The 114,067-nt window shown below is 69.6% G+C and carries 109 protein-coding genes and 1 pseudogene (1 of these 110 running past the window's edge); 37 read left to right on the forward strand and 73 right to left on the reverse strand.

Annotated elements, in window-relative coordinates; genetic code table 11:
* Positions 1-42: 42 nt before the first annotated feature.
* Together LCL61_RS31310 and LCL61_RS31315 are read right to left on the reverse strand one after the other, a co-directional pair.
* Entirely contained in the window at positions 43-909 is an 867-nt protein-coding gene (locus LCL61_RS31310) for a hypothetical protein (RefSeq protein WP_340683097.1), read from the reverse strand.
* Positions 906-1,214, reverse strand: coding sequence for a hypothetical protein (locus LCL61_RS31315; protein ID WP_340683098.1), 309 nt, complete (start codon positions 1,212-1,214; stop codon positions 906-908). Before LCL61_RS31315 ends, LCL61_RS31310 begins: the two co-directional genes overlap by 4 nt.
* 95 nt (positions 1,215-1,309) lie before the next feature.
* On the opposite strand from LCL61_RS31315, the gene LCL61_RS31320 reads away from it, so the two are divergent.
* Complete coding sequence (locus LCL61_RS31320) at positions 1,310-2,281, forward strand: quinone oxidoreductase (protein WP_340683099.1); 972 nt, start codon at positions 1,310-1,312, stop codon at positions 2,279-2,281.
* On the forward strand, positions 2,278-2,805 hold the full coding sequence (locus LCL61_RS31325; RefSeq protein ID WP_340683100.1) for a GNAT family protein: 528 nt from the start codon (positions 2,278-2,280) through the stop codon (positions 2,803-2,805). Before LCL61_RS31320 ends, LCL61_RS31325 begins: the two co-directional genes overlap by 4 nt.
* A 62-nt stretch (positions 2,806-2,867) precedes the next feature.
* Here LCL61_RS31325 and LCL61_RS31330 read toward each other — a convergent pair whose 3' ends face one another.
* From LCL61_RS31330 to LCL61_RS31360, 7 genes are all read right to left on the reverse strand, one after another.
* A complete protein-coding gene (locus tag LCL61_RS31330) occupies positions 2,868-3,113 on the reverse strand; it encodes a cold shock domain-containing protein (protein WP_340683101.1) in 246 nt (81 codons plus the stop codon).
* Positions 3,113-3,682 (reverse strand): FKBP-type peptidyl-prolyl cis-trans isomerase, encoded by a 570-nt coding sequence (locus tag LCL61_RS31335; protein ID WP_219153041.1) that lies wholly within the window; start codon positions 3,680-3,682, stop codon positions 3,113-3,115. Before LCL61_RS31335 ends, LCL61_RS31330 begins: the two co-directional genes overlap by 1 nt.
* A 10-nt stretch (positions 3,683-3,692) precedes the next feature.
* The gene (locus LCL61_RS31340) at positions 3,693-5,954 is read right to left on the reverse strand and encodes a HelD family protein (protein ID WP_425341945.1); all 2,262 of its coding nucleotides are present in this window, start codon (positions 5,952-5,954) and stop codon (positions 3,693-3,695) included.
* Positions 5,955-6,018: 64 nt separating this feature from the next.
* Positions 6,019-6,408 carry a hypothetical protein gene (locus LCL61_RS31345; protein WP_340683102.1) on the reverse strand — a complete coding sequence of 130 codons (390 nt, stop codon included), beginning with the start codon at positions 6,406-6,408 and terminating at the stop codon, positions 6,019-6,021.
* 2 nt (positions 6,409-6,410) lie between these two features.
* Positions 6,411-6,566, reverse strand: a complete 156-nt coding sequence (locus LCL61_RS31350) for a hypothetical protein (protein ID WP_340683103.1) — start codon at positions 6,564-6,566, stop codon at positions 6,411-6,413.
* Positions 6,567-6,581: 15 nt separating this feature from the next.
* A complete protein-coding gene (locus tag LCL61_RS31355) occupies positions 6,582-6,791 on the reverse strand; it encodes a hypothetical protein (protein WP_340683104.1) in 210 nt (69 codons plus the stop codon).
* Positions 6,792-7,143: 352 nt separating this feature from the next.
* Positions 7,144-8,124, reverse strand: a complete 981-nt coding sequence (locus LCL61_RS31360) for a heme o synthase (protein ID WP_037344026.1) — start codon at positions 8,122-8,124, stop codon at positions 7,144-7,146.
* A gap of 300 nt (positions 8,125-8,424) precedes the next feature.
* Between LCL61_RS31360 and tkt the strand changes: the two genes are divergently transcribed.
* The 7 genes from tkt to LCL61_RS31395 all read left to right on the forward strand — a co-directional run bounded on the left by tkt (position 8,425) and on the right by LCL61_RS31395 (position 18,262).
* A complete protein-coding gene (gene tkt, locus LCL61_RS31365) occupies positions 8,425-10,527 on the forward strand; it encodes a transketolase (RefSeq protein ID WP_340683105.1) in 2,103 nt (700 codons plus the stop codon).
* 71 nt (positions 10,528-10,598) lie between these two features.
* Positions 10,599-11,711 carry a transaldolase gene (gene tal, locus LCL61_RS31370; RefSeq protein ID WP_340683106.1) on the forward strand — a complete coding sequence of 371 codons (1,113 nt, stop codon included), beginning with the start codon at positions 10,599-10,601 and terminating at the stop codon, positions 11,709-11,711.
* Positions 11,712-11,719: 8 nt separating this feature from the next.
* On the forward strand, positions 11,720-13,339 hold the full coding sequence (locus LCL61_RS31375; RefSeq protein WP_340683107.1) for a glucose-6-phosphate isomerase: 1,620 nt from the start codon (positions 11,720-11,722) through the stop codon (positions 13,337-13,339).
* Complete coding sequence (gene zwf, locus LCL61_RS31380) at positions 13,336-14,865, forward strand: glucose-6-phosphate dehydrogenase (protein WP_063270998.1); 1,530 nt, start codon at positions 13,336-13,338, stop codon at positions 14,863-14,865. Before LCL61_RS31375 ends, zwf begins: the two co-directional genes overlap by 4 nt.
* Complete coding sequence (gene opcA / locus LCL61_RS31385) at positions 14,862-15,860, forward strand: glucose-6-phosphate dehydrogenase assembly protein OpcA (protein WP_340683108.1); 999 nt, start codon at positions 14,862-14,864, stop codon at positions 15,858-15,860. Before zwf ends, opcA begins: the two co-directional genes overlap by 4 nt.
* Positions 15,857-16,612, forward strand: coding sequence for a 6-phosphogluconolactonase (gene pgl / locus LCL61_RS31390; protein ID WP_340683109.1), 756 nt, complete (start codon positions 15,857-15,859; stop codon positions 16,610-16,612). Before opcA ends, pgl begins: the two co-directional genes overlap by 4 nt.
* A gap of 447 nt (positions 16,613-17,059) precedes the next feature.
* Positions 17,060-18,262, forward strand: a complete 1,203-nt coding sequence (locus LCL61_RS31395) for a sensor histidine kinase (RefSeq protein ID WP_340683110.1) — start codon at positions 17,060-17,062, stop codon at positions 18,260-18,262.
* 13 nt (positions 18,263-18,275) lie between these two features.
* On the opposite strand, the gene LCL61_RS31400 is transcribed toward LCL61_RS31395, so the two are convergent.
* The 8 genes from LCL61_RS31400 to LCL61_RS31435 all read right to left on the reverse strand — a co-directional run bounded on the left by LCL61_RS31400 (position 18,276) and on the right by LCL61_RS31435 (position 27,841).
* Positions 18,276-18,617 carry an RNA polymerase-binding protein RbpA gene (locus LCL61_RS31400; protein WP_034311760.1) on the reverse strand — a complete coding sequence of 114 codons (342 nt, stop codon included), beginning with the start codon at positions 18,615-18,617 and terminating at the stop codon, positions 18,276-18,278.
* A 65-nt stretch (positions 18,618-18,682) separates the two neighbouring features.
* Positions 18,683-18,913 (reverse strand): preprotein translocase subunit SecG, encoded by a 231-nt coding sequence (gene secG / locus LCL61_RS31405; RefSeq protein WP_016333144.1) that lies wholly within the window; start codon positions 18,911-18,913, stop codon positions 18,683-18,685.
* Positions 18,914-19,053: 140 nt separating this feature from the next.
* On the reverse strand, positions 19,054-19,839 hold the full coding sequence (gene tpiA / locus LCL61_RS31410; protein ID WP_340683111.1) for a triose-phosphate isomerase: 786 nt from the start codon (positions 19,837-19,839) through the stop codon (positions 19,054-19,056).
* Positions 19,839-21,047 (reverse strand): phosphoglycerate kinase, encoded by a 1,209-nt coding sequence (locus tag LCL61_RS31415; protein ID WP_340688725.1) that lies wholly within the window; start codon positions 21,045-21,047, stop codon positions 19,839-19,841. Before LCL61_RS31415 ends, tpiA begins: the two co-directional genes overlap by 1 nt.
* 9 nt (positions 21,048-21,056) lie before the next feature.
* Positions 21,057-22,061, reverse strand: a complete 1,005-nt coding sequence (gene gap, locus LCL61_RS31420) for a type I glyceraldehyde-3-phosphate dehydrogenase (RefSeq protein WP_240597410.1) — start codon at positions 22,059-22,061, stop codon at positions 21,057-21,059.
* 178 nt (positions 22,062-22,239) lie between these two features.
* A complete protein-coding gene (locus LCL61_RS31425) occupies positions 22,240-23,427 on the reverse strand; it encodes a winged helix DNA-binding domain-containing protein (protein WP_340683112.1) in 1,188 nt (395 codons plus the stop codon).
* A 78-nt stretch (positions 23,428-23,505) separates the two neighbouring features.
* Positions 23,506-24,750: an acyltransferase gene (locus LCL61_RS31430; RefSeq protein WP_340683113.1), complete on the reverse strand. Its 1,245-nt coding sequence runs from the start codon at positions 24,748-24,750 to the stop codon at positions 23,506-23,508.
* Positions 24,743-27,841 (reverse strand): glycosyltransferase, encoded by a 3,099-nt coding sequence (locus tag LCL61_RS31435; RefSeq protein ID WP_340683114.1) that lies wholly within the window; start codon positions 27,839-27,841, stop codon positions 24,743-24,745. Before LCL61_RS31435 ends, LCL61_RS31430 begins: the two co-directional genes overlap by 8 nt.
* Positions 27,842-28,223: 382 nt before the next feature.
* Between LCL61_RS31435 and LCL61_RS31440 the strand changes: the two genes are divergently transcribed.
* Positions 28,224-28,829, forward strand: a complete 606-nt coding sequence (locus LCL61_RS31440; RefSeq protein WP_340683115.1) for a YiiX/YebB-like N1pC/P60 family cysteine hydrolase — start codon at positions 28,224-28,226, stop codon at positions 28,827-28,829.
* 72 nt (positions 28,830-28,901) lie between these two features.
* Positions 28,902-30,131, forward strand: a complete 1,230-nt coding sequence (locus LCL61_RS31445) for a hypothetical protein (RefSeq protein WP_340683116.1) — start codon at positions 28,902-28,904, stop codon at positions 30,129-30,131.
* A gap of 43 nt (positions 30,132-30,174) precedes the next feature.
* Here the strand turns inward: LCL61_RS31445 and LCL61_RS31450 are convergent, their stop codons facing one another.
* Positions 30,175-30,597, reverse strand: a complete 423-nt coding sequence (locus LCL61_RS31450) for a nitroreductase family deazaflavin-dependent oxidoreductase (RefSeq protein WP_340683117.1) — start codon at positions 30,595-30,597, stop codon at positions 30,175-30,177.
* A gap of 87 nt (positions 30,598-30,684) precedes the next feature.
* On the opposite strand from LCL61_RS31450, the gene LCL61_RS31455 reads away from it, so the two are divergent.
* Complete coding sequence (locus LCL61_RS31455) at positions 30,685-31,632, forward strand: AraC family transcriptional regulator (RefSeq protein ID WP_340683118.1); 948 nt, start codon at positions 30,685-30,687, stop codon at positions 31,630-31,632.
* 51 nt (positions 31,633-31,683) lie between these two features.
* On the opposite strand, the gene LCL61_RS31460 is transcribed toward LCL61_RS31455, so the two are convergent.
* The 3 genes from LCL61_RS31460 to LCL61_RS31470 all read right to left on the reverse strand — a co-directional run bounded on the left by LCL61_RS31460 (position 31,684) and on the right by LCL61_RS31470 (position 38,568).
* Positions 31,684-36,150, reverse strand: coding sequence for a hypothetical protein (locus LCL61_RS31460; protein WP_340683119.1), 4,467 nt, complete (start codon positions 36,148-36,150; stop codon positions 31,684-31,686).
* Between the two features lie 178 nt (positions 36,151-36,328).
* Positions 36,329-37,069: a hypothetical protein gene (locus tag LCL61_RS31465; protein ID WP_046199931.1), complete on the reverse strand. Its 741-nt coding sequence runs from the start codon at positions 37,067-37,069 to the stop codon at positions 36,329-36,331.
* Between the two features lie 47 nt (positions 37,070-37,116).
* Positions 37,117-38,568, reverse strand: a complete 1,452-nt coding sequence (locus LCL61_RS31470; RefSeq protein ID WP_340688726.1) for a hypothetical protein — start codon at positions 38,566-38,568, stop codon at positions 37,117-37,119.
* 109 nt (positions 38,569-38,677) lie between these two features.
* Here LCL61_RS31470 and LCL61_RS31475 point away from each other — a divergent pair, with 109 nt between their 5' ends.
* Positions 38,678-39,115: a PPOX class F420-dependent oxidoreductase gene (locus tag LCL61_RS31475; protein ID WP_340683120.1), complete on the forward strand. Its 438-nt coding sequence runs from the start codon at positions 38,678-38,680 to the stop codon at positions 39,113-39,115.
* A 440-nt stretch (positions 39,116-39,555) separates the two neighbouring features.
* On the forward strand, positions 39,556-42,060 hold the full coding sequence (locus LCL61_RS31480) for a PQQ-dependent sugar dehydrogenase (protein ID WP_340688727.1): 2,505 nt from the start codon (positions 39,556-39,558) through the stop codon (positions 42,058-42,060).
* A gap of 109 nt (positions 42,061-42,169) precedes the next feature.
* Here the strand turns inward: LCL61_RS31480 and LCL61_RS31485 are convergent, their stop codons facing one another.
* A complete protein-coding gene (locus LCL61_RS31485; RefSeq protein ID WP_340683121.1) occupies positions 42,170-42,781 on the reverse strand; it encodes a TetR/AcrR family transcriptional regulator in 612 nt (203 codons plus the stop codon).
* A gap of 84 nt (positions 42,782-42,865) precedes the next feature.
* On the opposite strand from LCL61_RS31485, the gene LCL61_RS31490 reads away from it, so the two are divergent.
* Both LCL61_RS31490 and LCL61_RS31495 read left to right on the forward strand, forming a co-directional pair.
* Positions 42,866-43,735 (forward strand): sterol desaturase family protein, encoded by an 870-nt coding sequence (locus tag LCL61_RS31490; protein ID WP_340683122.1) that lies wholly within the window; start codon positions 42,866-42,868, stop codon positions 43,733-43,735.
* 18 nt (positions 43,736-43,753) lie between these two features.
* A complete protein-coding gene (locus tag LCL61_RS31495) occupies positions 43,754-43,885 on the forward strand; it encodes a hypothetical protein (RefSeq protein ID WP_340683123.1) in 132 nt (43 codons plus the stop codon).
* Here the strand turns inward: LCL61_RS31495 and LCL61_RS31500 are convergent.
* Positions 43,882-44,886: a glucosyl-3-phosphoglycerate synthase gene (locus LCL61_RS31500; protein ID WP_340683124.1), complete on the reverse strand. Its 1,005-nt coding sequence runs from the start codon at positions 44,884-44,886 to the stop codon at positions 43,882-43,884. The two genes, LCL61_RS31495 and LCL61_RS31500, sit on opposite strands and share 4 nt — an antisense overlap.
* Before the next feature lie 179 nt (positions 44,887-45,065).
* On the opposite strand from LCL61_RS31500, the gene LCL61_RS31505 reads away from it, so the two are divergent.
* The gene (locus LCL61_RS31505) at positions 45,066-45,617 is read left to right on the forward strand and encodes a hypothetical protein (RefSeq protein WP_340683125.1); all 552 of its coding nucleotides are present in this window, start codon (positions 45,066-45,068) and stop codon (positions 45,615-45,617) included.
* Positions 45,618-45,638: 21 nt separating this feature from the next.
* Here LCL61_RS31505 and whiA read toward each other — a convergent pair whose 3' ends face one another.
* Genes whiA through uvrC form a run of 4 tightly spaced genes read right to left on the reverse strand, consistent with a single transcriptional unit; the run spans position 45,639 to position 50,473 of the window.
* Positions 45,639-46,628 (reverse strand): DNA-binding protein WhiA, encoded by a 990-nt coding sequence (gene whiA / locus LCL61_RS31510; protein WP_005152315.1) that lies wholly within the window; start codon positions 46,626-46,628, stop codon positions 45,639-45,641.
* Positions 46,619-47,620, reverse strand: a complete 1,002-nt coding sequence (locus LCL61_RS31515) for a uridine diphosphate-N-acetylglucosamine-binding protein YvcK (protein ID WP_340683126.1) — start codon at positions 47,618-47,620, stop codon at positions 46,619-46,621. The genes whiA and LCL61_RS31515 overlap by 10 nt, the downstream gene beginning before the upstream one ends.
* Positions 47,607-48,464 carry an RNase adapter RapZ gene (gene rapZ / locus LCL61_RS31520; RefSeq protein ID WP_034311885.1) on the reverse strand — a complete coding sequence of 286 codons (858 nt, stop codon included), beginning with the start codon at positions 48,462-48,464 and terminating at the stop codon, positions 47,607-47,609. Before rapZ ends, LCL61_RS31515 begins: the two co-directional genes overlap by 14 nt.
* 50 nt (positions 48,465-48,514) lie before the next feature.
* Positions 48,515-50,473 carry an excinuclease ABC subunit UvrC gene (gene uvrC / locus LCL61_RS31525; protein WP_340683127.1) on the reverse strand — a complete coding sequence of 653 codons (1,959 nt, stop codon included), beginning with the start codon at positions 50,471-50,473 and terminating at the stop codon, positions 48,515-48,517.
* A gap of 249 nt (positions 50,474-50,722) precedes the next feature.
* On the opposite strand from uvrC, the gene LCL61_RS31530 reads away from it, so the two are divergent.
* On the forward strand, positions 50,723-51,460 hold the full coding sequence (locus LCL61_RS31530; RefSeq protein ID WP_340683128.1) for a S1 family peptidase: 738 nt from the start codon (positions 50,723-50,725) through the stop codon (positions 51,458-51,460).
* 94 nt (positions 51,461-51,554) lie between these two features.
* Complete coding sequence (locus LCL61_RS31535; protein WP_340683129.1) at positions 51,555-52,334, forward strand: exodeoxyribonuclease III; 780 nt, start codon at positions 51,555-51,557, stop codon at positions 52,332-52,334.
* Between the two features lie 45 nt (positions 52,335-52,379).
* Here LCL61_RS31535 and LCL61_RS31540 read toward each other — a convergent pair whose 3' ends face one another.
* The 5 genes from LCL61_RS31540 to rpe form a co-directional block, all read right to left on the reverse strand.
* On the reverse strand, positions 52,380-52,823 hold the full coding sequence (locus LCL61_RS31540; RefSeq protein ID WP_125674999.1) for a PH domain-containing protein: 444 nt from the start codon (positions 52,821-52,823) through the stop codon (positions 52,380-52,382).
* Between the two features lie 17 nt (positions 52,824-52,840).
* Positions 52,841-53,347 (reverse strand): 6,7-dimethyl-8-ribityllumazine synthase, encoded by a 507-nt coding sequence (gene ribH / locus LCL61_RS31545; protein ID WP_340683130.1) that lies wholly within the window; start codon positions 53,345-53,347, stop codon positions 52,841-52,843.
* The gene (locus LCL61_RS31550; protein WP_340688728.1) at positions 53,344-54,618 is read right to left on the reverse strand and encodes a bifunctional 3,4-dihydroxy-2-butanone-4-phosphate synthase/GTP cyclohydrolase II; all 1,275 of its coding nucleotides are present in this window, start codon (positions 54,616-54,618) and stop codon (positions 53,344-53,346) included. Before LCL61_RS31550 ends, ribH begins: the two co-directional genes overlap by 4 nt.
* Positions 54,619-54,671: 53 nt before the next feature.
* The gene (locus LCL61_RS31555) at positions 54,672-55,295 is read right to left on the reverse strand and encodes a riboflavin synthase (protein ID WP_007029651.1); all 624 of its coding nucleotides are present in this window, start codon (positions 55,293-55,295) and stop codon (positions 54,672-54,674) included.
* Between the two features lie 113 nt (positions 55,296-55,408).
* Positions 55,409-56,077: a ribulose-phosphate 3-epimerase gene (rpe, locus tag LCL61_RS31560; RefSeq protein WP_340688729.1), complete on the reverse strand. Its 669-nt coding sequence runs from the start codon at positions 56,075-56,077 to the stop codon at positions 55,409-55,411.
* A gap of 235 nt (positions 56,078-56,312) precedes the next feature.
* On the opposite strand from rpe, the gene LCL61_RS31565 reads away from it, so the two are divergent.
* The 3 genes from LCL61_RS31565 to LCL61_RS31575 all read left to right on the forward strand — a co-directional run bounded on the left by LCL61_RS31565 (position 56,313) and on the right by LCL61_RS31575 (position 59,411).
* Positions 56,313-57,548 carry a sensor histidine kinase gene (locus LCL61_RS31565; protein ID WP_340683131.1) on the forward strand — a complete coding sequence of 412 codons (1,236 nt, stop codon included), beginning with the start codon at positions 56,313-56,315 and terminating at the stop codon, positions 57,546-57,548.
* Positions 57,545-58,204 carry a response regulator transcription factor gene (locus LCL61_RS31570; protein ID WP_340683132.1) on the forward strand — a complete coding sequence of 220 codons (660 nt, stop codon included), beginning with the start codon at positions 57,545-57,547 and terminating at the stop codon, positions 58,202-58,204. Before LCL61_RS31565 ends, LCL61_RS31570 begins: the two co-directional genes overlap by 4 nt.
* Before the next feature lie 82 nt (positions 58,205-58,286).
* Positions 58,287-59,411, forward strand: a complete 1,125-nt coding sequence (locus LCL61_RS31575) for a serine hydrolase domain-containing protein (RefSeq protein WP_340683133.1) — start codon at positions 58,287-58,289, stop codon at positions 59,409-59,411.
* Here the strand turns inward: LCL61_RS31575 and LCL61_RS31580 are convergent.
* From LCL61_RS31580 to pyrR, 15 genes and pseudogenes are all read right to left on the reverse strand, one after another.
* Positions 59,408-59,914, reverse strand: a complete 507-nt coding sequence (locus LCL61_RS31580; protein ID WP_340683134.1) for a flavoprotein — start codon at positions 59,912-59,914, stop codon at positions 59,408-59,410. The genes LCL61_RS31575 and LCL61_RS31580 overlap by 4 nt on opposite strands.
* Complete coding sequence (locus tag LCL61_RS31585) at positions 59,911-61,347, reverse strand: rRNA small subunit methyltransferase B (RefSeq protein WP_340683135.1); 1,437 nt, start codon at positions 61,345-61,347, stop codon at positions 59,911-59,913. The genes LCL61_RS31580 and LCL61_RS31585 overlap by 4 nt, the downstream gene beginning before the upstream one ends.
* Complete coding sequence (fmt, locus tag LCL61_RS31590) at positions 61,344-62,270, reverse strand: methionyl-tRNA formyltransferase (protein ID WP_340683136.1); 927 nt, start codon at positions 62,268-62,270, stop codon at positions 61,344-61,346. The genes LCL61_RS31585 and fmt overlap by 4 nt, the downstream gene beginning before the upstream one ends.
* 196 nt (positions 62,271-62,466) lie before the next feature.
* Positions 62,467-63,663: pseudogene (gene metK / locus LCL61_RS31595) on the reverse strand (methionine adenosyltransferase); the annotation flags it as partial.
* Between the two features lie 96 nt (positions 63,664-63,759).
* Positions 63,760-64,980 (reverse strand): bifunctional phosphopantothenoylcysteine decarboxylase/phosphopantothenate--cysteine ligase CoaBC, encoded by a 1,221-nt coding sequence (coaBC, locus tag LCL61_RS31600; protein WP_340683137.1) that lies wholly within the window; start codon positions 64,978-64,980, stop codon positions 63,760-63,762.
* The gene (gene rpoZ, locus LCL61_RS31605; protein WP_005152353.1) at positions 64,973-65,242 is read right to left on the reverse strand and encodes a DNA-directed RNA polymerase subunit omega; all 270 of its coding nucleotides are present in this window, start codon (positions 65,240-65,242) and stop codon (positions 64,973-64,975) included. The genes coaBC and rpoZ overlap by 8 nt, the downstream gene beginning before the upstream one ends.
* Positions 65,243-65,265: 23 nt before the next feature.
* Positions 65,266-65,895, reverse strand: coding sequence for a guanylate kinase (gene gmk, locus LCL61_RS31610; RefSeq protein ID WP_340683138.1), 630 nt, complete (start codon positions 65,893-65,895; stop codon positions 65,266-65,268).
* Positions 65,892-66,209 (reverse strand): integration host factor, actinobacterial type, encoded by a 318-nt coding sequence (gene mihF, locus LCL61_RS31615; RefSeq protein ID WP_003096398.1) that lies wholly within the window; start codon positions 66,207-66,209, stop codon positions 65,892-65,894. The genes gmk and mihF overlap by 4 nt, the downstream gene beginning before the upstream one ends.
* Before the next feature lie 107 nt (positions 66,210-66,316).
* Complete coding sequence (pyrF, locus tag LCL61_RS31620; RefSeq protein WP_340683139.1) at positions 66,317-67,156, reverse strand: orotidine-5'-phosphate decarboxylase; 840 nt, start codon at positions 67,154-67,156, stop codon at positions 66,317-66,319.
* Positions 67,153-70,467: a carbamoyl-phosphate synthase large subunit gene (carB, locus tag LCL61_RS31625; protein ID WP_340683140.1), complete on the reverse strand. Its 3,315-nt coding sequence runs from the start codon at positions 70,465-70,467 to the stop codon at positions 67,153-67,155. Before carB ends, pyrF begins: the two co-directional genes overlap by 4 nt.
* Positions 70,467-71,600, reverse strand: coding sequence for a glutamine-hydrolyzing carbamoyl-phosphate synthase small subunit (gene carA, locus LCL61_RS31630; RefSeq protein ID WP_340683141.1), 1,134 nt, complete (start codon positions 71,598-71,600; stop codon positions 70,467-70,469). The genes carB and carA overlap by 1 nt, the downstream gene beginning before the upstream one ends.
* Positions 71,600-72,109, reverse strand: a complete 510-nt coding sequence (locus LCL61_RS31635; protein ID WP_340683142.1) for a transporter — start codon at positions 72,107-72,109, stop codon at positions 71,600-71,602. Before LCL61_RS31635 ends, carA begins: the two co-directional genes overlap by 1 nt.
* A complete protein-coding gene (locus LCL61_RS31640; RefSeq protein WP_340683143.1) occupies positions 72,106-73,398 on the reverse strand; it encodes a dihydroorotase in 1,293 nt (430 codons plus the stop codon). Before LCL61_RS31640 ends, LCL61_RS31635 begins: the two co-directional genes overlap by 4 nt.
* A gap of 82 nt (positions 73,399-73,480) precedes the next feature.
* The gene (locus LCL61_RS31645; RefSeq protein ID WP_034311667.1) at positions 73,481-74,413 is read right to left on the reverse strand and encodes an aspartate carbamoyltransferase catalytic subunit; all 933 of its coding nucleotides are present in this window, start codon (positions 74,411-74,413) and stop codon (positions 73,481-73,483) included.
* On the reverse strand, positions 74,410-75,006 hold the full coding sequence (pyrR, locus tag LCL61_RS31650; protein ID WP_034311664.1) for a bifunctional pyr operon transcriptional regulator/uracil phosphoribosyltransferase PyrR: 597 nt from the start codon (positions 75,004-75,006) through the stop codon (positions 74,410-74,412). Before pyrR ends, LCL61_RS31645 begins: the two co-directional genes overlap by 4 nt.
* A gap of 260 nt (positions 75,007-75,266) precedes the next feature.
* On the opposite strand from pyrR, the gene LCL61_RS31655 reads away from it, so the two are divergent.
* The gene (locus tag LCL61_RS31655; RefSeq protein ID WP_003096372.1) at positions 75,267-75,755 is read left to right on the forward strand and encodes a transcriptional regulator; all 489 of its coding nucleotides are present in this window, start codon (positions 75,267-75,269) and stop codon (positions 75,753-75,755) included.
* Positions 75,756-75,864: 109 nt separating this feature from the next.
* On the opposite strand, the gene nusB is transcribed toward LCL61_RS31655, so the two are convergent.
* From nusB to LCL61_RS31670, 3 genes are read right to left on the reverse strand one after another with little or no spacing between them, the layout of a single operon-like run.
* The gene (gene nusB, locus LCL61_RS31660) at positions 75,865-76,329 is read right to left on the reverse strand and encodes a transcription antitermination factor NusB (RefSeq protein ID WP_005152382.1); all 465 of its coding nucleotides are present in this window, start codon (positions 76,327-76,329) and stop codon (positions 75,865-75,867) included.
* Positions 76,329-76,892: an elongation factor P gene (gene efp, locus LCL61_RS31665; RefSeq protein ID WP_007029629.1), complete on the reverse strand. Its 564-nt coding sequence runs from the start codon at positions 76,890-76,892 to the stop codon at positions 76,329-76,331. Before efp ends, nusB begins: the two co-directional genes overlap by 1 nt.
* A gap of 38 nt (positions 76,893-76,930) precedes the next feature.
* Positions 76,931-78,022 (reverse strand): Xaa-Pro peptidase family protein, encoded by a 1,092-nt coding sequence (locus tag LCL61_RS31670; RefSeq protein ID WP_340683144.1) that lies wholly within the window; start codon positions 78,020-78,022, stop codon positions 76,931-76,933.
* A gap of 249 nt (positions 78,023-78,271) precedes the next feature.
* Between LCL61_RS31670 and LCL61_RS31675 the strand changes: the two genes are divergently transcribed.
* On the forward strand, positions 78,272-78,709 hold the full coding sequence (locus LCL61_RS31675; protein ID WP_340683145.1) for a B-4DMT family transporter: 438 nt from the start codon (positions 78,272-78,274) through the stop codon (positions 78,707-78,709).
* On the opposite strand, the gene LCL61_RS31680 is transcribed toward LCL61_RS31675, so the two are convergent.
* The 11 genes from LCL61_RS31680 to LCL61_RS31730 form a co-directional block, all read right to left on the reverse strand.
* The gene (locus tag LCL61_RS31680; protein ID WP_340688730.1) at positions 78,664-80,148 is read right to left on the reverse strand and encodes a beta-xylosidase; all 1,485 of its coding nucleotides are present in this window, start codon (positions 80,146-80,148) and stop codon (positions 78,664-78,666) included. The genes LCL61_RS31675 and LCL61_RS31680 overlap by 46 nt on opposite strands.
* 60 nt (positions 80,149-80,208) lie before the next feature.
* Positions 80,209-81,135: a GNAT family N-acetyltransferase gene (locus LCL61_RS31685; RefSeq protein ID WP_340683146.1), complete on the reverse strand. Its 927-nt coding sequence runs from the start codon at positions 81,133-81,135 to the stop codon at positions 80,209-80,211.
* Complete coding sequence (gene aroQ, locus LCL61_RS31690) at positions 81,132-81,563, reverse strand: type II 3-dehydroquinate dehydratase (protein WP_340683147.1); 432 nt, start codon at positions 81,561-81,563, stop codon at positions 81,132-81,134. The genes LCL61_RS31685 and aroQ overlap by 4 nt, the downstream gene beginning before the upstream one ends.
* Positions 81,560-82,669 (reverse strand): 3-dehydroquinate synthase, encoded by a 1,110-nt coding sequence (gene aroB, locus LCL61_RS31695; RefSeq protein ID WP_034311646.1) that lies wholly within the window; start codon positions 82,667-82,669, stop codon positions 81,560-81,562. The genes aroQ and aroB overlap by 4 nt, the downstream gene beginning before the upstream one ends.
* An 8-nt stretch (positions 82,670-82,677) precedes the next feature.
* Positions 82,678-83,085 carry a hypothetical protein gene (locus LCL61_RS31700; protein WP_340683148.1) on the reverse strand — a complete coding sequence of 136 codons (408 nt, stop codon included), beginning with the start codon at positions 83,083-83,085 and terminating at the stop codon, positions 82,678-82,680.
* Positions 83,082-83,606, reverse strand: coding sequence for a shikimate kinase (locus tag LCL61_RS31705; RefSeq protein ID WP_340683149.1), 525 nt, complete (start codon positions 83,604-83,606; stop codon positions 83,082-83,084). Before LCL61_RS31705 ends, LCL61_RS31700 begins: the two co-directional genes overlap by 4 nt.
* Positions 83,603-84,790 carry a chorismate synthase gene (gene aroC / locus LCL61_RS31710; RefSeq protein ID WP_125675055.1) on the reverse strand — a complete coding sequence of 396 codons (1,188 nt, stop codon included), beginning with the start codon at positions 84,788-84,790 and terminating at the stop codon, positions 83,603-83,605. Before aroC ends, LCL61_RS31705 begins: the two co-directional genes overlap by 4 nt.
* Positions 84,791-84,837: 47 nt before the next feature.
* Positions 84,838-85,449, reverse strand: a complete 612-nt coding sequence (locus tag LCL61_RS31715; RefSeq protein WP_340683150.1) for an A24 family peptidase — start codon at positions 85,447-85,449, stop codon at positions 84,838-84,840.
* A 462-nt stretch (positions 85,450-85,911) separates the two neighbouring features.
* Positions 85,912-86,538: a zf-HC2 domain-containing protein gene (locus LCL61_RS31720; protein ID WP_340683151.1), complete on the reverse strand. Its 627-nt coding sequence runs from the start codon at positions 86,536-86,538 to the stop codon at positions 85,912-85,914.
* Positions 86,535-87,047, reverse strand: coding sequence for a sigma-70 family RNA polymerase sigma factor (locus LCL61_RS31725; RefSeq protein ID WP_340683152.1), 513 nt, complete (start codon positions 87,045-87,047; stop codon positions 86,535-86,537). Before LCL61_RS31725 ends, LCL61_RS31720 begins: the two co-directional genes overlap by 4 nt.
* Positions 87,044-87,412 (reverse strand): hypothetical protein, encoded by a 369-nt coding sequence (locus LCL61_RS31730; RefSeq protein WP_125675063.1) that lies wholly within the window; start codon positions 87,410-87,412, stop codon positions 87,044-87,046. The genes LCL61_RS31725 and LCL61_RS31730 overlap by 4 nt, the downstream gene beginning before the upstream one ends.
* Before the next feature lie 131 nt (positions 87,413-87,543).
* Here LCL61_RS31730 and LCL61_RS31735 point away from each other — a divergent pair, with 131 nt between their 5' ends.
* Complete coding sequence (locus LCL61_RS31735) at positions 87,544-87,987, forward strand: Rieske (2Fe-2S) protein (protein WP_340683153.1); 444 nt, start codon at positions 87,544-87,546, stop codon at positions 87,985-87,987.
* Between the two features lie 65 nt (positions 87,988-88,052).
* On the opposite strand, the gene LCL61_RS31740 is transcribed toward LCL61_RS31735, so the two are convergent.
* On the reverse strand, positions 88,053-88,508 hold the full coding sequence (locus tag LCL61_RS31740) for a PTS glucose transporter subunit IIA (RefSeq protein ID WP_340683154.1): 456 nt from the start codon (positions 88,506-88,508) through the stop codon (positions 88,053-88,055).
* Positions 88,505-88,741 carry a glucose PTS transporter subunit EIIB gene (locus tag LCL61_RS31745; protein WP_034318305.1) on the reverse strand — a complete coding sequence of 79 codons (237 nt, stop codon included), beginning with the start codon at positions 88,739-88,741 and terminating at the stop codon, positions 88,505-88,507. The genes LCL61_RS31740 and LCL61_RS31745 overlap by 4 nt, the downstream gene beginning before the upstream one ends.
* Before the next feature lie 233 nt (positions 88,742-88,974).
* Between LCL61_RS31745 and LCL61_RS31750 the strand changes: the two genes are divergently transcribed.
* The 8 genes from LCL61_RS31750 to LCL61_RS31785 all read left to right on the forward strand — a co-directional run bounded on the left by LCL61_RS31750 (position 88,975) and on the right by LCL61_RS31785 (position 98,457).
* Positions 88,975-89,763 (forward strand): GntR family transcriptional regulator, encoded by a 789-nt coding sequence (locus tag LCL61_RS31750; protein ID WP_192745282.1) that lies wholly within the window; start codon positions 88,975-88,977, stop codon positions 89,761-89,763.
* Positions 89,760-91,016, forward strand: coding sequence for a PTS transporter subunit EIIC (locus tag LCL61_RS31755; RefSeq protein ID WP_340683155.1), 1,257 nt, complete (start codon positions 89,760-89,762; stop codon positions 91,014-91,016). Before LCL61_RS31750 ends, LCL61_RS31755 begins: the two co-directional genes overlap by 4 nt.
* Positions 91,017-91,056: 40 nt before the next feature.
* Entirely contained in the window at positions 91,057-91,323 is a 267-nt protein-coding gene (locus tag LCL61_RS31760) for an HPr family phosphocarrier protein (protein ID WP_007031200.1), read from the forward strand.
* A 163-nt stretch (positions 91,324-91,486) separates the two neighbouring features.
* Positions 91,487-92,311, forward strand: coding sequence for a serine hydrolase domain-containing protein (locus LCL61_RS31765; protein ID WP_340683156.1), 825 nt, complete (start codon positions 91,487-91,489; stop codon positions 92,309-92,311).
* Positions 92,312-92,535: 224 nt separating this feature from the next.
* Positions 92,536-93,555, forward strand: coding sequence for an iron ABC transporter substrate-binding protein (locus tag LCL61_RS31770; RefSeq protein WP_340683157.1), 1,020 nt, complete (start codon positions 92,536-92,538; stop codon positions 93,553-93,555).
* Between the two features lie 62 nt (positions 93,556-93,617).
* Complete coding sequence (locus LCL61_RS31775) at positions 93,618-95,057, forward strand: iron ABC transporter permease (RefSeq protein WP_340683158.1); 1,440 nt, start codon at positions 93,618-93,620, stop codon at positions 95,055-95,057.
* Positions 95,054-96,070, forward strand: a complete 1,017-nt coding sequence (locus tag LCL61_RS31780) for an ABC transporter ATP-binding protein (protein WP_340683159.1) — start codon at positions 95,054-95,056, stop codon at positions 96,068-96,070. Before LCL61_RS31775 ends, LCL61_RS31780 begins: the two co-directional genes overlap by 4 nt.
* Complete coding sequence (locus LCL61_RS31785; protein WP_340683160.1) at positions 96,067-98,457, forward strand: AMP-binding protein; 2,391 nt, start codon at positions 96,067-96,069, stop codon at positions 98,455-98,457. Before LCL61_RS31780 ends, LCL61_RS31785 begins: the two co-directional genes overlap by 4 nt.
* On the opposite strand, the gene LCL61_RS31790 is transcribed toward LCL61_RS31785, so the two are convergent.
* On the reverse strand, positions 98,447-99,388 hold the full coding sequence (locus LCL61_RS31790) for a D-2-hydroxyacid dehydrogenase family protein (RefSeq protein WP_340683161.1): 942 nt from the start codon (positions 99,386-99,388) through the stop codon (positions 98,447-98,449). The two genes, LCL61_RS31785 and LCL61_RS31790, sit on opposite strands and share 11 nt — an antisense overlap.
* A 235-nt stretch (positions 99,389-99,623) precedes the next feature.
* Here LCL61_RS31790 and LCL61_RS31795 point away from each other — a divergent pair, with 235 nt between their 5' ends.
* On the forward strand, positions 99,624-100,253 hold the full coding sequence (locus tag LCL61_RS31795; RefSeq protein WP_340683162.1) for a maleylpyruvate isomerase family mycothiol-dependent enzyme: 630 nt from the start codon (positions 99,624-99,626) through the stop codon (positions 100,251-100,253).
* Between the two features lie 3 nt (positions 100,254-100,256).
* Here LCL61_RS31795 and LCL61_RS31800 read toward each other — a convergent pair whose 3' ends face one another.
* Complete coding sequence (locus tag LCL61_RS31800; protein ID WP_340683163.1) at positions 100,257-101,456, reverse strand: endonuclease/exonuclease/phosphatase family protein; 1,200 nt, start codon at positions 101,454-101,456, stop codon at positions 100,257-100,259.
* Between the two features lie 139 nt (positions 101,457-101,595).
* On the opposite strand from LCL61_RS31800, the gene LCL61_RS31805 reads away from it, so the two are divergent.
* Positions 101,596-102,018 carry a hypothetical protein gene (locus LCL61_RS31805; RefSeq protein ID WP_340683164.1) on the forward strand — a complete coding sequence of 141 codons (423 nt, stop codon included), beginning with the start codon at positions 101,596-101,598 and terminating at the stop codon, positions 102,016-102,018.
* Between the two features lie 17 nt (positions 102,019-102,035).
* The gene (locus LCL61_RS31810) at positions 102,036-102,716 is read left to right on the forward strand and encodes a TetR/AcrR family transcriptional regulator (protein ID WP_340683165.1); all 681 of its coding nucleotides are present in this window, start codon (positions 102,036-102,038) and stop codon (positions 102,714-102,716) included.
* 378 nt (positions 102,717-103,094) lie between these two features.
* On the opposite strand, the gene LCL61_RS31815 is transcribed toward LCL61_RS31810, so the two are convergent.
* The 8 genes from LCL61_RS31815 to LCL61_RS31850 form a co-directional block, all read right to left on the reverse strand.
* Positions 103,095-104,348 (reverse strand): GrpB family protein, encoded by a 1,254-nt coding sequence (locus LCL61_RS31815; protein ID WP_340683166.1) that lies wholly within the window; start codon positions 104,346-104,348, stop codon positions 103,095-103,097.
* Between the two features lie 342 nt (positions 104,349-104,690).
* Positions 104,691-105,521 carry a shikimate dehydrogenase gene (locus LCL61_RS31820; protein WP_340688731.1) on the reverse strand — a complete coding sequence of 277 codons (831 nt, stop codon included), beginning with the start codon at positions 105,519-105,521 and terminating at the stop codon, positions 104,691-104,693.
* Positions 105,522-105,534: 13 nt separating this feature from the next.
* Complete coding sequence (gene mltG / locus LCL61_RS31825) at positions 105,535-106,980, reverse strand: endolytic transglycosylase MltG (protein ID WP_340683167.1); 1,446 nt, start codon at positions 106,978-106,980, stop codon at positions 105,535-105,537.
* Between the two features lie 341 nt (positions 106,981-107,321).
* Positions 107,322-107,825 (reverse strand): Holliday junction resolvase RuvX, encoded by a 504-nt coding sequence (gene ruvX / locus LCL61_RS31830; RefSeq protein ID WP_034318271.1) that lies wholly within the window; start codon positions 107,823-107,825, stop codon positions 107,322-107,324.
* Positions 107,818-110,481, reverse strand: a complete 2,664-nt coding sequence (alaS, locus tag LCL61_RS31835; protein WP_340683168.1) for an alanine--tRNA ligase — start codon at positions 110,479-110,481, stop codon at positions 107,818-107,820. The genes ruvX and alaS overlap by 8 nt, the downstream gene beginning before the upstream one ends.
* A gap of 101 nt (positions 110,482-110,582) precedes the next feature.
* Positions 110,583-110,891 carry a hypothetical protein gene (locus LCL61_RS31840; protein ID WP_016333063.1) on the reverse strand — a complete coding sequence of 103 codons (309 nt, stop codon included), beginning with the start codon at positions 110,889-110,891 and terminating at the stop codon, positions 110,583-110,585.
* Complete coding sequence (locus LCL61_RS31845; RefSeq protein WP_007031187.1) at positions 110,888-111,286, reverse strand: DUF948 domain-containing protein; 399 nt, start codon at positions 111,284-111,286, stop codon at positions 110,888-110,890. Before LCL61_RS31845 ends, LCL61_RS31840 begins: the two co-directional genes overlap by 4 nt.
* 88 nt (positions 111,287-111,374) lie before the next feature.
* On the reverse strand, positions 111,375-111,908 hold the full coding sequence (locus LCL61_RS31850) for a hypothetical protein (protein WP_340683169.1): 534 nt from the start codon (positions 111,906-111,908) through the stop codon (positions 111,375-111,377).
* Between the two features lie 113 nt (positions 111,909-112,021).
* On the opposite strand from LCL61_RS31850, the gene LCL61_RS31855 reads away from it, so the two are divergent.
* Positions 112,022-114,067: the 5' portion of a phosphocholine-specific phospholipase C gene (locus tag LCL61_RS31855; protein ID WP_340683170.1), read on the forward strand. Its footprint extends 33 nt past the window's final position; the window shows 2,046 of its 2,079 coding nt (coding positions 1-2,046); it begins with the start codon at positions 112,022-112,024; the stop codon falls past the right edge of the window.

Genomic DNA, 114,067 nt, shown 5'->3' on the forward strand with positions numbered 1-114,067 from the left:
CCTTGCAAATTTTGCAAGGAACGGCCCGTTCATAGCATCGGGTCAGGCGAGTTGCTGCCGTACGGCGGAAGCGAAACGCCAGGCCGCGGCGGCGTCGGTCTGCCGGAACCCGAGCGAGGGTTCGACGAGCTCCAGTTCCAGCAGCAGCGGCCTGCCGTCCGGCCCGGCGACGAGGTCCACGCGGGCGTAGAGCAGTTCCGCGCGCAGGATGCCCAGCAGCGCCGCCGTCGCGTCCAAAGCGTCTTCGGCCAGCGCGCGGAATCCCGCCGCGGGCTGCACGGGCGCGAGCTTCTCCGTCACGTACAGCCCGGATTCGTCGAGTTCCCGGCCCAGCATCGCGGCCTTCGAGAACGCGTGCGAGTACACGCCGCCGAAGTACACCAGCGCGATCTCCCCCGCACTGTCCACACTGGACTGATACGGCTGGAGCAGCACGGTGTTCCCGTCGGCCTGCAACCCGGAGAGATGCGCGGCGGCCGCGTCACCCGCCGTGAACCGGCCCGCTCCCCGCGAGCCGGCGCCGATGGCGGGCTTCAGCACGAACTCGCCCTTGGGCCAGCGCGGGGCCTTCTCGTCCGGCGCGATCAGGGTCGTCGGCACGATCGCGACCCCGGCGTCGCCGAGTTCGGCCAGATAGGACTTGTCGGTGTTCCACCGCGCGACCTCGGCCGAATTGGACAGCGTCGGCACGGTCTCGGTCCAGGACAGGAACTCGTCGCGGCGCTCGGCATAGTCCCAGGTGGCGCGCAGCACGACGATGTCCGCGGCGGCGAAGTCGACGGTCGTGTCGTCCCAGGCGGCCCATCGGGTCTTGAAGCCCAGGTCGGCCAGCGCCTCGGGTACGGCGTGCTCGTCGCCATCACCTTCCGGCAGCGCGGAGCAGGCGGCGAAGATCGCGGAGCCGCTCACTTCCCCGCCATCCGGCGGCGGTGCTCGGCGCCGATCTTGGTGGCCTTCACGGTCTCGCTGTCCCATTCGGCGGGTTCGAGGTCTTCGACGGCCTCCACCAGCGCCTCGCCAGCCGCCACGGAGGCGACGACGACGTCGCCGAGCGCGCCGTCGGCACCCACGAGCACGACCCGCGCGCCGATCCGGCCGATGTTCTCCATCACCGCGCGCGACGGCTTCCCGTGCCGCTTCACGAAGTCGCGAGCGGCCGCGACCTGGCGCGACGTGGGGGCGGCGGTCTCGGTCTTCTCTTCGGTCTCAGCCACGGGCCGAGCTTAACCGCGAAAGGCCCGGGACGCGGAATAACCGTGGCGTCGGCCATAGTTGTCCCGGTCGGAACGACCTTGAACGAGGAGGATGTATGCCCGCGGCAGTGCAGATCCGGCGAACCGGTGGTCCCGAAGTCCTTGAACTGTCCGAAGTCGAGGTAGGCGAACCCGGATCCGGCGAACTGCTCGTGGACGTCGCGGCGGCGGGCGTCAACTACATCGACACCTACCACCGCGAGGGCATCTATCCGGTCGACACCCCGTTCATCCTGGGCATGGAGGGCGCCGGCACGGTGGCCGCGGTCGGCGCGGACGTGACCGGTTTCGCCGTCGGCGACCGGGTCGCCTGGCAGGGTTCGCTGGGCAGCTACGCCCAGCGCCGTCTGGTTCCCGCCACGATCGCGGTGAAGATCCCGGACGGCGTGTCCGAGGAGACCGCCGCCGCCACGATGCTCCAGGGAATCACCGCGCACGCGCTGATCGCCTCGACCTACGAGGTCAAGGCCGGTGACGACGTGCTGATCCACGCCGCGGCGGGTGGTATGGGCCTGCTGCTGGTCCAGCTGGCCAAGGCCCGCGGCGCCCGGGTCATCGGCACCGTCTCCACCGACGAGAAGGCCGAACTCGCCAAGCAGGCGGGCGCGGACGACGTCATCCGCTACGACCAGGTCGACTTCGCCAAGGCCACCCGCGACCTCACCGGCGGCAAGGGTGTCGAGGTCGTCTACGACGGCGTCGGCAAGTCCACTGTGGACGGCAGCCTGGCGAGCCTGAGGATCCGCGGCCTGCTCGCCCTCTACGGCGCGGCCAGCGGCCCGGTCCCGCCGATCGACCCGCAGCTGCTCAACCGCAGCGGCTCGGTGTACCTCACCCGCCCGACCTCCGCGCATTACGTGCTCACCCGCGAGGAACTGGAGTGGCGTGTGAACGAACTGTTCGCCGCCGTCCAGGACGGTTCGCTGAACATCCGGATCGGCGGCCGCTATCCGCTGGCCGACGCGCGCCAGGCGCACGAAGACCTCCAGGGGCGCCGCACCACCGGCAAGCTCCTGCTGATCCCGTGACGGCGCTCTGGCCGGAGGCAGTCCGGCTCACCGGCGAGGGGCTCGTCCTGCGGGAGTGGGTCGAAGACGACATCGTGTTCCTGCCGGGGCTGTTCGACAACCCCGCCGTCGCGCGGTTCACGCCGCTGCCTTCCCCATTCGACGAGGTGGCGGCGAAGGCGCACTACGCGAAGGCCGTCGACCGTCGCGCCGAGGGCAACGGGCTGCGGCTGGCCATCACGGCCGACGGCGGCGAGCCGCTCGGCGAAGTGGTGCTGTTCCTGAAGGAGGATGCGGCCGAACTCGGATACGCCGTCGGTCCCGCGCACCGCGGGCGGGACCTGGCGGCGCGGTCGCTGCGGGTGCTCACCGCCCACGCGCTGGACCTCGGTCTCGGCCCGCTCCAGCTGAAGATCGACGCCGAGAACGCGGCCAGCGAAGCCGTCGCTCGCCGCGTCGGCTACGCCCTGACCGACGCGGCGCCCGAGCCCAAAGTCGAGAAGGGACTGGAGATCACTCTGCTCACCTGGGAGTACGCCGGCTGATCAGGACGCCGTGAAGGCCTCCTTACCTACTCTCAAGGTAGGGAAGGAGGCCTTCACGGACTTCAGCCCATCGCGCGGACCCAGAGCGCTCGGAGCCGGAACTCGTCCTGTTCCGCGTGCTCGACGGTCAACTCGACCTCGTCGCCCACGTGGAGTTGCCGGAACTCGCCAGGGCCGAAACCCTCCAGCATCGAATAGTGGACCCAGATCGGGTCGGCGAAGTCGGCCGACTCGACCACTCCCCAGCCATCGTCCACCAGCCAGGAACGAACCCGGCCTCGGTGGACACGGCCGTCTGAAGTCCCCATCAGCCCTTGTCGGTCGGGACGCTCACCGCGTCGGTCACGAACACCAGGGTCTCGTTCGGCGCGATGCCGTTCCCGCCCTGACCGTAACCGAGGTCCGGCGGGATGATCAGCAGCCGCCGCGCGCCCTGCTTGATCCCTTCGAGACCCTTGTCCCAGCCCTGGATGACCATGCCCGCGCCGAGCGTCAGCTCGAACGGTTCGCCGCGGTCGAACGAGCTGTCCAGCTTCTGCTTGTTGGACCAGGTGACCAGCGAATAGTTCATCTTCAGGTTCGCGCCCGCCTTGGCTCCCTCGCCGGTACCGGGCTCGAGGTCCTTGGTGATGAGCTTCTTCGGCGGGTCGCAGTCGTCCGGGATGGTGATGGTCGGCGCTTCGCCGAACTTCCCGGTGGTCTTCACGTCCTCGGCCGTGCATTCCTTGCCCTTCGGGGCGGCCGGAGCCGACGAAGACGCCGACGCGGGGGCCGCGCCGGAGGTCTGGGCCGAACCTGCGGTGTTCTGTTTCTCGCCACAGGCCGCCAGGGCGAGGACGCCCGCGCCGATGACCACGATCTTGCCGAATGTGCGCATGCGGCCGACCTTAGCCAAGACCCTCCAGCGCGGGAACAAGGTCACCGGTCTGCACTACGCCCATCCGCCGGGTCGCCCTGGTCAGAGCCACATAAAGATCGTTGAGCCCGCGCGGCGACTCGGCGACGACCTCGCCCGGGGACACCAGCAGCACCGAATCGAACTCCAGGCCCTTCGCCCGCTCGACCGGCATCACCGACACCCGATCCCCCGCCTCGCCGAGTGTCTCCGAGAGCGAAGCGACCAGGGGCGACGGACACAGCACGGCGACCGTCCCACCGTCCACAGCGGACAGTTCGGCGTCGACGAGGCCGGGCAGTTCCGCGGTGAGATCCGCCGGGTCCACGGAACGCAGCCACGGCTCGAAACCCGTCTCCCGCACCGAAACCGGCGCTTCGAGTTCCGGGTTGACCTCAGCGAGCACCCGGGACGCGACGGCCATGATCTCCGCCGGAGTCCGGTAGTTGACGGTCAGTTCTTCGAGCCGCCAGCGATCGGCGACGTACGGCGAAAGCGCCTCGCCCCACGTCCGCGCCCCACCGGCCGCCCCGGTCTGGGCGACGTCGCCGACCAGCGTCATCGACCGGTTCGGCGACCGGCGCATCAGCAGCCGCCAGTCCATCGCGGTCAGTTCCTGCGCCTCGTCGACGATCACGTGCCCGAAGGTCCACGTCCGGTCCTGGGCGGCCCGCTGCGCCGCGGTCATCTCGCTGCGGCGCTGCTGACGCTCGGCGAACAGCTCCGCGTCGAGGACGTCGCCCACCCGCAGCAGTTCCTCGTCGACGATCTCCTCGTCCTGTTCGAGGATGTCGAGCACGCCCTCCGCGTAGGCGCGGTCTTCCCGCTCGCGGCGAGCGGCCTCGGCACGGGCTTCGGTGTCGTCCTCGCCGAGCAATTCGGCGAGTTCGTCGAGCAGCGGGACGTCCGACGGGCTCCACTTCGCGTCGGTCGGGCTGTAGAGGTGCTCACGATCTGTGTCCGACAAGGCCTTCCCGGCCGCGCTGCGCAACCGTTCGCGGTCGGCGAACAGCTCGTCGAGCACGATCTCGGGGGTGAGTTTCGGCCACAGCCCGTCGATCGCGGCGGCCACGTTCCTGTCCGCGGCGACCTCGGCCCGGATGTCCTGGACGTCCCGCGCGTCGAGCAGGTCCTCCCCCAGTTTGCGGGCGGCCTGCCGGGTCAGCGCGTCGAGGAGGTCCGAGACGAAGATCCGCCGGGCGAGGTTGTGTGGACGGCGCGACCGGCGGGCCCGCGTCCGCGCCTCGGTGCAGGTCTTGCGGTCGAGCATGAGGATCTCGCGCTCGAACTCGATCTCCAGGACCGGTTCCGGCACCCGCTGCCGGTCTCGGACCGCGTTGGCGAGCACGTCGGCCATCACCGGACGGCCCTTGATCTCGGCGGCCTCGCGGGTGACCGGCCCGTCGGCGTCCAGCCCCGGGTACAGCTGCCCGATCGTGGCCAGCAGCACCCCGGTCTCCCCCAGCGACGGCAGGACCTGCCCGATGTAGCGGAGGAACGTGCTGTTCGGCCCGACCACCAGCACGCCACGGGTGGTGAGCTGCTGGCGATGCGTGTAGAGCAGGTACGCCGCGCGGTGCAGCGCGACGGCGGTCTTGCCGGTTCCCGGGCCGCCCTGGACCACGAGCACCCCGTTCGGCGACGCGCGGATGATGCGGTCCTGTTCGGCCTGGATGGTGGCGACGATGTCGCTCATCTCGCCGGTGCGACGACGTTCGAGCGCGGCCAGCAGCGCCGCCTCGCCCGCGAGGCCGAGGTCTTGGCCCTGGTCGGCGGCGGAGAGGTCGAGGATCTCGTCGTCGACGCCGACGACCTTCCGGCTCAGCGACCGGATGTGGCGGCGGCGCCGCACACCTTCGGGTGAAGCGGCGGTGGCGAGGTAGAAGGGCCGCGCGACCGGCGCGCGCCAGTCGACGAGCAGCGGACGGTAGTCGTCGTCCTCGTCGAACAGCCCGAGCCGCCCGATGTAGGTGGTCTCCTCTGCGTGGTCCGGCAAGAAGTCGAGGCGGCCGAAGCACAGGCCCTGCTCCACTGAACTCAGCTGGGACAGCCTGTCGGTGTAGAGCGTCGTGGCGACGTCGCGTTCGGTGCGCGCCTGCGGGGTGCCGCCGGTCTGGCGCAGCGTCTCGTCGAGCCTGCGCTGCGCGTCGACGCGTTCGGTGTCGAGCTTGCGGTAGAGGGTGGTGACGTACTGCTGCTCGAGCGCGACGTCCTGCTCGAGCGCGTCGGGTTCCCGGTCCGGGGACACGGACAAAAGCAGCCTGCTTTCGAGAGGTGGGACAGGGGCCGAATGAAGTACAACGGCGCCCGCCATCATCTCATTCCCGCGCTCTCACCCGGACCAGGAGGAAGGCGGCGAGGGACAGGACGGTGGCCACACTCGCCCACACGACGTTCTCGTGGAGCAGCGCGGCGAAGGTGGCGGCGACACCCGCGATGGACTGCGCGACGAACCCGCACAGCGCGACGGCGTACGCGCCGTACCCGGACACTTCGCTCACCGCGACGGCCATGCTGCTCGGGAAAAGCGCGGCCTGGCCGAACGTGGTCCCGCAGCAGAGCGCGACGAACGTCACGAACGCGGCCGTGAACGGGATCGCGGGCAAGAGCCACAAGACGATCGTCAGCAGGCCGGCGCCGGTCATGACCAGCGCGCCGGCGAAGTAGGCCAGTCCGAAGAGGAGGCCGAGGCCGCCGTACTGGTCCACGCTCAGCCCGAGCCCGCCGCGATCTTCGGCCGCAGGAACGCCGGAACCGTGAGGATCCGGAGGTAGATCCGGATCATGCCCGTCTTCTCGCCGCGGCTCTTGTGGAGCGGAATCGTCAGCGTGCCCAGGACGCAGAACACGCCCGCCGCCGTCAGCACCGCGAGACCGCCCTGTCACCCGCCGATCAGCCCGCCGGCGAAGTGCCCGCCGCCGAGCGCCGTGACGAACGCGATGGACAGCACCGAAAGCCGTTGGGCGAGCGCGTCGCCGTCGCCGAGTTCCCGCACGACGACACGGGCGATGATGGCCGCGCCTCCGGCACCGATCCCTTGCAGGGAACGGATCCAGCATCGCGGCCCGGCGCCCAAGACGGTCGGCCCCACAGCACCACCGGCGCCGCCGCGCCGATGACGAACAGCGACACCGCGAAGTCGCGCTCGATCATCGGGAGTGAAGGGAGATAGATCGTCGTCAGTCGTCACCCCGCCGGCCGGTACTGACGGGTAACCGGGCTGGGCAACGTGCGCCACCAGGTGGGAAGCCGGGCTGCGGCGGGCCTCCTGGTCGCGTGGGTCGTGAGTGGCGATTCGTGTTCTGACCCGAATCGCCACTCACGACCACCTGGACCGAACNGGTGTCTCCGGCGATCAGCAGCTGACCGCCACCATCGTCGATGACGCGGACGGTCTTCGCCTCGGCTGAGCCGAGGGAAGGGGGCCTTCACGCGCTACAAGATCAGAAAGGCAGCCCGATGGCCGGCAGCCCGATCGCCGAGTCGACGGCCAGCGCGACGAACACGATCATCAGGTACGTGTTCGACCGGTGGAACAGCGACATCGGCTTGGTCTCCTCGCCGCGCCGCACCGCCGCGTTCAGGCTGTGCGCGTAGAAGAGGAACCAGCCGCCCGCCAGGATCGCGAACGTCGTGTAGATCCAGCTCGTCACCGGGACCAGCAGCAGCGTCCACGCGACCATCACCCACGAGTAGATGACGATCTGCCGCGCCACGTGCTGCGGGGTGGCGACCACGGGCAGCATCGGCACGCCGGCGCGCTCGTAGTCGTCGCGGTACTTCATGCCCAGCGCCCAGGTGTGCGGCGGGGTCCAGAAGAAGATGACGCCGAACATCACGAACGCGGGCCACTCGACGGTGCCGGTGACGGCGGCCCAGCCGATGACGACCGGCATGCAGCCCGCCGCGCCGCCCCAGACCACGTTCTGTGACGTACGCCGCTTCAGCACCAGCGTGTAGACGAAGATGTAGAAGAGGATCGTCACGATCGCGAGGATCGCCGAGAGCAGGTTCACCGTGAAATAGAGCACGACGAACGACAGGACGCCGAGCACGAGACCGAAGATCAGGGCGCCGCGCCGGGGCACCGATTCCTTCACCAGCGGGCGACGCTTGGTGCGATTCATCACCTTGTCGATGTCCGCGTCGATGACGCAGTTCAAGGCGTTGGCGCTGCCGGCGGCCATGGTGCCGCCCACGAGCGTCGCGAGCACCAGCCACGGCGACGGGATCTCCCGGCCTGCCAGGAACATCGCGGGGATCGTGGTGACCAGGAGGAGCTCGATCACCCTGGGCTTCGCGAGGGCGGCGTACGCGCCGACGACCTGGCGGATTGTTCGCCGGCCACCGTGCGGTCGTTCACCGGTCGGATGTACGGCGCTGGTGCTGTCACTGCGTCCGTGCGCAGCGTTCACCAACGACATTTCACTCCCTGCGTCAGTTTTCGGGGCGGGGTCCACCAGGCTTCCGGGTGATGTGGCGGCCCCGGATCCCCGTGTTCTGAACCCTTCCCCGATGTTAGACGTGCTGTTTCCAGAGGGTGATCGCGGGTCCTCGACCGGCCGAACCATTAGGCTGGCCGCGGTAGCTCGCGGCGTGCCCCTGCGAACGGCCCGGACCAGGAATATCGTCCCTTCCGGATCGATTGAGATTAGTAGCGGTACAACGTGGGTTACCCACGAGGGAAGAGAAGCCACAACCTGATGACGGGGAGTTCGAGTTCAGTGTCCGAAACCGCCTCTACCAGCGAGAAGAACCCACTCCTCCGGCGCAACGTGCCCGCCGACTGGACCGACCTCGACACGCGGGCCGTCGACACCGTGCGGGTGCTCGCCGCGGACGCGGTCGAGAACTGCGGCAGCGGGCACCCCGGCACCGCGATGAGCCTGGCGCCGCTCGCGTACACGCTCTTCCAGCGGACGCTGCGTCATGACCCGGCGGACCCCGAGTGGCCGGCTCGTGACCGCTTCGTCCTCTCCGCCGGTCACTCGAGTCTCACCCTCTACATCCAGCTGTACCTCGCCGGGTTCGGCCTGGAGCTGGAAGACCTGAAGCAGCTGCGCAAGTGGGACTCGAAGACGCCGGGTCACCCGGAGTACCGGCACACCAAGGGCGTCGAGACCACCACCGGTCCGCTCGGACAGGGCCTGGCCAACGCGGTCGGCATGGCGATGGCGGCCCGCCGCGAGCGCGGCCTGCTGGACCCGGACGCCCCGCAGGGCGAGAGCATCTTCGACCACTACGTCTACGTCGTCGCCTCCGACGGTGACATCGAAGAGGGCGTCACCGCCGAGGCCTCCTCGATCGCCGGCCGCCAGGAGCTGGGCAACCTGATCGTCTTCTGGGACGACAACGAGATCTCGATCGAGGACGACACCAAGATCGCGCTGTCCGAGGACGTCGTGAAGCGCTACGAGGCCTACGGGTGGCACACCCAGGTCGTCGAAGGTGGCGAAGACGTCGTCGCGATCGAAGAGGCCATCAAGGCCGCGAAGGCCGAGACCGAGCGTCCGTCGTTCATCGCGCTGAAGACCGTCATCGGGTACCCGGCGCCGAAGAAGATGGGCACCGGCAAGGCCCACGGCGCCGCGCTCGGCGCCGAAGAGGTCGCCGCAGTCAAGGAGATCCTCGGTTTCGACCCGGAGCAGAGCTTCCAGGTCGACGACGAGGTCATCGCGCACACCCGCCAGGCCGTCGACCGCGGCAAGACCGCCCGCGCCGAATGGCAGGAGAAGTTCGAGGCGTGGGGCGCCGCCAACCCGGAGCGCAAGAAGATCGCGGACCGGATGGCCACCCGCTCGCTGCCCGAGGGCTTCGCGGACAACCTGCCGAAGTGGGAGCCGGACGCCAAGGGCATCGCGACCCGCAAGGCCTCCGGTGAGGTGCTCAACGCCCTCGCCGAGCCGCTTCCCGAGCTGTGGGGCGGTTCCGCGGACCTCGCGGAGAGCAACAACACCACCATGAAGGGGGCCGACTCGTTCGGCCCGGAGAAGGCTTCCACCGACATGTGGAAGACCAGCCCGTACGGCCGAACGCTGCACTTCGGCATCCGCGAGCACGCGATGGGCTCGATCCTCAACGGCATCGCGCTGCACGGCGGCACCCGTCCCTACGGCGCGACGTTCCTGATCTTCTCCGACTACATGCGCCCGCCCGTGCGGCTGGCCGCGCTGATGAAGGCGCCGGTCACCTACGTGTGGACGCACGACTCGATCGGCCTTGGCGAGGACGGCCCCACCCACCAGCCGATCGAGCAGCTCTCCTCGCTGCGCGCGATCCCCGGCCTCAACGTCGTCCGCCCGGCGGACGCCAACGAGACCGCGTACGCGTGGAAGGCCGTCCTGGAGGACGTCCACCACCCGTCGGGCCTGGCGCTGACCCGGCAGAACGTGCCGGTGCTGGAGGGCACCAGCGCCGAAGGCGTCAAGCGGGGCGGTTACGTCCTCGCCGAGGCGTCCAACGGCAGCCCCGAGGTCGTGCTGATCGCGACCGGCTCCGAGGTCCAGCTGGCCGTCGAGGCCCGCAAGACCCTCGAGGCCGACGGCATCCCGGCGAGCGTCGTCTCGATGCCGTGTGTCGAGTGGTTCGACGCGCAGGACCAGTCCTACAAGGACGCCGTGATCCCGCCGTCGGTCAAGGCACGCGTCTCCGTCGAAGCCGGTATCGCCCAATCGTGGCACCGCTTCACCGGTGACGCCGGGGTGAACGTTTCGATCGAGCACTTCGGTGCGTCGGCCGACGCCGCCACGCTGTTCCGTGAGTTCGGTTTCACCGCGGAGGCAGTCGTCGAGGCCGCACGTCGCTCGATCGCCAACACCAAGAACTGAAGGGGATGCTGCCACCTCATCCCCACCACCCACCCTTAACTGAGGCGCTTCGCGCCACTGAGAGGACTCAGATGAGCAACGACAAGCTCGCGCAGCTGTCCGAGGCCGGTGTCTCGATCTGGCTCGACGACCTGTCCCGTGAGCGGCTGAACACCGGCAACCTCGCCGACCTGATCCGCGACAAGCACGTCGTCGGCGTCACCACCAACCCGACGATCTTCGCCAACGCGATGTCGAAGGGCGAGGCCTACGACGAGCAGACTCGCGAGCTGGCGGCCCGCGGCGCCGACGTCGAGGCCACCATCCGCGAGCTGACCACCACCGACGTGCGCAACGCCGCGGACCTGTTCCGCGACGTCTACACCGCGACGAACGGGGTCGACGGCCGGGTGTCCATCGAGGTGGACCCGCGGCTGGCCAAGGACTCCGACAAGACGGTGGCCGAGGCGCAGGACCTGTGGAAGACCGTGGACCGGCCGAACGTGCTGATCAAGATCCCGGCCACCGAAGAGGGCCTCCCGGCGATCACCAAGACCCTGGCCGAGGGCATCAGCGTCAACGTCACGCTGATCTTCTCGGTCGAGCGGTACCGGGCGGTCATCGAGGCCTACTTCGCCGGGCTGGAGCAGGCCAAGGCCAACGGCCACGACCTCAAGGGCATCCACTCGGTCGCGTCGTTCTTCGTGTCCCGTGTGGACACCGAGATCGACAAGCGTCTCGACGCCATCGGCACCGACGCGGCCACCGCCCTGCGGGGTGAGGCCGCCATCGCCAACGCGCGGCTCGCGTACGCGGCGTTCGAGGAGCTGTTCGCTTCGGACCGCTGGAAGGCACTCGCCGAGGCGGGCGCGAACCCGCAGCGTCCGCTGTGGGCCTCCACCGGCGTGAAGGACCCGCAGTACTCCGACACCCGCTACGTGGACCAGCTCGTCGTCAAGGACACGGTCAACACGATGCCGGAGAAGACCCTCGAAGCCGCGGGCGACCACGCCGACATCACCGGTGACACGGTGACCGGCAAGGGCCCGGACGCGCAGGTCGTCTTCGACAAGCTGCGTGTGGTCGGCATCGACATCGACGACGTGTTCAAGGTCCTCGAGGACGAGGGCGTGGAGAAGTTCGAGAAGTCGTGGACCGAGCTTCTCGAGACCGTCACCGGGCAGCTGGAAAAGGCAAAGGACTGATCTGGACCATGGCAGGGGAAACGACCGGCGTCGAAATCGTCGACGCCGCCCTGGCCGGCGAAGCCGCTCCGTTCGCGGAGCGGCTCGTCGCCGACCAGGTCGCATCGAAACTGGCGTCCCAGGACGCCACACTGTGGGGTCCCGAAGCCGAGTCCGAAGCGTCGATCCGTCTCTCGTGGACGACGCTGCACAAGTCCTCGCGGCCGTTGATCGGCGAGATCGAGGCACTGCGGACCGATCTGCGTTCCGAGGGCGTCGACCGCGTCGTCCTCGCGGGCATGGGCGGTTCGTCGCTGGCCCCCGAGGTCATCACGGCGACCGACGGCGTCCCGCTGACGGTCCTCGACACCACCGACCCCGGCCAGGTCGCCGACGCGCTCGCCGGTGACCTGGAGCGCACGGTCATCGTCGTGTCGTCGAAGTCCGGCGGCACCGTCGAGACCGACAGCCACCGGCGGATCTTCGCGAAGGCCTTCGCCGACGCGGGTATCGACGCGGCCCGGCGGATCGTGGTCGTCACCGACCCCGGCTCGCCGTTCGCGGAACTGTCCGAAAAGGAGGGTTACCGCAAGGTCTTCCTCGCCGACCCGAACGTCGGCGGCCGCTACTCGGCGCTGACCGCGTTCGGGCTCGTCCCGGCCGGGCTCGCCGGCGCGGACGTCGCCCGCCTGCTCGACCAGGCCGCTTCGGTGGCCGACGAACTGGCCACCGACTCCGTGGACAACCCCGCGGTCAAACTCGCCGCGGCGTGGGTCGCGGCGCACGAAAAGGGCGCCGAGAAGGTCGTCATCGGCGACACGGGTTCCGGTATCAAGGGCTTCGCCGACTGGGCGGAGCAGCTGATCGCCGAGTCCACCGGCAAGCAGGGCACCGGTCTCCTGCCGGTCGCCGTCGAGGGCCCGAGCGCTCCCGGCTTCGCCGACGCCAAGGCCGACGCCACCCCGGTGGCGGTCGGACCGGCGGAAGGCGCGGCGAAGATCTCCGTGACCGGCTCGCTCGGCGCGCAGTTCCTGCTGTGGGAGTTCGCCACCGCGCTCGCCGGACGGCTGCTCGGGATCAACCCGTTCGACCAGCCCGACGTCGAGGCCGCCAAGAAGGCCGCGCGTTCGCTGCTCGACAACCCGGACAAGCTCAAGGGCGGCGAGAAGCCGTCCACTGTGGACGGCGCGGTCGAGGTGTTCGGCTCGGCAGGCGTGGCCACCGACGGAAAGCTCGCGGACATCCTGCGGGCTTTCTTCGATTCCGCCCCGGAAACCGGCTACATCGCGGTGCAGGCGTACCTCGACCGTCTCGACGACGCGTCGACCGCGGTCCTGCGCGGCGAGATCGCCAAGCGGACCGGCCGCCAGACCACCTTCGGGTGGGGGCCGCGGTTCCTGCACTCGACCGGGCAGTACCACAAGGGCGGGCACCAGAACGGTGTCTTCCTGCAGATCACCGGCGCCGTCGAAGACGATCTCGACGTTCCGGACCGGCCGTACACGCTCGGCGTGCTCCAGCACGCGCAGGCACTCGGCGACGGCCAGGTGCTCGCGGAGCACGGCCGCCCGGTGCTGCGCCTGCACCTCACCGACCGGGCCGCCGGCCTGGCCGGACTGGTCCGCGCGGTACAGGAGGCCGGCGAGTGACACGAGCCTGGAACAACCCGCTGCGCGATCCGCGCGACAAGCGGCTGCCGCGGATCGCCGGGCCGTCCAGCCTGGTGATCTTCGGCGTCACCGGTGACCTCGCCCGCAAGAAGCTGATGCCGGCGATCTACGACCTCGCCCACCGTGGCCTGCTGCCCGCCGGGTTCTCGCTCGTCGGGTTCGCCCGGCGGGACTGGGAGCACCAGGATTTCGGCGAGCTCGTGCACGATTCGGTCAAGGAGCACGCGCGGACGCCGTTCAAGGAGTCGGTGTGGAACCGGCTCGCCGAAGGGATCCGCTTCGTCCAGGGCACCTTCGACGACGATGACGCCTTCGACCGGCTCGCGCAGACGGTCAAGGACCTCGACGCCGAGCGTGGCACCGGTGGTAACACCGCGTTCTACCTGTCGATCCCGCCGAGCGCGTTCCCGGTGGTGACCAAGCAGCTCGCCCGCTCCGGCCTCGCCGAGGCGAGCGAGGACACCTGGCGCCGTGTCGTCATCGAGAAGCCCTTCGGCCGCGATCTCAAGAGCGCCAAGGAGCTCAACGAGATCGTGAACGACGTCTTCCCCGAGGAGTCGGTGTTCCGCATCGACCACTACCTCGGCAAGGAGACGGTGCAGAACCTGCTGGCGCTGCGTTTCGCGAACCAGCTGTTCGAGCCGATCTGGAACGCCAACTACGTCGACCACGTGCAGATCACCATGGCCGAGGACATCGGTCTCGGCGGCCGCGCGGGGTACTACGACGGCATCGGCGCCGCACGCGACGTCATCCAGAACCACCTGCTGCAGCTCCTCGCGCTGACTGCGATGGAGGAGCCGGTCTCGTTCGCTCCGCGCGCGCTCCGTGCGGAGAAGGTCAAGGTGCTTTCGGCGACCAAGCCGCTGGCGCCGTTCGACGAGACCACCGCGCGCGGGCAGTACGCGGGCGGCTGGCAGGGCGGCATGAAGGTGCCGGGCCTGTTGCAGGAAGGCGGTTTCGCGAAGGACTCGACCACCGAGACCTACGCCGCGGTGACGCTGGAGGTGCAGAACCGCCGCTGGGCGGGCGTGCCGTTCTACCTGCGCACCGGCAAGCGGCTGGGCCGCCGGGTCACCGAGATCGCCGTGGTGTTCAAGCGGGCGCCGCATCTGCCGTTCGACTCGACCTCGACCGAGGAACTGGGCCAGAACGCGCTGGTGATCCGGGTGCAGCCCGACGAGGGCATCACGCTGCGGTTCGGGTCGAAGGTGCCGGGGACCACGATGGAGGTCCGCGACGTCACGATGGACTTCGGCTACGGGCACGCCTTCACCGAGTCGTCCCCGGAGGCCTACGAGCGGCTCATCCTGGACGTGCTGCTCGGCGAACCATCGCTGTTCCCGGTGAACGAAGAGGTCGAGCTGTCCTGGGAGATCCTGGACCCGATCCTCGACCACTGGGCCAAGAAGGGCGCGCCCGAGGCGTACCCGCCCGGATCGTGGGGACCGCCGTCCGCGGACGAAATGCTGGAGCGTACCGGCCGGAACTGGAGGCGTCCGTGATCATCGACCTGCCGTCGACCACGACGTCGCAGCTGAACAAGAAACTCGTCGAGATCCGCGAACAGGGCGGGCAGGTGGCGCTCGGCCGGGTGCTGACGCTGGTCATAGTGGCCGACGACGACGACAAACTCGAAGAGGCGATCGAGGCCGCCAACGAGGCCAGCCGGGAACACCCCTCGCGGGTGATCGTGGTGGCCAAGGGCGCGCGGACCGCGGCGCCGCGGATCGACGGCCAGATCCGGGTCGGCGGCGACGCCGGCGCGAGCGAGGTCATCGTCCTGCGGCTCTACGGCCCGCTGGCCTCGCAGGGGCAGAGCGCGGTCGTGCCGCTGCTGCTGCCGGACGCGCCGATCGTCACCTGGTGGCCGGGCACCGGTCCGAAGGCTCCGGCCAAGGACCCGCTCGGTGAGCTGGCACAGCGCCGGATCACCGACTCGGCGGCGGAAAAGGCGCCCATAAGGGCACTCACCACGCGGGCGAAGTCCTATGTGGAGGGTGACACCGACTTGGCGTGGACCCGGCTGACCCGGTGGCGCGCGCAGCTGGTGTCCGCTCTGGACCTTCCGCCGTACGAGAAGGTCACCGGTGCGACCGTGACCGGCGAGGCCGACTCGCCGTCGACCGAACTGCTCGCCGGCTGGCTGGCCGAGTACCTCAAGGTGCCGGTGAAGCGGGTCAAGAGCACCGGTGCCGCGGGGATCATCTCGGTGACGCTGGACCGGCGGTCGGGACCGGTGGAACTGCACCGGCCGGATGGACGGGTCGGCATGCTGACCCAGCCCGGCCAGCCGACGCGCCGGATCTCCCTGCAGCGGCGCGACAACAAGGACTGCCTGATCGAAGAGCTGCGACGGCTCGACCCGGACGAGGTCTACGAGGCTTCGCTGAACGGGCTGAGCAAGATCTCGTCGGGCACCGCGGCCAAGGCCGCTCCGGCGAAGAAGGCGGTTCCGGCCAAGAAGCCACCCGCCAAGACCGCGAAGAGCGCCTCATGAGCAAGACCGAGGTCGTCGTCTACGAGAACCCGGACCTCCTGGCCGCCGCCGCGGCGGCCAGGCTGGTCACCCGGATCGTCGACGTCCAGGCCGCCAAGGGCTCCGCTTCGGTGGTGCTCACCGGCGGTGGCACCGGGATCGCGATCCTGCGCGAACTGCGCGACTCCAGTGCCCGTGACGCCATCGACTGGTCGCGTCTGGACCTCTACTGGGGCGATGAGCGCTTCGTCCCGGCGGACTCGGACGATCGCAACGAGAAGCAGGCCCGCGAGGCGCTGCTCGACCACGTCCCGCTCGACCCGAAGCGGGTGCACGCCATGGCACCCTCGGACGGCGAGTTCGGCGATGACGTGGACAACGCTGCCGCGGCATACGCTGACGTGCTCGCCGCCAACGACGCGGCGTTCGACATCATGCTGCTGGGCCTCGGCGGGGAGGGGCACACCGCCTCGATCTTTCCCGACAGCCCGGCCGTGCACGAGAAGGAGCGCTCGGTCGTCGCGGTACGGGATTGCCCGAAGCCGCCGCCGACCCGGATCTCGCTGACCCTGCCCGCGATCCGTCGCGCGCAGGACATCTGGCTGGTCACCGGCGGCGACGCCAAGGCGGACGCCGTCGCGCAGGCGCTGGCCGGTGCGGGCGAGGTCGAGATCCCGGTGGCGGGGGCACGCGGCAGCCGTCGCACGCTCTGGCTGCTGGACCGGGGTTCCGCCTCGAAGCTGACGAAGGTCTACCAGCCACCTACGGGCTGACGCTTTCGCGCGTGAAGGCCCCCTTCCCCTCGGCTGAGCCGAGATCGGAANCCCATGGCGGAAGTCCGTGAAGGCCTCCTTCCCTACCCTGAAGGTAGTGAAGGAGGCCTTCACGGCATCACGCCTTCTGTAACCGTCTGGGGGCGGAAAGTGACAAAGATCAACTCTTGCCGGCTTTCACATCAGGGGCGGTCCGTTCGCGCGTCGGAACGATCGACGGACCACCGAGCCCGGGTGGTCCGGTCCGCGCCTTGACCGACCGAACGTTCATGCACTTGTCCGCAGAGCGGACAGTGACCGGACAGTCGCTAGCCCGACCGGGGGAAACTTACCGCCCTTGTACATCCACCCGTTAGCATCCGCACATTTGTTCGTTCCTGCGCGTCCCGATCGGGCGAAGAACACGTCTCACCATTCAAGTCCACAAGACGAGTGAGGTCGCCAGCGATGAGCACAGAGGGTCTCTCGATGCCAGGTATCTCGGTGGGCGGCTCCGGAGCGGACGCCGCCGACCGGATGCGCCGTGCCGCCGGGGTCATGTCGTTCGCCAAGATCAAACGCCCGGCGCTGGTCGCGCTGGGCATCGACACACTCGCGATCTTCCTGGCCGCGCTCGACGTGTGGCTGGTGATCCCCGAGAAGGCTCAGCCGTACTCGATCTACCTGTCCGGCGCCGCGTGCCTCGGCCTCGCCTTCCGGCGCAAGCTGCCGTTCCTCGCGGTGATCGTCACCGTCCCCGGGTTCCTGGCGGGCTGGTCGCAGCTGGCCGCGATGATCGCACTCGGGTTCCTCGCCACCCGCAAACAGATGCATTGGCAGACCTGGACCGGGTTCGCGCTCGTCTTCACCTGCCGGTTCGTCCAGTGGCCGCTGGCCGACTTCGTCGAGCTCAGCTGGCGTGAGCACGTCCTGGACGGCATCTACGGCGTCATCGTCGCCGGGATGCCGGTGGCGATCGGCCTGCTCATCGGAGCGCGGACCGAGATTTCGCAGAAGCTCACCGAACTCGCCGCCAGCCGCGACCGCGAGCGCCGCTTCCACGCCGACGCCGTCCGCGCGGAAGAGCGTGCCCGCCTCGCGCGGGAGATGCACGACGTCGTCTCGCACCAGATCACGCTGATCGCGATGCAGGCCGGCGCGCTGCAGGCGCAGACCACCGACGCCCGCTCGCTCGAAACCGCGCAGGTCATCCGGAAGCTGAGCACCAAGACGCTCGAGGAGCTGCGCTCACTCGTGAGCGTGCTTCGCTCGGGCTCCGAAGACGACGGGCCCCGGCCGGGGATCAACGAACTCGACCGGCTGATCCGCGGCTCGGACGTCCCGGTGCATCTGACCGTCGAGCGGATCCCCGACCTCCTGCCCAGCCAGGTTTCGGCGGCGGCCTATCGGACCGTGCAGGAATGCCTGACCAACGTGCACAAGCACGCGCCCGGCGCCACCGCGACCATCCGGATCCAGGGCGAGCACGGTTCGCTCAAGGTCGAAATACGCAACGAGCGCGCTCGGACCCCCGGTGCGGCCCTGCCCTCGGGAGGGCACGGGCTGACCGGGCTGGCCGAACGCGCTCGACTGCTGGGTGGGAGCTTCGAAACCGCCGACACCGAGGACGGCGGGTTCCGGGTGCGTGCCCGGTACCCGCTCGACCGGTAGGCCTCGGGGAGTCTCAGATCTCCCGGCGCTGGCGCAACCGCTCCAGCGCCTCGGCGAGGATGGCCTCGCCGTCGGCGTCGGAACGCCGTTCCTTCACGTACGCGAGGTGAGTCTTGTAAGGCTCGGTCCGCGGCGCGGCAGGAGGGTTCTTCTCGTCCTGCCCACCGGGGAGCCCGCAGCGCGGGCAGTCCCACTCGTCGGGAATCTCGGCGTCCATCGAGAACGAAGGCTGTGCCTCGTGCCCGTTGGCGCACCAGTAGGAAATGCGGCGCCGCGGCGCCGACTCACCCCGTTCCGATTCGCCCGAAGGACCGGCACCCACACGGGTGCCCCGAATCGCGTTACCGCCAACCATGAATCCTCACACCTATAGGGATCGGCGGCGCGCCCCCCATAGGCACGCCGAAACACCTGGATCGATCAGACCTTGAGCAGGAGCCCGAGGCCGATGATGCTGATCAGCCACACCGCGCCCAGCAGCAGCGTGATCCGGTCGAGGTTCTTCTCGGCCACGCTCGAGCCGGAGAGGCTCGACTGCATACCGCCACCGAACAGCGAAGACAGACCGCCACCACGGCCGCGGTGCAGCAACACGGCGACCACCAGCAGCACGCTGGAGGCGATCAACAGGATTTGCAGGAACAGCTTCATGTCATCCTCTGCGCTCTTGGAGAATGCAGGAAAACGGTGTGCCACCGGCGGCTGTCGACCGCCAGAACACACCGTACTCCTGGACTCGTCCACTGCTGTGTGACGGACCGGATACCCAGGTTACCCGGTAGGTGCCCCGATCAGGGCAGGGGCCCGCCCGCGGCGAGTGCGCAGAGTTTGGTGAACTCGTCACCATCCAGGCTGGCACCACCGACGAGCGCACCATCGATGTTCTCGCAGGCGACGAGGTCACTGATGTTGTTGGCCTTGGCCGAGCCGCCGTAGAGCACGCGGACCGAGGACGCGACCTCGGCACCGTACTTCTCGGCGAGGGTGGCACGGATGGCTCCGCACACCTCCTCGGCGTCCGACGGGGTCGCGACCTTGCCGGTCCCGATGGCCCAGACGGGCTCGTAGGCGACGACGACGTCCTTGACCTGCTCGGCCTTGAGCCCCTTGAGGCCCTCGACCAGCTGGGTCGTGGTGTGGGCGATGTGCTCGCCGGCCTCGCGGACCTCGAGCTTCTCCCCCACGCACAGGATCGGCTTGATGCCGTGCTTGAGCGCGGCCTTGACCTTCTTGTTCACCAGTTCGTCGGTCTCGCCTTGGTACTCACGCCGCTCCGAGTGCCCGACGGTGACGAAGCTGCAGCCCAGCTTCGCCAGCATCGGGCCCGACACGTCGCCGGTGTAAGCACCGGAGTCGTGCGGCGACAGGTCCTGGGCGCCGTAGGTGAGCGACAGCTTGTCGCCGTCGGTCAGCGTCTGGACGCTGCGGATGTCGGTGAACGGCGGCAGGACCGCGACGTCGACCTTCGCGTAGTACTTCTCCGGCAGGGCGAAGGCGATCTTCTGAACCAGCGCGATGGCTTCGAGGTGGTTCAGGTTCATCTTCCAGTTGCCGGCGATGAGCGGTTTGCGCGCCACTAGTCGTTCTCTCCCAGCACAGCGACTCCGGGCAGTTCCTTGCCCTCCAGGTACTCCAGCGACGCGCCGCCGCCGGTCGAGATGTGCGAGAAGCCTTCCTCCGGCAGGCCGAGCTGCCGCACGGCCGCGGCGGAGTCTCCCCCGCCGACCACGGTGAAGGCGTCGCTCTTGACCAGCGCTTCGGCCACGGCACGGGTGCCGCCGGCGAAGGACTCGAACTCGAACACGCCCATCGGGCCGTTCCAGAACACGGTCGCCGCGTCGGCCAGCTTGCCCGCGAACAGTTCCCGCGACTTCGGGCCGATGTCGAGACCCATGCGCTCGGCCGGGATGGCCTTAGCGTCGACGACGTCGAACTCGGCGTCGGCGGCGAAGCCCGTCGCGGCGAGGACGTCCACCGGCAGGATCAGCTCGACGCCGCGCTTCTCCGCCTCGGCGAGGAAACCGCGGACCTGCTCCAGCTGGTCCTCCTGCAGCAGCGAGTTGCCGACCTCGTGGCCCTGGGCCTTGAGGAAGGTGTACGCCATGCCGCCGCCGATGAGCAGCCTGTCGACCTTGGTCAGCAGGTTCGCGATGACACCCAGCTTGTCCGACACCTTCGCGCCGCCGAGGACGACGACGTACGGCCGTGCGAGGTCCTCGGTGAGCTTCTTGAGGACGTCGACCTCCGCCAGCACGAGTCCGCCCGCGTACGCCGGAAGCGCACGGGCGATCTCGTAGACCGAGGCCTGCTTGCGGTGCACGACACCGAAACCGTCGGAGACGAACGCGCCGCCCGGGACGAGCGCGGCCAGCTCGGCGGCCAGCTCCTGCCGCTCGGCCTCGACCTTGCTGGTCTCGCGCGCGTCGAAACGCACGTTCTCCAGCAGGGCCACCTGGCCGTCGGCCAGACCGGCGACGGTGGCCTTGGCGGACTCGCCGACCAGGTCACCGGCCAGCGGGACGTCGACGCCGAGCAGCTCGGTGAGCTTCGCGGCGACGGGCGCGAGCGAGAACTTCGGGTCCGGCTCGCCCTTGGGACGGCCGAGGTGCGCCGTGACGACCACCTTCGCGCCCGCCTCGGCGAGGCGCTTGAGGGTCGGCAGGGCCGCGCGGACACGGCCGTCGTCGGTGATCTTGTCCCCGTCAAGCGGGACGTTCAGGTCGGAACGTACGAGCACGAACCTTCCTGAGACGTCCTCGCCCAGCAGGTCTTCGAGGTTCTTCAGCGCCATGGCTCAGGAGAGCTTGGTGCCGACGAGCTTGACGAGGTCGGCGAGGCGGTTGGAGTAACCCCACTCGTTGTCGTACCAGCCGACGACCTTGACCTGGTTGCCGATGACCTTGGTCAGCGGCGCGTCGTAGATGCAGGACGCCGGGTCCGTGACGATGTCGGCCGAAACGATCGGGTCGTCGCTGTAGCGCAGGATGCCGGCCAGGGGGCCCTCGGCGGCGGCCTTGTACGCGGCGTTGATCTCGTCGAGGGTCGCGCTCTTGGTCAGCGTGACGGTGAGGTCGGTGGCCGAACCGGTCGGGACCGGGACGCGGACCGCGTAGCCGTCGAGCTTGCCGTTGAGTTCCGGCAGGACCAGGCCGATGGCCTTGGCGGCACCGGTCGAGGTCGGGACCATGCTCAGCGCGGCGGCGCGGGCGCGGCGCAGATCCTTGTGCGGCGCGTCCTGCAGGTTCTGGTCCTGCGTGTACGCGTGGATCGTGGTCATCAGGCCCTGCTCGATGCCGAACGCGTCGTTGAGGACCTTGGCCAGCGGGCCGAGGCAGTTGGTGGTGCAGGACGCGTTCGAGATGATCGTCTGCGAACCGTCGTACTTGTCGTCGTTGACGCCCAGCACCACGGTCAGGTCCTCGCCCTTGGCGGGCGCGGAGATGATGACCTTCTTGGCGCCACCGGCGATGTGCGCCTTGGCGGCGTCACCGTTGGTGAAGAAACCGGTCGACTCGACGACGACGTCCACGCCGAGGTCGCCCCAGGGCAGGTTGGCCGGGTCGCGCTCGGCGAGGGCCTTGATCGTCTTGCCGTCGACGACGATGCCCTCGTCGCTGACGCTGACCTCGCCAGGGAAACGGCCGAGGATGGAGTCGTACTTGAGCAGGTGGGCCATGGTGGCGACGTCGCCGAGGTCGTTGAACGCGACCACCTCGATGTCGTGACCGGCGGCCTGCACGGCCCGGAAGAAGTTGCGGCCGATGCGGCCGAAGCCGTTGACACCTACGCGAACCGTCACTGCTGCCACTCCCTTGAGACTCGTCCGGGATCGCCCCGGTAAGACGTCCTTTACTCGGGCGCAACCCTAGCGTGCGTGCTCGGGCGACCCTCTTTGCCCTGACGAGACTTCCACCACTCGGTGGGTCAGGTCAAGAATCGATTAAGACCATCGCTACCAGGCCGTCTTGTCAAAACTCTCAGCTTCCCTGTGCTAGCCGTCGCTCCAACGGTGTCCGCATCCGTGGCGTGACTCGCACCTCTCCGAACCACTCGGCCAGGTGGTTCGCCTCCGTCTCGACGGCCCGTTCGACCTCCACGCCGACGTCCTCCAGGAAGTGGTGGACGACCTCGCCGTCCGGGCGCTGCGCCCAGCCACCGACGATGCGGCCGCCGGCCCAGACGGTGGGCCCGATGTTCCCGGTGCCGTCGAACAGCGGCGCCTTGTGCGGGCCGAGATACCAGTCGCGCTCGATCCAGCCCATCGACGTCGGATCGAGCGACGGGAGCAGCGCGACCCACGGTCCGGGCTCCTCGACGGGCTCAAGATCGTCGGCGAGGACCACGCCGGGAACGCCGTCGAGATCGACCTCGACCGGCTGGATCGCCGCGAGCGCCTTCTTGGTCTGACCGGCCGTCCAGCCCGTCCACCAGCGGAGGTCCGCGATCGGGGCCGGACCGTAGGCGTAGAGCCACCTCCGGCCGAGCTCGGCCCTGGCGGCGTCGGCGTCCCATTCGACCAGGCCCTGGGGCAGCCAGTCCGTCATCGGCGCCCAGTAATACTGGCTGCTGATCCAGCTGCCGCGCGGGCGGCCGCGCACGATGCGGCCGTCGACCGCGAGCTGGAACAGGACACGGCTGGTGACGTTGGCGGTCGCCTCGTACGGCTTGCCCTTGGCCATCAGCAGCTGCTGTTTGAGGCGTGGCTCGTCCTCGGACAGCTGCTGTGCCGTGGCGGAACCGCGGGCCTTCAGCGCACGCTCGGTCGCGTCCTCGACCTCGGCGAGCCAGCCCCCCGGCTCCGGCACGTTCTCCGGGTGTCCCTGCGTGCCGAGGTGCTGTTCGAGCAGGCGGCGCTGCTTCCTGGCGATGTCGGCGGAGCACGCGGCCTGCACGAGCGCCGCGTTCTCGTGGCCGAGGACGAAGACCGTGCGGCGCATGCCGAGCATCCGGATCAGCGTGCGCTCCTCGTAGAGCGCGCTCTCGAGCTCGGCGACGCCGTCGCCCTTCACACGCGCCCACGCCGACAGGTGCACCGACGCCGGGTCTGTGGCGTGCAGCGCGACGACCGCGTCCGCGGCGGCGTGCACCGACTCGGCGGGCGTGACGAGGCGATGGCGCGTCGCGAGGCGGGCGCGGCGCTGCCGGATATCGATCTTGGGGGTCACCGATCGTTCTTACCACCGGCCCCCGACAAAACTCCGGATCGGACCGGGGCACCGTACGGCTTCGGTCCGTGCTCACCGCTACCAGTTCCGATGCTCCCGGCCGTGGGCCAGTGGCGGCACCGGTGGCCCGGGCCGTGACTCGACGCGAGCGACCTGAGGACGCCGTGCCCGCGGGTGAGGCGGCGGCGCGGGAGGGACTGCCGGAATCACCTGGGTGATCTCGGTGTCCGGGTCCGCCATGGGTTTGTCCGGCACCCGGAGGTAGATCCTCAGCTTCTGGGTCGGCCGTTCGATCAGCCGCCAGGACACCACCCCGCAGGCGTACGCGGTGGGCACCGCGAGCACGATCAGCAGGTACGAATTGCGGACCCCGGCGAGGGTGTACAGCTGCTGCACCGGCATTCCCCACACGTACATCCCGTAGCTGGGATAGACCCACTGGTCGTAGCCGTCCAGCCGGCGCGGCCAGTGGTACGCCCAGGTGATCGCGCCGTAGCCCGCGGCGAGGGGCAGGATGAAACGCGTCGCGGGTTCGATGGGCGGGGTGAAGTTCGCGACGAGGTAGAGCGCCACCAGCGCGTACGCGACTGCCGGGCGCAACGGGATGAGGTCCCGGTAGCTGTGCAGCAGCATGCCGATGACGAACGCCACCAGGAACGCCACCATCGATCCCAGCGGCACGCTGAACAACGTGCCCGCGTCGCCCTGGAAGCCCACCGAGGCCCCGATGATCCCGTCCGCCACCATGAACGCCAGCAGCAGCGGGAACAGGACGATCCGTCCGCGCGCGAGGCCGCCCACCAGGCCGATGACGAGCACGATCAGATATCCGGTGGTCTCCATCGGGAGCGTCCAGATCGAACCGTTCGCGGAGTACGGGTACGGGTTCTCGGTGAACACCCCCGGCAGCAGGTGCTGCAACGGGTACAGCATCGCGTTGTGCACCACGTAACCCCAGGTGTCGGGATTCCCCCAGTACTCGCGCGGGCTGAGCACCGTCACCAGTGGCCCGATCACGAACGCCGTCACCATGACCACGAACAGCAGGGGCGGCCAGATCCGCAGCACCCGCTTGAGCAGGTAACGCCACCACGAGGAGTCACGCTGCCAGCTGTCCGCGATCTGGTAGCCGCTCATGGCGAAGAAGGCCATGAGCGCGAAGTACCCCAGCGAGATGTTCCAGCTCGACGGCAGGCTGGTGATCCGGCTCGGTTCGATGATCGGGAAACAGTGCTCGAAGACGACCAGGATCGCCCCGAACATCCGTAGCCACGCGAACCCGGCGTCCGGTTTCGCGTACGTCTTCGCACCCGGGCTACTCATGGACCACCGGGGCGAGCAGTCCGCTCAGGGTCGCGCGGGCCACCCCTGGCCCGAACTGGTCCGCGACGGCGACCCGGCCCGACTCCGAAAGCCGTTGCCACAAAGCGTCGTCGGTGAGCAGGGTGACGATCTTCTCGGCGATCTCTTCGGCCGTGTCACCGGTCAGTACCTCCTCGCCGTCGCGCAGCCGCATTCCTTCGAAGGCCAGCGAGGTACCGACCACCGGCACCCCGAACGCGAGGCTCTCGCCCACTTTTCCTTTGACGCCCGAGCCGAACCGCAACGGCGCCAAGGCCATCCGCGTGGCGGCGTAACCCGGCTCGAGTTCGGCGACCCAGCCGCGGACGACGACGCCGTCGCCGGCCAGCGCGTGGATGTCGCCGGTGGGGTCGGCGCCGACGAGCTCGAGCTCGGCCGACGGGCATTTCCGCCGCACGGCGGGCCAGATCTCACCGGCCAGCCAGAACGCGGCGTCCCGGTTCGGGCCGTGTTCGAAGCTGCCGACGAACATCGCGCCCGCCCGTCCCTCGGGGCTGGTGGGTTCGCTGCTGAAGGGATGCACATTGGACAGCACGTCGACCTTGGCCGACGGCACCAGTTCGGCGAGCAGGTCCCGTTCGGCCTCGGACACCACCAGCGTGCGGTCGGCGGACCGGACCAGCGCCAGCTCCAGTTCGCGGTACAGCTCGGCACGCCGCCGCAGCATCACCGCGATCGCCGGATCGCCGATCCGCTCGACGAGATCGGCTTCCCTGCCGAGCCGGACGAAGTGCAGATCGACGGTGTCGTAGGCCAGAACCGCCTGGGGCGCGCAGATCTGGATCCGCTCGGCCATATGCCAGGCGACCGTCGGCCGGGACAGCAGCACCAGGCTCAAGGCGCTGCCCGCCTCTTCGAGGAACTTCTCGCGGTCGGCCGGTTCGAGCAGAACGGTGACCCCGGCGCGTCTGAGGTCGTCGGCGTATTCCGGCGGCTGGACGTCGTCCATCGGGCAGAACACCACCCGCTGCCCGAGCGCGAGCAACTCGTCCACGAGCCTGCGCATCCGGACCGAGCCGGAATCCTTGTCCGGTGCGGGCACCTGCAGATCGGCGATCAGCACGATGCCGGTGTGACGGGGTGCTTTCCCGGGCATCCGCTGCCGCCCGAGCCACAGTCCCGCCGGGCTCGGACCGGCGATCTGCCCGGTCAGGGTCTCCGCCCACTTCTCGGCGAACACCAGCCGGTTGGTCTCCTGGAAGCGTTTGTGCCCCGAGCTCGGATCCGTGCCGTTCGAGACGCCCTCGTGGTGCACCACGACCGCGGCCGGTTCGACCACGGTCCGGGAACCGGCGGCACGCACCGCGAACGCCAGGTCGGTGTCCTCGTAATACGCGGGCGCGTAGCGCTCGTCGAACCGGCCGAGCCGCTCGAAGAGTTCGCGGCGGATCATGATCGCCGCGCCGGAGCAGTAGTCGACGTCGCGGACCGACGCGTAGCGGGCGTCGTCCGGGTCGTCACCGTGGCCGTAGTTCGCCGCGCCGGCGTCCGCCCAGACGATCCCGCCGCATTCCTGCAGGGTGCCGTCCGGGTAGACGAGTTTCGCGCCGGCCAGGCCGATCCGGTCGTCGCGATAGACCGCCTCGGCGAGCGAGTCGAGCCAGCCCGGCTTCGGCTCGGTGTCGTTGTTCAGCAGGACCAGCAGTTCGCCCCGGGCTTCGGCGGCGCCGAGGTTGGCGGCCTTCAGGAAACCGAGGTTGGTCCCGGTGCGGACCAGCCGCACGCCGGGACATTCGGCGAGTACCCGCGCGGACGCGTCGGGCGAATCGTCGTCGACGACGATCACCTCGAACGGCACCCGCGGCCGTCCTTCCTCGATCGACGCCAGGCACTGCCGCGTGTAGTCCCATTTGCCGTGGACCGGGATGACGACGCTGACCAGCGGTTCGGTACTGGTGGTCACGGCCACCGGTTCGAGGCCGTGCTCCTCCTGCGGGACCTCGTCGGTGCGCCCGAGCGCGCGCTCGTAGGCGCTCCGGACCGCGCTACCCCTCGGCGCGTACTTTTCGATGGCGCCCCGGTACTTCTTGACCAGCCGGTTCACCGTGGCCGAGTGGCCGTCGCTCAGTACCGCGTTCTCCTCGGCGAGCCGGGCCGCCTCGGCGCTGTACCGCTCGGCGGTCTCCGTCCGCCACGCCAGCCGCGCCGCGTCCAGTTCCGCCTCCCGGCGGAGTTCGGCGACCTCGGCCGTGAGCCGGTCGCGTTCCTCCCTCAGCCGGGCCAGCTCCTCCTCCGCCTCGGCGTGCCTGGATGCTCCTTGTTCCCTCATCGCTCCCAGCAGCGAAAGCTGAGGGTCGAGCAGGGTGCCGACGGCCGGGACGGCGTCCAGCGGACCGTCGGAGGCGATCCCGATGAGGTAGGTATGCGGGCTCCCGTCGGTGACCGTCCAGCCGTCCTCGCCGATCCGGGTCAGGCTCTGGTTCAGCGCCGGTCCCTTCGCGTGCGGCTCGCCGGGGTCGGCGGTCAGCAGCGAACCCACCGCGATGTTCTGCCGCAGCACGGCCACGTTCCCGAAATGGCCGCCGAGGAGCGCGCGGAACTCCTCCTCGGTCAACTCCTTGACGTGAAAGGGATTGTCGTTGCCGTGTTCGTGGCTGTAGACCCGGATGTCCGGGGTACTGCCGAGAAAGATCCCGCCGGGGGCGAGCCGGACGCGAACCAGGCTCATCAGATCGTCGTGTTCGACGACGTGCTCGATGGCTTCGAAACAGGTGATCACGTCGAACCGGCCGGCGTCGGAAAGCAGTCCCTGGTCGATGATCGACCCCTGGGCGAAGCTGAGATTCTTCCGCCCGGCGTAGGTGGTTCGCGCGTGTTCGACGGCCGACTCGTCGATGTCGACCCCGACGACCTCGGCGGCGGTCGTGGCCAGCAGCGCCGCGCCATAACCTTCACCACTGGCGAGATCGAGCACGCGCTTGCCTGCGACGAATCGGGCGGCGAGCGCGTACCGGTGATAGTGCTCGTAGATCATCTGGATGTCCCCGGCCCACGGCACACACCGCTCGCCGGTCCATCCGATCAACCTATGAGAGTCTTCCGAACCCGCCATGCGCGGGAGGTTACCGGGGCCTTGGGGGGGTCGTGCGGGATACCGATACTTCTGGTGGAAAAGTACCGTTGCCAGCCACCGCTGAACACTGAGAGCGCAGAGGGAGCAACCCACGGTGACCGAGTCCGATCGTTCACGCCGGGAACGAAACCTGGGCCTCGTGGTGATCGTGGTACTGGTGATCGTCCTGGAAGCCGCGGTGATCGGTTACCTCGTCACCTCGAACTGAGCGACGGCCGTCCGGGCTGTCAGGCGTTCACCGGACTCCCGCGGCTCTTCGAACCCGTTACTTTCAATTCCGTCAACGGACCGGGACCCCCGAGTTCTTGTGCGCGATCGCGCCGGGTGCCGCTGTCCACTGGTTGAAAGAGTGGGGAAAACCATGTCCAAAATCGGGAGAATCATCACCTCGTCCGCCGCGACCGCGGTAATGGCGGGAACGGCGATGTTCGGCCTGCTCGCCGCGCCGGCCCAGGCCGCGGAAACGGCCGCGTCGAGCGAAATCGGTATCGCTTCCTCCGACGACGGCGCCTGCAAGACTAAGAAGACGGTCGGAAACGCGCGGAACAAGGGAGATGTCTTCCACTCCTACGCCAAGACCTCCGTGTTCAAGCACAACCACGTCGGCATCTACTACACGACGAAGACAATCGTCGAGGCGCCCGGCAAGGGCAGCAAGAGCAGGTCCGTCACGGCGTCCACGCTGAAAAAGTGCGGCCCCATCTACAAGATGTCCGTCAACGCCAAGCAGTCCAGCCGCGACAAGGCGGCCAACCACGCCTACAACAAGTTCCGCGGTCTGGACTACGACATGGACTTCGCGAACAACAAATACAACAACAACGGGAAGCTGAACTGCTCCGAGCTGGTGTGGAAGGCCTACAAGGATTCCGTCGACATCGACTTGGACAAGAACGGCGGACTGGGCGTCTACCCCGACAACATCAAGGATGACGGCAGCACCGTGGTCTACGCGACCATCAAGTAACGACATTCGATGGACGGGTGCGGCCTGCCGGGTGCGGGCCGCACCACCCACCGCCTGAGAGGATTCGGCCCGGTGCGCCTCCCCCGACTCGTCGCGCTCGCCGCCTGCGCGCTTCTGGCCGTGACGGCCTGCACTTCGCCGGACGGCGGAGCGGAGATGAACATCGCCGATCCCGATGTGGTGAAGCTCGGCGAAACCGTCGCCGCGTTCTACCTCAGCCCGGACACCTCCGCCGACAAGCCGGCGGAAAAGCGGCAGCCCGCCTATCTGGTCCTGGTGCGGGCGGACGGCGGCACACAGCTGATCGAGACCAGCGGCATGACCGAGTCGCATATCGCGTGGTCGGAGACCGGGCTGTTCTTCAGCGACGACATCCGCGACTACATCCTCGGCAAGGGCGGTCTGGCCAGCTTCGAGAACAAGAAGGCAGGGCATCAGCAATCGGCTTTCGCGCTGCCCGGCGACAAGGGTTTCGTCGCGGTTTACAACGAAGGCTTCTCCGAATCCGGTTACACCAATCAGGTGGCCGTCACCACTTCGACCGGTTCCCAGCTCTACCGGGTCGAAGGAAACTACTTCATGAACGCGCTGTGCGGCGGCGTCCTCAACGGAATCGCCACCGACGCGGGAGCTCATTTCGCGAATTCGGCCAAGATTCCCGGCATGCGCTCGAAGGCCGATCCCAGTGCGCAGCCGGAGCTGCTTTCACAGCTGTACCCGGCAACCGAAGGAAAGGAAAAGGTCCTCGCCTGGCGAGGAGTCTTCGACGCGGGAGACCACAACCGTCACGTGCCGTGTCAGGACGGTGTCATCACGTTCCTTTCCGATTACACCGACGCCGACGGCAAGCCCCATCTGGCCATCGTTTTGTGGAACACCGGCGACGGTAAGTACACCGAACGGCCACTCGTCGACGCCGAAGGACGCCCCATCACCGAGAAACTGGTCGACCCCGAGACGTTCTCCCAGAAGACGTACGACGCCAAGGCCGTGCGGGAAGGCCGCCTCGAATGGCTCGCCGCGGACGGCCGGATCATGAGTACCGAAATCGCCTCCGGGATCACCACGCCACGGTTCGACACCGGGTTCACCTCGGACAGCGATTCGTCCAGCCAGGCCGTCTTCACGGACCGGTCGATAAACCTGATCCAGGAGACGTTCGACGGCAAGACCCCCGTCAGGATCAAGCGGTTCGATCGCGTCACCGGGAACCTGATCACCGAAATCACCGTGCCCGGACTGGCGGAACGGTTCGGCATCCAGTTCAACTTGCGCGGTATGGCCGTTCCCCCGTCGTCGTGAGTGGTAAGGACGGTTAGAACCGTCCTCACCACTCACGAGGGGGCTAGACCCGCTCCAGCTCGAAGACCGGGATGACGCGGCTGGTCTTGCTCTGGTACTCGGCGAACTGCGGCATGACGGCGGACTGCCTGGCGTAGACCTCGTCGCGCTCGGCGCCGGTGAGCAACCGCGCGCGGACCGGGAAGGTCTCGGTGCCGAGTTCGACCTTCGTGTCCGGGTTGGCCACCAGGTTGTGGAACCACGCCGGGTTGTCGTCGGAGCCGCCCTTGCTCGCGAAGATGAAGATCCGGTCGCCTTCGAGAAGCGGGACGAGGGGCGCGATCCGCTGGGTGCCGGACTTCGCGCCGGTGTGGTGGACGAGGACGAGCGGGTAGCCCTCGAACATGCCACCCGCCTTGCCGCCGGTCTCGCGGAACTCGGCGATCACGGTGCGGTTGATCTGGTCGAAGTCGAACGTGTCAGTCATGACCTCGATCGTATGACGCACTCAGTGACCGTATCGATGCCTGAAGACGCCACGAACATATCCGTTTGACGCACTATCCTCGATTCCATGGATCTGTTGGCCGAAGCGCTCGCCGTGGGCGGCGTCCGTGGCACCGCCGGGGCGCGGATCGAGGCGTCCGGACCGTGGGGCATCCTCTGGCATGGCATCACCCGCGCCGCCTTCTACGCCGTCACCTGCGGCACCGCCTGGCTGGAACTGGCCGGGCACCCGCCGCGGCAGCTCATGCCCGGCGACGTCGTCCTGTTGCCGAACGGCCCGGAGCACACTCTGCGCAGCGCTCCGGACGTCGCGATCATTCCCAACCTGTGCACGGCGGCGGAGAAGGCGCGAGCCTGCGGCGGCGTGTTGCGCCTCGGGTCCGGCGAGGTGGACACCCATGTCCTCGGCGCGTCCTACGACTACGACCCGGCGGTGTCCACCCAGGTGCTGGCCACCCTGCCGGAGCTGGTGCACATCCGCGCGAACCATGTCGGCGGCGGGCTGGACGACACCGTCCGGCTGTTGTCGCGGGAGCTGGCCGCCCCGCAGATCGCCACCGAGTTCGTCCTCAACCGCCTCGTCGACATCCTCCTGGTCCAATTGCTCCGCGCGTGGCGGACCGAAAAACCGGCCGAGGCGCGGGGAACCTGGCTCGGTGTCCTCGGTGATCCGCTGATCAGCGTGGCACTGGCGAAGCTCCACGAGGGCCCGGCGAAACCGTGGACCACCGATCTGCTCGCGGCGGAACTGGCGACCTCGCGCAGCACGCTGACCCGGCGCTTCCGCGAAACCACCGGCCGGACGCCCGGCGAGTACCTGACCCAGTGGCGGATGGACCTGGCCGCCGTCCGGCTGCGCGACACCGACGACACGGTGGACACCATCGCCCGCTCGGTCGGCTACACGTCGGTGTACGCGTTCAGCCGGGCCTTCCGCCGCGCTCGCCGTCAGGCTCCCGGGCAGTACCGGGCCTCGACGCGGGAAGCATCAAGTCGGCCGGGTGACCGGGTCTAGGGGCTCTTCGGGCTGTTCAGCGCACGCACCGACGCCCGCCGAGGGAGCACGTCAGGCCGTCTCCTCCTCCGGCTCCGGCTCGTCCGCCGGCCGCGTGAACAGCCGAGTCGCCGAAAGCCGCGCGACGCCGTCCGGCTCGCCGAGTTCGTCGGTCGCGTTCCGGATCGTCGCGTCGACGGACAGGTACTTGCGCCCCGCCCGCAGATCCGCGTCGTTGCGCAGCCGCACGATCAGCGGGAACTCGCTCAGCGCGCCGGCGTCGAACAGGCCAGTGGTGTAGATCAGCTGGACGCCCAGCGCCTCCGCGACCGCGCGCTGCAGTTCCAGCAGATAGCCCGCCGACGCACGGCCGATCGGGTTGTCGAGGAACAGCACGCCGGAATGCCGGTTGCGGGCCTTGCCGCGGTTGTTCGCCCGCAGCGCCGCCAGGGTGCAGTACAGGATGATCGCCGCGGTCAGCTGCTGCCCGCCGGAGAACACGTCCCTGATCTCGGAGACACGCTGCCGCTCGGTCCGCAGCACGGAGTCCGGCTTCAGCATGTCGACCCGGAAACCCTTGGGAGCGGCGGCCTGCACGCCGCGCAGGACGAGCGAAAGCCCGTCCCGCTTGACATCCCGGCCGTCGGAGGTCTTCCCCACCGCGGCCTCGTCGACGACCTCGCCCAGTTTCTCGGCGAGCACGTTCTCCTCGAGTTCGGTGAAGCGGATCCGCAGGAACTCCTGGCCCGACCAGTCGCCGAGACCGTCCGGCAGCCGCGAAACCCGTTGTGCCGCACGGAGGGTGCGCAGCGCGCCGTCGACCATGCCCTGCAGGCGGGTGATGATGCCGCCGCGGTGCCGGTCGATCTGCGCGAGATCGTCGGTGAGCGTGCGCAACCGGGGCCGCAGCGCCTCCGCCCATTCCGCGGCGTGGGCGGGCAGCTGATCGCGGCGGACCGAGATCACCTGCTGCCGCACCGGCGTGCTGAGCTTCTCGAACCGCTTGTCCGTGGCGTACTGCGCCAGCTGGTCGGCCGCGGCCCGCACCCGGCGGTCACCCGCGTCGGCGGCGTCCTGCGCCTCGGTGAGCGCGGTGTTGAGCCGGGAGTGCTTGGCGCGCGCCGATTCGACATCGCCGTCGAACGCGCCCTCTTCGTCGTCTTTGGACAAGAGGTGCGCCATGGATTCGGCCAGCAGACCGAATCCCGACGCGGAGGTCTTCGCGGACTCCAGTGTCGCTTCGGCCGCGGCGCGACGTTCCTGCAGTTCCTCCCACTTCCGCGCGGCGGCGGACACTTCGAGACTCGCCTCGTCGATCAGCTCCAGGCCGTGCTCGATGTCCTTCGGCCGCGCGTCGGAAGCGATCGCGGACGGCTGTTCCGGCAGCTGGTTCAGTTCCGCCTTGCGGGTCGCGACGAGCCCGACGATCTCGGTGCGCTCTTCCTCCAGCACCGCGACCGCGCGGTTCGCCCGCGCTTGCGCGGCCGCCCGCGCCGAAGCGTCGGAGCCGTCCGGTGTTTCCAGCAACGCCGATGCCCGCTCGCGGACGGCGTCGTCCAGGGCCTCCACGGCCGCCCGCGCGGACGCCTCGACACTCTCGGCCTGGTCGAGTTCGGCACGGAGGTCACTGCCGACCTCCACCTTCGCGTACGCCTCGGAAGCCGACGCGAACGTACGCCGCAACGCGTCCACCGGTTCGGTGGGCACGGGGTCGTTTTCGGTGACGTCACTCGATCCCGGCACCTCGGCCAGTTCCGCTTTCGCGGTCGTCGCCGTGCGGCGGTGCCCGTCGGCGGTGCGTTGCTCCTCGCTCGCCTGCTCGCGCAGCCGGGACGCCTTCACGGCTGCGTCGGAAGCCGTCGCCTCCGCCCGCTCGGCGGTCTCGGTCGCGCGTTCGACGTCGTCCGTCCACTCGGGAATCTTCGCGGCACGCGCGGCGAGCGTTTCGAGCCCGCGGGCCCGCTCCCCCGCCTCGGCCGAAGCCGCACGCAGTTCGGGGACCCGTTCCCGCAGCCCGGCCGCCTTCTCACCGAGGCGCTGGAATTCCTTTTCCGCCTGCTCCAGCGCGGTCTGCGCGGTTTCGTGCGCGGTGCGCGCGTTCTGGAGCTGCTCGGCCAGTGTCGCGATGCTGCCGGGCGGGTAGTCCTCGCGCCAGGTCTTGAGCTTCCACGACAGGGCGCTGTCGTCGGCGAGCGACGTCGCCAGCGCTTCCAGCCGACGCTGACGCTCCGCGTGCCGGAGCGCGATGGCCTCGCGCTCGGCGTCGGCGGCTTCCTCGTCGTACATCGCCGGATTCGGCGGCACGAGGAAGGCGATCCCGGCCTCGTCCGGCAGGCGGTCGTTCGTGGTGGCCTCGGTCGTGGCGACCGGGATGATCGTGGTGGGCAGCAGACGCCGCTCCGACAGGACCTTCTCGGCGAGCCGGACCTGTTCCGGTTCGTTGAGCAGGATCCCCGAGACCAGCTGGGGCGCGCGGGCCAGTACGGCCGCCCGCCGCTTCTTGTCCAAAGTGGACAAGTAGCGCCAGCCGGACCACGCGTTCATCCCGGCGGCTTCCAGCGCGTCCAAGGCGGCCTGGACCTCTTCGGTGGCGGGCAGGAGGCCGCCAGAGCCGAGCGCGTTCAGCGCGCGCTCGTCGACGGATTCCTCCATCCGCAACGCGGTCTGTTCCTTCTCCGCGGCCGAACCCGCCTCACGAAGACGCTCCAGCAACACCGGGAGGTCCGTCTCCAGCGTGACGTCGTCCGCGCCGAGGAGTTCGCTCAGCCGGGGTTCGACGGCGAGCGCGTCGGTGCGCCGGTTGGCGCGGTCGAGTTCGTCGGCCGCACGTTCCAGACGGTCCTTTGTGGACCCCGCGAGGCGGTGCGCGTCGTTGACGGTGGCCTGCGCGGACCGCAGATCCTCCGCGACGCGTTCGAGTTCCTGTTCGCGCCGTCCGAGTTCCGCGGCGGTCTCCTCGGCCTCCGTCCTGGCCGCACGCGCCGCTTCGGCGACGTCGGCACCGGCCTTGAGCGCGCCGGACCGGACGGTTTCCGCGATCTCCTCACGGATTTCGGCGATCCGCGCGCCCAGCCCTCGGGCCTCCGCCCGGCGCGAGGCCGCGAGGTTCGCCGACTCGTCGCGTTCCGCCTGAGCCTTCTCCGCCTCGGCACGCAGGGCGCCGACATGGGCTTCGGCCTTCGCCGCCTGCTCGGTGGCGTTCTTGGCCAGCGCCAGCAGCCCCCGCGCGAGCGCGCCCGCGGCGGCGTTGCGCGCCTGCAGCGCGGGCTGCGCCTTCTGCTCGCGATTCCCCACCAGTTCCCGGAAATCGCGCGCCTTGCGAGACGCGTTGAGGTGGTTCAGCACGGTGGCGCATTCACGCCAGGCCTCGGCTGCGGTCTTGGCCTCGGCCAGTTCGCCGTCGATCCGCTTCTTGCTCTCCTGCGCCTCCTCGAGCCGCAGTTTCCCGACCAGGCGGCGGAGTTCGGTGACCCCGGCGGTGAGACGGCGGTGGTCGCCCTCGGCCAGTTTCTCCGCGGACTTCACCTCGTCGACGTGCTGTTCGAGCCCGCTCAGCCGCTCGTTCTCCAGTTTATCGCGCGCGGCGACCTGACCGGCCAGCGTCCGCATCTCGGCGCGGGCCGCGTCGGCGAGCTTCCGTGAAGCGGCGGCGACGCTTTCCTCCTCCGCCAGCGGCGTGAGCAGGTCGAGCGCCCCCGCGACGAAATCGCGCTCCGACAGCAGATCCCCGCGCTGTGCGAGGTTGTGCGCGTACGTCGCGACGACTTCGGCGAGATCCTTCGGCTCCTCCTCCGAAAGCACCGCGCGCAACAGGAACTCGACGAACGCCTCGTCGGTGCTGAACGCGAAGGCGTCCGCCGCCTCGCCCTCACCGGCGTTCATCGCGCGCTGGTACCGGAAGAGTTCGGTGTCGAGGCCGAGCCCGTCGAGCCGGGACGTCCATTCGTGGTGACGCCGCGTCCAGAACAGCTCCAGTTCGGGCTCGCCGCCGTGCACCTTGTCGAGCTGGTCGTGGAAGCCGGACATCGTCAGCAGCCTGCCGTCCGACGTCAGCGGGAGCGAGTCCAGATCGAGCGAGGGCGTCGGCCGGAAGCAGTACCAGGAATCGACGAGGTTCTCCGAGTCCGCCGACACCACGTGCCCGCGCCATTCCGACACCTTGCCGGTGATCACCCGGTGGCCGGTCTCGACCTGCAGCCACTCCAGCACGACGTGCGAGACGTCCTTGGCCGCGACGAACTTCTCCAGCACCTTGGTGTTCGTCGTGCCGACGACCTGGCGGCGGCCGGGCAGCATGACCGAGAAGATCAGCTTGATCAGGACGGACTTGCCGCCGCCGTTCTCCAGGAACAGCACGCTCGCCGGCGACGGGCGCCGCGGCGGCCCCTCCCCCGCGAGGTGGATCCCGGCACTGAACAGCGCGTCCTGCTTGGGCGCGGTGATGGCCGCGCCGACGCCGCTGAAGTCCAGCACGACGTCCTGGTACCGCGCGCCCGCCGGGCCCACGGAATGCAGGCGAACCCGCGAAAGCTCGTACATCTCTTCCCTCCCCTAACCGAGAACCCACGTCCGCGATCGCGTCGCCAGGGCCCTGGTTCCCGTTGCCATCCAGGCTCTGTTTTCCGGCGCCCTGCGGCCGCGATAGCGGGGCCTCTGGCCCGGGCGGGTTCGCATCGGCTGATTTCCGCTCATCACCACTGCTCCGCTCGCCAGCCCTCTAGAGCGTGTCCGACGCGGCCGCGCGCAACGTCCCGCCGCCGTTGGCGACCGAGACGACGTTCAGCTCGAGCAGATCGTCGAAGGCCGCGTCGGCGGCGAGTTCGCGCACCTGCACCTGATAGCGCGGTGTCGTCCGGTAGGTCCCGCCCTGTTCTCCGCTGACCTGGACGAGAAACCCTTGATCGGCGAGGAAACGCAGGGCGCGCGCGACCATGCCGCGCGTGGTGTCCGACGCCAGCCTGCCGTCCTTGGTCGCCGCGGCCGCCGGACGCCGGGCGTAGGCGCGCCAGGCCTGTTCGAGTTCGGGCGCGTCGGCCAGCGGGTCGTTGTTCGCCTCAGCCTCCGCCGCGCGCTCGTCGAGGATCCGGCAGGCCTCCCGCACCATCGCGTCCACCTGCTCGACACTGACGCGGCCGATGTAGGTGTCGTTGGCGAGATCGTCCGGGCGCGGGTAGCCGAGCGCGGCGGTCGCGAGATGGACGAGCCCGTGCAGGACCTTCTCGGTCTCCCGGCGCTCGCGGATCTTGCTCTGCCGCGCGTAGCTGTCCATCTTGATCTCGAAGACGGACTCGTCGGTCGCCGCCAAGACGGCACCGGCTTGGAGGTTGACCTCCAGCACCATCAGCCCGAGCCCGGCCGCGACCGCGTGCGTGAGCTGTTTGAACGCCCTGTCCTCGCCGTAGCGCCGGACGAGGTCGCCGTACACGACGTCCCGCGACGGCAACTGCTTCGGGCGCATCCCGAAGGAGACGAGCCGGGCCGCGGATTCGACGTCCCCTGTGGTCGTCACGCGACCTCCTCCTCATCTTCGTGGCGATCGACCGTGGCCGACGAAAGCAGCAGATCCGCTCCGCCGAACTCGGGATCTTCGAGAAGCGTGCCGTCGTCGACGGCCAGCAGCACCTGGCGCTCCCCCTGCCGGAGCGCCGCGCCGACCTCGGGACTGTAGGCGTGCACCGCCCGCAACGCGACCAGGGCGGGCAGGCCGGGATCGATCCGGCGGGCTTCTTCGAGCAGCCCGGACAGCCGCCGCGGCACCTCCGGCAGGTCGAGCAGGTCGTCGGCGAGGCGCCACTGCTCGTCACCGAACTTGTCGGTGACCTCGGCGGGCATGAGCTCGGGCTCGGGGATCTCGCCGACGAGCTGGTCACGTTCGGGGGCAGGCCGCAGCAGCAGCGACACCAACGACGACAGCGACGGCACGGTCGGCGGGGAGATCCCGGCGCCGGCGTGGAAGAACGATTCGGCGGGCGCGACGGCCTCGGCGATCGGCAGGCCCAGCGTCGGCATCAGGAGCTGGCCGAACAGGTCGATCGTCGCGCGCTGCGGCGGCCCGGAGAACTGCTGCCGGTCCTGTTCGGCGCGGAACACCGCGCCCGCGTCGGCCAGCCGTGACTGGAGCCGGGTGTGGCGGCGGATGCAGTCACCGACGATGTCGACGAGCTCGGCCGCGCGGCGTTTGCGGTCGAGGTCCTCGGTCTCGTCCCTCGACGCGGTGATGTTCTTGAGGATCGCGTTCTCGGCGCGGAAGCGGGACTCGATATGGGACAGCGCCTGATCCAGCAGGTCCGGGACCTCGCGCTCCCAGTCGACCGCGCGCACGTCGCGCCGGGTGGCGTCGAGCTTGGCGCGCAGGGTCTCGCCGTACTGGACCGTCCGGTAGCGGGCCTGTTCCGCCGCGAGCTTCGCGTCGGCGAGGCGGCCGCGGTTGATCAGGTTCTCCAGTTTGACCTCGGCCGCGATCTGGGCCGACTCGACGTCGGTGTCCAGCGCGCCGACGAGCACGTTGATCGCCTCGTCGGTGGCGCGCAGGTAGACCTCGCCGTCGGGCGCGGCCAGCTCGACGAGCAGCTTGAAGTCGAACTGGCGACGCTGGTAGCCGCCGCCGGGGCCGATGGAGCCGTAGACGCGGCGGAACCCGCGATCGGTGGTGCCGACATTGATCAGGTTGTCGAGGACCCACCGGGCGACCTTGGCGTGCTCGCCGGGCGTCCGGCCGGGCGCCTGGAGCGCCACGAACGGCAGCAGCCGCGCGATCACCTGTTCGTGATCGGCGCCCGTGTCGAAGTCCATCGAGACGGTGACCTGGTCGATCGTGTGCAGGGCGATCTCGGCCATCTGGTAGATCGTGGCGTCCGCCCAGTCCAGCTTCGCCTTGCGCGCGTCGAGGTCGTGCAAGGGCGCGGTGCAGGCCAGCGCCTTGAGGCGGCGGGTCAGCCCCTCGTCGGCCAGCCCCATCCCGGTCAGCTCGTCGTCTCGCACAGCAGGCCAGGCTAGTCGCCGCCCCTCGCACCCCGCACGGGTGACCGGGGTGCCCGGCGCTCCGGGCGGCGGTAGCGTCTGGTTCATGCGTGAAATGAGCCGGGACGAATGGTGGGAGTTCGCGAGCGAGGGCACGCGGACGGGCATGCTCGGCCTGGTCCGCGCCAACGGGGCGCCGATCGTGACGCCGGTGTGGTTCCTGCTGAACGAGGGGCCGGACGGTGACGAGCTGATCTTCACCACCGGCACGGACACCCTCAAGGGGAAGGCGCTGCGACGCGATCCGCGGCTTTCGCTGGCCGTCGACGACCAGAGGCCGCCGTACTCGTACGTGCAGTTCACCGCCGAAGCCGTGTTGCACGACGACCTCGACGAGATGCTCGAATGGGCGACCAGGCTCGGTGGGCGTTACATGGGCGAGGACAAGGCCGAGGCCTACGGCAAGCGCAACGCCGTGCCCGAGGAGTCGTTGGTGCGGGCGCGGATCACGAAGGTGATCGCGCGGGCGGACATCGCCGGCTGACGCCTTTTGTCTCCGCGTGAAGGCCCCCTTCCCTCGGCTCGCCGAAACAGTTGCGCACGGTGAAATCCGGGAACTTCGTGCCCAGCTGNCTCTTCCGATCTCGGCTCAGCCGAGGGAAGGGGGCCTTCACGCGCGTCGTGCGGGGCTGCTCTGGCTGGGTGTGTGGTCGCAACCTTCAGCGGCCGCGCCAGCCCTTCCCTCCCATCGCGTTTAGGGAGGTGACCCTCCGTGTTGATGTTGGTCAAGTATTGACACGAAGCACCCGCTGGTGTGTGATCTGAACCATAGATAGGAAAGTTTCCTAACTAAAACTCCACGTCCCCCGCCGGGCTCGCCCGGTCCGCCGTTGCACCTCCCGACCCCGAACTTCACGCATGGAGGCTCCAGTGGCACCCCGACCACCGTGGCGCGCGCTGCTCACGTGTGCCGCCGCGACGGCGATGACCTTCGCCGTCCTGCCGGCGCTGCCCGCCGGCGCGGCACCGACCGATCACGAATCCGAAGCCGCGACGATCTCCCAAGGCGCTGTCGAAAAGAACCACGCGGGCTATTCCGGCACCGGGTTCGTGAACTTCGACAACGTCGCCGGCAGCTATGTCGAGTACACGGTGAACGCCGCGCAGGCCGGAACCCAGACGCTGACCTTCCGCTACGCGAACGGAACCACGATCGACCGGCCGGTCTCCTTGAGCGTCAACGGCACCGCCGCCGGAACTCTGTCCTTCCCCGGAACCGGGGCGTGGACCACCTGGAAGACCGTCACGAAGGACGTCGCGCTGGCCGCCGGGACCAACAAGATCCGCACCACCGCGACGACCGCGAACGGCGGGCCCAACGCGGACAAGCTCACCGCGAGCGGGGTGGTCGACGCCGAAGCGCCGACCCCGCCGAAGAACCTGGCCGCCAAGGACATCAAGGCCCGCAGCGCCACCTTCACCTGGGAAGCCGCGACCGACAACGTCGGCGTGGTCCGCTACGACGTCATGCGTGGCGGCAACATTCTCAAGACCGTCGACGGGAACACGCTCACCACGACCGTCGACAACCTGCAGCCGAACACGGCCTACGACATCTCGGTCGGCGCCTTCGACGCGGCCGGAAACCCTTCGCAGCAAAGCAATGTCGTCCAGTTCACGACGCCGTCCAGCGGGGACACCACGCCGCCGACGGTGCCGGGGAACCTCCGCTCGACGTCGGTGACCGCGAACAGTGTCTCCCTGGCGTGGAACGCTTCCACGGACGACAGCGGCACCATCGCCGGTTACGACGTGTACCAGGGCACCACGAAGGTCGCGACGACGCCTTCGCTCGAAGCCACGGTGACCGGCCTGACAGCGAACACGTCGTACACCTTCACGGTGAAGGCGCGTGACCTCGACGGCAACGCATCGGCCGCGAGCAACGCACTGACCGCGAAGACGAGCGGCGCCGCGGGCGGCGGGATTCCCGAATACGACAAGGACATCACGAAGGTGGACCTCGCCTGGTCCGTCGACTTCCTGCCGGACGGAACTGGGCTGGCGACCGAACGGGACCGGTTCGAGATCCTGCGGATCACGCCGTCGGGGGAGAAGACCACGCTCGGCAAGGTTCCCGGCGCGGTCGGCACCAGTGGCGAGGGCGGCCTGCTCGGCATCGCGATCTCGCCGAACTACGCCACCGATCACGCGATCTACCTCTACCACACGGCTTCCGGGGACAACCGGATCGTGAAGATGACCTACGAGAACGGAAAGCTGTCCTCGACGTCGACGCCGGTGCTCACCGGGATCGCCAAGAACCGTTACCACAACGGGGGAAGGGTGCGGTTCGGTCCGGACGGCAAGCTCTACGCCACCGTCGGCGACGGGCAGAACAAGGCGACGGCGCAGGACAAGAGTTCGCTCAACGGGAAGATCCTGCGGCTCAACCTCGACGGCTCGGCGCCGAACGACAACCCGTTCTTCGCCACCGGCGGCAACGCCCGATACGTCTGGAGCTACGGGCACCGCAACCCGCAGGGCCTCGCGTGGGACTCCCGCGGCCAGCTGTGGTCCTCGGAATTCGGGGACGGCACCCAGGACGAGCTCAACCTGATCCAAAAGGGCGGCAACTTCGGCTGGTCCCAGTGCGAAGGGACCACCGGCAGCTGCGCCGGCACGATCGCGCCGAAGAAGACCTGGCCGACCAGTTCCGGCGGGCCGAGCGGGATCGAAATCGTCAACGACTGGATCTACGTCGCGGCCGTCACCAGCCAGCAGCTCTTCGCCACCCAGATCAACGCGGCGGGCAACGGCGTCGGCTCGGTGCAGTCGCTGTTCTCCGGCCGCTGGGGCAGGCTCCGCTCGGTCACCAAGACACCGGACGGCGGCCTGTGGGTCACCTCGACCAACGCGGACAAGAACGGCGGCACCCCGAGCGGGATCGACAACGTCGTGGTCCGGCTGAAGTTCCCCGGTGCCTCGCAGCCGGGAGCGTTCAAGCTGACCAGTTCCGCGTTCGCCGACAACGCGTCGATCCCGGACAAGTTCACCTGCGCCGGTGACGGCACCGCGGGCCAGGACACCTCCCCGCCGCTGGCGTGGGGCGCCGGGACCACCGGTGCCAAGGGATACGCGATCGTCTTCGCCGACGTGGCCAACAACGGCAACAAACTGCACTGGGCGATCTGGGACATCCCGGCGTCCGCGGCGTCACTGCCCGAAGGCCTCGGAGCGGGCTACACCGTCCCGAACCAGAACGGCGCCAAGCAGAAGGCCATGGGGAGCGGGGCGAACTCGCAGAAGTACTTCGGCCCCTGCCCCGGCGGCTCCAGCCATCCCTACACCTTCACGCTCTACGCGCTGAAGTCGGCGACGGTTCCGGATTTGTCCTCGTCCTCGACGATGGCTCAGATCGAAACGGCGATCAAGAACGCCTCGACGGCCAACGTCAAACTACGCGGCAAATCCAGCGCCGCGTCCTGAGCACGGCCGGGGTGTCCGGAGCGGCGCCGGGCACCCCGACCGTATCCAGTGTGAGCTGGAGGAACGCCACCCCGTCCGGGACCTCCCGGCGGGGTGGCGTTTTACGTGCTCACCAGCCGAACAGGTTCCGCATGATCCGCCCGCACCGCTCGGTCATCGCCGCGGCGTCCTGGTCCGGCTGGTCGATCCACCAGCTGATCAGCGAATCGACCACGCCGGTCCACACCTGCGCGATCGCCTCGATGTCGCGATCGTCGTCCAGGCCCCGTGAGCGCATCAGCTGGGCGGCGCCGACCAGGGCGAACCCGTCGAGCCGGTAGCGGTAGTCGATTGCGACGCCGGCGATCTCACCCGTCGAGGGCACCGTCGGGTCGCGGAGCAGCTTCCAGGCGTACCGGTCGTTGTCGAACGTCTCGAAAATGGCCGAGAGCACCGCGAGCGGCATCCGTTCCGGCGGCTCGGACTCCGCCGCCATCGTCTCGGCGACGCCTTCGGTCAGCCTGTCCCCCGCGCGGTGCAGGCAGGCGAGGTACAGCCCGTCCTTCGAGCCGAAGTACTGGTACAGCAAGGGTTTCGTGACACCGACCCGGCGGGCGATCTCCACCATCGACGCCCCGGCGTACCCGTTCTTGCCGAACTCCTCCGTCCCGGCGCGCACGATCTGGGTCTCCCGCTCTTCGCGGGGCACCCCCTTCGTGCCGACGGCCCTTGCTTCTGTCACGGCGATTATCTTACCCTGAGGTAAGTGACCCTTGGGTAAGTTACCTGACGGTCAGATTACGGGGGCGGACGAGGGAGAGGTGCGGTGGCGGATTTTCTTGCCCATCTGAGTGACCCGGTGCTGCTGGCGACACCGGTGTTCGTGCTGTTCGTCGCGATCGAGATCCTCGCGCTGCACGTGCTGGGCCACGACGACAACGTCATCGGTTACAGCGTCAAGGACACCCGCACGAGCATGTCCATGGGCGCGGTGGCGGTGGTGATCAACGGTGTCTTCCGTATCGCCATGCTGTTCGTGTTCGCCGCGCTCTATGAACTGGCGCCGGTGAAGTTCAGCCCGCACGACTGGTGGACCTGGGTCCTGATGCTGCTGGGCCAGGAGATCGTCTTCTACGCCTACCACCGGGCGAGCCACCGTGTCAGGATCATGTGGGCGGGCCACCAAGTGCACCACTCGAGTGAGCACTACAACTTCTCGACGGCGTTACGCCAGAAGTGGACACCGTACTTCCAGCTGCCGTTCTGGTCGGTCCTCGCGCTCGCGGGCATCCCGCCGTGGATGATCCTCACCGGCCTGTCGATCGACCTCGTGTACCAGTTCTTCGTGCACACCGAGAAGATCCGGAAGCTACCGCGCTGGTTCGAGTACGTGTTCAACACGCCTTCACACCATCGTGTGCACCACGGCAGCGACCAGGAGTACCTGGACGCGAACTACGGCGGCATCCTGATCATCTGGGACCGGATGTTCGGCAGTTTCGTGCCGGAGGGCAAGCGCCCGACCTACGGGCTGACCAAGAACGTCGAGTCCTACAACCTGCTCAAGGTCGGCTTCCACGAGTACGGCTCGATCCTGCGCGACGTCCGCGCGGCGGGGTCGTGGCGGGACAAACTCGGCTACGTGTTCGGCCCGCCGGGGTGGCAACCCAAGGAGGCGCCAGTCCGTGCCCTGTAAGTCTGTTCGATGGGCTTCGTGATCCAGGTGGTTCCTGGTGGTGCGGACGGTTCGGCCTCGTACCGGGTCGTACTCGGCTGGACCGCCCGTGCCGCCAGGGGCCACCTGGGCGCGAAGATCGCAGACATGGACTTGCAGGACACGGCCTAAGCGCTCCTTCGCAAGCAGGGTGCGTTCTGCGGGCGGATCTCCGGCGGGAGGGTCTCCAGCGGTGGCCGCTCGGTGAGGGCCACATCGGTGAGCACGAGTTCCCGCTCGACGGACTCCCCCGCACCGCGCCGGAACTGGGCGAGCGACGTCGACGGGGGCGCCGCGGAGATCACCCGGCCCCCGCGTTCCAGCCGGTCCATCAGGGTCAGCATGATCTGCGCGGACATCCGGCCGAGGGCCTGCGTGCTCTGGTGGCGGTGGGTCCGGTGGCCGAGGTCGACCTGGGCCAGCGCGTCGAGCCCGTGCGCTTCGAGCAGGTCGATCAGATGGCCGACCTCGACGCCGTAGTGCGTGACGAACGGGATGCCTTCGAGCACGTCGCGCCGTCCCGCGTACTCACCGGCGAGCGGCTGGACGAAACCGGCCAGTTCCGGCCAGTACATGTTGAGCAGCGGACGGGCCACGAGTTCGGTGACGCGGCCGCCGCCGTCGGGTTCGACGCCCGCCGCCCCGGCGAGCGGACGGTGGTAGAAGCCTTTGACGTAGGCGATCCCCGGGTCGGTCAGCAGCGGCCCCAGCAGACCGGTCACGTAGCCGGCGGTGAAATCGCGGAGATCGCCGTCGACGAAGGCGATGAGATCGCCGGTGGTTTCGGCGACGCCCTTCCAGAGCGCTTCTCCCTTGCCTGCCAGGCTTTCCAGCTCCGGAAACACCGCGTCCTGCGCGACGACGCCCGCTCCGGCCGCACGGGCGACCTCGGCGGTGGCGTCGGTGGAATGACTGTCCACCACCAGGATCTCGTCCACCAGGGGGAACTGTTCGACGAGTTCGCGCCGGATGGTGCCGACGATCGCACCGACCGTTTCCTCCTCGTCGCGGGCCGGGATCACCACCGAAACCCGGGTCCCGCGTTTGGCGGCGACCAGCTCCGCCGCCCACCAGTCACCCGCCCGGCTGCTGCGCCGCGCGAGCCACCTGTCGACCTCCGCCGATACCCGCATGGCTTCCCCTTCCCTCGAAGATCACCTCACCGGCGATCTTCGAGGGAGGCTGTTTCCATCGGTCGTCACCACGGAAACCGCCGCGTTACGCCTGCCCGCCGCGGGTTAACGCCCGGAGAGGACCTCCCCTGTCCGTCGCTTCGCGAGGTAGAAACGCCGCCTCGTGCGGTTTCGCCCCGTTGCTGGAACTGCTCGGGCCGGCCGCGACCCGCGGGCCCATCCCGATCTCGATCCTCACCGCGGCGAGCGCGGCGGTGGGTGACCCGGATCGGCGGGTGCACGTCCGTGACTTCCTGGCCGGGCTGGGTGATTCGGTCAGGCGGACACGGGCGGGCCTTGCCGACGAAACCGTCCTGTGGACCGGAGAGGCACCCGTTCCCTTCCCCGATGTGGCGACCCGCCTGCACGCCCGGCTGGCGGCGGCGACCTCGGAGGTGGCATTCGTGACCGGAGACGACGAGCCGACGCTGGAACAGAGCTACGCGGCGGCCAACGGGGCTGAGCACTTCTGGCTCGCCGGACTCCGCGAAGACGCCCTCGCCGCGTTGGAGCGCAGGGCGTCGCACATCCCCGTCGAGAACCGGGAACGCTGTGCGGCCCGGGCGAGCCGCGCGGAGCGGGAACTCGGCGAGACCGACCGGATCACGCTGCGCTGCAAGGCACGGCACGCGACGTGGACCCCTTCCCTCGGCTCAGCCGAGGAAACTCGCCCTTCACACCTTACCGAGTAAGGGGCACTGGTACCGAGCCGGTCAGGCCTCGTCTTCTTCGAGCATGTCCGGCGTAACCGCGGATTCGGTGTCCGGAATGCCTTGTTCCTTCGCCTTCTTGTCGGCCATCGCCAGCAGGCGGCGGATCCGGCCGGCGACGGCGTCCTTGGTCATCTGCGGATCGGACAGCTGGCCCAGCTCTTCGAGCGAGGCCTGCCGGTTCGACAGGCGCAGCTTGCCCGCGGCGAGCAGGTGCTCCGGGGCGGATTCGCCGAGGATGTCCAGCGCGCGCTCCACCCTGGCCGCCGCGGCGACGGCCGCGCGGGCCGAACGACGCAGGTTCGCGTCGTCGAAGTTCGCGAGCCGGTTCGCGGTGGCGCGCACCTCGCGGCGCATGCGCCGCTCTTCCCAGGCGAGCACACTCGTGTGCGCGCCGAGCCGGGTCAGCAGCGCGCCGATGGCGTCACCGTCACGCACGACGACCCGGTCCGCGCCGCGGACCTCGCGCGACTTGGCCTGGATGCCCATCCGCCGGGCGGCGCCGACGAGCGCCAGCGCGGCCTCGGGACCGGGGCAGGTGACTTCGAGCGACGACGAGCGCCCGGGTTCGGTGAGCGAACCGTGCGCCAGGAACGCGCCGCGCCAGGCGGCTTCCGCGTCGGCGACGCCGCCGGACACGACGGCGGCGGGCAGCCCGCGCACCGGACGGCCGCGCTGGTCGATCAGGCCGGTCTGCCGGGCGAGCCCCTCGCCGTCCTTGACCACCCGGACGACGTACCGCGTGCCCTTGCGCAATCCACTGGAGGAGATGACGTGGACGTCGGACTGGTGTCCGTACAGTTCGTGGATCTCCTTGCGCAGCCGCCTCGCCACCGAACCGGTGTCGAGTTCGGCCTCCACCACGACGCGGCCGGCCACGATGTGCAGCCCGCCCGCGAATCGCAGCATCGACGCGACCTCCGCGCGGCGCGGGCCGATCTTGGTGATCTCCAGCCGGCTCAGCTCGTCCTTCACGGCGGCGGTCATCGCCATCGCTGCCCCTCCATACCTTCAGCTCCTCCCCCGGTGAGACCGAGAGCGTCCCGCATACAGCCCGCGAGCGCATCAGGATCATGCCGCCCCGTCACGACCGGGTCAGCCACCGCCCCCAGCAACGCCCGCGCGCTCAGTCTCCCGGCGGCGTCCCGCAACCGGGCTGGTGAGGGCACCGAGTCACGATCCGCGATAACCGCGTCCACCCGCAATTCCGGGGCGTGTTCGAAGAGTACGTCCAAATGCTTCTCCGGCGAGAACCCCGCCGTCTCCCCCGGTTGGGGGATCAGGTTGAGGATCACGACCTTCGTGGCGTCCGTTCGGAGCAACGCGTCGTGCAGATCCGGCACCAGCAGATGGGGCAGCACACTCGTGAACCACGAACCCGGACCGAGGAACACGACGTCCGCGCCGAGGACCGCCTCGATCGCCTCGGCACAGCCACGCGGCGGCCGATCGGCCTGTCCGGTCGGATGCAGGCTGATCCGGTGCACCTGCCCCGGCGTCGTCGCCACCGCCACCTGACCGCGGATCCGCCGGACCGCCTCGGGATTCTCGGCGTCCAGCCCCGAAACCTCACCCTGGATCTCCAGCGGTTCGGGTGACATCGGCAGGACGCGGCCGGAGATGCCCATGAGCCTGCTCGCCTCGTCGAGCGCGGCGACCGGGTCCCCGAGCACCTCGAACAGCCCGGCCAGCAACAGGTTTCCGACCGCGTGCCCGGCGAGCGCGCCGTCGCCGCCGAAGCGATGCTGGAACACCTCCGCCCACAGGGTCCCGCCGTCCTCGGCGGCGAACGCGGCGAAGGCCTGCCGCAGGTCGCCCGGCGGGAGCAGCCCGAGCTCCCGGCGCAGCCTGCCGGACGAGCCCCCGTCGTCCGCGACGGTGACCACGGCGGTGACCTGCGAGGTCACCCGGCGCAACGCGGTGAGGGTGGCGTGCAGGCCGTGCCCGCCCCCCAGTGCGACCGCGCGCGGATCACTCGCGGCCAAGGTCGCGGTGCACCACCTTCACGGCCATACCGTCCTCATTGGACAGACGCTGGGCGAGTTCCTCGGAAATGGCGACACTGCGGTGCTTCCCACCCGTGCAGCCGACGGCCAGCGTCAGGTACCGCTTGCCTTCGCGCTTGTAGCCCGCGCCGATCAGGCGCAGCAGCTGGTGGTAGCGGTCGAGGAACTCGTCCGCGCCTTCCTGGCTGAGCACGTAGTTGCGGACCTCGCCTTCGAGACCGGTGTGGTCGCGCAGTTCCGGGATCCAGAACGGGTTCGGCAGGAATCGGACGTCCATCACCAGGTCGGCGTCCATCGGCAGGCCGTACTTGTAGCCGAACGACAGCACGGTGACCCTGGTCTGCGTGCTCGCCTCGGAACCGAAGGCGTCCTCGATCTTGGCTCGCAGATCGTGCACCGAAAGCGACGAAGTGTCGAGCACGAGGTCGGCCTCTTCCCGCAGCGGCTCCAGGAGCGTGCGCTCGGCGGTGATGCCGTCGGCGAGCCTGCCGTCGCCCTGCATCGGGTGGCCGCGGCGGACGGCCTCGAACCGGCGCACCAGCACCGCGTCGGTGGCCTCCAGGAACAGGACGCGCGGCTTGTAACCGCGGGCGTCGAGGTCCTTGATGACCGAAGCCAGGTCGTCGGTGAACGCGCGCGAGCGCACGTCCATCACCACGGCGACCTTGGTGATCGCGCCCCGCGCCTGCGCGCCGAGCTCGACCATGGTCGCGATCAGCTCGGGCGGCAGGTTGTCCACCACGAACCAGCCCAGGTCCTCCAGGCATTTCGCGGCGGTGCTGCGGCCCGCTCCGGACAGACCGGAAACGACCGCGACCTCCATCCCCGAACCGCGGCCTTCTTCTTGCGCACTCACGATGGTCCCTTCACCGGTCACGTACTGGACTCCCCCGCCGCCGCGGCTGTCTCCCCTGCGAGTGCCGCGACGACCGCCTCGGCGGTGCGCCTGCCGAAGCCGGGCACCGCCTCGATCTCCTCTATCCGCGCTTCGCGGAGCTTCTTCACCGAGCCGAAATGCTTGATCAGCGCGGTACGGCGAGCCTGCCCCAGCCCGGGCACACCGTCCAATGCGGACACCTGCATCCGTTTGGACCGCTTCTCCCGGTGGTACCGGATGGCGAAGCGGTGCGCCTCGTCACGCAGCCGCTGCAGCAGATACAGCGCGTCGGAGGTGCGCGGCAGGATCACCGGGTCGGGATCGCCCGGGAGCCACACCTCCTCCAGCCGCTTCGCCAGGCCGACCACGGCGACGTCGGTGACGCCCAGTTCGGAGAGGACGTCCGCGGCGGCGGTGGCCTGCGGGCCCGCGCCGTCGACGACGAGCAGATTCGGCGCGTAGGCGAACTTACGCGGCTTGCCGGTCTCCGGGTCGATGCCCGGACGGTCCGGATCGACCTCGGCACCCTCGGCGTTTTCCTTGAGATAGCGGGAAAACCGCCGACGGACGACTTCGGCGATCGAGGCGACGTCGCCCTCCTCCGCGGCCTCGCGCAACGCGAAGCGCCGGTACTCGGACTTGCGCGGGATCCCGTCCTCGAACACCACGAGCGACGCCACCACGTCACTGCCCTGGATATGGCTGATGTCGACGCATTCGATGCGCAGCGGCGCGGTTTCCAGCGCCAGGTAGTCCTGCAGTTCCGCCAGCGCGGCCGACCGCGCGGTGAGATCGCCGGCGCGGCGCAGTTTGTGCTGGGTGAACGCCTCGCCGGCGTTGCGCGTCACCGTCTCCGCGAGGGCGCGCTTGTCGCCGCGCTGCGGGACCCGCAGGCTCACCCTCGATCCGCGCAGCCCGGAAAGCCACTCGCCGAGCGCCTCCGCGTCGGCGGGCAGTTCGGGGACGAGGACCTCGCGCGGCACCGGCGGGCCGCCGTCGGGATCGTCCGCGCGTTCGGCCTGCTCGCCGTAGAACTGCGTGATGAAGTGGTCGACGAGTTCCTGGACGCCCATCTCCTCGGCCTTGTCGATCACCCAGCCGCGCTGGCCGCGGACCCGGCCGCCGCGCACGTGGAAGACCTGGACGGCGGCTTCGAGTTCGTCATGGGCGAAGGCCACGACGTCCGCGTCGGTGCCGTCGCCGAGCACGACCGCCTGCTTCTCCATCGCGCGCCGCAACGCGCCGAGGTCGTCGCGCAGCCGGGCGGCACGCTCGAACTCCAGCTCTTCGGACGCGGCCGCCATTTCCTGTTCCAGGCGGCGGATCAGCGCGTCGGTGCGGCCGGCGAGAAAATCACAGAAGTCTTCGACGATCGCGCGGTGTTCGTCGGCGGAGACCTTGCCGACGCACGGCGCGGAACATTTGCCGATGTAGCCGAGAAGGCAGGGCCTGCCGATCTGGCCGTGCCGTTTGAAGACGCCCGCCGAGCAGGTGCGCGCCGGGAAGACCCGGAGCAGCAGGTCGAGTGTTTCGCGGATGGCCCAAGCGTGCGCGTACGGCCCGAAATACCGCACGCCCTTCTTGCGCGCGCCGCGATAGACGTGCAGGCGCGGGAACTCCTCGTTCATCGTGACGGCGAGGACGGGATAGCTCTTGTCGTCGCGGTACCGGACGTTGAACCGCGGGTCGAACTCCTTGATCCAGTTGTACTCCAGCTGGAGCGCCTCGACCTCGGTGCTCACCACGGTCCACTCGACGCTCGCCGCCGTCGTCACCATCTGGCGGGTGCGCGGGTGCAGGCCGGTGAGATCGGCGAAGTACGAGTTCAGCCTGCCGCGGAGGCTTTTCGCCTTGCCGACGTAGATGACCCTCTTCGTGGCGTCACGAAATTTGTACACGCCGGGGGCGTCCGGGATGCTCCCCGGCGAGGGACGGTAGGTGGTCGGGTCAGCCACGCCGCCAAGCCTATGGGGCACCACCGACAGTCTTACGAGGCCCCGTCCTTATCTGCGCTCCGGTCAATCCTTCGAGTGGCCATTCCCACGATCCGGTCCGTATTTCACTACGTATACCGACCTAAGTCGGGTCTTCGGCCGGAACCGACGTTCGTTGGTTCCTAGCGAGTGAACCGGTTGATTACTTTCCGTCCCAGTTCCACTTCACTCGGTTCTTCGTCAGATGACGCTCGAAAGGACTCCTGCACCGTGAGCCGTCTTCGTACGCTGGGCGCCGCCACCCTCGCCGCCGCAGCCCTCACCATGACCGCCGGCGCGGTCGCCTCCGCGGGCACCCCCACCGGTGTCCAGCCCAACATCGTGGGTGGCGGCACCGCCCCCACCGTGAGCTGGGGCGCCCAGATCTACGTCAACACCCCGGGCCGTCAGTGGGACGGGTTCAACTGCTCCGGCAGCGTCATCGCCCAGCGCTGGGTCCTGACCGCCAAACACTGCCTCGACTCCGACGGCAGCGGCATGCGGGTCCGCGTGGGCAGCAACCAGCTCCAGGGCGGTCGTGAGATCGCCGTCGACCGCAAGGTGTCCTCACCGACCGGCGCCGACATCTCGCTGCTGCACCTGGCCTCGGACGCCGGTGTCACGCCGATCGGCCTGGCCGGCTCGAACCCGTCGGTCGGCAGCACCAACCAGCTCTACGGCTGGGGCCGCGAGACCCCGACCGGCCCGCCCGCCTCGGCACTGAAGGTCGCCAACGTCCGCGTCACCGGTACCTCGCGCGACGCTTACGGTGGCCCGGCCATCCAGAGCGTCGGCATCGACGGCTCGGCGTGGAAGGGTGACTCGGGCGGTCCCCAGGTCTTCAACGGCGTCCAGGTCGGCGTCGCTTCGACCGTGCAGAACCAGAGCGGCTCGAACATCCGCGGCACCAACAACTACGGCAGTGTCGCTTCGGCCCGCTCCTGGATCCGCTCGACCACCGGGGTCTGACCTCCACCCCGGTGAAGGGGCCCTCCGAGACGCGACCCGTCTCGGAGGGCCCTTTCGCGTCGGGTTGTCGGTGGGATGTGGGACGCTCGCGGGCATGCGGATCGCGACCTGGAACGTGAACTCGATCGGACCCCGGCTGCCGAGGGTGCTGGACTGGCTCGGCTCGGTACAGCCGGACGTGCTGTGCCTGCAGGAACTCAAATGCGGCACCGACGCCTTCCCCTTCGACGCCGTGAAGGAACTGGGTTATGAGACGGCCGCGTACGGCATCGGACGCTGGAACGGCGTCGCGATCGTGTCCCGCGTCGGCTTGGAAGACGTGACACGCGGCCTGACCGGCGAGCCCACCTTCGAGGACAAGGCCGACGCGCGGGCCATCGGCGCCACCTGCGGCGGGCTGCGGCTGTGGTCAGTGTACGTGCCGAACGGGCGTGACCTGGAGAACCCGCACTACGGCTACAAACTCGCCTGGCTTTCGGCGCTGGAGGCGACCGTGCGGGAGGAGCAGGCGCGCGGGCTGCCGTTCACGGTGCTCGGCGACTTCAACATCGCGCCGACCGACGCGGACGTGTGGGACATCGGCCTGTTCGCCGAATCGACGCACGTGACCGAGCCGGAGCGGAAGGCGCTCGCCGCGCTGCGCGACCTCGGGCTGTCGGACGTGTTCCCGCGGCCGCTGAAGTACGACCACCCGTTCACGTACTGGGACTACCGGGCGGGGAACTTCCCGAACAACAAGGGAATGCGGATCGACCTCGTGTACGCCGACGCGACGGTGGCCGGTGCGGTAACGGATTCCTATGTGGACCGTGAGGCGCGGAAAGGGAAGGGGCCCTCGGACCACGCGCCGATCGTGGTGGACCTGGACCTCTAGTGAGTGGTAAGGACGGTTAGAACCGTCCTTACCACTCACGAGGCGTCAGCCTTCCCAGGCGGCCTTGTGCAGCCGCCGCAGCGCCCGCACCGCGGCCACCGCGCGTTCCCGGTCCACCGCCTGCACCGCCATGACCGAGTAGTACTCGTCGTCCGGCAGTTCCAGCCGCGCCCACGAGGCCCCGTCCGGGAAGCTCACCGAGAGCACCTCGCTCCACGCGAACTTCTTGGTCATCAGCACGTTCCGGACCTCGATGCCGTCGGCGTCGGCCTTCACGCGCGCGGTCGCGAACAGCATCGTGCCCGCGGCGAGCAGGACCCCGATACCGATCATCGCCGCCTGGTCGGACGGCTGGAAGATCACGCCGGTGTCCGAGCCGCGCAGCAGGACCGCGACGACCACGAACGTCGCCAGCATGATCACCGCCAGCACCGAGCACATCACCAGGGCACGGCGGGGCCGCACCACCACGACCTCGGACTCCGTCATCACATCCGCCTCGACGCTCACACGAAGCCCCGCTCGGTCCACGGCTGGCGCAGGTTCCGCAACGCGTGCGCGGCGTCCAGCGCGGCGACCGTCGCTTCGTAGCCTTTGTCCTCGGCGGAACCGGGCAGCCCCGACCGGTCGAGGGCCTGCTGCTCGGTGTCGCAGGTGAGGACGCCGTTGCCGACCGGGGTGCTCTCGTCGAGCGCGACCCTGGTCAGGCCCGCGGTGACGGCGTCGCAGACGTACTCGAAGTGCGGCGTCCCGCCCCGGATGACCACGCCGAGCGCGACGACCGCGTCGTGCGTGCGAGCCAGCGCCTGCGCGGCGACGGGCAGTTCGACGGCGCCCGCGACGCGCACGACCGTCGGCTCTTCCTCCAGGTCGGCCGCCTTGGCCGCCTCGAGGGCGCGTTCCAGCAGCGCGCTCGTGATCTTCGTGTGCCAGCGCGTGGCCACGATCCCGAGCCGGATGTTCTTACAGTCGGACAGGTCGAGTTCGACGTCCGGACGGCCCTCGCCGCTCACCGCGTGCCACCTCCGTTGCCCTGGTCGACCTCGGCGCCGACCTGGTCGAAATGCTCCAGCTGGGACAGGTCGTGCCCCATCCGGTCCCGTTTGGTCTTGAGGTAGCGCAGGTTCTCCGGGTTCGGCGAGATCGGCAGCGACACTCGCCCGCTCACCCGCAGGCCGTAGCCCTCCAGCCCGACACGCTTGGCCGGGTTGTTCGTCAGCAGCCGCATCGAGCGGACGCCGAGGTCGCACAGGATCTGCGCGCCGGTGCCGTAGTCCCGCGCGTCGGCGGGGACGCCGAGCTGCAGGTTCGCGTCGACGGTGTCCGCGCCGGCGTCCTGCAGCTGGTAGGCCTGCAGTTTGTGCAGCAGCCCGATGCCGCGGCCCTCGTGGCCGCGGATGTAGAGCACGATCCCGCGCCCTTCCTTGGCGACCGCTTCCAGCGCGGCCTCCAGCTGCGGGCCGCAGTCGCAGCGCAGCGAACCGAAGACGTCACCGGTCAGGCATTCGGAGTGCACGCGGACCAGGATGTCCTCGCCGTCGCCGATCTCGCCGTAGACGAACGCGATGTGCTCGATCCCGTCGAGCAGGCTGTCGTAGCCGACCGCCCGGAACGTGCCCGCGGCCAGCGGGATACGCGCCTCGGCGACCCGCTCGACCTGCTTCTCGGTGCGCCGCCGGTACGCGATCAGGTCGGCGATGGTGATCATCTTGAGCTCGTGGTCCGCGGCGAAGACCTCGAGCTCGTCGCGACGGGCCATGTCGCCCTCGTCCTTCTGCGAAACGATCTCGCAGAGCACGCCGGACGGGGAAAGCCCGGCGAGCCGGGCCAGGTCGACGGCGGCTTCGGTGTGCCCCGGGCGCCGCAGGACGCCGCCCTGCTTGGCGCGCAGCGGGACCACGTGGCCGGGCCGCCGGAAATCCGACGCCTTGGAGGCCGGGTCGGCGAGCAGCCGGACGGTGTGCGACCGGTCGGCCGCGGAGATACCGGTGGTGATGCCCTCGGCGGCGTCGACCGTGACGCTGTACGCGGTGCCACGCTGGTCCTGGTTCGTGTGGTACATCGGCGGCAGGTCGAGCCTGTCCGCCTCGGGTTCGGTCAGCGCCACGCAGACGTACCCCGAGGTGTAGCGCACCATGAAGGCCATCAGTTCCGGCGTGGCCTTCTCCGCCGCGAAGATCAGGTCGCCTTCGTTCTCGCGGTCCTCGTCGTCCACCACGACGACCGGACGGCCGGCCTTGATGTCGGCGATGGCCGCCTCGATGGCATCGGCGTTCACGGCCACCCCGCCTCCGCAGGGGGTCAGATCCGCCGACCCCGGAATCGCACTCGTCTCGCTCACGCCCGCTCCTCCGTACCGCCATTGTCCCCCTGCGCGCGCAGGTGCGGCATGGCCAGCTTCTCGACGTACTTGGCGACCACGTCGACCTCGAGGTTCACCAGGTCACCCGGGGTGTTCCGGCCGAGCGTGGTGAGTTCGAGGGTGGTCGGGATCAGGGCGACGGAGAACTCCTCGTCGGTCACCGAAGCGACCGTGAGGGAGACGCCGTCGACCGCGATCGACCCCTTTTCGACCACGTACCGGGACAGCTTCTTCGGCAGCGCGAACGTGGTGAGTCCCTGCTCGTCGCGTTTGAGGAAGACGCCGGTGCCGTCGACGTGGCCCTGCATGATGTGCCCGCCGAGCCTGCCGCCCGCCGGCGTCGCGCGTTCAAGGTTGACGACGTCGCCGACGTGTACCTTAGCGAGGCTGGAGCGCTGCAGGGTCTCGTGCACGACATCGACGGTAAACTCACCGCCCGCCACCGCGACCACGGTGAGGCACACGCCACTCACCGCGATGGAGTCGCCGTGCCCGGCGTCGCTGGTCACCAGCGGCCCCCGAACGGTCAGTCTCGCGGCGTTCGGGACCTGCTCGACCGCGGTGACCTCGCCGAGTTCCTCGACAATGCCGGTGAACACTCCTGCTGCCCTCCTCCTGGCTCGCACCGTCGCTGGGAACGGTGCTCCCCACATCCAACACCCATCGGGGCCGATTCCTTCTCCTGACCCGACGGCGGATCACCGAGGCGGGATCAGCCGCGGACGCGGGCCGCCTGCTCGCGCAGCGCCGCGACCGCCTTACCAGGGTCTTCGGCGCCGTAGACGGCGGAACCGGCGACGAAGCAGTCCACACCGGCTTCGGCGGCCTGCTCGATGGTGTCGGCGTTGATCCCGCCATCGATCTCGACGACGAGCTTGAGGTGGCCGGTGTCGACGAGGCGCCGCGCGGTGCGCACCTTGTCGAGGACGCCTTCGATGAACGACTGACCGCCGAAACCGGGCTCGACCGACATCACCAGCAGCGTGTCGTAGTGCTTGAGGGTTTCGAGGTGGTCCTCGATCGGCGTGTTCGGCTTGATCGACAGCCCGGCCTTCGCCCCGGCGGCGCGCAGGTTCTTCGCCAGCGCGATCGGGTCGTGCGCGGCCTCGACGTGCACGGTGACGTTGTAGGCGCCCGCCTCTGCGTACCCGATGGCCCACTTGTCGGGGTTCTCGATCATCAGGTGGCAGTCGATCGGCACGTCGGTGGCCTTGAGCAGCGACTGCACCACGGGCAGGCCCAGGGTCAGGTTCGGCACGAAATGCGCGTCCATGACGTCGACGTGGACCCAGTCCGCGCGGGTTTCCCCCTCCCCCGCGACGGCGCGGATCTCTTCGCCAAGGCGGGCGAAGTCCGCGGAGAGGATGCTGGGTGCGATCAAAGGTCGGTGAGCCACGCGCCCGAGTGTAGGAGGGTGCCGCTAACGCCCGCTAACCGGCTGTGACCGGCCCGCGGTGGAGGGCTGAAGGGGACTTTCCCCGCATCAGACGCCACGAAAGCTCCCTTCGCCGCGTCGCATGCGGGGAAAGTCCCCTTCAGCCCCCGGTCTGGAGTATGACGCGAAATGGCACCGCAGTGGGAGGTGCGCGCACGCGCCGCCGAATAGCGTTCCGGTCATGGTCAACCCACTCAAGCCCCTGGTCCGGATCGGCAGTTACCGCAGCCTGCCGTTCGGTTTCCTCGGCATGGCGATCACCGCGATCCCGTTCCCGATCGCGCTCATTCCCGCCGTCCTCATCCCGGGCGACGTGCGGGCGAAGGCGGTCTACGGCGTGCTCGCCATGGGCGTACTGGTCGCGCTGGCCGGCTTGCCGGGGCCGATGCGGCGGGTCGGGATCTGGTTCTCCAACCAGATGCTGGGCACCCGGATCGCGCAGCCCTTGCCGAACACGAAGGTCGCCTGGGCGGAGCGCTGGCGTTCGGCGGCCTGGTTGCTCGTGCACACCGCGCTCGGCTGGGTGCTGTTCGGCCTCGGCTGTTTCCTGTTCCTGGGGTTCGTCCTGACCCTGGTGTGGGCGGGAGGTGGCGGCAGTCCCATCGCGATCTTCGGGGAAGAGGTGACGATCGAACCCGGCATCGCCGGAGCGTGGACCCTGCCGATCGGGTTCTTCACGCTCGTGGTGATCGCGTACGTCCTCGCCGGCTTCACCAAACTGTTCCAGTACAGCGCGGTCGCGCTGCTGGGCCCCTCGGCCGCCGAACGCGTCGCCGCCGCCGAAGTCCGGGCGAACCACTTCGAACAGCGCAACCGGCTGGCCCGCGAACTGCACGACTCCATCGGCCACACGCTGACGACGTCGACCATCCAGGCGGCCGCGGCCGCCGAATTGGTCGATTCCGAACCGCAGCTGGTGCGCCGGGCGCTGGGCACCATCGAGGAATCGTCCCGTGCGGCGCTCGAAGACCTCGACCACGTACTGGGCCTGCTGCGGGACGACCGGTCCTCCCGCGAACCCGAACGACGGCTGATCGAAGTCGGCACGCTGGCCGAACGGGCTCGCGCTGGTGGCGCGGTGATCGACTACGAGCTGACCGGGCCCGCCGCGGAACTTCCCGCGACCCTTTCGCGGGAGGCGTACCGGATCGTCCAAGAAGGACTGACGAACGCGCTGCGGCACGCTCATCCCGGCCCGGTGACCGTGCGGGTCGCGGTACTCGCCGACGCGTTGCGGATCGAGATCGTGAACCCGCTCGTGGAGCACACGGCCGCTTCCGGCCGCGGCGGCAACGGACTGCCGGGTCTCACCGAACGCGTCGAAGCGCTGCGCGGCGAGCTCGTCGCCGGCCCCGCCGTCGACGGGGAGCCGCTGTGGCGGCTGGTGACCACGATCCCGCTACGGTCGCGCCCATGACCCTGCGTGTCCTGATCGTCGACGACGAACCCTTGCTGCGTGCCGGTTTGCGCTCGCTGCTCGACAACCAGCCCGATCTGACCGTGTCAGGTGAGGCCGGCGATGGCGGCGAAGTGGTCGATCTGGTGCGGCGGACGCGTCCCGACGTGGTCCTGATGGACGTACGGATGCCCGGGGTGGACGGGATCGAGGCGACCCGGCGGGTACTGGCCGAAATCCCCGAACCGCCGAAGGTCCTCGTGATCACGACGTTCGACAACGACGACTACGTCTACGACGCGCTGCTGGCCGGGGCGAGCGGATTCCTGCTGAAGCGGGCCCGCAAGGAGGAGTTCGCGCACGCCATCCGGACCATCGCCGCCGGGGAGACACTGCTGTTCCCCGACGCGATCCGGCGGATGGTCACCGCGCGCCCGGCGCCGTCCGGCCTCGCTCCCCGGCCGTCTTCGCTGACGAAGCGGGAGACCGAGGTGCTGCGGCTCATCGCCACCGGTAAGTCCAATGTGGACATAGCGGCCGAGCTCGTCATCAGTCTCGAAACCGTCAAGACCCATGTGGGCAACATCTTCGGGAAACTGGGCGCGGCCAACCGGAGCCAGGCGGTGGTGTTCGCCTACGAGACCGGCATCGTCGCGCCAGGGCACAGCCTGCGCTGACCGGCGTGGTGGGGCAGGCCCCCGGTCCGGCGTGGGGGCCCGCACCATGGCTACCGCACGCGCCCGTCCCTAGCTTGGATCCATGCGAAAATCCTTGCCAGGCAAGAAGATCATCGCCGTCGGTTCCCTGGTCGCGCTGCTCGCCGCGACGACCGCCACGCCGGCGCTGGCCGTGACCCATCCGCGGGACGAAGTCGACAAAGCGCTGAAAACGCTGGTGCTGGACGGAGTCCCCGGCGCGCAGGCGACGGTGACGAACCCGTCCGGGCGGACGTGGTCGGAGCGCGAAGGCGTCGGAAACGTCGAGACCGGGACACCGTTCCCGCACGGCTCGAAGTTCCGGGCGGCCAGTATCACGAAGACGTTCGTCGCCGTCGTCGTGCTGCAACTGGTCGCCGAGGGAAAGGTCCGGCTGGACACGCCGATCGACCGGTACCTGCCGGGGCTCGTCAGCGGGAACGGCAACGACGGCACGAAGATCACCGTGCGCCAGCTGCTCCAGCACACCAGCGGGCTCTACAACTATCTCCGTGACCTCGACCTCGAGGAGTGGCGCCATCGCGGTGCCGAACCCGAGGAGCTGGTGGCGATCGGCCTCGCGCATCCGCCGTTGTTCGCGCCCGGCACGAGCTGGTCGTACTCCAACACGAACTACATCATCGCCGGGATGCTGATCGAGAAGCTCACCGGTCGTTCCGTCGCCGACGAGATCCGGAGCAGGATCACCGAACCGCTCGGCCTGGGCGACACCTCCCTGCCGTCGCGCGGCGACGAAGACTTGCCGTATCCGCACGCCAGAGGCTACGCACCGGGCCCCGCCGGCCACACCGACTACACCGAATTCGATCCGTCGGCCGCCGGGGCCTCCGGCGGGCTCATTTCGACCGGCGCGGACCTGAACCGGTTCTACGGCGCGCTCGTCGACGGCCGCCTCCTGCCGCGTGCGCAACTGGCGGAGATGCAGCGGACCGTGCCGGCGCCCGTCGGGCTCCCGGGCGCGGAGTACGGCCTCGGGATCGCGTCCGTCCCGCTGTCGTGCGGCGGTAGGTTCTGGGGGCACGGCGGGAACATCGTCGGCTACGCGAACCTGTCGGGCGCCGTCCCGCACGGCAGGCGGGTGAACGTCGTGGTGAACCTGAATCCCGCGCCGCCCAAGGTGGCCGACGACCTCGCCAAGGCGCTGGACACCGGGTTCTGCGCCCGCTAAACCGACGGCAGCAGGTCCAGCACGGAGGTCCACGAGGCCTCCGGGCTGAGCCTCGCGGTGGTGACCCCGGCGGAGGCGAGCGTGTCGAGATGGCGCTGCCACGCCGGATGGTGGATCCGCGTGTCCTGGATCTGGTAGCCCAGCACGATCGTGATGCCCGGCGTGCCGAGGACGTCGCCGAGCAGGGTCAGCGCCTGGTTGTCGGCGATGCCCAGCGCCAGTTTCGCCACGGAGTTCGCGGACGCGGGCGCGAAGAGGAACACCTCGGGATCCGGATGCGGCCGGGGTTCGCCCGGCAGCCGGGAGGTACTGCGGACCGGCAGCTCGGTGCACTTTTCGAGGTCACCGAACCCGCCGGTCTCCTCCAGCCAGCGGGCCGCGGTGGGGGTCAGCGTGATCGCGAGCTCCCAGCCGCGGTCCGCGGCCGGTTTCGCGAGCTGCGCGGCGAACCGGGTGTCCAGTCCGCCGCACGAGCTCGCGACCAGGCCGAGGACCCTGCTCACCCGGCGGATTCCGGCTTCCGCAGGACGGCGCAGAACATCGCGTCCGTGCCGTGGCGGTGCGGCCACAACTGGACGTACGGGCCGTTGCCGAGCTGCGGGACGCCCGGGAAGAACTCCCGCGCGTCGACGATCTGGGCGCCGGCGCGGCGTGCGGTCTCCCCCACAACGCCTTCGGTCTCGGCCAGATGCGGCGAGCAGACGACGTAGGTGACGACGCCGCCGGGTCGGACCAGGTCCAGTGCCGCGGTGATCAGCTGGCCCTGCAGTTTCGTCAGATCCGAGATGTCGCTGGGCTGACGGCGCCAGCGCGCCTCCGGGCGGCGGCGCAGCGAGCCGAGACCGCTGCACGGCGCGTCGACCAGGACACGGTCGTAGCCCGGTTCGAGGCCGGTCTCGCGGCCGTCGGCGACGTGGACCGTCACCGGCAGGCCCTGGACGGCGTGCTCGATCAGCTTCGCGCGGTGCGGCGCCTTCTCGACGGCGTCGACGGTCGCGCCGCTGATCGCCGCCAGCGCGCCGAGCAGCGCGGCCTTGCCACCCGGGCCGGCACACAGATCCAGCCAGCGCTCGTCGGAGCCGGTGAGCGGGACCTTCGTGACGGCGACGGCGCACAGCTGGCTGCCCTCGTCCTGCACCGCGGCCAGCTTTTCCTTGATCGGCTCGATGTCGCCGGGGTCGCCGGAGCCCGCGGGCATCCGGACGCCGTAGGGCGAGTACGGCGCGACGTCGCCGCCGGTGATCGCGGCCAGTTCATCGGCACTGATCTCGCCGGGCCGGGCGACCAGATGGACGTCGGGGCGGTCGTCGTCGGCCTCCAGGGCCGCCTTCAGCTCAGGCCCCTTGTCCCCCAAGGCTTCCGCGAACGACCGGGCGACCCAGCGCGGATGCGCCGTCCGCAGGGCGTAGGCCCCGATCGGGTCGGCGGCCTCGTCGGGCGCCAGCTCGTTCAGCCAGGTCTCTTCGTCCTTTTCGGACACAGAGCGCAGCACGGCATTCACGAAACCCGCGATCCAGGAACCGACTTCGGCACGAACGAGGTCCACAGTGGACCCGACGGCGGCGTGCTGGGGGATGCGGGTGCGCAGCAGCTGGTAGGCGCCGAGCCGCAGCCCGTCCAGCACGATGGCGTCCACCTTGGCCAGCGGCCGGTCGAGGCAGGCCTCGATGACGGCGTCCAGCATGCCGACCGCGCGGCAGGTGCCGTAGGTCAGTTCGGTGGCCAGCGCCGCGTCACGACCGGAGATCCGGCGGGTGCGCAGCAGTTGCGGCAGCACCAAGTTCGCGTATGCGTCGTCCTCCCGGACCGCGCGCAGGACGTCGAAGGCGACCTGACGAGCCGGGTCGATCTGCGGCGGGCGGCTCGGCCCCTCTTTACGCTGGCCCGGGCGGCCGCGATCCGGCCTCGACGGCCGGCGTTCCCTACGCTCGTTCACTGCAGGCGCTCTCCTTGTTCGATCCTCGTACCGCGCGCCCAGTCGGTGGCCGCCATCCGCTTCTTTCCCTGCGCCTGCACCTCGCCCAGCCGCACCGGCTTCGACGCCGTGCCGACCAGGACCCGCTTGCGCTCCACGACCAGTTCACCGGGCGGGGGCCCCGGCTCGTCGACGACCGTCACCGGGCCGAGCTTCAGCCGCTCGCCCCGGAACTCCGCCCAAGCGCCCGGTTCCGGCGTGACCGCGCGGATCTGCCGGTCGACCGCGGTGGCCGGGTCGGCGAACGACACGCGTGCGTCCTCGACGGTCACCTTGGGCGCGTAGGTCACTCCGTCGCCGGTCTGCTCCACCGCACGCAGCGTTCCGTCGGCGATCCCGTCCATCGTGGACACGAGCAGCTTCGCCCCGGACTCCGCCAGCCTGGCGAGCAGTTCCCCGGCGGTGTCGGTGTCGGCGATCCGCTCGGTGACCACGCCGAAGACCGGGCCCGCGTCGAGCTCCTTGACGATGCGGAAGGTCGAGGCGCCGGTGATCTCGTCCCCGGCGCGGATCGCGGCCTGGACCGGCGCGGCGCCACGCCAGGCGGGCAGCAGCGAGAAGTGCAGGTTGACCCAGCCGTGCGCCGGGATGTCCAGCGCGGCCTGGGGCAGCAACGCCCCGTACGCGACCACCGGGCACGCGTCAGGCGCGATCTCCGCGAGCCGGGCGAGGAACGCGGGGTCGCTCGCCTTCGGCGGGGTCAGCACCTCGATCCCGTGCTCGTCGGCCAGCGCGCCGATCGGGGACCGGACGACCCGGCGACCGCGGCCGGCCTGTGCGTCCGGGCGGGTGACGACGGCGACGACCTCGTGCCGCTCGGACGCGAGGAGCGCGCGCAGCGACGGGACGGCGGGCTCGGGGGTGCCGGCGAAGACGAGGCGCATCAACGCACCTCCGCCGGGGGGACGGGTACCTCTGACTGGGCGAACATCGCCGCTCAGTCTAGAAGGGCCCCGCCGCCGGGGCGCGCTCGCTGTCCCCGTGCGGGGTGAAGGGAGCTTTCCCCGCATGTCATGCNGCCTCAGCTCCTTCACCGGCTTGCCGTCGTCGTAACGCAGCCACGGCGACGGCGCGCCGGACGCCCGCGGCCGACTTCAGGTCCGCGGCCCGCGCCGTGCTCTCCCACGGGAGCTCCAGCTCGGGACGGCCGAAGTGGCCGTACGCGGCCGTCGGCGCGTAAATCGGGCGGAGCAGGTCGAGGTCGCGGATGATCGCGGCCGGACGCAGGTCGAAGACCTCCTGGATGGCGGCCTGGATCTTCGACGGGTCGACCGTCTCGGTGCCGAAGGTCTCGACGAAGAGGCCCACCGGGGCCGCCTTGCCGATCGCGTACGCCACCTGTACCTCGGCACGCGAGGCGAGACCGGCGGCGATGACGTTCTTCGCCACCCAGCGCATCGCGTACGCGGCCGAGCGGTCCACCTTGGAGGGGTCCTTGCCGGAGAACGCGCCGCCACCGTGACGGGCCATGCCGCCGTAGGTGTCGACGATGATCTTGCGGCCGGTCAGGCCCGCGTCACCCATCGGACCGCCGATGACGAAGCGGCCGGTCGGGTTGACCAGCAGCCGCACGTTGGAGGTGTCGAGACCGAGCTCGGCGATCTCCGGGGCGACCACGTGCTCGCGGACGTCGACGCCGAGCATCTGCTCGAGGTCGATGCCGTCGGCGTGCTGGGTGGACACGACCACCGTGTCGAGCCGCACCGGCTGGTCACCGGCGTACTCGATGGTGACCTGGGTCTTGCCGTCCGGGCGCAGGTACGGCAGCACGCCTTCCTTGCGGACCCTGGTCAGGCGCTGCGAGAGCCGGTGCGCCAGCGCGATCGGCAGCGGCATCAGCTCGGGGGTGTCCGAGCAGGCGTAGCCGAACATCAGGCCCTGGTCGCCCGCGCCCTGACGGTTGATCTCGTCCTCGTCGGACTCGACGCGGGACTCGTACGCCGTGTCGACACCCTGCGCGATGTCCGGCGACTGGGAGCCGATCGCGACGTTGACGCCGCAGGAGTTGCCGTCGAAGCCCTTGGCCGAAGAGTCATAGCCGATCTTCAGGATCACGTCGCGGACGATGGTCGGGATGTCCGCGTAGGCCTCGGTGGTCACCTCGCCGGCGACGTGCACCTGCCCGGTGGTGATGAGGGTTTCGACCGCGACCCGGCTGCGCGGGTCTTTAGCCAGCAGACCGTCCAGGATCGAGTCGCTGATGGCATCGCAAATTTTGTCGGGATGACCTTCGGTCACCGATTCCGACGTGAACAGTCTGCTCGTGGACGCGCTCACGGTGGCCGTCACTCCCTCACCTAGACGTCTGATGCCCAGTAAGTTAGGCACCCCTCAGCTTGCAATCAAGCCTACTGACTATCGCTCAGGGGACTCTCAACGCTTCATCAAGGTCACAACAGCATCCCACAATGTGGACGCGAGTTCGGCCTTGGCGCCGAGGGGGATCGGGATTTCGGTGCCGTCGGCCCCGAGCAGCCAGCCCGAGTTGTCCTCGGTCCCGAAGGCCTTCCCCTCACCGACGGCGTTCACCACCAGCAGGTCAGCACCCTTGCGCTTCAGTTTGACCCTGGCGTGATCAAGGACGCCGCCCTTGTCGTCCCCGGTTTCCGCGGCGAAACCGACGATCACCTGGCCGTTTGTCCGGTTTCGCACCAGTTCGGCCAGTATGTCCGCGTTGCGCGCGAGCTCGACCACGGGATCCGGCGCGTCGTCGGACTTCTTGATCTTGTGGTCCGCCCGGTTCGATGGCCGGAAATCGGCGACGGCCGCGGCCATCACCACGACGTCGGCGGTGGCGGCCTCGGCGTGCATCGCCTCGCGCAGTTCCTCGGCGGTCGACACGTGGACGACCTTCGCGCCCGCGGGCTCCGGCAGCGCGATGGTGTGCGCGGCGACCAGGGTGACCTCGGCGCCGCGCTGGGCGGCGACCCGGGCCAGCGCGTAGCCCTGCTTGCCCGACGAGCGGTTGCCCAGATACCGGACCGGATCCAGTGGCTCGCGGGTGCCGCCCGCCGAAATGGCCACGCGCACGCCTTCGAGGTCGCGCGGGAGGGCCTTCGGCACGGCGAGCAGGAGCCGGGCGAGGTCGACGATCTCGGCGGGGTCGGCGAGCCGCCCCTTGCCGGTGTCCTTGCCGGTCAGCCTGCCGGCGGCGGGTTCGGCGACGACCAGGCCGCGCGAGCGCAGCAACGCCACGTTGTCGCGGGTGGCCGGGTGCTCCCACATCTCGGTGTGCATCGCCGGGAAGAAGGCGACCGGGCACCGGGCGGTGAGCAGGGTGTTGGTCAGCAGGTCGTCCGCGATACCGTGCGCGGCCTTGGCGAGCAGGTTCGCCGTGGCGGGCACGACGATCACCAGATCGGCTTCCTTGCCGACGCGGACGTGCTGGACCTCGGGCACTTCGGTGAACACGCCGGTGTGCACCGGGTTCCCGGACAGTGCCTCGAAGGTGGCCGCGCCGACGAAGTTCAGCGCGGCTTCGGTGGGGACCACGCGGACGTCGTGACCGGATTCGGTCAGTCCGCGCAGGACCTCACAGGCCTTGTAGGCGGCGATCCCGCCACCCACGCCCAGGACGACGCGGGGTTTACTCACCCTCGGTGTGCTCGAGCAGGCCGCCGTGGATCTCGCGCAGGGCGATGGACAGCGGCTTCTCGCGCGGGCCCGGCTCGACCAGCGGGCCGACGTACTCCAGCAGGCCCTCGCCCAGCTGGGCGTAGTAGTCGTTGATCTGGCGAGCGCGCTTGGCCGAGTAGATCACCAGCGCGTACTTCGAGCTGACCTTCTCGAGGAGGTCGTCGATGGGCGGGTTGGTGATGCCTTCGAGCTCTTCGTGCAGCGTGGCCTGAGTCGTCACTCGTGGTGCTCCGAATCTTCGGTCTAGTTGTCGCCGGTTATCAAGTTTAGCAACTGCTCAGCGGCCTCTCGCACGTCGGCGTTGACAACGCGCTCGTCGAACTCCCCGGCGGCGGCGAGTTCGCGTTCGGCCTCGGCCAGCCTGGTCTTCACCGCGGCTTCGTTCTCGGTGCCGCGGCCGGTCAGCCTGCCGACCAGTTCTTCCCACGACGGCGGCATCAGCATCACCAGCCGGGCCTCCGGCATCGCCTTGCGGACCTGCCGCGCGCCCTGGAGTTCGATCTCCAGGATCGCGTTGCGGCCCTCGGCGAGCACCCGCTCGACGGGCCCGCGCGGGGTGCCGTAGCAGTTGCCCGCGAACTCGGCGTGTTCCAGCAGTTCGCCGTCGGCGACCATGCGGTCGAACTCGGCCCGGTCGATGAAGTGGTAGTGCTCGCCGTCCACCTCACCCGGTCTCGGCTTCCTGGTGGTCACCGAGACGCTGAAATAGATCTCCGGATCCAGCTTGCGCAGCTCCTTGGCCACGCTCGACTTCCCGACTCCCGAAGGCCCTGAGACGACCGTGAGCCGGTGCCGGGATTCGACTCCCGCCACCGGCTCACCGCCGCGGTCAGCGCCCGGGTTCACCGGGTGGTCCTGACCGGTGCCGCTCACTCGCCGCTGAATTCGGCCAGCAGCGCCTTGCGCTGCCGGTCGCCGAGGCCGCGAAGACGACGGCTGGGTGCGATCTCCAGTCGTTCCATGGTCTGCTGGGCACGGACCTTGCCGACGCCCGGAAGAGCCTCGAGCAGAGCCGAGACCTTCATCTTGCCGAGGACTTCGTTCTCCTCGGCCTGCTTCAACACGTCGACCAGAGTGGTACCGCCCCGCTTCAGCCGCTCCTTCAGCTCAGCACGGATGCGGCGGGCGGCGGCGGCCTTCTCCAGCGCCGCAGCGCGCTGTTCCTCTGTCAGCTGGGGAAGTGCCACGTTTTCCTCCGGTAGTTCTCAAATCTGGGTGGGTGTGGCGACGGTACCCACCCGTTACCTCGGCCCACAATGCGGGGGTGGCCGGTCATGACGGATTCCCGGGCCTGCTATTGGCCATTTTCCAGGGGACCGAGGGAATCCCGGGTCCGCCGAACGGCCGCACGCAGAGCTTCGGGGTCCGGCCCGTGCCTGAGGACGTCGCGGGACGACGCGGGCAGCACACCCGGCAGTCCCGGCCCGAAAAGGGCCCGCAAATCGGCCGGAGTGGCCCCCTGGGCCCCGAAACCGGGCGCCAGGATCGGACCGTTCAGCTGGCTCAGATCGAGCTCTCCCGGCGCGATGGTGGCGCCGACGACGACACCGATGTCCCCCAGCGGCCCGACGCCGGCGTTGTACGCGGCCGCCGTGTCGACGATGTCCTGCGCGACGGTCTTTCCGTTGGGCAGCAAGGCGTTCTGCAGTCCCTGCGCCTCCGGGTTCGAAGTACGCGCGAGGACGATCAGCCCCTTGCCCTGCGTCTGCGCGACGTCGATCGCTGGGGCGAGCGAACCGAAACCGAGGTATGGCGACACCGTGATGGCGTCCGCCTCGAGTTCCGCGCCGCCGGGCAGGAACGCCGCCGTGTACGCCGCCATCGTCGAACCGATGTCGCCGCGTTTGACGTCCAGCAGGACGAGCGCTCCCGCCTCCCGGCACACCTTCATCGTCTTGGCCAGAACAGCGACCCCAGGAGGCCCGTAGGCCTCGAAAAAGGCCGACTGGGGTTTGATCACCGCGACCTCGGGCGCGATCGTCTCAGCGGCCGTGAGGGCGAACTTCTCCAGTCCGCCCGCGTCCGCCGGGAGACCCCACGCCTGGAGCAGCCCGGGATGGGGGTCGATCCCGGCGCAGAGCGGTCCCTTCTCGGCGACCGCCCGCGCCAGCCTCGCCCCGAACCGCTCGCTCACGCCTTGGCCTTCAGCGCCGCCTGGAGGCTCTGCAGCGACCGCACGCCGATGTCGCCCTTGATGACGGCCTCTATCCCGTGCACGGCCGCCGCCGCGCCCTGCACCGTGGTGATGCAGGGGATGTCCCGCGACACCGCGGCGGTGCGGATCTCGTAGCCGTCGATGCGGGGACCGCTGTTGCCGTACGGGGTGTTGATCACCATCTGCACCTCACCGCTGAGGATGACGTCCACGACATTTTGTTCGCCTTCAGCCGAACCTTCGTAGTGCTTGCGCACGACGGTGCAGGCGATCCCGTTGCGCCGCAACACTTCCGCGGTGCCGGACGTGGCGAGGATCTCGAAGCCGAGGTCCGCCAGCCGCTTCACCGGGAACACCAGCGAACGCTTGTCGCGATTGGCGACGGAGACGAACACCTTGCCCGACGTCGGCAGCGAACCGTAGGCACCGGCCTGCGACTTGGCGAACGCCTTGCCGAAGGAGACGTCCACGCCCATGACCTCGCCGGTGGACTTCATCTCCGGGCCGAGCAGCGAGTCGACGCCGTGGCCCTCGGGCGTGCGGAAGCGGTGGAACGGCAGGACCGCCTCCTTGACCGCGACCGGCGAATCGGCGGGCATGTGGCCGCCGTCACCCTCGGCGGGGAGAACACCGGACTCGCGCAGATCCTTGATCGACGAGCCGGTCATGATCAGCGCCGCGGCCTTCGCCAGCGGCACCGCGGTCGCCTTGGACACGAACGGCACCGTCCGCGACGCGCGCGGGTTGGCCTCCAGGACGTACAGGACGTCGTCCTTGAGCGCGTACTGGACGTTCAGGAGCCCGCGGACGCCGACGCCGCGCGCGATGGCCTCGGTCGAGCGGCGCACCGTCTCGATGTCGGTCCGGCCCAGCGTGATCGGCGGCAGCGCGCACGAGGAGTCGCCGGAGTGGATCCCGGCCTCCTCGATGTGCTCCATGACGCCGCCGAGGAAGAGCTCGTCGCCGTCGAACAGCGCGTCGACGTCGATCTCGATGGCGTCGTCGAGGAACCGGTCCACCAGCACCGGGTGCTCGGGGGTGACCTCGGTGGCGCGGTGGATGTAGCCGGCGAGGGATTCCTCGTCGTAGACGATCTCCATGCCGCGCCCGCCGAGCACGTAGGACGGCCGGACGAGGACCGGGTAGCCGATCTGGTCGGCGATCCGCTTCGCGCCCTCGAACGAGGTCGCCGTGCCGTACTTCGGCGCGGGCAGCCCGGCGTCGGTGAGGACCTCGCCGAACGCGCCGCGGTCCTCGGCGAGGTGGATCGCGTCCGGGGAGGTGCCGATCACCGGGACACCGGCGTCGGCGAGGCGCTTCGCGAGCGAGAGCGGGGTCTGGCCGCCCAGCTGCACGATGACCCCGGCGACGGTGCCCGACTCCTGCTCGGCGTTGACCACTTCGAGGACGTCCTCGAACGACAGCGGCTCGAAGTACAGCCGGTCCGAGGTGTCGTAGTCGGTGGAGACGGTCTCGGGGTTGCAGTTGACCATGACGGCCTCGAAACCGGCCTCGCGCAGGGCGATCGCGGCGTGCACGCACGAGTAGTCGAACTCGATGCCCTGCCCGATGCGGTTCGGCCCGGAGCCGAGGATCAGCACCTTCGGCTTCTCGGTCTGCGCGGTGATCTCCGACTGCGCCGCGGGGTCGGTCTCGTAGGCCGAGTAGTGGTACGGCGTCTTGGCCGCGAACTCGGCCGCGCAGGTGTCGACGGTCTTGTACACCGGCCGCACCCCGAGACGGCGGCGCAGCGCGCGGACGCCGTCCTCCCCCGCCAGTTCCGGCCGCAGCGAGGCGATCTGGCGGTCGGAGAGGCCGATCCGCTTGGCGCGCCGCAGCAGCGGCTCGTCGAGCACCTGGGCATCGCGGACCTCGGCGCCGACCTCGCCGATGAGGGCGATCTGGTCGATGAACCACGGGTCGATCCCCGACGCCTCGTGCACCTGCTGGACGGTGGCGCCGAACCGCAGCGCCCGCTCCACCTCGTAGAGGCGCCCGTCGTGCGGCGTGCGCAGGGCCTCCAGCACGGACTCCAGCGTCGCGCCCTCGGGGTCGGGACGGGTCCAGAAACCGGTCGCCTTGGTGTCGATGGACCGCAGCGCCTTGCCGAGCGCCTCGGGGAAGCTGCGCCCGAACGACATCGCCTCGCCGACGCTCTTCATCGTCGTGGTCAGCGTCGGGTCCGCGCCGGGGAACTTCTCGAAGGCGAACCGCGGCACCTTCACCACGACGTAGTCCAGCGTCGGCTCGAAGGCCGCCGGGGTCTCGCCGGTGATGTCGTTGCGGATCTCGTCGAGGGTGTAGCCGATGGCGAGTTTCGCGGCGATCTTGGCGATCGGGAAACCGGTCGCTTTCGACGCCAGCGCGCTCGACCGCGACACGCGCGGGTTCATCTCGATGACGACCATGCGGCCGTCCTCGGGGTTGATCGCGAACTGGATGTTGCAGCCGCCGGTGTCGACGCCGACCTCGCGCAGCACGGCGATGCCGACGTCGCGCATGTGCTGGTACTCGCGGTCGGTCAGGGTCATCGCGGGCGCGACGGTGACCGAGTCGCCGGTGTGCACGCCCATCGCGTCGATGTTCTCGATCGAGCAGACGACCACCACGTTGTCGTGCCGGTCGCGCATGAGCTCGAGTTCGAACTCCTTCCAGCCGAGGACGCTCTCCTCGATGAGCACCTCGGTGACCGGCGACTCGGTGAGGCCGGTGGAGGCGAGGCGCTCCAGTTCCTCGTCGGTGTGCGCCATGCCCGAGCCGAGCCCGCCCATGGTGAACGACGGCCGGATGACCACCGGGAGGCCGACCTCGGCGACGGTCGCGCGGACCTCGTCCATGTCGTGGCAGACCCGCGACCGCGGCACTTCGGCGCCGATCGTGCGGACGATGTCCTTGAACTTCTGCCGGTCCTCGCCGCGCTGGATGGCGTCGACGTCGGCGCCGATCAGCTCGACGCCGTACTTCTCCAGAACACCGCGCTCGTGCAGGGCGACGGCGCAGTTCAGCGCCGTCTGCCCGCCGAGGGTCGCGAGAATCGCGTCGGGGCGCTCCTCGGCGATGACCTTCTCGACGAATTCCGGCGTGACCGGCTCGATGTAGGTGGCGTCGGCGAACTCGGGGTCGGTCATGATGGTCGCCGGGTTCGAGTTCACCAGCGAGACGCGCAGTCCCTCTTCGCGGAGTACGCGGCAGGCCTGGGTGCCGGAGTAGTCGAACTCCGCCGCCTGGCCGATCACGATCGGCCCGGAGCCGATCACCAGCACGTGCTGGATGTCTGTCCTCTTCGGCATTACTTGGCCTTCTCCATCAAGCTCACGAACTCATCGAACAGGGGGGCCGCGTCGTGCGGGCCGGCGGCGGCCTCGGGGTGGTACTGCACCGAGAACGCGGGGACGTCGAACGCGCGGACACCTTCGACGGTGTCGTCGTTCGGGCAGTAGTGCGAGATCTGCGCGGCGCCGAACGGCGTCTCGAAGCGCTGTCCCGGTTCGCCTTCGAGGGCGAAACCGTGGTTCTGCGCGGTGATCGCGACCCGTTTGGTGGCCACGTCGATCACCGGGATGTTGATCCCTCGGTGGCCGTAGCGCATCTTGTAGGTGCCCAGTCCCAGCGCGCGGCCGAGGATCTGGTTGCCGAAGCAGATGCCGAACAGCGGGATCTCCCGCTGCAGCACCGATTTCGTCAGCTCCGTGGCGTGCGCGGTGGTCGCCGGGTCGCCGGGACCGTTGGACAGGAACACCCCGTCCGGCTCCACGGCGAGCAGATCGTCCACAGTGGACGACGAGGGCAGCACGTGCACCTCGATGCCGCGCGCCGCCATCAGGCGCGGGGTGTTGGACTTGATGCCCAGGTCCAGCGCGGCGACGCGGAACTTCCGCTCGCCCTGCGCTTCGACGACGTACGCCTGCTTCGTGGTGACTTCGCCGGCGAGGTCGGCGCCCTTCATCTGCGGGCTCGCCTGTACCTGCGCGAGCATTTCCTCGTCGGAGCCCAGCGCGTCGCCCGAGAAGACGCCGGACCGCATGGCGCCCTGCTCGCGCAGGTGCCGGGTCAGCGTGCGGGTGTCCACCTCGGAGATCCCGACGACGCCCTGGCGCTCCAGTTCCTCGTCCAGCGTGCGCTTCGAGCGCCAGTTGGACGGGGTGCGCGCGGGGTCGCGGACGACGTAGCCCGAGACCCAGATGCGCGAGGACTCGTCGTCCTCGTCGTTCCAGCCGGTGTTGCCGATCTGCGGCGCGGTCTGGACCACGATCTGGCGGTGGTAGGAGGGGTCGGTCAGCGTCTCCTGGTAGCCGGTCATGCCGGTGCAGAACACCGCCTCGCCCAGGCTCCGGCCGCGGGCGCCGTAGGCCGAGCCGCGGAACACGCGGCCGTCTTCGAGGACCAGTGCGGCGGGGGTCCTGGTGCTGTTCACGGTGCTCATCAGGCACCTCCCTTGATGTCGTTGCGAGTGTCTTGCAAAGCTTCGATCCACTGTGGATAGTCGTCGAGGTCGTCGCCGCGGAATCCGGTGTCCAGTTCGATGTCCCCGGCCAGCCAGGTGATGACGAGCAGCGCGTCGATGCCCATCACCTTCCCGGCCATCCCCTTGTCCTTGCGGACGCCGGTGACGGACGCGCGCGGGATCCAGAAGTCCGGGGCGCCGCCGCGTTCGATGGCGATGCCGTCTTCGTGCAGGCGCCACACCGCGCCGGTGCGCAGGCCGGCGCCGCGGGTGACGACGCGGTCCTGCCAGTGCCCGGCGGTCGTCGTGCTGACGTAGAGGCCGGTCGATTCGAGCAGTGCTTCGCCGGGCTCCGCGGGGATCTGCGGGAACGGCGGCACCTGCACGCTCTGCGCCCGGGACTTGCGCCGCCAGCCGCGCCACATCAGGAACACGCAGAACAGGAAGAAGGCGAAGACCGCCAGGGTCAGCAGGATCCGGTCACTCATTGCGCGATCTTCCCTTCCCGCGCGGTGATCCGCCCGCGCAGCAACGTCGCCGTCACCACGCCGGGGAGCCGCATTCCTTCGTACGGGGTGTTGGCCGCGATGCTCGCGAACTCGGCCCCTCGCACGGTCCATTCGGTGTCCGGGTCCACCAGCGTCAGGCTGGCGGGTTCGCCGACCTCGATCGGGCGGCCGTGGTCGGTCAGGTTGCCGATCTCGGCGGGCCGCTCGCTCATCACCCGCGCGACGCCCCGCCAGTCCAGCAGGCCGGTGCGGACCATGGTCTCGACCACGATCGACAGCGCGGTCTGCAGACCGAGCATGCCCGGCCGGGCCGAGCTCCACTCGCAGTCCTTGTCCTGGACCGCGTGCGGCGCGTGGTCCGTGGCGACGCAGTCGATGACGCCCTCGGCCAGTGCGGCACGCAGCTTTTCGGCGTCGGACTCGGTGCGCAGCGGCGGGTTGACCTTGTTGACCGGGTCGTAGGTCGCGAGCCGCTCGTCGGTCAGCAGCAGGTGGTGCGGGGTGACCTCGGCCGAGACCTTGGTGCCGCGGTCCTTGGCCCATTTGAGGATGTCCGCGGTGCCCGAGGTCGAAACATGGCAGACGTGCAGCCGCGCGTTCGCGTGCTCGGCGAGCAGGCAGTCGCGGGCGACGATCGACTCCTCCGCCGAGGCGGGCCAGCCGGTGTAACCCAGGCGGGCGGCCTGCTCACCCTCGTGCGCCTGCGCGCCGACGGTCAGCCGCGGCTCCTCGGCGTGCTGGGCGATGACCACGCCGAGCGCCGTCGAGTACTCCAGCGCGCGGCGCATGAGCAGCGGATCCGCGACGCAGAGACCGTCGTCGGAGAAGACCTTCACCTGGGCTTCGGACTTCGCCATGGTGCCCAGTTCGGCGAGCTTCTCGCCTTTGAGCCCCACGGTGACCGCGCCGACCGGGTGCACGTCGACCAGCCCGGCCTCCTGGCCGCGGCGCCACACGTGGTCGACGATCACCGCGTTGTCGGCCACCGGGTCGGTGTTGGCCATGGCGAACACCGCGGTGTAGCCGCCGAGCGCGGCCGCGGCCGAACCGGTGGCGATCGTCTCGGTGTCCTCGCGGCCGGGTTCGCGCAGGTGGGTGTGGAGGTCGACGAAACCGGGGAGCAGCACCTGGCCACCCGCCTCGATCACCTCGGCCTCGTCGGGGGTATCGATCGAACCGATGTCGGTGATGACCCCATCCTCGACGAGCACGTCGACCGGGTCGCCCTCGCCGTAGGGACGGGCGCCCTTGATCAGGACGGTGGTCACGCGGCTACTCCTTTGCCGGTCTGCGCGCCTTCGTGCGCCTGTGCGCTCTCGGGGCGTTTTGCACACCGCGAAGTCCTTGACGTCATGCGGCGGCCCCTTCGCTGGCGAGCAGGTGGTAGAGGACCGCCATGCGCACGTGGACGCCGTTGCGGACCTGTTCGGTGATGGCCGAGGCCGGGGAGTCGGCGACCGCCGAGGCGATCTCCATCCCGCGCAGCATCGGGCCGGGGTGCAGGACGACGGCGTGCTCGGGCAGGAGCTTCATCCGCCGTTCGTTGAGGCCGTACGCGATCGAGTACTCGCGCGCCGACGGAAAGAAGCCCCCGTGCATCCGCTCCGCCTGGACCCGCAGCATCATGACCGCGTCGAGCGCGGGCAGTTCGGCGTCGAGTTCGTGCGACACCGTCACCGGCAGACTCTCCACGCCGGCGGGCAGCAGCGTCGGCGGCGCGACGAGCACCACCTCCGCGCCCAGCGAGGACAGCAGGTGGATGTTCGACCGCGCGACCCGGCTGTGCAGGACGTCGCCGACGATCCCGATGCGGCGGCCCTCGAACGAGCCGAGGCGCTCCCGCAGCGTGGCCGCGTCGAGCAACGCCTGCGTCGGATGCTCATGGGTGCCGTCCCCGGCGTTGACGACCGCCGTCCCCGCTTCGGCGAGCCAGCCCGAAAGCCGCTGCGCCGCACCGGAGGCAGGGTGCCGGATGATCACGCAGTCGGCGCCGGCCGCGGCCAACGTCAGCGCGGTGTCGCGCAGCGATTCGCCCTTGTTGACCGAGGAACTGGACGCGGAGACGTTGATCACGTCGGCGCTCATCCACTTCCCCGCGATCTCGAACGAGACGCGGGTGCGGGTCGAGTTCTCGTAGAACAGCGTGATGACGGTGCGGCCGCGCAACGTCGGCAGTTTGCGGACTTCGCGGCCCAGCAAGGTGTGCTTGAGCTCTTCGGCGGTGTCCAGCACGGCTGTCGCGAGCGCCGGGTCGAGCCCGTCGGTGGCGAGCAGGTGCTTCACGATCGATCTCCTTCTGGTTGCGCGCGAAGCAGAACCGAGTCCCGTCCGTCCACTTCGGACAGCAGGACCTCGATCCCCTCGGCGCGCGAGGTGGGCACGTTCTTGCCCACGTAGTCGGCGCGGATCGGCAGTTCGCGGTGGCCGCGGTCGACCAGCACGGCCAGCTGGACCGCGCGCGGGCGGCCGTGGTCGCGCAGGGCGTCGAGGGCGGCGCGGATGGTGCGGCCGGAGAACAGCACGTCGTCGACCAGGATCACCACCGCGTCGTCGATACCGGTCGGCGGCAGCTGCGAATGTTCGAGCGCGCGGGGCGGGCGGCGGCGGAGATCATCACGGTAGAGCGTGATGTCCAGCGCGCCGGTCGGCGGACGGATGCCGGAGAACTCGGCGATCTTGTCCGCGAGCCGCAGGGCGAGCGGTGTCCCCCGGGTGGGGATGCCCAGCAACACGGGCGGAGTCGAGCCACCGGCACCGAGAGCGGTCTTCTCGATGACCTGGTGGGCCATTCGGGCGATCGTGCGCGCGACATCGCCGGACGAGAGCAGCTCGCGCTCTCCCGCCGGTTCCGCCGCGCCACGCGGGCGTGACGACAAGGCGGACCTCCTTCCCCGCCTCTCTGGACGGGTCCTTAAAGGACGTCGACTTCCTGCTTGGCGAGGAAATCGAACCGACACTAGCAGGAGCGATCGCTCATTCTTACGAGTGGCGCGCCCCAGGTGACGAAGGCCTCTCGAAAGCACCCGCTTGACCTGGTGACAACTATGCGTAACCATTACTCTGAGTATTCGACTCTAGGAGTCCCCTGGACCGGTCACCCCGACCGGTTGGGGGTGAGGAAACGGAGAACCACCAGATGGGCGATTACGCCAAGGCGCTCGGGGCCAAGCTCCGCGGGATCCGCCAGCAGCAGGGTCTGTCCCTGCACGGGGTCGAGCAGAAGTCCGGAGGCCGCTGGAAGGCCGTCGTCGTCGGTTCGTACGAGCGCGGCGACCGCGCCGTCACCGTGCAGAAGCTCGCCGAGCTCGCCGATTTCTACGGCGTGCCGGTGGTCGAGCTGCTGCCGGAAGGCCGGGTGCCGTCGGGCGCGGAACCCGCCACGAAGATCGTCATCAACCTGGAGCGTCTCCAGCAGCTCCCGGCGGAGAAGGTCGGTCCGCTCGCCCGCTACGCGGCCACCATCCAGAGCCAGCGCGGCGACTACAACGGCAAGGTGCTTTCGATCCGCACCGAGGACCTCCGTTCGCTGGCGATCATCTACGACATGACCCCCGGCGAGCTCACCGAGCAGCTGATCGACTGGGGTGTGCTGCCGCCCGAGGCTCGACCGTCCAAAGAGGACTAGAGATGGCGACGTTTTCGGTCCGGGGGGACCGGAAACGCCAACCGGCACCACCGAGTACGAGAACGGGCCGTGCCCTCGGCAGAGGACACGGCCCGTTGTAGTACGTCTTCTAGAGAACCGCGCGCAGGCGGTCGGCGATGGTGCCGATCCGGCCGAGCACGCCGTTCACGAAGCGCGGCGAGTCGTCGGTCGACAGCTCCTTCGCCAGCCCGACGGCCTCGTCGATGGCGACCGGGTCCGGCACGTCCTCGGCCCACAGCAGTTCGTAGACGCCGACGCGGAGCACCGCCAGGTCCACCGGCGGCATCCGGTCCAGCGTCCAGCCCTGAGCGTGCTCGGAGAGCAGCTCGTCGATCTGGGTCTTGCGGCCCGTGACGCCCTCGACCAGCGAGATCGTGTAGTCCGCGATCGGGTCGACCTCGACCGAACCGACCCGGTCCGCCAGCAGCGTCACCGCGTCGGCACCGCGCTGGGCGGCCTCGTACATCATCTCGACCGCCCGCTTGCGGGCCTGGCGACGGCTGATCGGCCCGCCGCGGTTCGGCGACTTGCCGGACTTGTCTGAACCGGCCATCAGCTGGAGACGCGGCCCAGGTAGCGGCCGTCACGGGTGTCGACCTTGATCTTCTCGCCGGTGGTGAGGAACAGCGGCACCTGGATCTCGGCGCCGGTCTCCAGGGTGGCGGGCTTGGTGCCACCGGTGGAGCGGTCGCCCTGCAGGCCGGGGTCGGTGTGCTGGACGACGAGCTCGACCGAGGTCGGCAGCTCGATGTACAGCGGGACGCCCTCGTGCACCGCGACCTGGACCTCGGTGTTCTCGAGGAGGTAGTTCGCGTTGTCGCCGACGGTCTCGGCCAGCACGGTGATCTGGTCGTAGGTCTCCGCGTCCATGAACACGAAGTCCTGACCCTCCTTGTACAGGTAGGTCATGTTGCGGCGGTCGACGGTGGCCGTGTCGACCTTCGTCCCCGCGTTGAAGGTCTTGTCGACGACCTTGCCGGTCAGCACGTGCTTGAGCGTCGTGCGGACGAACGCGCCGCCCTTACCCGGCTTGACGTGCTGGAACGCGGTGACGGTCCAGAGCTGGCCGTCGAGGTTGAGGACGAGCCCGTTCTTCAGGTCGTTGGTGGTGGCCACGAGTGTGCAGTCTCCTGTGTCGATCTTCCGGGCCGCCGTCAGACGACCACGAGTTCCTTGGTGCTCAGCGTGAGGAGTTCGGGCGTACCTTCCCGCACGACCAGCGTGTCCTCGATGCGCACGCCTCCGCGTCCGGGCAGATACACACCAGGCTCGACGGTGACGGCCATACCGGCGGACAGTGTACCGACGCCGGTCGCGGCGAGGCTGGGCGCCTCGTGCACCTGCAGCCCGACGCCGTGGCCGAGCCCGTGGCCGAACTCCTCGCCGCGGCCCGCGCCCACGATCACGCCACGGGCCGCCTTGTCCACTTCGGACACTTCGGCACCGGGGAGGACGGCGTCACAGCCCGCCGCCTGCGCGCGCTGGACCAGCTCGTAGATCTCCTCCTGCCACGCCGCGGGCTTGCCGATGACGAACGTGCGGGTCATGTCGGAGTGGTAGCCGTCGACCGTGGCGCCGAAGTCGATCTTGACGAATCCGCCGGTCTCGAGCGGTGCCGAGGTCGGCCGGTGGTGCGGGATCGCGGAGTTGCCGCCCGCCGCGACGATGGTGTCGAACGAAGGCCCGGTCGACCCGTGGCCGAGCATGCGGTTCTCCAGGTCGCGGGCGACGTCGAGCTCGGTACGGCCCGGCCGGAGCCCGCCGGCGGACACCAGGTCCTCCAGCGCCCGGTCGGCCGCCGCGCACGCCTGGCGCAGCGCCTCGATCTCCTGCTCGTCCTTGACCAGCCGCAGCCGCTCGACGAGCCCGGGCGTCCGCACCAGCTCGACGCGGTCGAAGCGGACCTTGAGGTCCTCGTGCTGCTCGACACTGACGTGCTGGCTCTCGAACCCGGTCTTGCCGAAGTGTTTTCCGGCCGCCAGATCGGCGAGCTTCGCCGCGCTCGCGCGGTCGAGCACGCGTTCGAGGTCGGGCACCTCCGTGGCCGACTGGACCGTATAGCGGCCGTCGGTGCAGAAGATCGTCTTGTCGTCGCCGCTCCCGTGGACGAGGAGAGCGGCGTTGGACCCGGTGAAGCCGGTCAGGTACCTGATGTTGAGCAGGTCCGTGACCAGCAGCGCGTCCACCCCGGAGTCGGCCAGCAGGGAACGCAGCGCCGCGCGGCGGCGAGAGAAGTATTCACGCACGTGATGGAGTTTAGGGGGTTCGCTGCCGGTGGCACGCGTTTCGCCGACTGCTTGCGCCAGGGCTGGTACCCGGGCGGTCCGTGAAGGCCTCCTTCCCTACCCTCAAAGTAGGGAAGGAGGCCTTCNGATCAGGGCGAGCGTCGACGGCGCCTACCCTCAAAGTAGGGAAGGAGGCCTTCACGGACCTTCCGCAGGCTGTCAGGGCCGCGGCGGGCGTGACCATCGCTACTGGCGAGTTAAACTCCCCCAATGGCACCGTGGCTGACTCGTGGACTCGTGATGGCGCTGCTGCACGGCGCGGCCGTCACCGTGCTGGCCAAGTACGAGGTCTTCAACCCCACCGACAAGACCCTCGTCACCGCCCTCACCCTCGCCGTCCTGGTCGGCGCGGCCGCGGGCTGGGGCGCCGTGGACGCCTGGCAGGGCAAACCCGAAAGCGGCAAGAACTGGTTCATCGCGGCGCTGATCGCCGGTCCGGTCTCGGGCGTGCTGTACGTGATCGGCCGCGCGGTGTTCGTCGATCAGACCGGCGCTTCGGAGCTCGGCGGCGCGCTCACCGGCGGCGCCGCCTTCTCGGCCCTGCTGGTGCTCATCCCGGCCGGGCTCGGCCTGTTCGTCGGCGGCCGCATCACCAAGCCCGATCAGCCCGCGAGCGAGAAACCCACCGGGAAGCCGTCCCAGGCCTGATCGGCGATCTTCTCGACGGCCGAGTCGTTCAGCGCCGCCGCCCCGCCGTCCGGCAGCGCGAAGAGCTTGCCGTCGAGCACCACGCCGAACCCCCGGCCTGGCGCGTGCACCACCCTCGCCCCGGCGCTCAACCGTGCCGCCCGCGGGAGGTTGTCGACGGCCTTGAGCCGCTCGTTCAGCACCTCGCCCGCGAGCGCCGCCGCCACCGAGCGCCGGTCGACCCGGACCAGGGTGCCGTCGGCCACCAGGTCGATGGTCCGCTGCGGCGACGGCATCGCGACGCCTTCGAACGAGGTCCGGATCCGGGCCTCGTCCTCGCACGCCCGCGAACCGCGGACGTCCAGGCCGAAGTGCTTGAGGTCGGTCGGGGCCGCCGCGCCGCCGATGACCGTGGCGCGGACGACGTCGAACGGGACCCGATCGCAGACGTCGCCCGAGGAGAGCGGCGCGTGCCCGTCGGGCCGCCGGACCAGCCCCGGGCCTTCCTTCCACACGCCGGGGATGATCGCCTGCCGGTACGGCTGCGCGGAGAAGTCCCTCGTCCAGAAGGTGAGGCTGGTGCCCTTTTCGGTCTCGTGCGCGATCACGAAGGCGTCGAGCGAACCGACCCACATCAGATCGGTGCTGAACCCGTCGACCAGCGAACGGGTGCGCGGCGAGGTCGTGCTGGGCTTGGCGAGGAAGCCGTGCTCCCCCAGCGTTTCCACGTTCCGGGTGAACGCCGCGTCCCTGGCGCGGAGCAGGAACTGCCCGGCGCCGTTCCATCCGGCGCCCTTCGCGGTGGTGTCGGTGAAGAGCACGTAGAACCAGCCGTCGAGGTACACCGCCGAGGGCTGGCCCGCGCCGTAGACGTTGTCGCGGTGCACGTCGTGCGACGGCCCGATGATCGGCTTCCCGCCCGCCGCCCGCGTCCAGGTGAGCCCGTCGGGGCTGGTCGCGAGGCCGATCGAGTTGCCGAGCGCGTGGTCGCCCGCCGCGCCCGTGTAATACATGTAGTAGGTCGAGCCGACCTTGATCACCGATGGATCGCAGGTGTGCATGCCGTCGAAACCGCCGGGCGCGCCCGAGAACACCGCCGCCGGGCCACCACCGGACGGGCCGGTGAACGGACCGTCGAGCGAGGGCGACTGCGCGTAGAGGACGTCGTCGCCGGGCGGCTGGGCGCTGCCGTACTGGCTGCACCACCACATCTTGAGTTTGCCGCCGTCCCGCATCACGGTCGGGCTGTAGTTGTAGACCGCGTCCTGATCGCCCGCGGCCACCACACCGCCACTGGCTCGCGGATCGCTCGTCACGAGCTCGACGTTCATCCGGCGCGGCTTTTCCTTGGGCGCCTGCTGGGCTCCGCCGATCCCGCCGCCCTTGCCGTCGGCCTGGGACTGCACCGTGCCGTCGCTGCACGCCACGAGGATCGCGCCGGCCGCGAAGAGGGCCACCACGGCACGGGCGGGTCGCCGACCCCCACGAAAAAGGCGCATGATGGCCGAGTGTAGCGAGGCTTAGCCCTGTCGAGTGACGTCAGTACCCGGGAGAGCGACCAATTCCACTTCGAAGCCATCGGCGTTTTCGAGGTAGGCGGCGTAGTGGTGATCACCGCCCGCATACGGATACTTGTCCGCGAACATCGGCGACCAGCCGTGTTCGAGGGCCTTCGCGGCCAGTTCGTTCACCCGTTCGCGGGACTCGACGTGCAGGGCGAGATGGTTCAGGCCCGGGGCGGTGCGCTCGTGCTTTTCGCCGCTGAGCGCGGGAGAACGCTCGACGACGAGATAGGTCGCGCCGTGTTTCCAGCTGACCCCGGCGGGCCAGCGCTGGAACTCGCGCCAGCCGAGTTCGCCGAGCAGCCAGCCCCAGCTCTCCTCCGCGCGACCGAGATCGGGCACCCACAGCTCGATGTGGTGCGCGCGGCCGTGATCCGAAGGCAGCGCGACGAAGACCCGATGCGGCCCGCTGCCGTAGTGGTCGCCGCCCCCGACGTCGAGGAAACCCAAGCGCCGCACCAGGTTCTGACTGGCCACATTGGACTCGCCGATCAGCGCCCACACCGACGACAGGCCGAGCCCGACGAGTCCATGCTCCAGCAGTGCCTTCGCGGCCTCGGTCGCCAGGCCCTGCCCGCCGTGCGCACGGGCCAGGTAGTAGCCGATCTCCGGCACGTCGCCGGGCAGTTCCTGCGACGGCCGGAGATGCGCGAGACCGATCACCTCGCCGTCGCGTTCGATCACCCAGTGCCCCATCCCCGCCGGGCCGTCGTAGGACAACCTGTGACCGACCATTTCGCGGACGCGGTCCTGCTCGGTGAGCGGCACCGCGAAATGCGAGGTCATCGCCGGGTCGGCGAAGAGCTTGATGATCGCGTCGGTGTCCGTCTCCGTGAGCGCGCGTAACCGCAGCCTCGCGGTTTCGAGCGCGGGAGGGTTGTTCATGCCGCGTTCGCGGCCATCCAGCGCAGGGCCAGCGGGTACCCGTCGACCCCGAGCCCGGCGATCACGGCGGTGGCGATGTCCGACAGCACGCTGTGGTGCCGGAACTGCTCACGCTTGTGCACGTTGGAGATGTGCAACTCGATCAGTGGCGCCGTGAGCTGGGCGGCGGCGTCGCGGACCGCGATCGAGTAGTGCGTCCACGCGGCGGCGTTGAGCACCACCGGCCACCCCGCGTCGGCGGCCTCGTGCAGCCAGCCGACCATCTCGCCCTCGTGGTCGGTCTGCCGGACCTCGACGTCGATCCCCAGTTCCTTGCCGGTTTCGACGCAGGTGGAGGCCAGATCCGCGTGCGTGGCCGAACCGTAGATCCCGGGTTCGCGCAGGCCGAGCCTGCCGAGGTTGGGACCGTTGAGGACGAGCACCTTCACAGCAGCACGCTCCCGCCGGGCTTGGGGGCTTCACCGGCCACCACCGAGTACGCGGCGGCGAGCAGCGACGGGTCCGGGCCTTCCAGCCTGCCGGGTTTGGCCAGCCCGTCGAGAACGACGAAGCGCAGCACGCCAGACCGGGTCTTCTTGTCGCCCTTCATCGTCTCCAGCAGTTGCGGGAGCGCGTCCGGGTCGTAGGTGGTCGGCAGGCCCAGCAGCTTGAGCACCTTCGAGTGCCGCTCGGCGGTGGCGTCGTCGAGACGGCCGGCCAGGCGCGCGAGCTCGGCGGCGAACACCAGGCCGACGCTGACCGCCGCGCCGTGGCGCCACCGGTACCGCTCGCGGCGCTCGATGGCGTGGGCGAGCGTGTGGCCGTAGTTGAGGATCTCGCGCAGATCCGACTCGCGCAGATCTGCGGCGACGACGTCGGCCTTGACCTGGATCGAGCGGCGGACCAGCTCGCCGAGGACCTCGCCGGTGGTGTCCAGCGCCGCGGCGGGATCCTGCTCGACGAGTTCGACGATCCGCGGGTCGGCGATGAACCCGGCCTTGACCACCTCGGCCATTCCGGCGACGAGTTCGTTGGGGGGCAACGTTTCCAGCGTCGCGAGGTCGACGAGGACCGCGCTCGGCTCGTGGAAGACGCCGACCAGGTTCTTGCCCGCCTCGGTGTTGATGCCCGTCTTCCCGCCGAGGGAGGCGTCGACCATGCCCAGCAGCGTGGTGGGCACGTTGACCAGGCGGACGCCGCGCATCCAGGTGGCGGCGACGAACCCGGCGAGGTCGGTCACGGCGCCGCCACCGAGCCCGACGACCACGCCCTGGCGGTCGAGGCCGATGCGGCCGAGGACCTCCCAGCAGAAGCTGGCGACGGTGAGCGCCTTGCCGTCCTCGGCGTCGGGGATCTCGACCCGGTGCGCGTCGATCCCGGCCTCGGCCAGTTCGTCGCGGATGGCCTCGGCGGTGGTCGTCAGCGTCGGCGGGTGGATCAGCGCGACCTTGGAGGCGTCGGCGAGCTGCTCGGTGAGCTCGCCCAGCAGGCCTCGGCCGATGACGACGTCGTAGGGCTTGGCGGTGTTGACGGTGATGCGGACCGGCTCGGTCATCGTTCCCCTCACTTCGGCGGAAGCCGCTTGGCCCTCGCGACCTCGCAGGTGATCTTGCCCTTGACCGGGGTGTCCCCCGGGATCTCTTCGGTCACCGTCTGGCCGGGCGTCATCCGGTTCTTCGCGAACAACGCCTCCCCGGAGGCCTTGCCGTCGGCGTCCTTGATCGCGATGGTGACGGCGTACCGCGCGTCTTCGGCGGTGCTGTTGGTGACCTCGATGGTGATCTTCGGGGTGTAGCCGCCGCTGTCGCATTGGGTGACCTTGACGTCGGCCGCGACATCCGCCTCCGGCGCGGCGCTGGTGGCCGCACTCGTCTGGATCACGTCCGCGCCGGGAGGTTGCCTTTCCTCACCACACGCGGTCAGGGTCAGGGCCACGACGGCGAGCAGGACGCCTGCGGTCGTGCGTTTCATGCTCGGTCCTTGCTGATCTCGTTCAGCCCGATGAGGGCGGCCTCGACGACCTCGTCGGCGGTCAGGTGGTCGGTCTCGATCTCGAACGTGGCGACCTCGCGGTACACCGGCAGGCGCGCGTCGAGGAGCGCCTTGTAGGTGGCGCGGGGGTTCACCCCGGCCAGCAGCGGGCGGGCGGTCGAGAGCCCGGCGCGCTGGACGCCCGCGGCCATCCCGACGTTGAGGAAGACCACGGTGTGCCCGGCGAGGCGTTCGCGGGTGCCCGGCGTGATCGGCGCTCCCCCGCCCAGCGAGAGGACGCCTTCGTGCTCGGCCAGTGCCTTCGCGACCATCTCCTCCTCCAGCGCGCGGAAGGCGGGCTCACCCTCCTCGGCGAAGATGTCGGTGATGGGCTTGCCCACGCTCGCGACGATGTCGTCGTCGCTGTCGCGGAAGGCGAGACCGAGCCGGGCGGCGAGCGCCGGGCCGACCGTGCTCTTGCCCGAGCCCGGCGGCCCGATGATCACCGCGCGAGGAGTCACCAGCGCTCCTCGAGCGCCTTCAGGTAGGCCTCGGCGTTGCGCTTGCCCTCGGCCAGCGAGTCGCCGCCGAACTTCTCCAGCGCGGCGTCCGCGAGCACCAGCGCGACCACCGACTCCAGCACGACCCCGGCCCGGGGCACCGCGCAGACGTCGGAACGCTGGTGGATGGCCACCGCGGGTTCGCCGGTGGTGACATCCACAGTGGACAGTGCTTTGGGGACGGTCGAAATCGGCTTCATGGCGACGCGCACGCGCAGCGGCTCGCCGTTGGTGATGCCGCCTTCGAGGCCGCCCGCGCGGTTGGACCGGCGGGTCACCCCGACCGGGCCGGTGCCGCGGTCGATCTCGTCGTGGGCCTGGCTGCCCCACCGCTTGGCCGTGGTGAAGCCGTCGCCGACCTCCACGCCCTTCATCGCCTGGACGCCCATGAGCGCGCCGGCGAGGCGGGCGTCGAGCCTGCGGTCCCAGTGGACGTGCGAGCCGAGGCCCGGCGGCAGGCCGTAGGCGATCACCTCGATCACGCCGCCGACGGTGTCACCCGCCTTCCGCACGGCGTCGACCTCGGCGACCATCGCGTCGGTCCCCTCCTGGCCGAAGGCACGGACCGGGCTCTCGTCGATGGCGGGCAGATCCGACGGCACCGGCAACGGGCCCTCGGGCGCCGACGCCCCGCCGATGGACACGACGTGGCTGAGGATCTCGACCCCGAGCAGCTGCTTGAGGTACGCACGGGCCACCGTGCCGAGCGCCGTGCGGGACGCCGTCTCACGGGCGCTCGCGCGCTCCAGCACCGGACGGGCCTCGGGGAAGCCGTACTTCTGCATCCCCGGCAGATCCGCGTGGCCGGGCCGGGGACGGGTCAGCGGCTCGTTGCGCGCGAGGCCTTCCAGCTCCTCGGCGGGCACGGGATCGGCCGACATGACCTTCTCCCATTTGGGCCACTCGGCGTTCTCGATCTGGACCGCGACGGGGCCGCCCTGGGTGAGCCCGTGCCGGACGCCGCCGGTGAACTCGATGTGGTCGGTCTCGAAGCCCATCCGGGGGCTGCGGCCGAAGCCGAGCCTCCGGCGCGCGAGCTGCTCGCCCACTTCGGCGGTGGTGACCTCGACCCCGGCGGGCATCCCTTCCAGGATGGCGGCGAGGGCGGGTCCGTGCGATTCCCCTGCGGTTATCCAGCGCAACACCTGACAGATCCTGTCACAACCTCCTCTCTGTCCCGGTACAGGCCGGGCTATCCCGGACCGGGTCCGGCGAAGACGGCGAGCGCCCACGCCGCGACCAGGAGACCGGGCCCGTGCGGCACCGTGGGATGCCGGGGGCCGCCCACCGCGAGCGCCACGCTCAGTAACGCGGCGGCGACGGCGCCGAGCACGATCGACGGCCAGCCCGTCGCGGCCAGGACCGCGCCCAGGCTGCCCGCGAGCTTCACGTCTCCGGCGCCGAGCGAGCGCGGCGACAACGCGTGGACGAGCGCGTGCGCCCCGCCGAAGACCAGCGCGCCGAGCACGGCCCGCCACGCGATGGCGGCCCCTCCCCCGTGCGCGGCGATCGCGAGGGCGGCGGCCAGCGCCGGGTACGCGGGCAGGGTCAAGACGTCGGGCAGGCGGCGGTACTTCAGGTCGGCGAGCGCCAGTGGGACGGCGAAGACGGTCAGCACGGCCGGGACGGCGAGCCACCACGACGGCCAGGCACCGGCGTCGTGCCGCAGCCAGACCACGACGAGCGCCGCCGCGGCGATGGCGGCCGCCCACGCCGTGACCGGCGCTCCCGCCCGGCGCAGGCAGGAGCGCGTGGCGAGCGCCGATCCGGCGCCCGCCACCGCGATGGCGATCGGCGTGAACACAAGATCAAGAGTGCGCCCGTCGCGCTCGGTGAGGCAAGGATTTCCTTTCGTGACAGGAACTTTGACGCACTTTCGGCAGGTCGGGCGCGGGTGCTGAAGTCGTGAACGGACCGTTCAGGGACGTGGGCGCGTCGCGGCGGGCGTGGGCTGAAGGGGCCCTTCACCGCGTCGCATGTGGTGAAGGGAGCTTTCACTGCATGACATGCGGGGAAAGCGTCCTTCAACCCCGGCTGACGGCAGCGCGCGGAGCGGCCGTTCGCCTAGGTACGTGAAGGCCCCCTTCGTGTACTTGGGTGCGGCCGAAGCGTGGTACGGGGCCCGCGTTCCGTGAAGATCGCCACAGCAGCCCCACCAGCCGCAGCGTCAGCGCGTGAAGGCCGACAGTGCCCGAAACGCCACTCACGACCCACTGGACCCAATCCGGACCGCGACCGGCACCGAAGGCCTGTCATGACACCGGGATCAGGGGGTCATCCGCAGCAGCGGGAGACCCGAGGGCGTGCGGATCTCCAGCGCCTTGATGTCCCCGGTGCGCATCGCGGTGCCGACCACGATATGCGCCGTGTCCTTGGGCATCGCGCGCCAGGACGCCAGCTCGCTGGTGCCGCCGTCGGCGCCGACGGCGACCAGGATGTAGTCCCCGCTGCGGTTGCCGCCGTAGCTGCAGGTCATGTCGACCTTCGTGCCGGTCTCCGTGGCGGACATGGCGACTTCGGCGGTCACCGGGTAGTCGCCGAGCGGGGTCATCGGGTCGCCTGCCACGACTGGCCCGGTCAGGACGACCACGAGCGCGACACCGGCGGTCACGGCCGCCCCGGCCGCGGTCGTGGTGATGGCCCGTTGGATCCGCCTTCCCCGGCGGACCCGTTTGAGCACGGTCGGCAGCAGGTCCGGCGAGGGCGCCGGTTCGTCCTCCAGCAGCGCCGGGGCACCGGCCTGGGCGAGCAGTCCGGGGATCCCGGCCAGGTCGCGCACGGATTCCGCGCACCGGTCGCAGACGCGAAGGTGTTTCTCGTAGGCGGACCGGTCTTCCGGGGACAACGCCCCGAGCACGTAGGCCGCGTCGTAGGTGGCGAAGGGGTCGGTCATTGAGTCACCCCTCTTTCCTCCAATATCAGCCGCAGCGCCCGCAACGCGTAGTGCGTCCGCGACTTGATCGTCCCTTCGGCCACACCCAGCCGTTTCGCGGCGTCGGCGACGGAGTAACCCTGGAAATAGCACAGGACGAGGACGTCCCGATGTCTCGGCGACAGTTCGCCGAGGGCTTCGGCGACCAGCCAGCCCTGGACGGCCCGTTCGGTGCCGTCGGTGACCGCCGTTTCGGGTGGTTGGCCGGTCACCACCTCGGGATGGGCCTCGGAAGCGCGCCAGTCGTCGATGGCGATCCGTCTCGCGACGGTGAACAGCCAGCCCCGCGCCGACCCTTCGGACTGGTCCAGCACCTTGGCGTTGCGCCAGGCCCGCAGCAGCGTCTCCTGGACGACGTCCTCCGCGCGGACCCGGTCGCCGCTGGTGAGGCGCAGCGCGTAGGACCAGAGTGCCGCCGCGTGCTCATCGTGCAAAGCCCGCATCAGCCGGTCCTCCGCGAATTCCTTCACCGATCCGTGCTTTCCCGGTTCAGGAGCAGCGGGAGCGCGAAGACCACGCAAGCCACTTCGGTGATCAGGCCCCACAGCTCGGCCTGGGTGGTGAAGCGCTCCGAGACACCGAAGAACCCTGTGGTCAGCGAGAGCACGTACGCGCCCAGTGTCGCCAAGCCGAAACCGATCGCCGCGAGCGCGGGAAGCCAGTGGTGCCAGACCAGGACGGCGACCGCGATGACCACGCCCGCCACCACGTTCACCAGAAAGAGCGGACCGACCACATCCGTTTCCGAGGCCCAGTCCTGCCATACGACATAATGCACCCACGCCGAGCCGAGGAGACCCGCCGCCACCACCGCCCGCAACAACCACCGGATCATGTCCGTATCTCTTTCCGCGTGTTCGGTTCCTCTATGCCTTTGAACACGGAAAAACGGGCCTCGCGGTTCAATCTCGCACCCGATGGCCGCCGAAATTGAACCGGATGGCCGTCTGGACCGTGTGTAGGGGCATGACTGCCGAACTCCACTCCCGCCGCACCGTCCTGACCACCGGGGCCGCCGTCGCCGGCGCGGCCGTCGGTGCCGTGGCCCTCACGGCCTGCGGAAGCGACAGCAACCCGCCGTCCGGTTCGACCGCCGCACCGCCCGCCGCCGCGCCGGGTGAGACCCTGACCGCGCTCTCCGACATCGAGGTCGGCAAGGCGAAGGCCGCCAAGACCGCCGACGGCAAGGACGTCATCGTCACCAGGACCGCCGAAGGCACGGCGGCCGCGTTCAGCGCGATCTGCACGCACCAGGGGTGCGCGGTCGTGCCCGAGGGCGCGGAGCTGAAATGTCCCTGCCACAACTCGATCTTCGACGCCGCGACCGGCGCGGTCAAAAAGGGACCGGCGGACCAGCCGCTGCCCTCGATCGCGGTCAAGGTCACGAACGGCCAGGTCGTCACGGCCTGAGAAAACGCGGAAAGGGTCCCTTTAGGACGGGAATTCCGTCCTAAAGGGACCCTTTCGGCAAGCTTTCAGCTGTCCCAGGTGAAAATCGGGTCGCCTGCCTCGACGTCGCCACCGGTGGGCAGCCCGGAAAGGACTTCCGCCTTCGCGTCCAGCGCCACCACGGGCACGATCGGCGAGTAGCCGGCGGCCTTGACCGCGTCGGGGTCCCAGCCGACCACCGGCTGCCCGGCGCGGACGGCCTCACCCTTGACGACGTGGAGGGTGAACCCCTCACCCTTCTGCTTCACGGTGTCGATCCCCAGGTGGACCAGCACGCCGCGGCCGTCTTCGGTGGCCACCACGAACGCGTGCGGGTGCAGGGTCACGACCGTCCCGTCCACCGGGGCGACCGCGTCCTGGCGTCCGCCCGAGGGCAGGACCGCGATGCCGGGGCCGACCATCGCCTGCGCGAAGACCGGATCGGGCACTTCGGTCATAGCGGTCGCCTTACCGCTCACCGGGCTGAGGATCTCGAGACTCACAGCAGATCCTCGATGTCGCTGGCGATGTTGTCGGCCTCGGGGCCCACGATGACCTGGACACCGGCCCCCATGCGCACGACGCCCATCGCACCGGCGGCCTTCAGCGCCGCCTCGTCGAGCAGGCTCATGTCTTCGAGCTCACAGCGGAGCCGGGTGATGCACCCCTCGACCTCGATGACGTTCTCGGCACCGCCGAGCCCCGCGAGGATCTTTTCCGCCCTGTCATCCGCCATCGCGGTCTCCCTGTTCCCTGTCGGTTTCCCACATGCGAACCAGCTGTACTACGCCGTTCGCCGACTCGCACGTGATCCCTGGCCACGAACGCGTAACGGTGGTTGACACCCGCTCGTGCGACGGAGCATCCTGCCCCATCGGATCATTGGTCTAGACCGGAACGTACCAATCTTCCGGACCAGATGCGAGTACGGGTTCCCCAACCGACCGGCCCGAAAGGACGGTGACCGTCATGAGCGCTTCGGCGCAGCTGCCGCCGTCCGACCGTGTGATCAACGGACCGACGCCCAAGCACGCCCAGCTGCGGGAGATTCTGCGCCGCACGGTGGAGCGTGAGCTACCCCCCGGCTCACCTATCCCCTCGGAACGTGACCTCGCCGAGACCTACCAGGTGTCGAGACTCACGGTCCGCTCGGCGATCGGCAAGCTGGTCGAAGAAGGGCTCTTGTCGCGGGTGCGCGGCAAGGGGACGTTCACCGCCGCGAGGCGGATGGAACTGCAGCTCTACCTGATGTCCTTCACCGAGGACATGCGCCGTCGCGGGATGACCCCGACCACGGAGGTCGTCAAGACCGCCACCGAGGTCCCGCCCGCCCCCTCGGCGCACGCGCTCGGTCTGGCCGCCGGAACTCCGGCACACCGCATCGTCCGGCTCCGCCGCGCCGACGGGGTGCCGCTGGCGGTCGAACGCGGCTGGTATCACGCGGGCCGGATGCCCGGTCTGCTCGACCTCGATCTCACCCGATCGTTGTACGTCCAACTCGCCCAGTCGTACGACCTGCGCCCGGACCACGCGTGGCAGACGGTCTGGGCCGAATCCGCGGACCGCGAAACGGCACGCCTGCTCGGCATGCGCGCCGGCAGTCCGCTTCTTGTCTTCCGCCGGGTCTCCAGCGTCAACGGGGAACCGATCGAAGACATGACTTCCTGGTACCGGGGCGATCACTACCAGGTCACCATGCAGCTGGACCGGAACACCCCGGATTCCGGTCATCATCCTCACTACGGAGGTACCCGATGAGCTCCACCACCGCGGAGGGGGCGAAGGGCAAAGGCAAGGGACTGGCCGGGCTTCAGCGCTTCGGCCGCAGCCTCATGCTCCCCATCGCCGCCCTGCCCGCCGCCGCGCTCCTGAACAGGTTCGGTCAACCCGACCTGCTCGGCAAGGACGGCCTCGGCTGGGACAAGGTCGCCGAAGTCCTCGGCGCGGCAGGCAACTCGCTGTTCAACTGGCTGCCGCTCCTGTTCGCGGTGGGTATCGCCGTCGGCTTCGCCCGGAAGAGCGACGGCGCGACCGCGCTGGCCGCCGTGGTCGGCTTCTTCGTGTTCACCAGCGTCCTCCAGGTCTTCACGCCGTTCTCCGAGCTGCCGGGCTGGAACCCCGAGAAGCCCGCCGGCCTGATGCTCAACCCGATGAAGTGGTCCTACAGTGTGCTGGCCGGTGTGATCGTCGGTCTGGTCACCGCCTTGCTGTGGCAGAAGTTCTACCGCATCAAACTGCCGCCGTACCTGGCCTTCTTCGGCGGGCGCCGGTTCGTGCCGATCATCACCGCCCTGACGCTGATGCTCCTCGCGGTGCCCTTCGGCCTGGTCTTCCACTGGGTCAACGAAGGCATCCAGGCCGCGGGCGAGGCGGTCACGGGCGCACCGGTCGTCGGTGGCGGCATCTACGGTGTGCTGAACCGGCTGCTGATCCCGGTCGGTCTGCACCAGCTGCTGAACGTGCCGGTCTGGTTCATCTTCGACGGTGGCGACCTGACCGAGTTCTTCAAGGGTGACCCCACCCGCGGCACGTTCATGACCGGGTTCTTCCCGATCTTCATGTTCGCCATCCCCGCCGCGGCGCTGGCGATCTGGCAGAGCGCGAAGCCCAGCCAGAAGAAGATCGTCGGCGGTGTGATGATCGCCGGCGCGCTGACCTCGTTCCTGACCGGTATCACCGAGCCGATCGAGTTCTCGTTCATGTTCGTCGCGTGGCCGCTGTACCTGATCCACGCGATCCTGACCGGTACGTCGATGGCACTGGTGAACGCGCTCGACATCCACCTCGGCTTCGGCTTCTCCGCCGGTGCGATCGACTTCGCGCTCAACAGCTCCCTCCCGGCGGCGAGCGGCAACGTCTGGCTGCTCATCCCGATCGGTCTCGCCTACGCGGTCGTCTACTACGTGATCTTCCGTTTCGTGATCAAGAAGTGGAACCTGCGGACCCCCGGCCGCGAGGACGACGCGATCGAGGCCGATCTCGAAGCCACCGCGGCGAAGCCCGTCAAGTAGTTTCAGCTCTGTAGAACCGAAGGCACGAAAGGGAAAGAACATGCCGGAGAAACGCGTCACCGTGGCCAGCAAGGTGGGCCTGCACGCCAGGCCCGCGGCGACGGTCGCCAAGGCGGCCGCGGCGCAGCCCGTCGCGGTGCACATCGCCAAGGCGGGCGGTGACCCGGTCGCGGCCGGCAGCGTGCTGAACCTGATGACGCTCGCCGCCGGTTACGGCGACGAGGTCATCATCAGTGCCGAGGGTGAGGGGGCCGAGGCGGCCGTCGACGCCATCGCCGAGCTGGTGGCGACCGACCTCGACGCCTGATCCCGACCGCTGCGTGTCCGTGGTGAACCCGCGACCGCGATCGACGTCGGCAGGGCGGGTTCACGCGTACGGTCACCTCTACAGGTGCACCTTCAGCTCCGCCGACAGGATCCTGCGAAGCCCGGGCCGCCCCGACCGGCCCGGGCTTCGTAGGGTGTTGGGCATGGAAAGCGTGCGTGGGATCGAACAGTGGCCGGTGGACAACGCCGCCACGGCCGTGGTGACCGCCGCCGGTGACGTGCTGGGCACGCACGGCGACACGAAGAAGGTGTACCGGCTCGCGTCGGTGACCAAGCCGCTCACCGCCTACGCCGCGTTGATCGCCATCGAAGAGGGCGTCGTCGAACTCGACACCCCCGCCGGGCCAGAGGGCTCCACGATCCGGCATCTGCTCGCGCACACCTCGGGCCTGGCCTTCAACGAGCACAAGCCGATGACCGCGCCGGGCAACCGGCGCCTGTACTCCAACGCCGGCTTCGAACAGCTCGCCGACGCGCTCGCCGAGCATTCCGGCATCCCCTTCGCCGATTATCAGGCGGAGGCGCTCTTCCAGCCGCTGGGCATGAAGGCGACCAAGCTGACCGGCTCCCCCGCCTCGGGCGCCGAGTCCACTGTGGACGATCTGGTGGCCTTCGCCGCCGAACTGCAGGCACCGAAGCTCATCGCCGCCGAAACGGTGCGCGAGGCGACTTCCGTGGTCTTCCCCGGCCTTTCCGGCGTCCTGCCCGGCTTCGGCCACCAGAAGCCGAACGACTGGGGGCTCGGATTCGAGATCCGCGACCACAAGAGTCCACATTGGACCGGCTCGTCGAGTTCGCCGCGGACCTTCGGCCACTTCGGGCAGTCCGGCACGTTCCTCTGGGTCGATCCCGACGCCGGTGCCGCCTGCGTCGCGCTCACCGACCGCGCCTTCGGCCCGTGGGCGGCCGAGGTCTGGCCGCCCTACACCGACGCCGTACTGGCCGAGCTGGGTAAACGCGGCGGGTGACCAGGTGGCCCGGTGGACCGAAGCGGGCAGACAGCTCCGTCCCGTCCCTTTTCGGCGCCCCGCAGCTGAGCTGGGCAAAGAACCCACACGAAACCCGGTTACCACTCGAATGAGTGACGTGACCGAGGTTGCATCACGTAACGGCCACGATGCCTTGCCAGCCCCTTAGGTGAGCTTTACCTTAGCCGCGGCACAACCGTGGGGGCTGACCGAAGGAGGGCCCCGTGGCTGTGGGCCGGATAGCTGTGGTTCTGTTCGTCGCGGCGTTGCTGACGACCTCTGTCGTCGCCTGCGACAGCGCGGAGGAATCCGACGCGCTGGTGATCTACTCCGGACGCAACAAGGAGCTGGTCGGCGGGCTTCTCGACCGGCTGAAGCAGGCTACCGGGACCCCGGTCGAGGTGCGCTACGGCGGCAGCGGGGAGATGGCCGCGCAGCTGCTCGAAGAGGGTGAGCGCACCCAAGCGGACGTCTTCTTCGCCCAGGACGCGGGCGCGCTCGGCGCGGTCGCCGGCCAAGGCAGGCTCTCCCCGCTCCCCGCCGAGGTCCTCGGCCTCGTTCCCGCCGGCTACCGCGCCGACGACGGCCGCTGGGTCGCCACCTCGGCCCGGGTCCGGGTCGTCGCCTACGACCCGCGCGCGGTCACCGAAGCGGAGCTGCCGAAGAGCCTCGACGACATCGTCGACCTGAAGTGGAAGGGCAGGCTGGGGTTCGCCCCGACCAACGGCTCCTGGCAGGCGTTCGTGACCTCGGTGCGGGTCCTCAAGGGCGAGGACTTCGCGCGGGACTGGCTGCGCCGGTTCGCCGCGAACGAGCCGAAGCGGTTCGACAACAACGTCGCGATCCTCAACGCCGTCAACGACGGCCAGCTGCCCGCCGGGTTGATCAATCACTACTACTGGTACGCCAAGGTCGCCGAGGCGGGCACGGGCGCGGTGCGGGCGAAACTGCACTACGTCCCCGGCGGCGACCCGCTCGGTCTGGTGAACGTCGCCGGTGCGGGTGTCGTCGAGGGGACCGACCGGAAGGACGCCGCGCTGAAGGCCGTCCGGTTCCTGCTCTCCGAGGAGGCGCAACGGCATTTCGCCGACGTCACCGCGGAATATCCGGTCGTTCCGGCGGTGACGTCGGCGAAGCACCAGTTGCCGCCGCTCACCGGGCTGCACGGCCCCGACATCGATCTCTCGCGGCTGTCGTCGCTGCAGCAGACCGTCGCGCTGCTCCAGGAAACGGGCCTGTCCTGAAAGGCGTCTTCCGGGCCGCCCCCGCACTGACGACGCTCGGTGCGCTGGTCGCGGCCGCGGCGGTGACGCCGCTCGGCTACCTCGCGGTCCGCTCGTTCGACCACGGGGCGGGCGAGGTGTGGCGTGTCCTGTGGCGGTCCCGCACCTTCGATCTCGCCGTGCGCAGCGTCGCGCTCGCGGCCGCGGTCACCGCGGCCTGCCTGGTGCTCGGCGTGCTCTCCGCCTGGCTCGTCGTGCGCAGCGACCTGCCGGGGCGCCGGTTCGCCGGGATCCTCCTGGTACTGCCGCTGGCCGTGCCGTCGTACGTCGCCGGGTTCACGTGGCTGGCGCTGGCCCCTGGGCTGACCGGGTTCTGGGGCGCGTTCCTGGTGCTGACGCTGGTGTCGTACCCGTACGTCCTGCTTCCCGTCGCGGCGGCGCTGCGCACCGCGGACCCGGCGGTCGAAGAGGTCGCGCGGTCGCTGGGCCGTACGAGCACGCGGACGTTCTTCTCGGTGACCCTGCGGCAGATCCGGCCCGCGGCCACCGCGGGCGGACTCCTGGTCGCGCTGTACGTGCTGAGTGACTTCGGCGCGGTGTCGCTGATGCGGTTCGAGGCGTTCACCCTCGGCATCTACACCAGCTATCGCGGGACCTTCGACCGGACGCCCGCCGCCATCCTCGGCTGCGTCCTGGTCGTCCTCGCGATCCTGCTGACCATCGGCGAACGGCGCGCGCGAGGCGCGGCCGGCGGCCGAGGGGAACGCGAGCCCGTCCGCGTTCCCCTCGGCGGGGCGAAGATCCCGGCGGTGACCGGGACGGCGGTGGTACTCCTGCTCGCCCTCGGCGTGCCGGTGGCGAGCCTTGCCCGGTGGCTGGTCGCGGGTAGTTCGGCGGCGGGCGGCAACCTGCTCTCGACGACCGGGAACACCGTGGCGGTGGCGGCCTCCGGCGCGCTCCTCACCGTTTTGTTCGCCCTTCCGGTCGGCATCCTCGCGGCGCGGCACCGGGGACCGCTCGTCCGCGGGATGGAACTGGCGAGCTTCGCCGGGCACGCCCTGCCGGGTATCACGGTCGGGCTCGCGCTGGTGTTCTTCGGGATCCGGGTGCTGCCGGAGCTCTATCAGACGACGTCGATGCTGGCCTTCGCCTACGCGGTGCTCTTCCTTCCGCTGGCGGTGAGCGCCGTGCGGACCGCCGTCGCGCATGCCCCACCGGTGTTGGAGGACGTGTCGCGGTCGCTCGGGAAAGGCCGCACGGCCACGCGGCTGCTGGTGACCGTGCCGCTGGCCGCTCCGGGCATCTTGGCGGGCGCGGCGCTCGTCTTCCTCACCTGCGCCAAGGAACTGCCCGCGACCCTGCTGCTCCGGCCGACCGGGGTGGACACGCTGGCCACCGAACTGTGGACGAAGACCGAGATCGGCGCCTACGCCGCGGCCGCGCCCTACGCGGCGGTCCTGCTGGTGGTGGCGGCCATCCCGGCCGTCGTCCTCGACCGGTTCCTGCGAGGAGTGACGCGATGAGCGGCTTGGACGTGAAGGGCCTGATCGCCGGATACGGACCGGATCCGGTACTGCGCGGGCTGGATCTGCGGGTTCCCGAAGGCGGGCTCGTGGCGGTGCTCGGGCCGTCCGGCTGCGGGAAGACGACTCTGCTGCGGGTGCTCGCCGGGTTCCATCCGGTCCGTGACGGCGAGGTGCGCCTCGGCGGCAGGCTGCTCGCCGGCGGATCCACGCACGTGCCGCCGGAACGCCGCGGCATCGGGATCGTGCCGCAGGAAGGCGCGCTGTTCCCGCATCTGAGCGTCGCGGGCAACGTGGGTTTCGGGTTGTCGCGCGCCGGACGACGCGACGGCCGGATCGGCGAACTCCTCGATCTGGTCGGGCTTTCCGGTTACGAGACAAGGAAACCCGGTGAGCTGTCCGGTGGGCAGCAACGCCGGGTCGCGCTCGCCCGCGCGCTCGCGCCACGACCGGGTGTCGTGCTGATGGACGAGCCGTTCTCCTCGCTCGACGCGAGTCTGCGCGAAGAACTCCGCGTGGACGTGCGCGCGGCGCTGCGCGCGTTCGGCGCGACGGCGTTGCTCGTGACGCACGACCAGGAGGAGGCGCTCGGCATGGCCGACCTGGTCGCGGTGCTGCGTGGCGGTGTCGTCGCGCAACTCGGGACACCGCAGGAGATCTACGGCAGGCCCGCCGATCTCGGGGTCGCGCTCTTCGTCGGCGAGGCGGTCACTTTCCCCGGTGACGCGGAAAACGGGACGGTGGACACGCCCCTGGGCAGGCTTCCCGTCCAGGGCCGCGGGACCGGCACCGTCCTGCTGCGCCCGGAACAACTGCACGTGGACGCCGACGGCGTACCGGCCACCGTGGAGGATGTCCTGTTCCACGGGCACGACGCGACGGTGCTGCTGCGGCTCGCCGACGGTGGGCAGGTGCGCCAACGCGTCCAAGGTCCGCTCGGGGTTTCCCGTGGTGACGAGGTTCGCGTGCGCGTGTCCGGCCCTGCCCTGTTCTTCGCCGGGGAACCGGCATGACCAGGGCCGCCGACCTCGGCTTCCTCGGCGATCTGGCGGTCCACGGCGACCGGACCGCGCTGGTCGCCCCGGACGGCTCGGCGCTGAGCTACCGGGAACTGGACCAGCGAGTGTCCACTGTGGCCGATCGGCTCGGCCCGGTGCGCAGGCTGGTCCTGCTGGCCGCCGCCAACGACACCGGCTCCCTGGTCGCCTACCTGGCGGCGCTCCGCGGCGGGCACCCGGTGCTGCTGGTCCCCCGTGGCCAGGCAGGCGCCTTGGCCGCGAGTTACGACCCGGACGTCGTCATCGACGGCGTCCTGACCGAGCGGCGGCCGGGTACCGCACACGATCTGCATCCCGAACTGGCGCTGCTGCTTTCGACCTCGGGGTCGACCGGTTCCCCCAAGCTGGTGCGCCTGTCCGCCGACGGCCTGCGGGCCAATGCCTCGGCCATCGCCGAGTACCTCGACATCCGGGCCACCGACCGCGCCGTCGCCTCGCTGCCGTTGCCGTACTGCTACGGACTTTCCGTGGTGAACAGCAACCTCCTGCGCGGCGCGTGCCTGCTGCTGACCGAACACTCGGTCCTCGAGCCCGCGTTCTGGACGCTGGTGAAGGACCGGCGCGCGACGAGCCTGCACGGCGTCCCGCACACTTTCGCCCTGCTCGGCCAGGTCGGGTTCGATCGGCTCGACCTCCCCGATCTCCGCTACGTCACGCAGGCGGGCGGACGGCTCGATCCCGCGAAGGTGACCGAGTACGCCGAACTCGGACGGCGGCGCGGCTGGCGGTTCTTCGTGATGTACGGCCAGACCGAGGCCACCGCGCGGATGGCCTATCTGCCGCCGGACCTGGCGGCCGCCCACCCCGCCGCGATCGGCGTGCCCGTCCGGGGCGGCGATTTCGGCCTCGCCGAAGACGGCGAGCTGATCTATCGCGGCCCGAACGTGATGCTCGGCTACGCGCACACCCCCGCGGACCTGGCCCTTGGCCGGACCGTCCACGAACTCCCGACCGGAGACCTCGGACGCCGCAACCCCGCCGGGCTGTACGAGGTGACCGGCCGCAAGAGCCGGTTCGTCAAGCCGTTCGGGCTGCGCGTCGACCTCGACCGGGTGGAACGCGTCCTCGCCGAGGCCGGGATCGAGGCGGTGTGCGCGGGCGACGACACGCGGGTGGTGATCGCCGTCCACCGGTCCTCCGAACGGGCTGCCGCCCTCGTCCGCACCCGGTTCGGGTTGCCACCGTCGAGCGTCGTCGTCCGTCGCATGCGTGAGTTCCCCTTGCTGCCCAACGGAAAGCCCGACTATCCGGCGATCGCCGCCGCGGGGGAACCGGACGACGCGGAACCGGGTTCGGTGCGCCGGGCGTTCGCCACCGTCTTCGGCCGCCGGGACATTCCCGGCGACGCGACCTTCGTCGGGCTCGGCGGTGATTCGCTCTCCTATGTCAGGATGTCGATCGCGCTGGAACGCGTGCTCGGACGGCTTCCCGACGACTGGCCGGCCATGCCGGTCTCGGCACTCGAGCGCCTGCGCACGAGACCCTCTCGGTGGGCGACGCTGGAGACCAACGTCCTCCTGCGCGCGCTGGCGATCATCCTCATCGTGAGCACGCACATGGAGTGGTTCACCGTCCACGGCGGGGCGCATCTGCTGCTCATCGTGGCGGGCTGGAACTTCGCCCGGTTCGTGCTGCCCGGCCCGGCGTCACGGATCGCCCGCGCGGCGCTCCCCATCGCCGTGCCCGCGATCGCCTGGCTCGGCTACCGGCTCGCCGTCACCGACGACGTGTCGTGGACGAACGTGCTGCTGATCAACAACTTCACCCTCACCGGCGCCTACGGGTACTGGTTCGTCGAGGTCCTCGTGCACGCTTTCCTGGCGTTGTCACTGGTGTTCGCGATCCCGGCCGTGCGTCGCACCGAGCGGGAACACGGATTCGCCACGGCCTTGGTGGCGCTCGGCGCCGGTCTCCTGCTCCGGGTGAGCCTCGGCGAGGCGCCGTCGTTCCCCGAACTGCACTGGACGACGCTCGGCACGGTCTGGTTCTTCGCGCTCGGATGGCTGGCCCACAAGGCGCGGACGGCCACGCAACGGGCCGTCGTGCTGGCGTTCGGTTTCCTGCTGGTCCCGGGGATGGTCGGCGACCCGTTGTGGGAGGCCGTGGTGCTGGGCGGGCTGATGCTGGTGCTGCTCCAGGTCCGTGTCCCGGTGCCGAGGGCGGCGGTCGGCGTCCTCGGGCTGGTCGCGAGCGCCTCGCTCTACATCTATCTGACGCACTGGACGGTCTTCCCCGCCCTGCTCCCGCACCTTCCGGCACCACTCGTGCTGGTGCTCAGCGTGGCGGCGGGCACGGCCGTATGGTGGGCCGTGCAGCTCGCCACGCGCAGGCTCACTCCATGACCCGGATCGGTGAGCCCGCCTGGAAGGCCGCGATGTCCTCGACCGCGTCGCGGTAGAAGATCTCGTAGGCCTCACGGGTGACGTAGCCGATGTGCGGGGTGAGCACGACGTTGTCCAGCGTCCGCAGCGGATGCTCCGCGGGCAGCGGCTCGACGTCGTACACGTCCAGCGCGGCGACCGCGATCTCCTTGCGGCGCAAGGCGTCCACCAGCGCGACTTCGTCCACGATCGGGCCGCGCGAGGTGTTGACCAGCATCGCCGTCGGCTTCATCGCGGCGAGTTCGGCCTCACCGACCAGCCCGCGGCTTCGGTCGCTGAGCACCAGGTGGACCGAAAGGACGTCCGCGCGGGCGAACAGTTCGTCCTTCGACACCGCCGTCACACCGTGGGGGCCGGCCTTCTCCTGGGTCAGGTTCTGGCTCCAGGCGATGGTCTCCATGCCGAACGCCTGCCCGATCTTGGCCGCGCCGGCGCCGAGCCTGCCGAGCCCGAGCAGTCCGAGGGTCTTGCCGGACAGGATCGTGCCGACGGTGGTCTGCCAGCCGCCCTCGCGCATGTTCCGCGACTCCACCGGCACGTTCCGCGCGGCGGCGAGGATCAGCGCCCAGGTGTGCTCGGCCGCCGGGGCCGCGATGTACCCGGTGGAACAGACGACCACGCCGTTGCGCCGGGCGGCGGCCACGTCGATCGCGGCGTTGCGGTGGCCGGTGCTCACCAGCAGTTCGAGCGCGGGCAGCCGGTCGAGGACTTCGGCGGGGAAGCGGGTGCGCTCGCGCATCGCGACCACGACCTCGAAGTCACGGAGGCGGGCGACCACGTCGGCGGGGTCCGCGAACGGCTTCGTGAACACCTCGATCTCCGCGTCGAGGGAGGCCCAGTCCCCGAAGCCGAGCGCCACTTCCTGGTAGTCGTCGAGAATCGCGATCTTCATGCTCCCCAGGCTAGAGTCGGCGCCGAAGCCATGCCTGGGGAGGCCACCGTGATCCTGGAGTTTCCGCGCCTACCGGCTGAAGCCGGGAACGAGCGAGGAATTCCTCCGTGTGATGACCGAAGAGTCCGTCCCCCTGCTGGAGCGCGCGGGGCCGCGGGTCGTCGCGAGGCGTCGTCTCGCGGATCGAGAGCGGTCAAGGCACTCGGACGACGATGACCGGAGACGAGGAGCAGGTATGCACGAGGGCGAGATCCTGGCCTGGACCGAGACCGAACGACTGAGCTTCGCGGATTTGCTGGAGAGCCTCGCCGATGAGGACTGGTCGGCGAAGACCCTGTGTACGGAGTGGACGGTCCACGCGATGGCGGGCCATCTCGCGCAGACCACCAGGAACCGGCTCAAGGACACCCTCGTCGGCATCGTGAAGGCCAAGGGGAACTGGGACCGGATGAACGTCGACCAGGCCGTCGCCTACGCCGCGCGGTTCACCCCGGCCGAACTCGTCGCCCAGATCCGCGAGGACGCCGGATCGGCCCGCCGCTCGCCCGGCGCCAAACCGGTCGACCCGCTCGCCGACGTCCTCATCCACTGCCAGGACGTCGCCCGCCCGCTCGGCATCGACCGGCCCATGCCGGAGAAGCCGGCGATCGCGGCTCTGGAGCACCTTCTCGTCAGCCCGTTCTGGGGCGCCAAGAAACGCTGCCGGGACCTCAGGCTGATCGCCACCGACGCCGAATGGTCCGGCGGAGCGGGCACCGAAGAGGTACGGGGCCCGCTCGTCGACCTGCTTCTGTCGGTGAGCGGGCGGAGCACCGGGCTGGCCGCGCTCACCGGACCGGGCGCCGCGCTGCTCGGCGCCCGGTGAGACCTACCAGCGCGGGACGAACACGTCGACGCGCACCAGGTGGTGGTCCGAAGCGTCGTTGAGCCGGGCCAGCGGTGAATCGGGCAGCGGCCAGAAGACCTCGGCGCGCCAGGGGAACAGGCCCTTCGAGGGCAGGACGTAGTCGATCCGCAGGTTTCCCGGCGCCTTGTCGTTGAAGTCGCCGGTGTCGAAGTACGGGTCGCCCTTCTGGCCGATGTTGGCGCCGCCCTGGTCCTGAGCGGCCCGCACGCCACCTTCGCTGCCCGGCCGGGTCTCGATGACGCGCGGCGCGTTCAGCAGGCGTGAGATGGCGCCTGGGACGCTGTCGCCGTCGAGCGGGTCGGAGTTCTGGTCGCCGGCGATGACGAACTTCTCGTGTGCGCCCAGCCCGCCGCGGCGGCCGTTGTCGTCGTGGATGTAGCGGCCCTTGCCCGGGGTCACGTAGTCCGCCCAGAAGCGGATCTCGTCGTGGTTACGGGTGCCGTTGCGGTCCTCGGGGCCGTCGAAGGTGGGCGGCGTCGGGTGCGAGGCCAGGAAGTGCACCGTCGAGCGGCCGACTCGGATCGGAATGTCCCAATGGGACTTCGACGACAGGCGCAGCACGTCGAGCGCCTGCGGTGAGTACCAGTCGTTCGGCGCCGCGGTGGCCGGGTCGTCCGGGAGCAGCGCGCCCGGCATGTCCTTCCAGAGGAACTTCTGGAAGGTCCGCGCGTTCTTGGTGTCGATCGGGTACTTGGACAGCACGAGCATGCCGTACTGGCCCTCGAAAAGGCCGAAGCCGTGCGCGTCGTTGCCGCCGCCGACCTGGCCGTTGCGGTCGAGGTCGAAACCGGTCGCGACACCGGTGTTCGACGGCGCGGTGAAGGCGTACGGGTAGTCGATCGGCGCCGCGCCGTTCTGGCCGCGCTTCAGGTAGTTCTCGCGGAACAGGTCCGCGGCGCGGTTGCCGGGCACGTAGTCGAACTCGTTGATCAGGAGCACGTCCGGCCGGTTGCGCTGGATCACTTCGGCGACCTCGCCGGCCTGCGCGTTGCCCGGCTGCGACAGATCGGTCACCAGCTGACCGGCGGCTCCGCGATTGAGCGAAGCGTTGTACGTCGCGAAGCGGATGTTCTTCCCGGCGGTGGCTTCCGCCGGTGTCGCGGCCAGCAGTGTCCCGGCCAGCAAGGCGCCCGATGTGAGCACGGCGGCGATGCGTTTCACGGTCTTACCTCCCAGAGTCCGGTGCGACCTTACGCACTCCGCGCGGCCGCACGGGTGAGCTTCAGATGAACAGCGTCTCTTGAACGCGTTCAAAACATGGGCTACGGTTCTTCTTGAACACGTTCAAAAGGAGGTCCCCATGCAACCCGTAGTCATGGCCTACGCGCTCTACCTGGCCATCACCGTCCCCCTGACCGTGCTGGTCGCCCGCACGCTGAGCAGACACGGCAAGACGTTCCTGGAAGACGTCTTCCAGGACGAACAAGCACTGGCACATTCGGTCAACCAACTGCTCGTCGTCGGGTTCTACCTGGTCAGCCTGGGTTTCGTGACCCTGTTCCTGACCAGTGACGACACCGTCCTCGACGCGCGTGACGTCTTCGAGATGCTGTCGGTCAAGGTCGGCACCGTGGCGCTCGTGCTCGGCGTGATGCACGTCGGGAACGTGCTGGTGTTCAACGGCATCCGGCGCAAGCACCTCAACCACGCCACCGCGCGGCCCGTGCCGGTGCCGCCGCCCTACCCCGGCTACCCGGCGCCCGCTCCACACCCCGCGCCCTGACCGGATACCGTGCAGTGGTGGCGAAGAGTGAGGAAACCAAGTCACTGATCGTGGCGACCGCGTTGCGGTTGTTCGCCGAGAACGGCTACGACCGTACGACCATGCGGGCCATCGCCGCCGAAGCGGGCGTGTCGGTCGGAAACGCCTACTACTACTTCGCCTCGAAAGACCAGCTGATCCAAGGTTTCTACGACGAGATCGCCAACGCGCACCTGACGGCCGTGCGCGAGTCGATCGCAGGTGAGCGGGACTTCAGCGCCCGGCTCAGGACAGTCCTGCTCACGTGGCTCGACGTCGCCGAGCCGTACCACCGCTTCGGCACCCAGCTCTTCGTCAACGCCGCCGACCCGGACTCACCGCTGAGCCCGTTCAGCGAGGAGTCTTCGCCCGCACGGGACGCCTCCGTCGGCCTGATGCGCGACGTCATCGCCGACTCCGACGTCAAACTCGACCCGGATCTGCACGACGACCTGCCCGATCTGTTGTGGCTGTACCAGATGGGGGTCGTGCTGTTCTGGGTCCACGACCGCTCGCGCGGCCAGAAACGCAGCCGGATCCTGGTGGAACGGACGGTCCCGCTGATCGCGCGGCTGGTGGGGCTCTCGCGGCTGCGGGTGCTGCGGCCGGTGAGCCGGGAGATCGTTTCGCTGATCCGGGACCTCTCAAAGCCGGACGATGCCGCTCCCCCGCGCGATTAGTCACCTACTCGCGATGGCACCGCAAGCAGGTGAAGGCCTCCTTGCCGGAACGCCGGCCGGTGTCGCCCAGGGTGATCCGAACAGGGCAGCGGGCAGCGTCCACAAAGGATGCCAGGTGCCAGAAGAGTGTCCGTTTGATGCTTATCTGTACGGTTCTGGCTGAGGTCGTGAGTGGCAAAGAGGGTTCTAACGCTCTTTACCACTCACGACCCGTCGCAAAACGCTCAAATCGGGTACGGCAATCCCCGAAAGCGTCCCCCTGTGGACGGTCGAGGGGTGCCACGCCACGGTGACGAGCCCTCCCTCACCCACTTGGCCAGCGGACACCCTCCGCCTTCCCGGCCAGACCCGCATTCAGAGGAGTGAACGCGGCGTTGGTCAGGACTCCCGGACGGTCCGGAAGTACAGGAACCGCGGCTCGGTCCGCAGCTTCGCGTACCACCGCGGGTCCGATTCGGCGATCTCCTCGTCCGGCATCGGCTCGACCAGCCTGTCGACGGCGAACCCGGCGTCCCGTACCGCGTCGAACGTCCAGCTCAGCGGCCGCCGGTAGAAGCGGACCTTCTGCCCCGGCGGGAACTCGTCTTCCAGCAGTTCGAGCTGGAAGTAGTTCCGCTTGTCGAACCAGCGCCAGTCCTCGCCCGGATGATGCACCGAGAACACCAGGAGGCCGCCCGGTTTGAGCACCCGCCGGAACTCCGCCAGCGCCGGTGCCCAGTCCTTCAGGTAGTGCAGCACCAGGGACGCCGTGACGACGTCGATCGAAGCGTCCTCCACAAAGGACATCGGCCGCGAGACGTCCGCCGTCTCGAACTTCGCGACGTGCCCGAACTTCTCCCTGGCGACGGCGACGATGCCCTCGCTGGCGTCGACGCCGAGGACGTCCGCACCCTTGGCGGCGAGCATGGCACTGAGGTGACCGGCCGCGCTGCCGACGTCCAGCACCCGTTTGCCCGCCACGTCCCCGGCCAGCCCCACGATGGCCGGACGGTCGTAGTGGGCGTTGGTGCTGCTGGTCTCGGCGTGCGCCGCGTAGAGCCGCGCGAAGCCGTCGTACTGGGCCGCGCGCGCCCGTTCGATGATCTCGTCGATCACCTCGGTCTTGGCGTCGGCGTACTGCTGAATGTACTTCCAGGTGCGCGACGCCAGCTCGCGTTTCTTGGCCTCGTAGAGCTTCAGCTCGTCCTCGTGCGCGATGAGACGGTCGCGGAAGAGGCGGTAGCGCTCGGTCTGGCCGTTGTCCGGCGAGTAGACGTGCAGGTTGATGTTGGTGTCCGGGCCTTTGAAGCAGCGGTGCTTCTCCCACTCCGGCTCGCGGATGACGAGTTTGTAGCCCTCGGCCTCCAGCTGCGGCACGTAGGCGTCTTCGTCGTCCGAATCCGCGACGATCAGCATGATGTCGATGATCGGTTTCGCGCACAGCCCCGGCACCGACGTGGAGCCGACGTGCTCCAGGACCAGCGCCCGTTCCCCCAGGATCCCCCTGATGCGCTTGGCTTCCCGGTCGAAAAGCCCGGGCCACTCCGGGTCGTATTCGGCCAGGGTGACGGTGGAATTCATGACCGGAGCCTCATCGACCCAGGAGTCGTGGATGTCTTCTTCGGTGTAGTCGTCTCGATCGGGTTTGGGCATCGACCCCTTGTTCCTTCCTCAGCACTCCTCGCGAGTCTGCGCGCGACCGCGTCACGTCGCCAGGGCGCGAGCAGGAATCAGACGTCCCGTCCCCCGTCAAGAGCGCCCTGCCGCCGAGATAGCGGGGCCATTCGGCCAGGGGCGCGCGGTGGTCACCAGGTTGCCGCGACACCCCTCTCGAGGCAGTCGGCCAGATTATCGAACCAGCGCGATCTTGTCAGGCTCTTTCACCGAAGAGGGTTCCGCTCACCGGTCCGTGAAGGCCTCCTTGCCTACCCTGAGGGTAGTGAAGGAGGCCTTCACCACCCGCCGAGCCGTGCGACCTGGCCTCCCGTGGTCCGCTCAGCCGATCGGCAGAGAAAGGATTCCGCCGGTCGCCTCGCGCAACGCGTCCCGCATCTCGGCCCGCGGCGCCGGCTGCCCGGTGAAGTACTCGGACTGCCCGAAAGCCTGATGCAGCAACATGTCCAAGCCGGTCGCGAGCCGCCCTCCCCGCTCGGCGACGGCTTCGGCGAGCGCGGTCGGCCAAGGGTGGTAGATGACGTCGAGGACGCATCCGATGCGGGCCAGCTCCGCCAGATGCGGCCGGACGGCGTCCGGGGGCACGGTGTTCACCAGCACCGCCGAAGCCGCCGCGAGTTTCCCGAAGTCCGCGTCCGCCCAGCGGAGGACCTCGGCGTCGAGCCCGGCCCGCTGGGCCGCCTCGACCGTTTCGGTCGCCCGTGCGGGGTCCCGCACGACGAGCCGCACCGTCCGCACGCCGAGCGACGCCAGCCCGACGACGGCCGCGGCGGCGGTCCCGCCCGCGCCGAGGACGACGGCCGCGTCGTCCATGCCGGGCGAGTACTCCCCCGCGATCCGCAGCGCCTCGGTGACCCCGTCGACGTCGGTGCAGTCGGCGAGCCAACCGGTTTCCCCGCGCACCAACGTGTTCGCCGCGCCGACGGCCGCCGCACGCGGCGTCACCTCGTCGGCGTGCTCCAGCGCGGCCCGTTTCCCGGGCATGGTCACCGAAAGCCCGGCCCACTCCGGGCCGAGACCGTCGACGAACGCGGGCAGCCCGGGACCGTCCATCTCGACCCGCTCGTAGGTCCAGCCGTCCAGCCCCAGCGCGCGGAACGCGGCGCCGTGCAGCACGGGCGAGAGCGAGTGTTCGACCGGTTTCCCGAGGATCGCGGCCTTGCGGCTAGTAGACACCACGTTTCTGCGCGTCCAACCTGTTCTTGTTGTGCTCGTCGTTCGTCACCGCGAAGCACGAGAGCCCGTTCTTCTCGCACTTGACGAAGAAGATCCACTCGCCCGCGGTCGGCTTCAGCGCGGCCTGGATCGCCTCGGCGCTCGGGACGGCGATCGGCGTCGGTGTCAGGCCGACGGATTTGTACGTGTTGTACGCGCCCGCTTTTTCCCGTTCCTCGGGTTTGGTGAGCAGGGTCGGCCGGTCGAGGATGTAGTTGACCGTCGAGTCCATCTCGAGCCGCATCTTCTCGTCGAGCCGGTTGTAGATGACCCGCGAGATCTTCCCGAAGTCGGCCTTCACCGCCTCGCGTTCGATGATCGACGCGATGATGAGCGTCTCGTAGGGGGTCTTGCCCTGCCCCTTCGACTGATCGCTCAGCCCGGCGTTCAGGATGCGCTCCGCCGAGGTCTTCACGACGAACGTGAGCAGCTCTTCGGCCGACCATCCGGGCTTGACGTTGTAGATGCCCGGGGCGATCAGCCCTTCGAGCCGCCGGTCCTTGTGCTCGGCCTTCGTGGCGGACTCGACGGCCCACGACGGGACGCCCAGCTTCGCCAGATCCGCCGTCTCGATCGTCTTGCGCAGTTCCTCGACCGGGATGCAGGTGCTCGTTCCGTTCAGGTCCGCGCAGGAAGCCTTGGACAGCAACGAATACACGCCAGGGGTCACCTTGCCGTCGGGCTGGGTGATGTCGTGGAACTGGGTGTACGGCCGGATCTCGACCTGGCCGACCTTCGACGCGGGCGCGATCATCTTCTCGACCGCGCTGGCACCGGACATCTTCGTCTTCATGACGTAGTAGCCCTGCTGGAGCCGCGAGACGGCGGTGTTGTCCTCGCCCGCCTTCACGAACGCCTTGCCGCTGGCGACCACCCCGGCCGCCTGCAGCCGGTTGCCGATCGCCGACGTCGAGTCGCCCTTCTCCACCTGGACGAGGACGTCGCTCTCGCCGGTGCCTTCGTAGTCGTCGTACCCGAAGATCTCGGTGAAGCCGTAGTAGGCGCCACCGGCGAGCAGGACGAGCACGGTCAGCGCGGCGATCCAGCCCAGCGCGCGCTTCTTCTTGCGTTTCTTGGGCGGCGGCCCCTGTCGTTCCGGACGCTCGTCCTCGATGCGTTCGGGCTCGGCCCGGTCTTCGTCTTCGAAGTCCTCGTAATCCTCATAGTCGTCGTACTCGTCATAATCGTCGTACTCGTCGTCACCGAAGATCTCGTTGTATTCCTCTTCGCTTCCTTGGGGCGGCGAAGAAGGAGCCGCGCCGGGACGCCGGGCGATCGGCGCTTCCTGGATCGCGGGGAGGATGTCGGTCGGCCGCTCGTCCGGGAGCGGGCCGTCGTCCTCGCGACGCCGGCGGCGGCCGGGGCGGGGTACCTCGTCCTGGACATAGGCGGGCATGCCAAGACTCCGGTCACCCGGCTGGGGGGACCGCCGTTGCGGCGCGGGAGGCGGTGGCGGGGCCACGGGTTCCGGTGCCCGCCTCGGTGGGCCCGGACGCTGCGGCTCGTCGGCGGCGCGCCGGGCACGCGGCGGCTCTTCCGGCGACCGGCGGGCACGCGGCGGTTCCTCCGCCGGACGCCGTACGGGCGGCTCGGGCGGTTCCTGCCGGACGTGCCGTCGTCCCGTCGGCTGGGGTTCGGGCCGTCGACGCGGCGGGGCCGGTGGCGGGCTGGCCTCCTCAGGCTCCCGCAACCGTCGTCTACCGCCCTGACGGCGCTCGGGCCGGCCGTGGGGCTCGGTCATGTATCGCCCTTCCGTGCGCGATGTGCCGCTACCGCGTCGATCCACGCCTGCAGGATCTCGACCGCGGCCGCCTGATCGACGACGGCACGTTGCTTACGTCCCTTCACCCCACGCTGCGACAGCATCCTGGATGCCGTCACCGTGGTCAACCGCTCGTCGGCCAGTCGCACCGGCACCGGCGCGATCCGGGCGGCGACCTTTTCGGCATAGTCCAGCGCCGCTTCGGCCGCCGGGCCATGACGGTCCTTGAGCGTCCTCGGCAAGCCGACGACGACCTCGACCACGTCGTGTTCCGTGACGAGTCCGACGAGCAGGTCGACGTCCTTGTCGCCCGCGGCGTCGCGAGTGAGGGTAACGAGAGGGCTCGCGAGGATGGGGTCGGGATCGCTCAACGCGACCCCGACCCGGACGGATCCGACATCCACGCCAAGCCGCCTGCCACGCCCCGGATCGGACTCTCCTGGTCGATCCGGGCGCCGCTGGGGGGCGTCGTCAGCCAACTTGGGCGACCGCCGCGCGCAGTGAGGCGATGGCCTGCTCGGCCCCGGCCGGGTTGGTGCCCCCGCCCTGTGCCATGTCCGGCTTGCCGCCGCCACGGCCGCCGATCGCCTCGGCGAACGACGGGACGAGCTTGCCCGCCGCGATGCCCTTCTCCTGCGCCGCCTTCGTGGTGGCGACGACGAAGGCGACCTTCTCGCCTTGTGGGGCGAACAGCGCGACGATGCCGGGACGGTTGCCGAGCCTGCCGCGGATGTCCGAAGCCAGCGCGCGCAGACCGTTCGAGTCGACGCCCTCTCCCAGCTTCTCCGCCACGACCGCGACGCCGCCGATGTCCTCGGCCTTGTCCGCGAGCGAGCCCGCCGAGCCGAGCACCTGCTGAGTGCGCAGCTGCTCGATCTCCTTCTCGGCGTTCTTGAGCCGGGTGAGCACGTCGTCGATACGCGACGGCAGCTGCTCCGACGGCACCTTGAAGGTGTTCGCGAGCTGTGAGACGAGCAGCTGCTCTTTGCGGACGTACTTCAGCGCGTCCGTGCCGACGAGCGCCTCGACGCGGTGCACGCCGGAACCGATGGACGAGTCGCCCACCAGCTTCACCAGGCCGAGCTGGCCGATGCGGTCGACGTGGGTGCCACCGCAGAGTTCGCGGGAGTACTCGCCCATGTCGACGACGCGGACGTCGTTGCCGTACTTCTCGCCGAACAGCGCGACCGCGCCCAGTTCGAGGGCTTTGTCCTTCGTGGTGACGAAGGTGTTCACCTCGACGTTGGTCTGGAGGTAGTCGTTGACCTCCTCCTCGACCTCGGTCAGCACGTCGGCCGACACGCCGCCGGAAGTGGTGAAGTCGAAGCGCATCCGGCCCGGCGAGTTCAGCGAACCGGCCTGCGCCGCGCGCTTGCCGTACGCGCCGCGCACGGCGGCGTGCACCAGGTGGGTCGCGGAGTGGGACCGCTCGATCGACAGGCGGCGGTGCTGGTCGACCGAACCGGTCAGCGCGCCGCCGATGCCGACCTCGCCCTCGAGCACCTCGACGCGGTGCACGAACAGGCCCGGCACGATCTTCTGCACGTCGTGGACCTTGAGCTCGACGCCGTCGCCGAGCAGCACGCCGGTGTCGGCGACCTGGCCACCGCTCTCGGCGTAGAACGGCGTGCGGTCCAGGACCAGCTCCGCCTTCTTGCCCGCGCCGACGCTCGAGACCGGCACGCCGTCTTCGAGCAGCGCGACGACCTTCGCTTCGGCCTGCAGGTCGGTGTAGCCGAGGAACTCGGTCTCGCCGTTGCGCTCCAGCACCTTGCGGTACTCGGACAGGTCGCCGTGGCCGGTCTTGCGCGAAGCCGCGTCGGCCTTCGCGCGCTGCCGCTGCTCGTTCATGAGCGTGCGGAAGCCCTCTTCGTCGACGGACAGGCCCTGTTCGGACGCCATCTCCAGCGTCAGGTCGATCGGGAAGCCGTAGGTGTCGTGCAGCTGGAACGCCTTGTCCCCGGCCAGCAGCGAACCGCCGGCGCGCTTGGTCTCCTCGGCCGCGAGGTCGAAGATGCGCGAGCCGCTGGTGAGCGTGGAGAGGAAGGCCTCCTCCTCGACGCGCACGATGTCCTCGATGCGGTCGAAACCGGAGACCAGCTCGGGGTACGTCGGGCCCATGGTGTCGCGGACGACCGCCGCGAAGGCGGGCAGCACCGGCTCGTGCACGCCGAGCAGGCGCGCGGAGCGGATGATGCGGCGGAGCAGACGGCGCAGCACGTAGCCGCGGCCGTCGTTGCCCGGGGTGACGCCGTCGCCGATGAGCAGGACACCGGTGCGGGCGTGGTCGGCGATGACGCGGAAGCGGACGTCGTCGGTGTGGTCGGAGCCGTAGCGGCGGCCGGAGAACTCCTCGGCGCGGCCGATCACCGGGCGGACGAGGTCCGTCTCGTAGACGTTCTCGACACCCTGCAGGATCGTCGCGACCCGCTCGACGCCCATACCGGTGTCGATGTTCTTCTTCGGCAGCTCACCGACCGGCTTGTGGCCGTGCTTCGGGCTCTTGTCGCCCCGCACGTCCTGCATGAAGACGAGGTTCCAGATCTCGATGTACCGGTCCTCGTCGGCGACCGGGCCGCCCTCGCGGCCGTAGTCCGGGCCGCGGTCGTAGTAGATCTCCGAGCACGGGCCACCGGGGCCGGGCACGCCCATGTCCCAGTAGTTGTCCTTGCCGTCACGGGACTGGATGCGCTCGCCGGGCAGGCCGGTGAGCTTCTTCCACAGGCCCGCCGCCTCGGAGTCGTCCTCGTAGACCGTCGCCCAGATGCGGGCCGGGTCGAGGCCGTAGCCGCCTTCGCTCTGGGGCTTGGTGATCAGCTCCCAGGCGTACTCGATGGCGCCTTCCTTGAAGTAGTCGCCGAACGAGAAGTTCCCGGCCATCTGGAAGAACGTGTTGTGCCGCGTGGTCTTGCCGACCTCGTCGATGTCCGGCGTGCGGACGCACTTCTGGACGCTGGTCGCGCGCGGGTACGGCGGCGGGGCCTCGCCGAGGAAGTACGGCTTGAACTGGACCATGCCCGCGTTGACGAACAGCAGGTTCGGGTCGTCGAGGATCAGCGGCGCGCTGGGGACGCGCGTATGTCCCTTGTTCTCGAAATGGCTCAGAAAACGCTTCGTGATTTCGTGTGTTTCCACGGGATCGTCCTTGTATACGGGCTCGCGCGAAGGCGCGGGGAATGCGGACAGGCGAGAACGGCGAAGGGCTGGGATCTTTTCCGGTCGCGGAGGCGACCCGATCAGCCCTCCGCCCGGCGAGCTCGCCGGACCGGGCGCCGCGACGACGCCGCGTGCCTGCCCTCGGTCACGGGGGCCGTGCTCAAGCCGGTCCGTTCGGACACCATGTCGTGCAGCTCCTGTTCCCGTTCGCTCATCCCGGCGCGGACCTCCGCGCCGAACGAACCGACGGCGCCCGCGAGTTCCCGCACGGCGTCGCCCAGGTTTGAGGCTAACCCCGCCGGCGTGGCCTGGCGAGCGGTTTCCGTCGCTTTGCGTGACAGGGCGACGCCGGCGACCACACCGACGCCGAGCCAGAACAGGCGCTTCATTTGCGGCCCCGCTTCTTCGCCGGACGAGAGGCTTTCGCTTCCGCCTTTTTCCGGCGGGCCTTGATCGCCTTGCTGAGGCCGTAGGACAGCGCGGCCGTCTTCACCAGCGGTCCGCCGAGCGTCGCGGTGAACACCGACGACAACGCGGACACGTTGCCGGACACGGCCTGCGCGTTGGCGGTGATGCCGTCGACCCGCTCCAGCTGCGTGTTGACGTGCGTGATCGTCTCGTTCGCGCCGATCAGCAGCGGGTCGGTGTTCTCGTGCGCCTTGCGGATGGCGATCGTGGCCTCGTCCAGGGTCCGGCCGAGCTTGAACAGCACGATCGCCAGCAGCACGACGAGTACGACGAATGCTCCTGCGGCGATCAGCGCGGCGATCTGCCCTGCCGACACGGGCCCTCCTCAAGGGTCTGCGGTCTTGGTGCCCGTGAGGTTACCGCGCAGGCGGCCGTTCAGCGGGGTCACCCCACCGGACGGTCACTCAGCGCAGTGACCTCACGACGAACCGGGGAGAACCGGGCGTCGGCGTCCCGCTCTTGGGCGGCGTGGTCTTCGCCTTGCTGGGCGGGTCTTCGGGCGCGCGGCGGTTGCGGCGGTCGCTGCCCGACTGCGAGGAGGCGGCGGGTGCTCGTGTGTCCGGCGAGGCGGGTGAAGCCGTGGTCCGGATCGGAGCGGGCCTGGCGCTCGTGGGCGAATTTTCGCGAACCGGCTCGGGCGCTCCCCACGATTCCGGCGGTGAAGCCGTTCGAGGCCCGTCCGTCGTCGTGGGCGGCGTTGTCGTAGGCGGCGGGGGCGTCATCTCTGGCCCGGGTACCGGCCTGGGGCCCAGCGCGGCGGGCAGGTCAGGCACGCCGGAGAGCGCGAAGAGGAGAAGTGCTCCGTAAGAGGCGGCGGCGCCGGCACCGATCGCGATCCGGCGGACGACGCGGCGACGGCCTCCGGGATCGGCGAACACCGGCTTCGGGAGGTCTTCCCCACCGCCGTTTTCGTCGTGATGCTCAGGAATCACGGCCATCCGGGAATCGTACGGGCGGACCACTACGGACGCCGTGTCACCATCCGGCTACCGACTCCGAGTCGACCGGTTCGGTTCTTGTGACGTTCATGTCACTGGGTCAAGGTTCGGGCATGCCTGAACTGTCACGCCGTACGTTGCTGGGCGCCACCGGCGCCGCGGCCGCCACCACCCTTCTCCCGCCGTCCGTGCACGCCGCCATGGCCGAACCCATGCGCCGGGGCGGACTCGACGCCATCGAGCACGTGATCGTGCTGATGCAGGAGAACCGGTCGTTCGATCACTACTACGGCAGCTTGCGCGGTGTCCGGGGCTTCTCCGACACGCATCCGCTCGAACTGCCGTCGGGGACGTCGGTGTTCGAGCAGCCGAATCCGGCGGGCGGCACGGTATTGCCGTTCTCGGTGCGCAAGGCGGCCGAGCTCGCCGGACGGAAACCGGACGACATCCAGTACCTCGGCGACCTCGACCACAGCTGGAACGGCAGCGGCAAGGCGTGGGCGCGTGGCTGGAACAACGGCTGGATCGCGGCGAAGACGCCGGCCACCATGACCTACTACGAGCGCCCCGACATCGCGCTCCAGTACGAACTCGCGGACACCTTCACCATCTGCGACGCCTACCACTGCTCGATCTTCGGCTCCACCAACCCGAACCGGAACTTCCTGTGGACCGGGACCACCGGGTTCGAACCGGGCAGCACGACGAACCGCGCGGTGACGAACGCGGCGTACTCCTACGACCACAAGGGCTACGACTGGACGACGTATCCGGAGCGCCTCGAAGCCGCCGGGGTGCCGTGGCAGATCTACCAGGAGTGGGACAACTTCACCGACAACGCCGTCGAGTACTTCGTGCCGTTCAAGAAGGTCGGCACGAAGATCCTCGCTTCGGTCGAGGGGAAGTTCCGCACCACCGAAGAGTTCTACGACACCCTGCTCAAGAAGACCCCCGAAGAGCGCACCAAGCTGCTGGCGCAGTTCGACGCCGGGGTCGCGAAACTGACGCCCGCCGAGCGGAACCTGTTCGAGAAGGCCATGTACCGCAGCGAGCCGGAGACGTTGGTCACCCGGCTGAAGGCGGACATCCAGGCGCGGCGCCTGCCCGCGGTCAGCTGGCTGGTGCCGTCCGCGAAGGACTCCGAGCACCCTGGCGCGTCCACTCCGGTCGGCAGCGCGAACCTGATCTACCGAGTGCTCGACGCGCTGGCGTCCGACCGCGAAACGTGGTCCAAGACGGTGCTGCTGATCAACTTCGACGAGAACGACGGTTACTTCGACCACGTTCCGCCGCCGATGCCGCCCGGGAACGCGGCCAACGACGCGGACCACTTCAACGGCCAGCCGCTCGGCTTCGGCCCGCGTGTGCCGATGACGGTCGTCTCGCCGTGGTCGATCGGCGGCAACGTCGACTCCACCGTGTACGACCACACCTCGGTGCTGCGGTTCCTCGAACGCTGGACCGGGATCGCCGAGCCCAACATCAGCAAGTGGCGGCGGACCGTCGCGGGTGATCTCACCGGTGCCTTCGACTTCTCGCGGGCCGGGCGTCAGCCGCGGGTGAACCGGCCCGGCCCGGTGCCCACGCCGATCAGCCGCTGGCGGCCGTCCGCCCCGGCGGAGCAGAGCCTGCCCGTGGCCGAGCCCGGCAACCGGCCGTCCCGGCCGCTGCCGTACCAGGTGTCGGTGTCCGGCGCGGTGGACAAGTCGGGAAATCTGGTGCTTTCGCTGGCCAACAGCGGCTCGTCGTCGGCGCATTTCGCGCTGTACCCGTACAAGGGCGAATTCGCCGAGCCCGCGCACCGCGACGTCCGCGGCGAGGCACCGGAACTCGTGCGGCTGGCCGGTGACGACTACCGCGTCGTCGTCCAGGGGCCGAACCGGTCGTGGTGGGAACTGCGCGGAAACCGTCGCGGGGCCGCCGCGGGTGTCGATGTCCGGACGCGGTTCCTCACGTGGCGCTCGGGTGTCGAGTTCAAGCTGTCCAACTCGGGCACTTCGGCGCTGACGCTGCGGCTGTCGTCTTCGCGGTTCACGCGCGTCGTGCGGGTCGGGGCCGGGCGTTCGGTCACGGTGGACTGGCCGGTTTCGGGCGGCTGGTACGACGTGAAGGTCACCGCGGACGGGGATCCGTCGTTCCTGCGGACGCTGACCGCGCGG

Source organism: Amycolatopsis coloradensis (genome assembly GCF_037997115.1).
GTDB lineage: Bacteria > Actinomycetota > Actinomycetes > Mycobacteriales > Pseudonocardiaceae > Amycolatopsis > Amycolatopsis coloradensis_A.

Bases quoted from the DNA above. Each gene is read 5' to 3' on its own strand.
- pgl (WP_340683109.1), top strand. From the start codon at position 15,857: ATGAGCAAGACCGAGGTCGTCGTCTACGAGAACCCGGACCTCCTGGCC.
- LCL61_RS31395 (WP_340683110.1), top strand. From the start codon at position 17,060: ATGAGCACAGAGGGTCTCTCGATGCCAGGTATCTCGGTGGGCGGCTCC.
- nusB (WP_005152382.1), bottom strand. From the start codon at position 76,329: ATGGCCGGTTCAGACAAGTCCGGCAAGTCGCCGAACCGCGGCGGGCCG.
- LCL61_RS31335 (WP_219153041.1), bottom strand. From the start codon at position 3,682: ATGCGCACATTCGGCAAGATCGTGGTCATCGGCGCGGGCGTCCTCGCC.
- LCL61_RS31400 (WP_034311760.1), bottom strand. From the start codon at position 18,617: ATGGTTGGCGGTAACGCGATTCGGGGCACCCGTGTGGGTGCCGGTCCT.
- rapZ (WP_034311885.1), bottom strand. From the start codon at position 48,464: ATGGAGGTCGCGGTCGTTTCCGGTCTGTCCGGAGCGGGCCGCAGCACC.
- LCL61_RS31765 (WP_340683156.1), top strand. From the start codon at position 91,487: ATGGAAAGCGTGCGTGGGATCGAACAGTGGCCGGTGGACAACGCCGCC.
- LCL61_RS31375 (WP_340683107.1), top strand. From the start codon at position 11,720: ATGGCAGGGGAAACGACCGGCGTCGAAATCGTCGACGCCGCCCTGGCC.
- LCL61_RS31470 (WP_340688726.1), bottom strand. From the start codon at position 38,568: ATGGGGCTGGCCGACGAGGGGCTGACCCGCCGCCTCAAGGCGCTGGCC.
- LCL61_RS31475 (WP_340683120.1), top strand. From the start codon at position 38,678: ATGCGTGAAATGAGCCGGGACGAATGGTGGGAGTTCGCGAGCGAGGGC.
- LCL61_RS31675 (WP_340683145.1), top strand. From the start codon at position 78,272: ATGGCACCGTGGCTGACTCGTGGACTCGTGATGGCGCTGCTGCACGGC.
- LCL61_RS31760 (WP_007031200.1), top strand. From the start codon at position 91,057: ATGCCGGAGAAACGCGTCACCGTGGCCAGCAAGGTGGGCCTGCACGCC.
- LCL61_RS31480 (WP_340688727.1), top strand. From the start codon at position 39,556: ATGACCTTCGCCGTCCTGCCGGCGCTGCCCGCCGGCGCGGCACCGACC.
- LCL61_RS31785 (WP_340683160.1), top strand. From the start codon at position 96,067: ATGACCAGGGCCGCCGACCTCGGCTTCCTCGGCGATCTGGCGGTCCAC.
- LCL61_RS31435 (WP_340683114.1), bottom strand. From the start codon at position 27,841: ATGGCGGGTTCGGAAGACTCTCATAGGTTGATCGGATGGACCGGCGAG.
- LCL61_RS31805 (WP_340683164.1), top strand. From the start codon at position 101,596: ATGCAACCCGTAGTCATGGCCTACGCGCTCTACCTGGCCATCACCGTC.
- carA (WP_340683141.1), bottom strand. From the start codon at position 71,600: ATGAGCACCGTGAACAGCACCAGGACCCCCGCCGCACTGGTCCTCGAA.
- LCL61_RS31565 (WP_340683131.1), top strand. From the start codon at position 56,313: ATGGTCAACCCACTCAAGCCCCTGGTCCGGATCGGCAGTTACCGCAGC.
- LCL61_RS31730 (WP_125675063.1), bottom strand. From the start codon at position 87,412: ATGATCCGGTGGTTGTTGCGGGCGGTGGTGGCGGCGGGTCTCCTCGGC.
- secG (WP_016333144.1), bottom strand. From the start codon at position 18,913: ATGAAGCTGTTCCTGCAAATCCTGTTGATCGCCTCCAGCGTGCTGCTG.
- tal (WP_340683106.1), top strand. From the start codon at position 10,599: ATGAGCAACGACAAGCTCGCGCAGCTGTCCGAGGCCGGTGTCTCGATC.
- LCL61_RS31430 (WP_340683113.1), bottom strand. From the start codon at position 24,750: ATGAGTAGCCCGGGTGCGAAGACGTACGCGAAACCGGACGCCGGGTTC.
- LCL61_RS31750 (WP_192745282.1), top strand. From the start codon at position 88,975: ATGAGCGCTTCGGCGCAGCTGCCGCCGTCCGACCGTGTGATCAACGGA.
- LCL61_RS31685 (WP_340683146.1), bottom strand. From the start codon at position 81,135: ATGAACAACCCTCCCGCGCTCGAAACCGCGAGGCTGCGGTTACGCGCG.
- LCL61_RS31440 (WP_340683115.1), top strand. From the start codon at position 28,224: ATGTCCAAAATCGGGAGAATCATCACCTCGTCCGCCGCGACCGCGGTA.
- LCL61_RS31850 (WP_340683169.1), bottom strand. From the start codon at position 111,908: ATGGCCGTGATTCCTGAGCATCACGACGAAAACGGCGGTGGGGAAGAC.
- LCL61_RS31540 (WP_125674999.1), bottom strand. From the start codon at position 52,823: ATGACGGAGTCCGAGGTCGTGGTGGTGCGGCCCCGCCGTGCCCTGGTG.
- LCL61_RS31465 (WP_046199931.1), bottom strand. From the start codon at position 37,069: ATGCGCCCGAAGCAGTTGCCGTCGCGGGACGTCGTGTACGGCGACCTC.
- LCL61_RS31320 (WP_340683099.1), top strand. From the start codon at position 1,310: ATGCCCGCGGCAGTGCAGATCCGGCGAACCGGTGGTCCCGAAGTCCTT.
- LCL61_RS31330 (WP_340683101.1), bottom strand. From the start codon at position 3,113: ATGGGGACTTCAGACGGCCGTGTCCACCGAGGCCGGGTTCGTTCCTGG.
- LCL61_RS31570 (WP_340683132.1), top strand. From the start codon at position 57,545: ATGACCCTGCGTGTCCTGATCGTCGACGACGAACCCTTGCTGCGTGCC.
- LCL61_RS31460 (WP_340683119.1), bottom strand. From the start codon at position 36,150: ATGTACGAGCTTTCGCGGGTTCGCCTGCATTCCGTGGGCCCGGCGGGC.
- LCL61_RS31655 (WP_003096372.1), top strand. From the start codon at position 75,267: ATGGGCGATTACGCCAAGGCGCTCGGGGCCAAGCTCCGCGGGATCCGC.
- LCL61_RS31535 (WP_340683129.1), top strand. From the start codon at position 51,555: ATGCGGATCGCGACCTGGAACGTGAACTCGATCGGACCCCGGCTGCCG.
- aroB (WP_034311646.1), bottom strand. From the start codon at position 82,669: ATGACCGAGCCGGTCCGCATCACCGTCAACACCGCCAAGCCCTACGAC.
- LCL61_RS31815 (WP_340683166.1), bottom strand. From the start codon at position 104,348: ATGCCCAAACCCGATCGAGACGACTACACCGAAGAAGACATCCACGAC.
- fmt (WP_340683136.1), bottom strand. From the start codon at position 62,270: ATGCGCCTCGTCTTCGCCGGCACCCCCGAGCCCGCCGTCCCGTCGCTG.
- whiA (WP_005152315.1), bottom strand. From the start codon at position 46,628: ATGGCGATGACCGCCGCCGTGAAGGACGAGCTGAGCCGGCTGGAGATC.
- LCL61_RS31745 (WP_034318305.1), bottom strand. From the start codon at position 88,741: ATGGCGGATGACAGGGCGGAAAAGATCCTCGCGGGGCTCGGCGGTGCC.
- LCL61_RS31575 (WP_340683133.1), top strand. From the start codon at position 58,287: ATGCGAAAATCCTTGCCAGGCAAGAAGATCATCGCCGTCGGTTCCCTG.
- LCL61_RS31450 (WP_340683117.1), bottom strand. From the start codon at position 30,597: ATGACTGACACGTTCGACTTCGACCAGATCAACCGCACCGTGATCGCC.
- carB (WP_340683140.1), bottom strand. From the start codon at position 70,467: ATGCCGAAGAGGACAGACATCCAGCACGTGCTGGTGATCGGCTCCGGG.
- LCL61_RS31720 (WP_340683151.1), bottom strand. From the start codon at position 86,538: ATGACCGACCCCTTCGCCACCTACGACGCGGCCTACGTGCTCGGGGCG.
- LCL61_RS31790 (WP_340683161.1), bottom strand. From the start codon at position 99,388: ATGAAGATCGCGATTCTCGACGACTACCAGGAAGTGGCGCTCGGCTTC.
- LCL61_RS31840 (WP_016333063.1), bottom strand. From the start codon at position 110,891: ATGAAGCGCCTGTTCTGGCTCGGCGTCGGTGTGGTCGCCGGCGTCGCC.
- LCL61_RS31500 (WP_340683124.1), bottom strand. From the start codon at position 44,886: ATGCGGGTATCGGCGGAGGTCGACAGGTGGCTCGCGCGGCGCAGCAGC.
- LCL61_RS31455 (WP_340683118.1), top strand. From the start codon at position 30,685: ATGGATCTGTTGGCCGAAGCGCTCGCCGTGGGCGGCGTCCGTGGCACC.
- LCL61_RS31700 (WP_340683148.1), bottom strand. From the start codon at position 83,085: ATGAAACGCACGACCGCAGGCGTCCTGCTCGCCGTCGTGGCCCTGACC.
- LCL61_RS31360 (WP_037344026.1), bottom strand. From the start codon at position 8,124: ATGTCGTTGGTGAACGCTGCGCACGGACGCAGTGACAGCACCAGCGCC.
- LCL61_RS31780 (WP_340683159.1), top strand. From the start codon at position 95,054: ATGAGCGGCTTGGACGTGAAGGGCCTGATCGCCGGATACGGACCGGAT.
- LCL61_RS31735 (WP_340683153.1), top strand. From the start codon at position 87,544: ATGACTGCCGAACTCCACTCCCGCCGCACCGTCCTGACCACCGGGGCC.
- LCL61_RS31635 (WP_340683142.1), bottom strand. From the start codon at position 72,109: ATGAGTGACCGGATCCTGCTGACCCTGGCGGTCTTCGCCTTCTTCCTG.
- LCL61_RS31795 (WP_340683162.1), top strand. From the start codon at position 99,624: ATGCACGAGGGCGAGATCCTGGCCTGGACCGAGACCGAACGACTGAGC.
- mltG (WP_340683167.1), bottom strand. From the start codon at position 106,980: ATGCCCGCCTATGTCCAGGACGAGGTACCCCGCCCCGGCCGCCGCCGG.
- LCL61_RS31755 (WP_340683155.1), top strand. From the start codon at position 89,760: ATGAGCTCCACCACCGCGGAGGGGGCGAAGGGCAAAGGCAAGGGACTG.